We start from the raw sequence: 115,343 nt of genomic DNA, 5'->3' as shown, positions 1-115,343 counted from the left end.
TCATTGGCGTGATTGCCTTTGTGTATCTGTTCAGCCGTCTGATCAGCCAGGTTGATGTTGGCGCGCTGTTGCAGATCCGCCACTTCAGCTGGAGCAGTTTCCTGCTCGCGGTGTCGCTCGCGGCATCCTGGCAGATCGCCTTCGGCCCTTATGTGGCTGACTACTCTCGCTACCTGCCGAGCAAGGTTTCCTCGGTGAAAACCTTTTTCGCCGCAGGCGCAGGTTCGGTGATTGGTGCACAGGTGGCGATGGTCCTCGGCGTGTTTGCCGCCGCATCGGCCAACGGCCAATTCGCCGGCCACGAAGTGGCCTACATCGTTGGCCTGGGTGGTACCGGTGCCACCGCTGCGCTGCTGTACTTCAGCATCGCGTTCGGCAAGGTCACCATTTCCACGCTGAACTCCTACGGCAGCTTCATGTGCATTGCGACCATCATCAGCGGCTTCCAAGGTGACCTGAAAGTATCGCGCTTGCAGCGCCTACTCTTCGTGCTGGTCATCGTCGGTGCTGCGACCCTGATGGCGTTGCTTGGCCAGCACTCGTTCCTCGGTGCGTTCAAGTCCTTCATCCTGTTCCTGCTGGCGTTCTTTACGCCATGGAGCGCGATCAACCTGGTGGACTACTACTGCATCACCCGCGAGCGCTATGACGTGCCGGCGCTGTCCGATCCGAACGGTCGCTATGGCCGTTGGAACGCCCTCGGTATCAGCGTCTATGTTTTCGGTGTGCTGGTGCAGCTGCCGTTCATCTCCACCAAGTTCTACACCGGTCCGCTGGTGGCGGCCCTGGGCGATGTGGATATTTCCTGGATCATCGGCCTGGTGGTTCCCGCAGCCCTGTATTACCTGTGTGCGAAAAAATGGCACGGCTCAGTGCCCGATCATTTGATCCTGCCGGTCGAGCAGGACGTGGTCACAGAACAAAAGCAGACTGTCGGTCGCGCTGCGGCGCAGGCCTGATTGGACGTGGACAGGGCTGGATGCCTCTTGACTGCCGTAAGCCAATTCATGATTAGGAGCGTCACTACAATGAAATCGAACAAGACCCTGCTGACCACATTGCTATCCATGGGCCTGCTGGCCAGCGCCGGCGCCTCTCAGGCAGCGGGCTGGTGCGAGTCTGGCAAACCGGTGAAATTCGCCGGCCTGAACTGGGAAAGCGCCATGTTGCTGACCGACGTGATGCAACTGGTTCTGGAAAAAGGCTACGACTGCAAGACCGACAGCCTGCCAGGCAACTCCATCACCATGGAAAACGCCCTGGGCAGCAACGACATCCAGGTGTTTGCCGAAGAGTGGGTGGGCCGCAGCGAGGTCTGGAACAAGGCCGAGAAGGCCGGCAAGGTCGTCGGTGTCGGTGCTCCGGTCGTCGGCGCGGTCGAAGGCTGGTACGTGCCGCGCTATGTGATCGAAGGCGATGCCAAGCGTAAGCTGGAAGCCAAGACCCCGGACCTGAAGAATATTGCCGACCTGGGCAAATATGCGGCGGTGTTCAAGGACGCCGAAGAACCCTCCAAAGGGCGTTTCTACAACTGCCCGGCCGGCTGGACCTGTGAGCTGGACAACAGCGAAATGCTGAAAAGCTACGGCCTGGAAAGCACCTACACCAACTTCCGCCCAGGCACCGGCCCGGCACTCGATGCCGCCGTGCTGTCGAGCTACAAGCGTGGCGAGCCGATCCTGTTCTACTACTGGTCGCCGACGCCGCTGATGGGCCAGGTCGACGTGGTGAAGCTGGAAGAGAAACCAGGCGTGAACAAGACCGTGACCATCAAGGTCGGCCTGTCCAAGACCTTCCACGACGAAGCGCCGGAACTGGTGGCCGTGCTGGAAAAGGTCAACGTGCCAATCGACCTGCTGAACCAGAACCTGGCCCGCATGACCAAAGAGCGGATCGAGTCGCCAAAACTGGCCAAGATCTTCTTGAAGGAACATCCTGAAGTCTGGCACGCATGGGTGAGCGAAGACGCAGCCAAGAAAATCGACGCGGCCTTGTAGGTTGGGCTTCTCCGGCTGCCGACGACGGCAGTCGGATGCTTGATCGCAACCCCTTGATTGAGAGTCTCTTATGTTTCCCGAAAGCTTTACCTTTTCCATCGCCGACTGGGTCAACGGTTGGGTCGATTCGCTGGTCACCAACTACGGCGACGTGTTCCGGCACATCTCCGACACCCTGTTGTGGGCCATCGTCAATCTCGAAAGCCTGCTGCGCGCAGCGCCCTGGTGGCTGATGCTGGCCATCGTGGCGGGCGTGGCCTGGCACGCGACCCGCAAGGTCGTGACCACCGCCGTGATCGTCGGCCTGCTGTTCCTGGTGGGCGCGGTCGGCCTCTGGGACAAGCTGATGCAGACCCTGGCGCTGATGATGGTGGCCACGGTCATCTCGGTGCTGATCGGCGTGCCGCTGGGCATTCTCTCGGCCCGCAGCAATCGCCTGCGTTCGGTGCTGATGCCGTTGCTGGACATCATGCAGACCATGCCGAGCTTCGTGTACCTGATCCCGGTACTGATGCTGTTCGGCCTGGGCAAGGTCCCGGCGATCTTCGCCACCGTGATCTACGCGGCGCCACCGCTGATCCGCCTGACCGACCTGGGGATTCGCCAGGTTGACGGCGAGGTGATGGAAGCGATCAACGCCTTCGGTGCCAACCGTTGGCAGCAACTGTTCGGCGTGCAATTGCCGCTGGCCCTGCCGAGCATCATGGCCGGGATCAACCAGACCACCATGATGGCCCTGTCGATGGTGGTGATCGCCTCGATGATCGGTGCCCGTGGCCTGGGCGAAGACGTGCTGGTGGGGATTCAGACCCTCAACGTCGGACGCGGCCTCGAAGCCGGTCTGGCGATCGTGATTCTGGCCGTCGTGATCGACCGCATTACACAGGCGTACGGTCGTGCACGGCATGAGGTGAGCAAATGAACAACGCAACCGTGAGCAAGATCGAAGTCAAGAACGTCTTCAAGATTTTCGGCAACCGTTCCAAGGAAGCGCTGGCCATGGTCGGCCAGGGCAAGACCAAGGATCAGGTGCTGGCTGAAACCGGCTGCGTGGTCGGCGTGAACGATTTGTCCCTGAGCATCGGCAGCGGCGAGATCTTCGTGATCATGGGCCTGTCGGGTTCCGGCAAATCCACCCTGGTGCGCCACTTCAACCGCCTGATCGACCCGACCAGCGGCGCGATCCTGGTGGACGGCGTGGACATCCTGCAATACGACATGGAAGCCTTGCGCGAATTTCGTCGTCGCAAGATCAGCATGGTGTTCCAGAGCTTCGGCCTGTTGCCGCACAAGAGCGTGCTGGACAACGTCGCCTACGGCTTGAAGATCCGCGGCGAGAGCAAGCAGATGTGCGCCGAGCGCGCGCTGCACTGGATCAACACCGTGGGCCTCAAGGGCTACGAAAACAAATACCCGCACCAGCTTTCCGGCGGCATGCGCCAGCGTGTGGGCCTGGCCCGTGCGTTGGCGGCGGACACCGACATCATCCTGATGGACGAAGCCTTCAGTGCCCTCGACCCGCTGATTCGCGCCGAGATGCAGGACCAGTTGCTGGAACTGCAAAAGACCCTGCACAAGACCATCGTCTTCATCACCCACGACCTCGACGAGGCCGTGCGCATCGGCAACCGCATCGCGATTCTCAAGGATGGCCGCCTGATCCAGGTCGGCACGCCGAAAGAGATCCTGCATTCGCCGGCGGATGAGTATGTCGACCGCTTTGTGCAGCGTCGGGCAGCGGTGGTTTAAAGATTTGCGGTGAATGTGCTGGCCTCTTCGCTGGCAAGCCAGCTCCTACAAGGTGTACGCAATCCCCTGTAGGAGCTGGCTTGCCAGCGAAGGCGGCGGTGAAGCTGCATCAATATTTGGATGAGGTTGAAGATGTCCCAGGCTGAAAAAATCGTTATCACCGAGAAGCAGGTCACCTGGCAGGACGTGGTCGCCGTCGCCCGTCATGGCGCGCAACTCGAGCTGTCGGCGCCGATCTGGGCGCGGATTGAAAACGCCCAGGCCATCGTCCAGCGCATCGTCAGCAGCGGCGAGCGCGCCTACGGCATCAACACCGGGCTGGGCGCACTGTGCAACGTTTCGCTGCAGGACGAGCAGCTCAGCCAGTTGTCGCGCAACACCTTGCTCAGCCACGCCTGTGGCGTCGGCGCGCCGCTGAGCAACGAGCAGACCCGCTCGATCATGTGCGCCGCCGTCGTCAACTACAGCCACGGCAAATCCGGCCTGCACCGTCAGGTAGTCGAGGCGCTGCTGGCGTTGCTCAACCGTGGCATCACCCCGCAAGTGCCCTCCCAGGGCTCCGTGGGCTACCTGACCCACATGGCCCACATCGGTATCGCATTGCTGGGTGTCGGCAATGTCAGCTATCGCGGGCAGATCATTTGCGCGCAGCAGGCCTTGGCCGAAGAAGGGCTGCAACCGGTCAAGCTTGGCGCCAAGGATGGTCTGTGCCTGGTCAACGGTACGCCCTGCATGACCGGCCTGAGCTGCCTGGCTATTGCCGATGCCACGCACCTGCTGGAATGGGCCGACGTGATCGGTGCCATGAGCTTCGAGGCCCAGCGCGGGCAGATCGACGCGTTCGATGCCGAAATCATCGCGCTCAAGCCGCACCCGGGCATGCAGCAGGTCGGCATCAACCTGCGTGCGTTGCTCGACGGCAGCGAAGTGATTGCCCAGAGCAAGGGCATTCGCACACAGGATGCCTTGAGCATTCGATCGATTCCGCAGGTGCACGGTGCTGCTCGCGACCAGTTGCTGCACGCGACCCGGCAGATCGAAACCGAACTCAACAGCGCCACCGACAACCCGCTGGTGCTGGGCACCGCGGACAACTACCGCGTCGTTTCCCAGGCTAACCCGCACGGCCAGTCCGTGGCGCTGGCGGCAGACCTGCTGGCCATCGCCATGGCCGAAATCGGCTCCATCGCCGAGCGTCGTCTCGACCGTTTGATCAACCCGCATGTCAGCGGTCTGCCGGCGTTTCTGGTGGCCAACCCGGGCGTGAACTCCGGGATGATGATCGTGCAATACGTCGCTGCCTCGTTGTGTGCGGAAAACCGCCAACTGGCGCAACCGGCGGTACTCGACAACTACGTCACCTCTGGCCTGCAGGAAGATCACCTGAGCCTGGGCACCAACGCCGCGCTGAAGCTGCATCGTGCCCTGGAAAACTGCACACAGATCCTCGCCATCGAGTACCTGCTGGCAGCCCAGGCGTTCGAGTTCCTGAAAGAACAGCGTTTCGGCGCTGGCACCGATGCGGCGTGGCGTCTGCTGCGTCAGCGCGTCCCGGCTTACGATCAGGACCGTTGGCTGGCGCCGGACATCGCTGCCGCTGCTGGGGTTTTGAAAGAACCGAATTTGCTGCGCAAGGCGTTGCCGAACCTGAACTGATTTCTAAATAAGCCAGCGTGCCAAGGCGCCAGCCCCCCAAAAGGTGGGAAGCGACGGACAACGGACATCTCCGGAGCGTCTGGTTAGTTAATAAAAACTCTCAAAAGGAGAATGAATGTGACTGCGCTTAATTTGATCCCTGGCCAACTGACCCTTGCCCAACTGCGTGATGTCTATCTGCAGCCGGTGAAACTGACCCTCGACAACAGCGCCACGGCCCAGATCGAAGCCAGCGTTGCCTGCGTGGAACAGATTCTCGCCGAGAACCGCACCGCCTACGGCATCAACACCGGTTTCGGCCTGCTGGCCTCGACCCGCATCGCCAGCGAAGACCTGGAAAACCTGCAGCGCTCGCTGGTGCTGTCCCATGCAGCCGGTGTCGGCCAGCCAATCAGCGACGACCTGGTGCGCCTGATCATGGTGCTCAAGGTCAACAGCCTGAGCCGTGGTTTCTCCGGTATCCGCCGGGTAGTGATCGATGCGCTGATCGCCCTGATCAACGCCGAGGTTTATCCGCACATCCCGCTGAAAGGTTCGGTCGGTGCCTCCGGTGACCTGGCGCCTCTGGCCCACATGTCGCTGGTGCTGCTGGGTGAAGGCAAGGCTCGCTACAAGGGCGAGTGGATGGAAGCCACCGAAGCGCTGAAAGTTGCTGGTCTGACCCCGCTGACCCTGGCGGCGAAAGAAGGCCTGGCGCTGCTCAACGGCACTCAGGTTTCCACCGCGTTTGCCCTGCGTGGCCTGTTCGAAGGCGAAGACCTGTTCGCCGGTGCCTTGGCACTGGGTGGCCTGACCGTTGAAGCGGTATTGGGCTCGCGTTCGCCGTTCGACGCACGTATCCATGCTGCCCGTGGCCAGAAAGGCCAGATCGACGCCGCTGCCGCTTACCGCGACCTGCTGGGCGAGCGCAGTGAAGTCTCCGACTCTCATGAAAACTGCGAAAAGGTCCAGGACCCGTACTCCCTGCGCTGCCAGCCGCAAGTCATGGGCGCGTGCCTGACCCAGTTCCGTCAGGCCGCCGAAGTGCTGGCCGTCGAAGCCAACGCCGTTTCCGACAACCCGCTGGTATTTGCCGCTGAAGGCGACGTGATCTCCGGCGGTAACTTCCACGCCGAACCGGTGGCCATGGCTGCTGACAACATGGCCCTGGCCATCGCTGAAATCGGCTCCCTGAGCGAGCGCCGTATCTCGCTGATGATGGACAAGCACATGTCGCAACTGCCGCCGTTCCTGGTGGCTAACGGTGGCGTGAACTCCGGCTTCATGATCGCCCAGGTGACCGCCGCGGCACTGGCCAGCGAAAACAAGGCGCTGTCCCATCCGCATTCGGTGGACAGCCTGCCGACGTCCGCCAACCAGGAAGACCACGTATCGATGGCTCCTGCGGCTGGCAAGCGTCTGTGGGAAATGGCCGAGAACACCCGTGGGATTCTCGCCGTTGAATGGCTGGCGGCAGTGCAGGGCCTGGACTTGCGCAACGGCCTGAAGAGCTCGCCGAAACTGGAAAAGGCCCGGGCGATTCTGCGTAACGAAGTGCCGTTCTATGAGAAGGACCGTTTCTTTGCGCCGGACATCAACGCTGCGAGCGAGTTGCTGGCTTCGCGTTGCTTGAACGAGCTGGTATCGGCGAAGCTTTTGCCTAGCCTGTGATGGACTCATCGCCAGCAGGCTGGCTCCCACCCAACCGTGGGAGCCAGCCTGCTGGCGATTCGATTTTGAATACTGTGGAGACTAAGGGATGAAAACCCTCTGGCAACACTGCCACGTCGCAACCATGGCGCAAGGCGTCTACTCGATCATCGAGGACGCGGCCATCGTGACGTCCGGTGCGCTCATCGAGTGGGTCGGCCCGCGCGCTGAACTGCCGGCGGGCGAATACCCGGCGGTCAATGATTTGAATGGGGCCTGGGTCACGCCAGGCCTGATCGACTGCCACACCCACACGGTGTTCGGCGGTAACCGCAGCGGTGAATTCGAGCAGCGCCTGCAAGGCGTCAGCTACGCGGAAATCGCCGCCAGCGGCGGCGGCATCGCCAGCACCGTGCGTGCCACTCGCGCGGCCAGCGAAGACGAGCTGTTCGCCAGCGCCGCCAAGCGTCTGAAAAGCCTGATGCGCGATGGCGTCACCAGCATCGAGATCAAATCCGGATACGGTCTCGACCTCGCCAACGAACGCAAGATGCTGCGGGTAGCGCGTCGCCTTGGCGCCGAACTGCCGGTCAGCGTGCGCAGCACCTGCCTGGCGGCTCACGCCTTGCCACCGGAATATGCCGATCGCGCCGACGATTACATCGATCACATCTGCAGCGACATGCTCCCGGCCCTGGCCGCCGAAGGGCTGGTGGACGCGGTGGATGCGTTCTGTGAATACCTGGCGTTTTCCCCTGCCCAGGTCGAGCGCGTATTCATCACCGCCCAGGAACTGGGCCTGCCGGTGAAGCTGCACGCCGAGCAACTTTCGTCCCTGCACGGTTCGAGCCTGGCGGCGCGTTACCACGCGCTGTCGGCCGATCATCTGGAATTCATGACCGAAGACGACGCCATCGCCATGGCCAAGTCCGGCACAGTGGCGGTGTTGCTGCCCGGCGCCTTCTACTTCCTGCGCGAGACCCAGTTGCCGCCGATGGAGGCCTTGCGCAAGCACGGCGTGAAAATCGCCATCGCCACCGACCTCAACCCCGGCACCTCGCCGGCGCTGTCGTTGCGCTTGATGCTGAACATGGCCTGCACCTGTTTCCGCATGACCCCGGAAGAGGCCCTGGCTGGCGCGACCCTCCATGCCGCGACCGCGTTGGGCATGGCTGACACCCACGGTTCGCTTGAGGCCGGCAAGGTTGCGGATTTCGTTGCCTGGCACATCGATCGCCCGGCCGACCTGTGCTACTGGCTGGGCGGAGACCTGGAAAAACGCGTCGTGCGCCACGGCGTCGAATCAAGTCTGTAGGAGATCTGTTGTGGATAAGGTTCTGAACTTCAAACAAGGCCGCGTACCGCTGCTGATCAGCATGCCCCACGCCGGCGTGCGCCTGACCCCGGCGGTCGAAGCGGGATTGATCCCCGACGCGAAAAGCCTGCCGGACACCGACTGGCATATCCCGAAGCTTTACGATTTCGCCGCCGAGCTGGGTGCCAGCACCCTGGCCGCCGAGTATTCGCGATTCGTCATCGACCTGAACCGGCCGTCCGACGACAAGCCTTTGTATGTCGGCGCCACCACCGGTCTGTACCCGGCGACACTGTTCGACGGCATCCCGTTGTTCCGCGAAGGCCTTGAGCCCTCTGCCGATGAACGTGCAACCTACCTGGAGCAGATCTGGACGCCGTACCACAGCACCTTGCAGAACGAGCTGGCGCGACTGAAAGCCGAGTTCGGCTACGCGCTGTTGTTCGATGCGCACTCGATCCGCTCGATCATCCCGCACCTGTTCGACGGCAAGCTGCCGGACTTCAACCTCGGTACCTTCAATGGCGCCAGTTGCGATCCGCAGCTGGCCTCGCAGCTGGAAGCCATCTGCGCCGGTCATCCGGATTACAGCCATGTGTTGAACGGACGCTTCAAAGGCGGCCACATCACCCGGCATTACGGTAATCCGGCAGAAAACATTCACGCCGTGCAACTGGAGCTGGGGCAGTGCACGTACATGGAAGAGTTCGAGCCGTTCCGTTATCGCCCGGACCTGGCGGAGCCGACGCGGGTGGTATTGAAAGAGTTGTTACAAGGTTTGCTCGCCTGGGGTAAGGAACGCTACAAACGCTGAATGTCAACGCAATTCCCCCGGTAGGAGCTGCCGCAGGCTGCGATCTTTTGATCTTGAAAAATCAGAATCAAAAGATCGCAGCCTGCGGCAGCTCCTACAGGGGGCATGCTCATTGACGTAATTCGGGTTTATGATGCCCAACGGCAGAATAATAGAAGTCCCCCCAGGGATGACCTCGACCCCTTACGGAGCGCGCAATGCAGACTTTGTACCCACAGATCAAACCCCACGCCCGGCACGATCTGGCCGTCGACGAGACCCACACGCTGTATGTCGACGAAAGCGGTTCGCCGAAAGGTTTGCCGGTGGTGTTCATTCACGGCGGCCCCGGTGCCGGTTGCGATGCCGCGAGTCGGTGTTACTTCGATCCCAACCTGTACCGCATTGTCACCTTCGACCAGCGCGGTTGCGGTCGTTCCACCCCCCACGCGAGTCTGGAAAACAACACCACCTGGGACCTGGTCGCCGACCTCGAGCGGATCCGCCAGCACCTGGGCATCGACAAGTGGGTGCTGTTCGGCGGTTCCTGGGGGTCGACCCTGGCGCTGGCCTACGCGCAAACTCATCCGGAGCGCGTGCACGGGCTGATCCTGCGCGGGATTTTTCTCTGCCGCCCGCAGGAAATCGAATGGTTCTATCAAGCGGGCGCCAGTCGCCTGTTCCCGGATTACTGGCAGGACTACATTGCGCCGATCCCGGCGGACGAGCGCCATGACCTGCTCAACGCCTTCCACAAACGCCTGACCGGCAACGACCAGATCGCCCAGATGCACGCGGCCAAGGCCTGGTCCACCTGGGAAGGTCGCACCGCCACCCTGCGTCCGAACCCGATGGTCGTCGATCGTTTCTCCGAGCCGCAGCGTGCGTTGTCCATCGCCCGTATCGAATGCCACTATTTCACCAACAATGCCTTCCTTGAGCCGAACCAGCTGATTCGCGACATGGGCAAGATCGCTCATTTGCCAGGAGTGATCGTCCACGGTCGCTATGACGTGATCTGCCCGCTGGATAACGCCTGGGAACTGCACCAGGCCTGGCCCAATAGCGAACTGCAAATCATCCGTGACGCGGGCCATGCCGCTGCCGAACCGGGCATTACCGATGCATTGGTGCGTGCTGCCGATAAAATGGCGCGGCGCTTGCTCGACCTCGCCCCCGAAGAAGCATGAAAGGTCTGCTGCAACGCGTGCGCGGCGCGCGAGTCGAGGTGGCGGGGGAGGTGGTCGGCGCGGTCGACCAGGGTTTGCTGGTGCTGGTAGCCGTCGAGCCGGACGACACGCGGGCCAGCGCCGACAAACTTCTCAATAAGCTGCTTAACTATCGAGTGTTCAGCGACGCTGAGGGCAAGATGAACCTGTCCCTGGCGGATGTGGGTGGGGGGTTGCTGCTGGTCTCGCAGTTCACCCTGGCCGCCGACACCAAGAGCGGGCTGCGTCCGAGTTTTTCGACCGCGGCCCCTCCGGCCTTGGGCGAGGAGCTGTTCGACTATCTATTATGCAAAGCGAAACAGGTGCATGGCACTGTGGCATCAGGTAGATTCGGCGCGGATATGCAGGTGCACCTGGTCAATGACGGCCCGGTCACCTTCCTGTTACAGACCTGAAAGCGTTTGAAACATCTTTTTAAGCGCTTTTCGACTGAAAACAGGCGTTTTCCCCGATAAATACTTTGTTACCCCTGATGCGTTGTAACGCGGCCTACTAGATAATCGCGCGCTACGGGGATCAGCGTTCGTTGGTCCATTTTGACTTAGGTAGAGACTTGTCCGGATCCGATTGGGGAATCATTTTGCCCCAGCGGAGTCGGAACAATGCTCGCCAACTTGGCAAGAGTGGTCTGCAGGACCGGTTTTTTCCCACCGGATGCCTACAGGCCCTTTAACTGGCCGTTGGTTTTTTGATCTGTTTTCGGCGAGGGTTGCTCGTGATTGTTAGTCCCTGTAACGCACCAAAATTGACTGCCAAACGGTTTCGTAGCGCATTGGTAGCGGGCTCGGCACTCCTGTGCCTGCTCAGCGCCGGCCAGCTTTGGGCATTCAATCTGGATGATGTATCGGTTAAGGCAAAAGAGCTGGCCGGGCAAAAGTACGAAGCGCCGCGCAGCAACCTGCCGAACGAATTTCGCGAGATGAAATTTGCCGACTATCAGAAAATTCGCTTCCTGACTGAAAAAGCCGAATGGGCCGATCAGAAGACCCCGTTCAAGCTTTCGTTCTATCACCAGGGCATGCATTTCGATACGCCGGTGAAAATCAACGAAATCACGGCGAACAGTGTCGAAGAGATCAAGTACGACCCAAGTCGTTTCGATTTCGGCGACGTCAAGTTCGATCCAAAGGCCACCGAACAGCTCGGTTACGCCGGTTTCCGTGTCCTCTACCCGGTCAACAAGGCTGACAAGCAAGACGAAATCATGACCATGCTTGGCGCGAGCTACTTCCGCGTTGTCGGCAAGGGTCACGTCTACGGTTTGTCCGCTCGCGGCATGGCGATCGATACCGCCTTGCCGTCCGGCGAAGAATTCCCGCGTTTTCGCGAGTTCTGGATTCAACAGCCAAAACCGGGCGACAAGCACCTGGTGATCTTCGCCCTGCTGGATTCGCCACGGGCCACCGGTGCCTATCGCCTGACCCTGCGTCCGGGCAGCGACACCATTGTCGACGTCAAGGCGCAGATGTTCCTGCGTGACAAGGTCGGCAAACTGGGCATCGCACCACTGACCAGCATGTTCCTGTTCGGCGCCAACCAGCCGTCGAAAGTGCTCAACTATCGCCGTGAATTGCACGATTCCAGCGGCCTCGCAATCCATGCCGGCAACGGCGAGTGGATCTGGCGTCCGCTGAACAACCCGAAACACCTGGCGGTGAGCAACTTCTCGGTCGAGAACCCGCGCGGCTTTGGCTTGCTGCAACGTGGCCGTGACTTCAGCCACTACGAAGACCTCGACGACCGCTACGACAAGCGCCCAAGCGCCTGGATCGAACCGAAGGGCGACTGGGGCAAGGGCTCCGTCGATCTGGTAGAGATTCCGACCGCCGACGAAACCAACGACAATATCGTGGCTTTCTGGAGCCCGGAGAAGATGCCGGAGCCAGGCCAGCCGCTGGACTTCGCCTATCGCATGCACTGGACCATGGACGAAGCGGCGCTGCACGCACCGGACAGTGCCTGGGTCAGCCAGACCCTGAAATCCACCGGTGACGTCAAGCAGTCGAACCTGATTCGTCAGCCGGACGGCAGCGTTGCCTATCTGGTGGACTTTGAAGGTCCTTCCCTGGCGGCACTGGCACCGGATACCGATGTGCGCAGCCAGGTCAGCGTCGGCGAAAACGCCGAACTGGTCGAGAACAGCGTGCGCTACAACCCTGAAACCAAGGGCTGGCGCCTGACCCTGCGCATGAAGATCAAGGACCCGAGCAAGTCCACCGAGATGCGTGCTGCACTGGTGCAGAACATCGTGCCAGCCGATCTGGCCAAGACTTCGCTTCCAGTGTCTAACTCTTCCGTTGCCAAGGCAGACAAGGTTGCTGCCAAGCAAGCGGAGAAAGCCGACAAGGAAGCGAAGGCCGCCGAAGCCAAGCAGGCCGAAGCCAAGCCAGTTGCAGATGCCAAGGATGCGGCGAACAACAAAGACGCCAAGCAGCCTGCTGCTGCTGACGCGGCCCAAGCCACACCGGAATCGGCATCGACTGAAGAAGTCCTGACCGAGACCTGGAGCTATCAGTTGCCTGCCGATGAGTAATTCTCAAGTACAGCCAGAGACGCTTTCCGAGTATCTGGCACATCTGCCAATGACCGACCAGCAGCGCGCGGAACTCGCGGGCTGCCGGTCCTTCAGCGAATTGCACGAGCGTCTGTCGTCTTCCACATTCGACGCTCCGGCCGAGGCCGCCCAGGCATCGGTCGGCAAGCGCCTGACCCTGAGCACCGCCGAAGAATTGCAGGACGCCGAAATGCTGGCTCTCGACGTCAGTGGTCGGGTCGTCCTCAAGGCGACCCCGCCAATTCGCCGGACCAAGGTCGTGCCGGAACCGTGGCGGACCAATATCCTGGTGCGAGGCTGGCGACGCCTGACCGGCCGCACCAACCCGCCGAAGCCGCCGAAGGATGAGAACGTATTGCCGGCAGCGCGCTGGCGCACGGTCGGTTCGATCCGTCGCTACATTCTGTTGGTACTGATGCTCGGCCAGACCATCGTCGCCGGCTGGTTCATGAAAGGCCTCATGCCGTACCAGGGCTGGTCGTTCGTCGACCTCGAAGAAGTCCTGCACCAACCGTTGCTGCAAACCGCCACGCAGGTGCTGCCATACGCCTTGCAGACCAGCATCCTGATCCTGTTCGGGATTCTGTTCTGCTGGGTCTCGGCCGGGTTCTGGACCGCGCTGATGGGCTTTCTCGAGTTGCTCACCGGTCACGATAAATACCGTATCTCCGGTAAAAGTGCCGGCAACGAGCCGATTCCGAAGGACGCGCGCACTGCATTGGTGATGCCGATCTGTAACGAAGACGTGCCTCGGGTATTCGCCGGCCTGCGTGCAACGTTCGAGTCGGTAGCCGCCACGGGTGACCTGGATCGCTTTGACTTCTTTGTCCTCAGCGACAGTAACGACGCCGACATCTGCGTCGCCGAACAGCAGGCCTGGCTGGACGTCTGCCGCGAAGCCAAGGGCTTCGGCAAGATCTTCTATCGCCGTCGCCGTCGCCGTGTGAAGCGCAAGAGCGGCAACCTCGACGACTTCTGCCGTCGCTGGGGTGGTGACTACAAGTACATGGTCGTGCTCGACGCCGACTCGGTGATGAGCGGCGAGTGCCTGACCAGTCTGGTACGCCTGATGGAAGCCACGCCGGACGCCGGGATCATCCAGACCGCGCCACGTGCGTCGGGCATGGACACCCTGTATGCACGCATGCAGCAGTTCGCCACTCGTGTGTACGGTCCGCTGTTCACCGCCGGCCTGCACTTCTGGCAGTTGGGCGAATCCCACTACTGGGGTCACAACGCGATCATCCGCATGAAGCCGTTCATCGAGCACTGCGCCCTGGCGCCGTTGCCGGGTAAAGGCGCGTTCGCCGGTGCGATCCTGTCCCACGACTTCGTCGAAGCTGCGCTGATGCGCCGTGCCGGCTGGGGCGTGTGGATTGCCTATGACTTGCCGGGCAGCTACGAAGAGCTGCCGCCGAACCTGCTGGACGAACTCAAGCGCGACCGTCGCTGGTGCCACGGCAACCTGATGAACTTCCGCCTGTTCCTGGTCAAGGGCATGCACCCGGTGCACCGTGCGGTGTTCCTGACGGGCGTGATGTCCTACCTGTCGGCGCCGTTGTGGTTCTTCTTCCTGGTGCTGTCCACCGCGCTGTTGGCAGTCAACACGCTGATGGAGCCGCAGTACTTCCTCGAACCTCGCCAGCTTTATCCGCTGTGGCCACAATGGCATCCGGACAAGGCGATCGCGCTGTTCTCGACCACAGTCGTGCTGCTGTTCCTGCCGAAGCTGTTGAGCATCATCCTGATCTGGGCCAAGGGCGCAAAAGAGTTCGGCGGCAAGTTCAAGGTGACGCTGTCGATGTTCCTGGAAATGCTGTTCTCCATGCTGCTGGCGCCGGTGCGGATGATTTTCCACACCCGCTTCGTGCTCGCCGCGTTCCTCGGCTGGGCCGCGACCTGGAACTCGCCGCAACGTGACGACGACTCCACGCCGTGGAGCGAAGCGGTCAAGCGTCACGGGCCGCAGACCTTGCTGGGCTTCTTCTGGGCCTTGCTGGTGATCTGGTTGAACCCGAGCTTCCTGTGGTGGCTGGTGCCGATCGTCGGATCGTTGATGCTGTCGATCCCGGTGTCGGTGATTTCCAGCCGTGTCGGCCTGGGCCTCAAGTCCCGTGACGAGAACCTGTTCCTGATTCCTGAGGAATACAATCCACCGCAGGCACTGCTGGCCACCGACCAGTACACCCACGAAAACCGCTGGCATGCGTTGAACGACGGCTTTGTCCGTGCGGTGGTCGATCCACAGCAGAACGCCCTGGCGTGCTCGCTGGCGACCTCGCGTCACCGTGAGGCCGAGCCGATCGAATGGCTGCGGGTCGAGCGTGTCCGCCACGCCATGAAAGTCGGGCCTGAAGGCCTGACCAACAATGAGCGTGTACAGCTGCTGAGCGACCCGGTGGCATTGGCTCGCTTGCATGAGCAGGTCTGGAGCGAAGGTCATCCGGAGTGGCTGGGCGCATGGCGCAAATCGGTCCAGGCCGATCCGCATGCACCGCTGTTGCCGCTCAAGCCATTGAGTGTGCAGGCACAGTTGGCATAACGAAAAAAACCGCTCCGTAAGGAGCGGTCGCTCAAGAAAAGATCGCAATCTTCGGCGGTTCCTACGGATTTCCTCTGTAGAAGCTGCCAAAGGCTGCGATCTTTTGCTTTAAGCCACTAAATCCCGCATAAACCCTTAAACATGCGAACCAGCATCAGCATTCATGCCAGGACCATTTGTGGTCGTCCGGATGACGCTCTTTACCTCCGAGCGCCTCCACTCCAGACGGTAGCTACTGGTTATCGCGCTGCTCTGGTCATGTGCCCGAACCAAAGGCGTCAAGTCGCAGGGGGTCGGAGTCACTGTAGTTTGAATTATTATCCAGCGCTCTTACTATATATGTACAAGGTCTGACACTGTCTTCGGTTACGAAGCCCTGCAAATCAAGATCTAAATGATCTGTCGAGCCTAATAGGCTGGCGTCTCGACGAATTTCATATTTTACGACCTTGACGTTGTCAGTTGAACTGTTCCACACCAGGTAATCTTTGCCCCCCATGGAGATTACTTTAAGGTTGGTTGGCTTGCTGGGGGCTCCTCCGTCGAGTGTGCGTGTAAACAGGAATTCAGAGTTGGTAAAGTTTCCAGCGGCATCCAATGCGCGAATTTGGTGAGCGTATGTCGTAGATCCGTCGAGGCCTCTGTCGAAAAAAGAAGTGCTGGTAACTCTGTCGATCGGGTCGCCGTTGCGGAGAACGTCATAGCCAGTAACTTTAACGTTATCAGTAGAAGCCTCCCACTGCAGATTAATAGAGTTGGCCGTAACTGCAGTTGCTTTAAGGTTGTTCGGTTTGGAGGGAGCAATCCCTTCTGGCGTGGTGATATCGAGTGGATCGGAGTTGGTTTCGTTTCCTCCATAATCGAATGCCTGAACGATGTATCTGTAGTTCGTAAGTGGGGTAAGGGAACGGTCAACATATGAAGTTGCGGAGGTCGTGTCGATTGGTGTGGTGTTGCGGTAGATTTTATAGCCGGCTATGTCGCCGTTATCAGTTGACGGAGTCCAATTCAGGGTGGTGGAACGGGCCAGGATTTCGGATGCTGTAAGGTTGCCAGGTTTGCTGGGGGGGGTAGTGTCTGTATTTCTGACTTTGATTTCGGAAGGGTTGCCGTCTCCAGAGGCAAAGTGAGCCACTACTTTATAATGGTATTCCCTGCCGGGCGTTAGCTCATGGAATGTATATTCATTGTTTTCAATGTTGAAAGCATATCCATCGATAAATAACTTGTAGTACTCAACCTGCTCGCTATCCTCTGGTTTACTCCAGACTAACGTTGTCGAGGTATCTGTCACCTCGCGAGCCCGAAAATTCAAGGTGGTGCTTTGATGAGCGGCCAACGCCCTTGCTCGCGTGGCGCTGATGCATCGGTCGACTACTCCTGTTGATGCAAAAAAATCAATGTTGATCATGTTGCCTTTAGTTGGCGTTCTATAACGACCAGACCCAATGCTGCTAAAGAAATAGTCCCAATGTATTTCGTTCGGTGTAAAGCGGGTGGGTCCTCCTATTGGAGTGTAGCCAGCAGCAAGCATCGACCATAGCTGATTCTTTGGTGGGTCGGCCATGATTTCAATCATATGGTTTTTTAGTGTGGTCGGTGTATTAGTGTTTTGGCTGTTCCAAGTCTGATAAACTTTCCCCCAAAGATACAGTCTCGATGGATCCCAATCATCCCAGGCAATAATAATATTCCTGCCAGGGTATTGCTGCCGGATTTGCCCGATCGTCAAGCCCCGTGCGGCCCACGGAATACAACGATCACTGAGAGCAGCTTCTAGCATGTCTTTGACGCGGTTGACCGCGTCGGGGAGAACCTTTTCATGAAAATCCATTATCACGATTTCTAAAGGATTTTGTATTGCAAATTGACGAACTTCTTGAATGCAGTTGTGCAAATAGCGGCTGGCATGGTACCTCTCGTGTTGAAATCTAAACTCTTGAATAGTGCCCACGTGATCTATGTGTCTGTAAACTCTTAAGTCCAGAACTCGCATGCCGCCTTGTAGTTGATTGGTGAATGTTTTATCTTGACAGGCGCCCCACCGAACACCTGGAAATCCTGACCCTTCCTTGTCCACGCCAGCATTATGGGCTTCTGGCAGTATCAGTTCGTGTATTTTCAGAAGTTCTATGAGTGGGCCACTATCTGTCATCCATCGGCTGTAATTTGTCGAGGCTTCATTGTGTCGGAATTCCAAGTGGTGACGAACGACGTGGAGTGAGTGTTCATTTAGAGTGCCGTCGGTACTTATCATCAAGATCATTGTGATCTTGGTGTTGTCACCAAGCTTGGAAAGTTGCTCAAGCGGTAGTTCGCAGGTGAATGCTGTTTCGCCTGTCGAAACGCCAATGGATACTGCTTCGGCCAAGGTTAGAAAGCCAGGATATCCATTGGCGTAAGTGCATTCACAATGCAGCCATAGCTTTGTTTTGCTATTGAAGCCAGTCAGCGACTGGACGTTGATAGTTGGGCCCTTCACCAAGTGGTTGTAGATTAAAACATCGTTTGCTGTGTCAGATACGGTAAGGCGGGGTAGAAAATCATCTGAAAGGTCAATGTCGGAGGTTTGGCTCTGCTGCTGAATGGTCATATTGGTCACCGCTCAAATGTAGGCGGGAATAAGTGGAGCACAAGTAACGTCGTTTGAGACCTATCAGTTCTGATAGGCGGTCCAAAGCCTGATAATGATTTAGTATTCAAAGTTTTTTAGGCGGATTTTAGTGTTATCGATTTCCCTGATCGCCAAGGTCGCGCGCAACAGTCTGCAAGTCGCCCAAGGCGATGACGTGCCCGAAATCAATGTGATTGGCGTCACTCGTCTTAGGGTCGCCGGCCGCCCTTTCGACCATTACATCGAGCGAACGAGGTAATAATGACTTCATGAGCGCTGTTGAGCAGTTCGGTAATCCCGCACATGACCGTACTGGAATACCTCTGCCTGGCTAAATGCATCACCTCGGTCCGTAGTGAACCGAGGCAGGTGAATCACCTCAAACCTTGAACCGCCCCACCAGCATCTGCAAATGCGTCCCCAGGCGCGCCAGCTCAATGCTGGACGCCGCCGTCTCTTCACTTGCTGCGGACGTCTGATCCGACACATCACGCACGTTCAGCACGCTGCGGTTGATCTCTTCGGCCACGGCGCTCTGCTGTTCGGCGGCGGCGGCAATCTGCTGGTTCATTGCCTGGATCGCCGACACCGTGCGGGTGATGTTCTCCAGTGAGCCGCCGGCGCGACGGGTCAGTTCCACGCTGCTGTCGGTCAGGGCGCGACTGTTGTCCATGATTGTCGCCACTTGCTGGGTGCCGTTTTGCAGGCCGACGATCAGCTCTTCGATCTCCTCGGTGGATTTCTGTGTGCGTTGCGCCAGGCTGCGTACTTCATCGGCGACCACGGCAAAACCTCGCCCGGCTTCGCCGGCACGGGCCGCTTCGATGGCCGCGTTGAGCGCCAGCAGGTTGGTTTGCTGGGCGACGGACTTGATCACGTCGAGCACGCTGCCGATCTTGTCGCTTTCGCGCTTGAGTTCGCCCATGGCTTCGGTGGAGTGACCCACTTCCTTGGCCAGGCGCTCGATCTGTGCGATGGCTTCACCCACCACCTTGTCGCCTTCGCGGGCCTGTTGATCGGCGGCGACGGCGGCCTCTGAGGCTTCCTCGGCGTTACGCGCGACTTCTTGCACCGTGGCGGTCATTTCATTCATGGCGGTGGCCACCTGGTCGGTCTCGACCTTCTGGCTGGTGACGCCGGCGCTGGTTTGCTCGGTGACGGCGGACAGTTCTTCGGCGGCGCTGGCGATTTGCGTAACGCCGTCGCTGATGCCACCGATCAGTTCACGCAAGCCTTGGGTCATGCGCTGGATGGCCCGTTGCAGCTGGCCAAGTTCGTCCTGGCGCTGGGAGAGCAGGTTGTGGGTCAGGTCGCCGGCAGCGATGCGCTCGGCCGCTTTGAGGGTCTGGTTCAGCGGAATCACGATCTGCCGAGTGATTGCCCAGGCCGCAAACAAGCCAAAGACCAGCGCCAGGACGGTGGCCAGCAACAGCATGTTCTTGGCGTGCGCTACGTCGGTATCGCGTACCAGGGTTTGCGAGACGGTGAGCTTGTTGCTGACCTCGAGCAGGATCTCGCCCTGGGCGGCCATGCGTTTGAAGGCGTCGGCGCTGGCGGTCTGGGAATCGCGGTACTGGCTGACCGCGGCGCGGTAGGCCTTGAGCGAGTCGGTCGCTTGCTGCAGGTTGCCAATGTGTTGTTCCGGCAGCTGCGACGGCAGGCTTTGCAGGTATTTCAGGGCGTTGTCGATGGCGTCCAGCGCCGGCTGCTCGGCCTCGGCCTTGCCGCTGTAGGTGTAGCCACGCACCTGGAAGCGCGCTTGCTGGATCAGTTTGCTCAGGTCGATCACGCTGTTGAACTGCGCCACGCTGTCGCCTTGCAGCATGGCTTTTTCCACTTCGGCCACTTTGGCCACGGCATTGTCGGCGGTGGAGCCCAGTTTGCTGCGGGCGTCTTCGCGGCTGGCGCCGGCCTGGGTCATGGCGGCGAAGGCTTGCTTGTATTGGCTGACGGCGGCCAGTTGCTGGTCGATCATGGCCACGTCGGCGGGTTGCTCGATCATCTTGCGAGCCGCTTGCAGGCTGGTGTCGAGCTTGCCCAGCAAATCACTGACGGCGCCGGGGCCTTGTTCGCCGCGACGCATTTCGTAATCCAGGCGGGCGATGCGCAGGTCCTTGGTCATCCCGTTGATCTCGGAGATGAACCCCAGCCCATCACCGCGACGGGTGACGTCGCTCAGGCCGGTCCAGCCGGTGAAGGTGATCAGCATCGTAAGCAGCAGCACAAGACCGAAGCCGACGCCCAGCTTGCGGTTTACGCTCACGTTACCCAGTTTATCGGCCAGCCATTGGTACATGCTGCAACTCCCTTGGACCACACATTGGTTTCATGGGAGGTGTATCGGCAGAGGCGCTGGGTTCTGTAGGCGCTGCCCGATGGGCGGATAGATGATGAGCCTGTGGGAGCGTCTGGATTTAGAAGAGTCGTGCCAGCAGTGCCGTGACGGCAGTTTCCACGCGCAGGATGCGCTCGCCCAATTGCACCGGTTGCAGGCCGGATTTGCCCAGCAAGTCGATCTCGTAGGGGATCCAGCCACCTTCCGGGCCGATGGCCAGGGTCACCGGCTCGGTCAGGGCGCGGGGGCAGGGCGGGTATTGGCCCGGATGGCCAACCAGGCCGAGGGTGCCCTCGGTGATGGCAGGCAGGCGATCTTCGACGAACGGTTTGAAGCGCTTCTCGATCACCACTTGCGGCAAGACACTGTCCCTGGCCTGTTCGAGACCAAGGATCAATTGCTCGCGAATGGCCTCGGGCTCCAGGAATGGTGTCTGCCAGAAGCTCTTCTCGACGCGATAGCTGTTCACCAGCACGATTCGTGGCACACCCATGGCCGCGACGGTCTGGAACACCCTGCGGAGCATCTTGGGCCGTGGCAGGGCCAGGACCAGGGTCAGCGGTAGCTTGGCGGGCGGTGGCTGGTCGAGGGTGACGCGCAGTTCCGCCTCGCTGGCGTCCAGGCGCAGGACCTCGGCCGAGCCCATCAGGCCACCGATACGGCCGACACGCATGCTGTCACCGACTTCACAGCGGTGGACTTCCTGCATGTGGGTCAACCGGCGATCACGCAGCACGACCCGGTCGGCCGCAATGAAGTCGGCCTCTTCAAGGAGCAGCAGGTTCACGGTTGGGTCGCTGGCGGCTGGTCGTTGTGATCGTCGACAGGCTGGTCGTCCGGGTGTTCGCCACGCTTGCTGATCAGGCTGCCAAACAGGATGCCGATCTCGAACAGCAGCCACATCGGTACGGCCAGCAGGGTCTGCGAGAAAATGTCCGGCGGGGTCAGGATCATGCCGACCACGAAGCAGCCGATGATCACATACGGGCGGATTTTCTTCAGGTACTTGACGTCGACCACGCCGATCCACACCAGCAGCACCACGGCCACCGGGATCTCGAACGCCACGCCGAAGGCGAAGAACAGCGTCATGACGAAATCGAGGTAGCTGGTGATGTCGGTCATCATTTCCACGCCGGCCGGGGTGGCGGCGGCGAAGAATTTGAAGATCAACGGGAACACCAGGAAATAGGCGAACGCCATGCCGGCGTAGAACAGCACGATGCTCGAGCACAGCAAGGGCACGGCGATGCGCTTCTCGTGCTTGTACAGGCCCGGTGCGATGAAGCCCCAGATCTGGTGCAGGATCACCGGGATCGCCAGGAACAGCGACACCATCATGGTCAGCTTCAGTGGCGTCAGGAACGGCGACGACACATCGGTGGCAATCATCGTCGCGCCGGCGGGCAGGTACGCGCGCAGTGGTGTCGAGACGAAGGTGTAGATCTGCTGGGTGAATGCAAACAACCCGGCGAAGATGATGAAGATCGCCGCTACGCAGCGCAGCAGGCGGGTACGCAACTCGGTGAGGTGCGAAACCAGCGGCATGTGCTGGTCGTTTTCAGGAAGATCGCTCATGGGGCTCGCGGCGGCAGTGTTGGGTCATGAGGGGCCGGCGCAACGGGCGCAGCCGCGGGTGCAACGGGCGCGACCGGCGTCGCTGCGACAGGTGCAGCTTGCACAGGCGCAGATTCAACGGCAGGCGCATCAACCGTCTGCGTCGCCACAGGCTCGACGGGCGTCGGCTGCTGCTGGGTCGGCGAGAAGATCTTTCGGGCCTCCTGTTCAAGCGACAGGATGTGCTCGTTGTGCAGTTGCCGACGAATCTCGTCGGCACCGATTTCACGTTCAACTTCCTGTTTGATCGCATTGAAGCTGCGCTTGAGGCGCCCAACCCACAGGCCGGCGGTGCGCGCAGCGCCCGGCAGGCGCTCGGGACCCAGCACGAGCAGGGCGACGAGGCCGACGAGCAGCAGTTCAGAGAAGCTGATACCAAACATTAGTCAGTGCTCACACGTCTTTGCGGATCGGCTCTTCGACTTTCTGCGCCTGCACGTCGATGGTGTGCGGCTGGTTCACCGAAGCCTGAGGCTGTACCGGCGGCACCGGTTGGGCCGGGGTCACGGTTGGCTCGGCGGGTTTTTCGTCGTCGTTCATGGCTTTCTTGAAGCCCTTGATCGACTCGCCGACGTCGGTGCCGAGGTTTTTCAGTTTCTTGGTGCCGAACACCAGAACCACGACGACCAGGATGACGACCCAGTGTTTCCAGTCAAAAATGCCCATGCTGCTGCTCCTCTCTAATCGTTATTCAGGCGGACGGGCGCGAGGCTTTCTCGGCGTGTCCGGACAGACCGAAGCGACGGTCCAGTTCATCGAGTACAGCCTGGGGATGCTGCCCCAACTGGGCGAGCATGACCATGCTGTGGAACCACAAATCGGCGGTTTCGTAGATGACATCGCTGCAGTCGCCGCTGATGGCGGCGTCCTTGGCGGCAATGATGGTCTCGACCGACTCTTCGCCGACTTTTTCCAGAATCTTGTTCAAGCCCTTGTGGTACAGGCTGGCGACGTACGAGCTGTCGGCGGCGGCGCCTTTGCGCTCTTCCAGCACCTGGGCCAGGCGGGTCAACGTGTCACTCATGTTTGTGTCCTGCGCTATAGATGGCGTGCGGATCTTTCAGTACCGGGTCGACGGTTGTCCAGTCGCCGTTCTCATAGACGCGGTAGAAGCAGCTCTGGCGGCCGGTATGACAGGCGATGTCGCCGATCTGCTCGACCATCAGGATGATCACGTCGGCGTCGCAGTCCAGGCGCATCTCATGCAGGGTCTGCACGTGGCCGGACTCTTCGCCCTTGCGCCACAGCTTGCCACGCGAGCGCGACCAGTAGATGGCGCGGTTCTCGGCCGCCGTCAGTTGCAGTGCTTCGCGGTTCATCCAGGCCATCATCAGGACGCGCCCGGTCTCGTGGTCCTGGGCAATCGCCGGCACCAGGCCGTCGGCATCCCATTTGATCTCGTCCAGCCAGTTGTTCATCTTCAGTTCCTGAAGCAGCTTTAAGCTTAAAGCTTCAAGCTGCTAGTAAAAGCCAGTGCGCTTCGGTCTTTCGTAATGTGTAACACACGTATCTACAGGGTGAATCAAACGTGAGTGCTATGAACATCGCTTGAGGCTTGCAGCTTATAACTTGCAGCTCAATCCTGCTATCGACGAACGACCAGATACAAGCCGACGGCCATCATGATGCCCGCCGGCCAGTAGGCCAGATCGTTCAGCGGCCCACCCGCGGTGAGGATCGCGCCACCGGCCAAATGCGCTGTGCCGAGCAGGCGCAGGAACCAGTCGTCGCGGCGACGGTGCCAGGGTGGCGGCGGGTCGTAGGCGTGCGGCTGGGACATGCGTTCGAGCAGGTCGCGGGCCATGTTGGCCAGGTGCGGCAGTTGCTCGAACTGGCTCTGCACGTTGCCGAGCAGGGCTTTGGGGCTGACGCGTTCGCGCATCCAACGTTCGAGGAAGGGTTGCGCGGTGTTCCACAGGTCGAGGTCCGGGTACAGCTGGCGGCCCAGGCCTTCGATGTTCAGCAGGGTTTTCTGCAGCAGGACAAGCTGCGGCTGCACTTCCATGTTGAAGCGGCGCGCCGTCTGGAACAGGCGCATCAGCACCTGGCCGAATGAAATATCTTTTAACGGTTTTTCGAAGATCGGTTCGCAAACTGTCCGGATCGCCGCTTCGAATTCGTTGAGTTTGGTTTCCGCCGGCACCCAGCCTGAATCGATGTGCAGCTGTGCCACACGCCGGTAATCACGCTTGAAGAAGGCGAACAGGTTGCGCGCCAGATAATCCTGGTCTTCCGGGGTCAGGCTGCCGACGATGCCGCAGTCGATCGCAATGTACTGCGGGCTCCACGGATTGACGGTGCTGACGAAGATGTTGCCGGGGTGCATGTCGGCATGGAAAAAGCTGTCGCGGAACACCTGGGTGAAGAAGATCTCCACGCCGCGTTCGGCGAGCATTTTCATGTCGGTGCGCTGGTCGGCCAGGGTTGCGAGGTCAGTGACCTGGATGCCGTAGATGCGCTCCATCACCAGCACTTTCGGCCGGCACCAGTCCCAATAGACTTGCGGCACGTACAGCAGTGGCGAACCGTCGAAGTTGCGCTTCAGCTGGCTGGCGTTGGCTGCTTCGCGCAGCAGGTCGAGCTCATCGTAGATGGTTTTTTCGTAGTCCTGGACCACATCTACCGGGTGCAGCAGGCGCGCATCGGCCGAGAGTTTTTCGGCGGCGCGGGCGAGGATGAACAGCCACGCCAGGTCCTGGGCAATCACCGGCTTGAGGCCCGGGCGGATCACCTTGACCACCACTTCTTCGCCGGTTTTCAGCTGCGCGGCGTGCACCTGGGCCACCGACGCCGAGGCCAGCGGTTCGACGTCGAAGCGGCTGAATACTTCACTGATTTTCTTGCCCAGCTGTTCTTCGATCAGCTTGACCGACAGCTGCGAGTCGAACGGCGGCACGCGGTCCTGCAACATCATCAGCTCGTCGGCGATGTCTTCCGGCAGCAGGTCGCGGCGGGTGGACAGGATCTGCCCGAACTTGATGAAGATCGGTCCCAGGTCCTGCAACGCCAGGCGCAAGCGCGCGCCACGGCTCAGCTCCAGCGTCTTGCGCGGGAACCAGCGCCACGGCAGGGCATAACGCAGGGCCCGCAGAAACCAGGGCAGCGGCAGGGCGAACAGCAGGTCATCGAGGCGGTAGCGGATCACGACGCGCTGGATGCGCAACAAACGGCGGACGGCAAGCAGCTTCATGCGTTATCGCTTGGGTCGAGGGATCGGGAAAGGCGCTCGAAACGCGCCTCGAGACGTTCCAGATCGAGTTTGATCTGGTCCAGTTCACTGAAACGGGCTTCGGCTTCGCGCTGACCGACAAGGGTGCGCGACTCTTCGGCCAGGTATTCGCCCAGGTTCTGGCCCAGGCTGGCGAACCCTTGCTGATACCAGCGGGCACGACTGCGCAGGTGACCGCCGAGCAGTTGCGTGGCGACCGGCCCCAGCCAGCGCGAGAGTTCGTACTCCCAGTCCAGCTCCAGGTCCTGAAGGATCGCCGCCAGTTCCAGCAGCACGCCGCTGTCGCCGTCGAGTTCGACTTCAGGGCTGTGCAGGATCGCGGTCTTGTCCTTGCTCATGGCCAGTTTCAGCAGGCTCGAAGCCGGTGCGCGCAGGGTGCAGTCGGCGCCGGTTTCCCACTGAGAGGCGAGCATCAGGCCTTCGTCGCTGGGCAGGATGAACACCTGCAACGCCGGGCTGCGGCAATCGACGGCAATCACCCTGCCGCTCAAATGCGCCAGCCGCGGCAGCGCCGTGCTGTCGAGACGCAGCACCCGGTTCAGGCCGAGTTCTACGCTGGCGAGCAGGCCGGCGAGCAGCATCAGGGCTTGATGCCGCGGTGCAGGGCGACGATGCCTGCGGTCATGTTGTGATAGGTCACGCGGTCGAAACCGGCCTCGACCATCATCGACTTCAGGGTTTCCTGGTTCGGGTGCATGCGGATCGATTCGGCCAGGTAGCGGTAGCTTTCCGAGTCGTTGGTGATCAGCTTGCCCATCAGCGGCATGAAGGCGAACGAGTAGGCGTCGTAGGCCTTGGACATCAGCGCATTGGTCGGCTTGGAGAATTCCAGCACCAGCAGGCGACCGCCTGGCTTGAGCACGCGCAGCATGGAGCGCAGGGCATCTTCCTTGTGCGTCACGTTGCGCAGGCCGAAGGCGATGGTCACGCAGTCGAAATGGTTGTCCGGGAACGGCAGTTTTTCCGCATCGGCCTGGACGAATTCGACGTTGCCGGCCACACCCAGGTCCAGCAGGCGATCACGACCGACCTTGAGCATGGATTCGTTGATGTCGGCCAGCACTACCTGGCCGGTCGGGCCCACGAGGTGCGAGAATTTGCGGGTCAGGTCGCCCGTGCCACCGGCGATGTCCAGCACCCGGTTGCCGGTGCGCACGCCCGACAGTTCGATCGCGAAACGCTTCCACAGACGGTGCATGCCGCCCGACAGGAGGTCGTTCATCAGGTCGTACTTGGCGGCTACCGAGTGGAAAACCTCAGCGACTTTTTCCGCTTTCTGGCTTTCCGGAACGTTTTTGAAGCCGAAGTGAGTGGTGGGTTCGGCGTCGTTGCCTTTGCGCTGATCAGTCATATCGCTGTCACCAAAAGAGAATGCGCGACATTCTAATCCCCAAGGCATGCTTTGTCTTGGCAAGGCTGAAGGTAAGATGGGCAACCATCGGGACGTTTTGACGCAGCAGGGGTCAAGATGTCTCGGGAAAGCATTCATAAAGCAGGAGTCATTCGATGGCCCATATTAGTGTTGAACGGGCCCACGGCCTGGGTAAGGAAGCGGCGCGCGAGAAGGCCGACAAGCTGGCGCAGAAACTTCACGATCAGTATGGCCTGGAGCCGCAGTGGTCGGGTGACACCCTGAATCTCAAGCGTTCGGGTGTGAAAGGTGCGGTGCATGTCACCGATGATTCGATCAAGGTCGATGTGGAACTGGGCCTGATGATGTCGGCCATGAGCGGCATGATCAAAGCGGAAATCGAGAAGGCGCTGGATAAAGCCCTCGTCTGATTCCCAAGTCGAACCACATCCCCTGTGGGAGCCAGCCTGCTGGCGATAGCGGCGCATCAGTCAACATTGATGTTGATGGATAAATCGCTATCGCCAGCAGGCTGGCTCCCACATTTGTTTTGAGGTGCGCCTGAGCTTTCATGTCAGTTGTTAGGGTGCCGTTTCTAATTTTTCTCCCTACTTTGTGCCTGAGCCCGACACTTTCGCGGGCAGTTCCTCAAACCTTCTGCGCGTGAGGTGCACCATGGCCAAAGTAATTTTGAAGAAAAAAATCGACGCATCGGCGACCGCTGTGCGTGACGTCAAATCCTATGCACGCCGGATCTGGCTGGCAGGCCTGGGTGCCTACACCAAGGTCGGCCAAGAAGGTAGCGAGTACTTTCAAGAGTTGATCAAGGCTGGGCAAGCAGTTGAAACCAAAGGCAAAAAAGTAGTTGCCGAGAAGCTTGAAGCGGCCAATGCCGAGATCGATGAAGCCAAGACTGAAGTCAGCACTTTCAAAGGCAAGGTCGAAGTTCAGCTCGACAAAGTCGAGAGAGTGTTTGACTCGCGTGTCGCAAGTACCTTGAATCGTATCGGCATTCCGTCTAAACATGACGTTGAGACACTCTCTGCCAAGCTCGATGAGCTGACGGCACTGCTCGAACGCGTCGCGCGTAAATCTTAAGGAGAACGGGATGGCTGGTAAAAAGAACACCGAAAAAGAAGGCAGCTCGTGGATCGGGAAAGTCGAAGACTACTCCCGCAAAATCTGGCTGGCTGGTTTAGGCGTGTACTCGAAGATCGACACTGACGGCAGCAAACTCTTCGACTCACTGGTTAAAGACGGCGAGAAAGCCGAGAAGCTGACCAAGAACGCTGTTGGCAAAACTGTCGACGCCGCCAAGGACTCCGCTTCTTCGGCCAAGTCGCGCATCAGCGGCGTGAAAGATCGCGCAATGGGCAAATGGGATGAGCTGGAAGGGGCTTTCGACAAGCGCCTGAACAGCGCCATTTCGCGTCTGGGCGTACCAAGCCGCAATGAAGTCAAGGCGCTGCACAGCAAGGTCGATACCCTGACCAAGCAAATCGAAAAACTCACCGGTGCCAAGGTTGCGCCTGTTGCGGCGAAAACCGCGGCAGCCAAGCCGGCCGCCAAAACCGCAGCCAAGCCATTGGCCAAGCCTGCGGCTAAAACCGCTGCCGCCAAACCTGCTGCAAAAACTGCCGCTGCCAAGCCAGCCGCCGCCAAACCAGCGGCCAAACCGGCAGCCGCTAAAACCGCCGCCAAGCCTGCAGCGAAAACCGCTGCCGCCAAACCGGCAGCCAAGCCAGCGGCAAAACCTGCTGCTGCGAAGAAACCAGCAGCGAAAAAACCGGCCGCTCCCAAAGCTGCCGCACCCAAACCAGCAGTGGCTGCCGCCAAACCGGCAACCCCGGTAACGCCGGCAAGCACCTCGAACTCCGCTACCGCGCCGACCCCTGCTGTGACCCCGACTGCCGCGCCAGCTCCATCGACGCCAACCAGTCAGTCCTGATTCCAGGGCTCAAAAAAACGCCCGGCCTGCCAAGGTCGGGCGTTTTTGTTTGTGCAAGATTCCCTGAGCGCCACAGGCCTCTGTGGGAGCGGGCTTGCTCGCGAAGGCGGTGTGTCATTCAACGTAGATGCCGACTGACACACTGCCTTCGCGAGCAAGCCCGCTCCCACATTTGTTAGTCGTGATCTTCCAGGTACTGCATCGCCATTCGCTCGGTCGCCGCCTTGATCGGCGGCAACAGGTGTGGCGCCACCAGCATCATGATCTGATAAACCACCAATCGCACTTCGCCTTCACGGCCGAGAATCCGCTGGTAGTCCAGTGAGAACAGCAGCGTCAGGGTGATTTGCTCCACCAGTTGCCCCAGCGCCTGGGTGTCGCTGACCAACTGCCCCAAGGCCTTCAATCGGGCCAGCAATGACGCCAGGGTGCGCTTGAGTGCATTGAGCAGGTTGCGAATGCCCTTGGCCAGTTTCGGCAAGCGCCCGGCCAGGTTCGACAGGTCCTGGAACAGAAAGCGATAGTGGGACAGGCGTTCGACGATCAGGTGCAGGAACAGCCAGTAATCCTCGGGGGCCAGTTCGACGTCGGCCGGTGGGTCGAGCAACGGCGACAGTTCGGCCTGGAAACGTTCGAACAGGCCGAGAATCAGTGGTTCCTTGCCGTGGAAGTGGTAGTACAGGTTGCCCGGGCTGATGCCCATTTCGTTGGCGACTTCCATGGTGGAAACATTCGGTTCGCCCTTCTCATTGAACAATTGCAGGGCACATTCGAGGATCCGGTCGCGGGTTTTCATCCAGTCTTCTTATGATCGGGTCATGCCACGGCCGGCAGGGGCCGTGGTCGTTGAACATCAGCGCACGCGCACGTAGGTTCCGGGCGCCGCTTCCATCGGTGGATAATTCTGGTTGCCGAGGGCCATGTGGGTTTCTTTCTGCGCGCCCGAGCGCTCCTGAATCCAGCTCAGCCATTGCGTCCACCAGCTACCGGCGACGGGCTTGGCGTCGTAGTACCAGGCCCTGGGGTCGCTGCTCAGTTTTGTGCCTTCGACGTAGTTGGCTTTCGGATTGTTCGGCGGGTTGAGAATGCTCTGTATATGACCGCTGTTGGACAGGACGAAGCGGCGCTCTCCACCGAGCAGCAGGGTCGAGCGATACACGGCGTCCCACGGTGTGATGTGGTCGTTGATGCCGGCCACGCTGAAACTGTCGACATTGACCTTCTGCAAATCGATCGGGGTGCCGCACACTTCCAGGCCACCGGGATGGCTCAGCGGGTTGTGCTTGAAGAAGTCCAGCAAGTCACCATGCAGGGCGGCCGGCAGGCGTGTGTTGTCGTTGTTCCAGTAGAGAATGTCGAACGCCGGCGGCTCCTTGCCCATCAGGTAGTTGTTGACGAAGTAGCTCCAGATCAAATCGTTGGGACGCATCCAGGCGAACACCTTGGCCATGTCGCGGCCGTCCAGGACGCCTTTCTGGTAGGAGCGGCGCTTGGCGGCTTCCAGGGTCTGTTCGTCGGCGAAGAGCGTGGCCGGGCTGTCCAATTGACTGTCGAGCAGACTCACCAGGTAGGTCGCGCTGGAAACGCGGCGCAGCTGGCGCTTGGCTTGCAAGTGACCCTGCAAAGCGGCAATGGTCAGCCCGCCGGCGCAGGCGCCCATCAGGTTGACTTCGCGCGCGCCGGTGATCGCCCGGCACACGTTCATGGCTTCTTCCACTGCTTCAACGTAAGTCGACAGGCCCCATTCGCGATGCCGCACATCCGGATTGCGCCAGCTGATCACGAAGGTCTGCAGGCCGTTCTTGAGCGCGTACTGGACGAAGCTGTTGTGCGGGCTGAGGTCGAAAATGTAGTACTTGTTGATCTGTGGCGGCACCACCAGCAGCGGTTTCGAATACTGCTTTTCGCTCATCGGCTTGTATTGGATCAGCTCCAGCAGTTCGTTGCGAAACACCACGGCGCCGGTGGTGGAGGCGACGGTCTTGCCGACCTCGAATGCGTGCTTGGTGACCTGCCGGGGCAACCCGTCGTTGTGCAGGAGGTCATCGACCAGATGGCCGATCCCGCGCACCAGGCTGTTGCCGCCGGAGTTGAAGATTTCCTTGATCGCCAGGGGATTGAGCAGGCTGTTGGACGGCGACACGGCATCGTTGAGCAGGGCGAACGCGAAGTGCGCGCGGGCGCGATCGTCCGGGTTCATGTTGCTGTCGTCGATCCAGCTTTTGACCTGCTTCTGCCAGCTCAGGTAGGCCTGCAGGCTGCGACGGTAAAAGGGGTTGAGGCTCCACGCCGGATCGTCGAAACGACGGTCTTGCGGGTTGGTCGGGTGCAGGGTGTCGCCCAGCAGCACGCGGCCCAGTTGACCGCCCAGTTTCAAGGCGTGTCGAGCAGTGTGCACGGGGTTGCGCAGGCCATGGGCGGCCACACTGCGCAAAGTCGAAACCAGATCCCGGCCGCGCAGGCCGGTAATCGCACTTTGTGCGTTGATGAACGCGGCGGGAGTGGGTAGTGACTCCCTCGCAGTTTTATCGCGCATGACTCAACACTCCTTCGTCTTCCAGGCCAAATACAAAACACCGAACCAGAACACCATAGACGCTGTAACGGGTTGTTGCGCGGTGCGATGTGCCGCCGCCCCCTCTTTCCTATACAAAAAATGGGCCGATCAGCTCAGTGGCGCCGGATGCGGGTGCATCACTGCACGCAGGCGCTCCTCCTCGAGGAACTTCATGATGATCGGTGCCACCGCTTCGGCCCGGGTAATCAGGAACAGATGGCCGTCATCGATAATGTGCAACTGGGCATTGGGAATCCGCCAGGCGAGCAAGCGCATGTTGATCAGCGGGATCAGTGGATCGTCGTCGCCGGCCAGGACCAGGGTCGGCTGATTGATCTTGTGCAGCCAGTGGATGCTGGTCCAGCCGAAGCCGGCGAATAGTTGCCAGTAGTAACCGAGCTTGCCTGCCGAACGGACCTTCGCTGCATGGCTCGCGGCCAGCGTCGGGTCGCGACGGAACGCGCCGCCGTAGATCATCGGCGCAATGCGGATCACATGGGAGGGCTGGATGTAGCGCCGTGGGCTGGCCATCATCCACAAGACTTTCGGCTTGCCCGGCACCATCACCGCGCCCGCTGCCGTCGCTGCCAGGACAAGCTTCTTGCAACGCTCCGGATAGTCAAAGGCGAACTGTTGCGCAAGCGCACCACCCCAGGACACGCCGATCACATTGACTTGCCCGTAATCGAGGTAGTCGAGCATGCGTGCCGTGAGTTTCGCCAGGCTTGGAAAGCGATAGGGAAGATTCGGCGTCGACGAACCGCCGACACCGGGTACGTCGAAGGCGATGACTTCCAGGTCCGGGTCCAGCGCTGCGACGAATGGAAACACCAGCTCCAGGTTGGCGCCGATGCCGTTGAAAATCAGCAAGGGCGTCAAGTGAGGCTTGCCGGGGCGCACCGCCGTGCGGAGGGTCTGGCCATCCAGGTCGACGGTGCGGAATATGAACGGTTGCGGCATGCTTCTGGCCCTGTGGGTGGATCTTGGTTCCTGACACACATCCTGTAGGAGCCGGCTTGCTGGCGATGCGATCACCGCGGTTTGCCAGTCTCACCGTGGTGATGCAATCGCCAGCAAGCCGGCTCCTACAGGTTTGTGGGTTTAACGCTCGTGTACGTAAGTGCCTGGCGCCGCCTCGCCTGCCGGGTAAGCCTTGCTGCCCAGCTTTACCGGGGACTTTTTCAGCTCGCCCGAGCGCTGGGCCTGCCAGGCCTGCCAGTGCAGCCACCAGGAATCGGTGTGCTTGGTGGCATTCTGTTGCCATTCATCGGCACTGCTCGCCGGTTCGGTGCTGGTCATGTAGCGGGATTTCGGATTACCCGGCGGATTCAGGATGCTCTGGATATGTCCGCTGCTCGACAGCACGAATTCAACATTGCCGCCGAACAGTTGCGACGACTTGTAGCAGGACCGCCACGGGGTGATGTGGTCGTTGGTGCCGGCCAGGGAAAAGATGTCGGCCGTCACTTGCTTGAGATCGATGGCGGTACCGCACACTTCCAGTGCATTCGGGCGAATCAACGGGTTGTTTTTGAACAGCTCGATCAGGTCGCCGTGGAACGCGGCGGGCAACCGGGTGGTGTCGTTGTTCCAGAACAGGATGTCGAACACCGGCGGTTCGTTGCCCAGCAGGTAATTGTTGACCCAGTAGTTCCAGATCAGGTCGTTGGGACGCATCCAGGCGAAGACTTTCGCCATGTCGCGGCCTTCCAGTACGCCGGCCTGGTACGAGTGGCGCTTGGCGGCTTCGAGGGTCTGCTCATTGACGAACAGGGCAACGTCGCTGTCCAGGGTGGTGTCCAGCACGCTCACCAGCAAGGTCAGGGCATTGACCTTGTTCTCGCCGATCGCCGCATAGTGGCCCAGCAGCGCGGTGCAGGTGATGCCGCCGGAGCAGGCCCCGAGCATGTTCACGTCTTTGCTGCCGGTGATCGCAGTGACGACGTCAACCGCTTCCTTGAGGGCTTCGATGTAGGTCGACAGGCCCCACTCGCGCTGTTCCTTGGTCGGGTTGCGCCAGCTGACGATGAAGGTCTGCATGTTGTTGCGCAGGCAGAACCGCGCCAGGCTCTTGTCCGGGCTCAGGTCGAACACGTAGAACTTGTTGATCTGCGGCGGCACCACCAGCAATGGTCGCTCGTGTACCTGCTCGGTGATCGGCTTGTACTGGATCAGTTCCAGTACATCGTTGCGGAATACTACCGCGCCTTCGGTCACGCCCAGGCTCTTGCCGACTTCGAACGCACCCATGTTGACCTGGCTCGGCATGCCGCCGTTGTGCACCAGATCCTTGGCCAGGTGCGAGAGACCATCGAGCAGGCTCTTGCCGCCGGTTTCGAAAAAGCGTTTGACTGCCGCCGGGTTGGCCGCGGTGTTGGTCGGCGCCATGGCTTCGGTCATGAGGTTGATCACGAAGTGCCCGCGCGCCACATCGCTGGGGCTGAGGGTGCTCTCGTCGATCCAGGCGTGGAGCTCCTTGCGCCACGCCAGGTAGGTTTGCAAATAACGTTTGTAGAGCGGGTTCTGACTCCAGGCCGGATCGGCGAAGCGACGGTCATCGCTGGTCGGTTGCAGCCCGGATTTGCCAAACAGCACGTTCTTGAGTTCAAGACCAAAATGCGCGACATGCTTGACGCTGTGCACCGGTTGCCTGATGGCCTGCCTGAGCACCATTCGAGCAGAAGCCAGTAGATCCTTTCCACGCAGCCCAACGACAGGATTGAGCCCCAAGGTGTTCTCCGAGGCTTGATACTTCAACTCATCGTTACTCTTGTCACTCATCTACGACGCTCCATTGCCCTGAGACGAGTACCTTGGTCCTGCTGTGTAGTCACACAGCAACGGCCAGGTACTACTGCTCGGGTGACGTTAATTCTGCATCACTGCTTTTTAGTTCAGAGAGCACTGCAGGGAACTTGCCAATCCATTGGTTACCCGAGTTTAATTTTTTTCGCAAGCGGGCCAAGCGTCGGCCCTGAAGCCGAGCATTCAAACAGATGAAATTAGAAAATGCCCTCTAAAGAGCAAGAGGCTCGGGCTAGAGCATCAGCTTGACGACGGATTCGTTCGGGTCGCGGGTTTTTCCTGCGGCTTTGAGCTCGCCAAGATAATCCTCCCAGAGTGCGTCATGACGTCGCCCCAGTTCGTAGAGGTATTCCCAGGTGAACAGGCCGCTGTCGTGGCCATCGTCGAAGGTCAGTTTCAGTGCGTACTGACCGGCCGGTTCTATCTTGCTCAGTCCTACGTTGATCTTGCCAAATTGCAGGATGGGTTTGCCGTGGCCCTGGACCTCGGCGGAAGGGGAGTGCACGCGCAGGAATTCGGCGGGCAGGGTGTATTCCTCGCCGGACGCGTATTTGAGCGTGAGGGTTTTCGAGGCTTTGTGCAGCTTGATGTCGGTGGGGAGTTGGGTCATGAGCGCCGTTCCGTTTTGGATGGAACCCGGTAGGAGCAAGCTTGCTCGCGATGGACGTTAACGATAACGCGTTTTCTCTGAAGAAACGCGTCGCTCTCAAGTTCATCGCGAGCAAGCTCGCTCCTACAAGTATGGCTTACAGGATATAACGGGACAGGTCTTCGTTCTGCGCCAATTCGCCCAGGTGGCTGTTGACGTAGTCGGCGTCGATCTGGATCACCTTGTCGTCATGCACGCTGGCCAGGTCGCCGGCACTGAAAGACACTTCTTCCAGCAGGCGTTCAAGCAAGGTGTGCAGGCGACGGGCACCGATGTTTTCGGTTTTCTCGTTGACCTGCCAGGCGATCTCGGCGATGCGCTTGATGCCGCTCGGCAGGAACTCGATACCCAGGCCTTCGGTTTTCAGCAGCGCGCAATATTGTTCGGTGAGCGAGGCGTGAGGCTCGCTGAGGATGCGCTCGAAATCTTCAGGGCTCAGGGCCTTGAGTTCGACGCGGATCGGCAGTCGGCCTTGCAGCTCGGGCACCAGGTCGCTCGGCTTGCTCAGGTGGAAGGCACCGGAGGCGATGAACAGGATGTGGTCGGTCTTGACCATGCCCAGCTTGGTGTTGACGGTGCAGCCTTCGATCAGCGGCAGCAGGTCGCGCTGCACGCCTTCACGGGACACATCGACGCCGCCGGAATTACCACGCTTGGCGACCTTGTCGATTTCGTCGATGAACACGATGCCGTGCTGCTCGACCGCTTCCAGGGCCTTGGCCTTCAACTCTTCATCGTTGACCAGGCGGCCGGCTTCTTCGTCGCGCACCAGCTTGAGCGCTTCCTTGACCTTGAGCTTGCGGGCTTTTTTCTTGCCCTTGCCCATGTTGGCAAACAGGCTTTGCAGCTGGTTGGTCATTTCTTCCATGCCCGGTGGCGCGGAAATATCGACGCCGGCCATTTCGGCGACTTCGATCTCGATCTCCTTGTCATCCAGCTGGCCTTCACGCAGGCGCTTGCGGAACAGCTGGCGGGTGTTGGAATCGGCAGACGGGGTATCGTCGTTGCTGAAGCCCATGCGTGCCGGTGGCAGCAGGGCATCAAGGATGCGCTCTTCGGCGGCGTCTTCGGCGCGGTGGCGAACCTTGACGATTTCCTGTTCGCGCAGCAGCTTGATCGCGGCATCGGCCAGGTCACGAATGATCGATTCGACGTCGCGACCGACATAGCCGACTTCGGTGAACTTGGTCGCTTCGACCTTGATGAACGGCGCGTTGGCCAGTTTGGCCAGGCGACGAGCGATCTCGGTTTTACCGACACCGGTCGGGCCGATCATCAGGATGTTCTTTGGCGTTACTTCAACGCGCAGCTCTTCTGGCAGCTGCATGCGGCGCCAGCGGTTGCGCAGGGCAATGGCGACGGCGCGCTTGGCATCGTCCTGGCCGATGATGTGGCGATTGAGTTCGTGGACGATTTCACGGGGAGTCATGGACATAATATTCAAAGGACCTCAAGCAAGAATGAGCCGTGGCACGGGGCCGAATCAGGCTTGCTCGGCGCAGTCCTGCTCCTCAATGGTCTGGGTGTGGTTGGTGAATACACAGATGTCGCCGGCAATGCCGAGGGCGGTTTCGACGATTTCCCGGGCCGACAGGTCGGTTTTTTTCAGCAGTGCGCTGGCGGCCGCCTGGGCGTAGGCGCCACCGGAACCCATAGCGATCAGGCCGTTTTCAGGCTCGACCACGTCGCCGTTGCCGGTGATGATCAGGGAGGCGTCTTTGTTGGCGACCGCGAGCATGGCTTCCAGCCGGCTCAGGGTGCGGTCGGTGCGCCATTCCTTGGCGAGCTCGACAGCGGCGCGTACCAGGTGACCCTGGTGCTTTTCAAGCTGGCCCTCGAAGCGTTCGAAGAGGGTAAAGGCGTCAGCGGTGGCGCCGGCAAAACCGGCAATGACCTGGCCGTGGTACAGGCGACGAACTTTTTTCGCGTTGCCTTTCATCACGGTATTGCCAAGGGAAACCTGGCCGTCGCCGCCCATGACGACTTTGCCGTGGCGGCGAACTGAAACGATGGTGGTCAAGGGAAGAGTCTCCACGCTGCGGGGCGAAAATGCCTTATGCCCATTCATATGGGGGTGGTGGAGTGGATTTCAACTGTGGGGCGGTAGAGGGGACGGGCGGTGTTTGTCAAAAGGGGACATGTGATGTTGTACATGATGCCATCGCCAGCAGGCTGGCTCCCACAGAGGGCTGCGCCAACCCTGTGGGAGCCAGCCTGCTGGCGATGAACGATGATGCGGTGCTGCTGACGGAATCAGCGACTCTGGCGTTGTTGTAACAACAAATTGCTGAAGCCTGCGCCCGCCAATTGTTTCTGCGCAGTGGTCAGTTGCTCTCGATTGCTGAACGGTCCAACCAGCACCCGATACCAGGTCTCGTCCTTCACCGTGCCGGATTCAACCGCCACAGCCTGCCCCAGCAGAATGATCTGCGCGCGAACCTTGTCCGCATCAGTCTCTTTGCGGAAGGAGCCCGCCTGCAGGAAAAACTTCGTCACCGGCGCAGCCTTGACCGGTGGCGCAGGTGGCGGAGTAATTCCGGACAAAGCAGCCTGGGCGCGCGCCGTATCGATCTTCGCCGCTTCCGCCGGTGTAACCGGTGTCGTCGGAATCGCAGGCACTTGCGGCGTCGGCAGGGTTTTTTCCGGTACGGCGTCCGGCGGCACGATGACTTCCGATTCCGGCAGCAAAGTGTAGAAGTCGTATTTCGGCTTCACCGGTTGCGTCGGGCTCGGCGGGGTCTTGTTGGCCTCGGCGATCTTGGTGGCTTTCTGTTGCTGTTCCACCTTCTCGCGCTTGACCGTGTCGCTGCCCTTGCCCGGCTCCAGTTTCATCAGGAACACGATGAATGCACCGACCGTGAGGCCGATGGCCATCCACAGCCAACCCGGGATCGGTTGCTTCGCTGGAGCTTGGTAACGGCTGGCGCCACGCTTGGGTGCAGGTTTTTTCTTGGCAGCCAACTTACATACGCTCCAGAGTTTCCAGGCCCAAGAGTTCCAGGCCTTGCTTGAGAGTGCGACCGGTCAGCGCGGCGAGGCGCAGACGGCTCTGCATTTGCGCCGGGGTGTCGGCGGCGAGGATCGGGCAGTTCTCGTAGAAGCTGGAGAACAGGCCGGCGACGTCGTACAGGTAAGTGCAGAGGATGTGCGGCGTGCCTTTCTCGGCCACATTGTTCAATACTTCGCCAAACTGCGCGAGTTTTGCCGCCAGCTCGTGTTCGTGCGCTGCTTCGAGCACGATCTGGCCTTCGACTTCGCTGAAGTCCTTGCCGAGTTTGCGGAACACGCCAGCCACGCGGGTGTAGGCGTACAGCAGGTAGGGCGCGGTGTTGCCTTCGAAGTTCAGCATCAGGTCGAAGTTGAAGCTGTAGTCGCTGGTGCGGTGCTTGGACAGGTCGGCGTATTTCACCGCGCCGATGCCCACAACCCTGGCGATGTTGCGCAGCTCTGCTTCAGCCAGTTCAGGGTTCTTGTCTTTCACCAGGGTGTAGGCGCGTTCCTGGGCTTCGGTCAGCAGGTCGATCAGCTTCACGGTGCCGCCATCACGGGTCTTGAACGGACGGCCGTCAGCGCCGTTCATGGTGCCGAAGCCCATGTGTTCCATTTCCATCGGATGGGTCACGAAACCGGCCTTGCGGGCCACGGCGAACACCTGCTGGAAGTGCAGGGCCTGACGCTGGTCGACGAAGTACAGCGCGCGGTCGGCCTTGAGCTTGCCGCTGCGGTAGCGCACGGCAGCCAGGTCGGTGGTGGCATAGAGGTAGCCGCCGTCGGCCTTGACGATGATCACCGGCAGCGGGTCGCCATCGGCGTTCTTGAACTCGTCGAGGAACACGCACAGGGCGCCGTTGCTCTCGACCAGCATGCCGGCGGCCTTGAGGTCGTTGACCACGTTGATCAGGTCGTCGTTGTAGGCGCTTTCGCCCATCACGTCGGCCATGGTCAGCTTGACGTTCAGCAGTTCGTAGATCTTCTGGCAGTGGGACAGCGAGATGTCCTTGAACTTGGTCCACAGTGCCAGGCAATCGGCATCGCCGGCCTGCAACTTGACCACCAGGCCACGGGCGCGGTCGGCGAATTCTTCGGATTCATCGAAGCGTTGCTTGGCGGCGCGGTAGAAGTTTTCCAGGTCCGACAGCTCGTCGCTGGTGATCGGGTTTTCCTGCAGGTACGCCATCAGCATGCCGAACTGGGTGCCCCAGTCGCCGACGTGGTTCTGGCGGATCACTTCGTCGCCGAGGAATTCGAGCACGCGGGCCACGCCGTCGCCAATGATGGTCGAGCGCAAGTGGCCGACGTGCATTTCTTTGGCCAGGTTAGGGGCCGACAGGTCGACCACGGTGCGCTGGACCGGGCCGGCCTTGCGCACGCCGATGTTGGCGTCGGCCAGGGCGGCGTCCAGGCGCGAAGCCAGGGCGTCGGTGTTCTGGAAGAAGTTCAGGAAGCCTGGACCTGCGATTTCGGCCTTGGAGACGTTTTCGTCAGCTGGCAGCGCGGCAATGATTTTTTCCGCCAGGTCGCGCGGCTTCATGCCGGCCGGTTTGGCCAGCATCATGGCGATGTTGCTGGCGAAGTCGCCGTTCTTCTTGTCGCGGGAGTTCTCCACCTGGATCGCCGGCGACAGGCCTTCAGGCAACACACCTTCGTTGACGAGTTGGGTGATGGCTTGTTGGATCAGCTGGCGAATGGTGTCTTTCATGGTCTTCTCTTTCGACCGCTGGCGCGGCGGCGCATCGTGCGCTGGTGGAAAAACTGGGCATTATCCGTTGCCGGGGCGGGCTTGCCAACCTTAGCAGGCAGGTTGTGGATATGTGGTAACAATTAGGGCCCCTTCGCGAGCAAGCCCGCTCCCACAATGAATCTGCGGTGTTCATACCTTATGTGTCAGGCACAAAACCCATGTGGGAGCGGGCTTGCTCGCGAATGCGATCTCAAAATCAATACAAATCGACGGGATCCACATCGAGCGACCAACGCACCGCCCGCCCACTCGGCATTTGCTCCAAAACCAGCAACCAACTGGCAAGCAACCGATGCAGCGGCGCCCTTGCCGTAGCCTGCAACAACAACTGCGCACGATAACGTCCGGCTCGACGCTCCATCGGCGCCGGCACCGGCCCCAGCAGTTCGATGCCGGTCAGATTCTGTTCGGCCAGCAGGCGTTCGGCCTCGCTGCACGCTTCATCCAGAAAGCCTTCGGCCTGGCCCGGCTTGTGCGCCTCGGCCCGCAGCAGCGCCAGATGCGCAAACGGCGGCAATCCCGCCGCTCGCCGCTCGCTCAAGGCCTGCTCGGCAAAGGCGAAGTAACCCTGTTCGGTCAATTGCACCAGCAGCGGATGGTCGGCCAGGTGTGTCTGGATGATCACCTTGCCCGGCTCTTCCGCCCGGCCTGCTCGACCGGCGACCTGGACAATCAGTTGCGCCATGCGCTCGCTGGCGCGGAAGTCGCCGGAGAACAGCCCGCCATCGGCATCCAGGATCGAGACCAGGGTTACCCGTGGAAAGTGGTGGCCCTTGGCGAGCATCTGCGTGCCGACCAAAATGCAGGGCTGGCCTTTCTGGATGGTCGCGAACAACTGGTTCATCGCGTCCTTGCGCGAAGTGCTGTCGCGGTCGACCCGCAGCACCGGATAGTCCGGGAACAGGATCCCCAGGCGTTCCTCGGCCCGTTCGGTACCGGCCCCCACGGGGCGCAAGTCGACCTTGTTGCACTTGGGGCACTGGCGCGGCACGCGTTCGACATAGCCGCAGTGGTGGCAGCGCAGCTCGCCGTAGCGCTGGTGGACGGTCATGCGTGCATCGCAGCGTTGGCACTCGGACATCCAGCCGCAGTCGTGACACAGCAGGGTCGGCGCAAATCCGCGGCGGTTGAGGAATACCAGCACCTGCTGGCCGGCAGCGAGTGTCTGGCCGATGGCTTGTTGCATGGGCCCGGAGATGCCGCTGTCCAGTGGACGGCTTTTCACATCCAGGCGCAGGAAGCGTGGTTGCTTGGCGCCGCCCGCGCGTTCGTTCAGCCGCAGCAGGCCATAGCGGCCGGTGTAGGCGTTGTGCAGGCTTTCCAGGGAGGGCGTGGCGGAGCCCAGGACAATCGGGATGTTTTCCTGACGAGCCCGTACCAGCGCCAGGTCGCGCGCGTGGTACCGCAAGCCTTCCTGCTGTTTATAGGAGCCGTCGTGCTCTTCGTCGATGATGATCAGCCCCGGGTTTTTCATCGGCGTGAACAGCGCCGAGCGGGTGCCGATTATGATGTCGGCTTCGCCGTCGCGGGCGGCGAGCCAGGCTTCGAGGCGTTCGCGATCATTGACCGCCGAGTGAATCAGCGCGATGCGCGCGTTGAAACGCTGCTCGAAGCGCGCCAAGGTCTGCGGGCCGAGGTTGATTTCCGGGATCAGCACCAGCGCCTGCTTGCCGGCTTCCAGGGTTTCGCGGATCAGTTGCAGATAGACTTCGGTCTTGCCGCTGCCGGTAACGCCGGCGAGGAGGAACGCGTGGTAACTGTCGAACCCGGCGCGAATGGCTTCATACGCGGCCCGCTGTTCCGGATTGAGTGGCAGTTCGGGTTGGGCCAGCCAGTGTTCGTGGCGGGCGCCAGGGGCGTGCCTGCGGATTTCGACCTGGACCAGTTCCTTGGCCAGCAACAGATCGAGGCTGTCCTTGCTCAGCATCAGCTTGCTCAGCAACTGATGGGCGACGCCGTGGGGGTGCTGGGCCAGCGTTGCCAGGGCTTCGCGCTGGCGTGGGGCACGGGCGATTCGCGGGTCGTCGAGGCTGGCGCCTGGTGCGGCGGACCAGAAGCGCTCCTGGCGCGCCTCGGCCAGTTCGCCCTGGCGCAGCAACACCGGCAGCGCCCAACTCAAGGTGTCGCCGAGGCTGTGCTGGTAGTACTGCGAGGTCCATAGGCACAGCTTGAACAGCGCGGGCGGCAACGGCGGCGTGGCATCGAGCAGTGCGAGGGCGGGCTTGAGTTTTTCCGCCGGCACTTCGCTGGTGTCGGTGACTTCCACCAGGATCCCGATCATTTCCCGCCGGCCGAACGGCACCCGCAAGCGCATGCCGGGGTGCAATTGCGCACGCAGCACGCCGGCCGGCGCCCGGTAGTCGAACAGGCGGCGCAGGGGCGAAGGCAAGGCGAGGCGCAGAATGGCGTCGGGCACGCGGGGGAGTCTCGATTAACAGGCAATGAAGGGTTTGACACATAACCACAAGGATCGCGCTTTGGGTCGGGAGCCTAGCAGACGACCGGTTTGAGGGACAGCTTGCGTGATTGGCATTGTCTGGTAGAATCCGCGGCCTAATTACGTGCGGTATTCAACAATAGTGTTGGGTGGCGGCACGCTAGCCTGAGGAAAACACCATGAAAGCTGATATCCATCCAGAATACCCAGCAGTTGCTGTTACCTGCAGCTGCGGCAACAAGTTCGAAACCCGTTCGACCTTCGGCAAAGCCCTGGCGATCGACGTTTGCAACGAATGCCACCCGTTCTACACCGGTAAGCAGAAGACTCTGGACACTGGCGGCCGCGTTCAGCGCTTCGCAGACCGTTTCGGTGCTTTCGGTGCGAAAAAGGCCTAAGGCCGATCAACCTGGGAAAACGTCACTGTTTTGCCATGCTGATGAAAAAGGCGTCCCCCGGGACGCCTTTTTTGTGTCTGTGATTTGGCTGCAAGGGCCAATCTCAAAATATTGTAGACATTTTTTAAGGGGATTGTGAACAGTCTATCCCTTGTGTTCCGTGGCTCTTGGCCCAAAGTCGTAGGGGCGGGCGCTTGACAGGGGTGACCGGTCAGTCTTGTGGGGATTTTGCCAGGCGCGTATCCTCGCTGACCAGTCTGTCCAACAGTAAAAGCGGAATGCCAAAATGTCTGATCTGAAAACTGCCGCTCTCGAATATCACGCCAATCCTCGTCCAGGGAAGCTGAGTGTCGAGCTCACCAAGGCCACCGCTACCGCCCGCGACCTGTCGCTGGCCTACAGCCCCGGCGTAGCTGAACCAGTACGCGAGATCGCCCGCGATCCTGAGCTGGCCTACAAGTACACCGGTAAAGGCAACCTGGTTGCAGTCATTTCCGATGGCACCGCGATTCTGGGCCTGGGTAACCTCGGCCCATTGGCCTCCAAGCCAGTGATGGAAGGTAAGGGCGTGCTGTTCAAGCGCTTCGCCGGCATCGACGTTTTCGACATCGAAGTCGATTCCGAAAGCCCGCAAGCCTTCATCGACACCGTCAAGCGCATCTCCATCACCTTCGGTGGCATCAACCTGGAAGACATCAAGGCACCTGAGTGCTTTGAGATCGAACGTGCCCTGATCGAGCAGTGCGACATTCCGGTTTTCCACGACGACCAGCACGGCACCGCCATTGTGACCGCGGCCGGCATGATCAACGCCCTGGAAATCGCCGGCAAAACCCTGGCTGACGCCAAGATCGTCTGCCTGGGTGCCGGTGCGGCCGCCATCTCCTGCATGAAATTGCTGGTGAGCATGGGCGCCAACATCGAAAACATCTACATGGTCGACCGTACCGGCGTGATTCACTCCGGCCGTGACGACCTGAACCAGTACAAGGCCGTCTTCGCTCACGCGACCGACAAGCGCACCCTGGCAGACGCCCTGCAAGGCGCAGACGTGTTCGTCGGCCTGTCTGGCCCGAACCTGCTGAGCCCGGAAGGCCTGAAGTCCATGGCAGCCAACCCGATCGTGTTCGCTTGCTCGAACCCGGATCCGGAAATCTCCCCGGAGCTGGCGCACGCCACCCGTGACGACGTGATCATGGCCACCGGCCGTTCGGACTACCCGAACCAGGTCAACAACGTCCTGGGCTTCCCGTTCATCTTCCGTGGCGCCCTGGACGTTCGCGCCAAGCGCATCAACGAAGAGATGAAAGTGGCTGCGGCCAACGCCCTGCGCGAACTGGCCAAGCTGCCAGTACCTCAGGAAGTGTGCGACGCGTACGGCGGCATCGCGCTGGAATTCGGTCGTGAGTACATCATTCCGAAACCAATGGACGCTCGCCTGATCACCGTGATCTCCGATGCCGTGGCCAAGGCTGCAATCGAGACCGGCGTTGCAACCCTGCCGTATCCGAAGAACTACCCGCTGAAAAGCGTGGATGACGTGTTCAACGGCTAAGTCGTTGTAGCGCTTCAACCAAAAGCCCCGGCTTGTGAAAGTCGGGGCTTTTTTATGCCTGATGGTTTTGTATTGTCTGTCAGGCCATCGCCAGCAGGCTAGCTCCCACATTGGAATGCGTTCCCTGTGGGAGCCAGCCTGCTGGCGATGGTCTGGCAGGAAGCCCGGGTAAAAAGAAGCCCCGCTTTCTGAAGAAGAGCGGGGCTTTCTGTTGGTCCTGCGATCAGAACAAATCGATCGGTGCCGCTTCATCCGCCGGCAGCGGGCTGCCTGGCGCATTGCCGTTGCCCAGTTCATTGCCCGTCGGCGGCGTATCTTCGACCTTGAACAGTTCGAAGTAGGCCCCTGGCGTGCCTGGAGTGGCTGCACGGCCACTGACAGGGTCTACCCGCAGGCTGAGGATGCCTTCCGGCTCTGGCTGGGTGTGTGGCGGCATGTCTTTGAGCGCAGCGCCCATGTAGTTCATCCAGATCGGCAGGGCGACGGTGCCGCCAAACTCCTTGCGACCCAGGCTCTCGGGCTGGTCAAAGCCCGTCCAGACGGTGGTGACGTAATCGGCGTTGTAGCCGGAGAACCAGGCGTCCTTGGACTCGTTGGTGGTGCCGGTCTTGCCGGCGATGTCGCCACGACCCAGGGCCAGCGCGCGACGGCCAGTACCGAGTTTGATCACGTCTTCGAGCATGCTGTTGAGGATGTAGGTTGTCCGTCCATCGACAATGCGCTCAGCCACGGCAGGCGTTTGCGCTGCCGATTGCTCGCCCGGCGCCTGGCCAGGTGTTGCATTGACCGTAAAGGCTTCGGCGGCAGGTGCGGCGATTCCGTCGGTCGCGACAGCGCCTTTTGGCACGCTGGGCGGGTTGGCGACGAACAGCGTGTCGCCGTTGCGGCTTTCGATCTTGTCGATGATGTACGGGGTGATCTTGTAGCCGCCGTTGGCGAAGGTGCTCCAGCCCGTGGCGATTTCCATCGGCGTCAGGGTCGCGGTACCCAGGGCCAGGGACAGGTTGGGCGGCAGGTCCTGCTTGTTGAAGCCAAAGCGGCTGATGTAGTCGATGGTCTTGCCAACGCCCATCGCCTGTAGCAGGCGGATCGAAACCAGGTTGCGCGACTTGTAGAGCGCTTCGCGCAGGCGGATCGGACCGAGGAAGGTGTTGGTATCGTTTTTCGGACGCCAGACCTTGTCCAGGTACTCGTCGACAAACACGATCGGTGCGTCGTTCACCAGGCTGGAGGCGGTGTAGCCGTTATCCAGTGCCGCGCTGTAGACGAACGGCTTGAAGCTCGAACCCGGCTGGCGCTTGGCCTGAAGGGCGCGGTTGTAGTTGCTCTGCTCAAAGGCGAAACCGCCGACCAGCGAGCGGATGGCGCCGTTTTGCGGGTCAAGGGAGACCAGTGCGCCCTGGGCCTGGGGGATCTGGCTGAATTTCAGCGAGTTGTCCGCCTGGCGCTGCACGCGAATCAGGTCGCCGACCTGGGCTACGTCCGACGGTTGTTTCGGATTGGCGCCCATGCTGTTGGTGTTCAGGAACGGGCGAGCCCATTTCATGCTGTCCCAGCCAACGTGTTCGCTGCCGGTGCGGGTCAGCACCTGCAGGCCGCTCTTGTCGACCTGGGTGACGATGGCCGGTTCAAGGCCGCTGATGGTGCGTTGCTTGGTCAGTTCGGTTGCCCACGCCTCGCGCGTCTTGCCCGGCTGGCGGGACTCGGGGCCCCGATAGCCATGACGCTGGTCATAGGTCATCAAGCCTTCGTGGACGGCGGTGTTGGCCATTTCCTGAAGGTTGCTCGGCACCGTGGTGGTAACGCGGAAACCTTCGGTGTATGCATCGCTGCCATAGCGACCGACCATTTCGGCGCGGGCCATCTCGGCGATGTAGGGCGCGTTCACTTCCGGCGTCGGAACGTGATAGCTGGCGTTCAGGGGCTCGTTGACGGCGGTGGTGTAGTCGGCTTCGCTGATCTTGCCCAGCTTGTACATGCGCCCCAGGATCCAGTCGCGACGCTCCTTGCTGCGGGCCGGATTGGCCAGCGGGTTGAAGCGTGAAGGAGCCTTGGGCAGGCCGGCGATCATCGCCATCTGCGCCAGGCTGATGTCGCGAATCGACTTGCCGTAATACACCTGCGCCGCCGCTTCGATGCCGTAGGCACGGTTGCCCAGATAGATCTTGTTGACGTAGAGCTCGAGGATTTCGTCCTTGGTCAGCTGTCGTTCGATCTGCAGGGCCAGGAGGATCTCGGTGGTTTTGCGCGAGAAGCTGCGTTCGCTGGTCAGGAAGAAGTTTTTTGCCACCTGCATGGTGATAGTGCTGCCGCCGGACTGGATATGGCCGCTTTTCACCAGTTGCGTGGCAGCGCGCATCAGGCTGCTGGGATCGACGCCGTAGTGGTTGGCGAAGTTGTCGTCTTCAGCACTTAGTAACGCATTAATGAAATTGGGGGGAATGTCGGCGAAACGGATCGGTGTGCGGCGCATTTCGCCGAATTCTGCGATCAACTTGTTATCGCTGCTGTAGACCCGCAAAGGGATCTGCAACTGGATGCTTCTCAGTGCCTCTACGGACGGTAATCCGGGACTAAGGTAAAGAAACGCCCCACTCAGACCCAGAAGCAGTCCGCAGAATACGGCGACGATGGACCAACCGAAAAATTTCAGCAGACGAATCAAGGCTTTTGGACATCCAGGGTAAAAAATGAATTTGGCATCAGGGTTCAGGCTAAAGGCGAACGACCCGCGCTTGAGAAAAAGCGGAAAAAAACGCTGGGCATTATAAGCATTTTTCCGTCCATGGCGTTATTTGCGCTGCTGTCAAGACGGGTGGTTTGAACGCAACCCCCGTTATGGAGTCCGTAACACACGGAAAGTCATAGGGAAATTGGTAGTGCCAGGACTCTTCAATAAAAAGGCCAGGTCGCTCCTGGGCATCGATATCAGCTCGACATCGGTGAAGCTGCTGGAGCTGAGCCGGCAGGGCAATGGCTATCGTGTCGAAGCCTACGCGGTCGAGTCGTTACCCCCCAGTGTGGTCATCGAGAAAAATATCGCCGAGCTCGATGGCGTGGGCCAGGCCTTGACGCGTGTGCTGGCCAAGGCTCGCACCAGTCTCAAGGGCGTTGCCGTGGCCGTGGCCGGTTCGGCGGTGATCACCAAGACCATCGAGATGGATGCCGGCCTTTCCGACGACGAGATGGAAGACCAGCTGAAGATCGAGGCCGATCAGTACATTCCTTATCCGCTGGACGAAGTGGCCATCGATTTCGAAGTCCAGGGCGCCTCAGTGCGCAATCCTGAGCGGGTCAACGTGTTGCTGGCCGCCTGTCGCAAGGAAAACGTCGAAATCCGTGAGGCAGCCCTGGCCCTGGCGGGCCTGACTGCGCGCGTGGTCGACGTCGAGGCCTATGCCCTGGAGCGATCGTTCAGCTTGCTGAAGAGCCAGGGAGGGGGCTTGCAAGGGCGACTGGTGGCGGTGGTCGATGTTGGAGCAACCATGACCACCCTGAGCGTGCTGCATGACGGGCGGATCATCTACACCCGCGAGCAATTGTTTGGTGGCCGCCAGCTCACCGAGGACATTCAGCGCCGATACGGCCTGACCGTCGAGCAGGCCGGCCTGGCGAAGAAGCAGGGCGGTTTGCCGGACGATTATGTCAGCGTTGTGTTGCAGCCGTTTCGTGAGGCCCTGGTGCAGCAAGTGTCGCGTTCGTTGCAGTTCTTCTTTGCTTCGGGCCATTACACCGCGGTCGACCACATACTGCTGGTGGGCGGGACCGCGTCGGTGTCCGGTCTGGACCAGTTGATCGAGCAGCAATTGGGTACGCCGACCCGGGTGGCCAATCCGTTTGCCGACATGACCTTGAGCAGCAAGGTCAACGCCGCGGCCCTGGCCAGCGATGCGCCCGCGCTGATGATTGCTTGCGGGCTGGCCCTCAGGAGTTTCGACTGATGGCTCGGATCAATCTATTACCCTGGCGCGAAGAGCGGCGTGAGCAGCGGCGCAAGCGCTTTCTCCTGGTGTTGGTGGGTGTGCTGGCGGGATCGGCAGGTGCATTGCTCATGGCCAACCAGGTCATCAGCAGCGCCATCGAGCGGCAGATTGCGCGTAACGATTACATCGGCAAGCAGATCGCCGTGGTCGACGAGCGGATCAAGCAGATCAGTGATCTCAAGGCTCGTCGTCAGCAGTTGGTCGAGCGTATGCGCATCATCCAGGACCTGCAGGGCAATCGCCCGATCAGCGGGCGAATTTTTGATCAGCTGGCGCGGACCTTGCCCGATGGCGTGTATTTCACTGAAGTCAAAATGGCCGGCAAGACCTTGTCAATCACCGGTGCGGCGCAATCGAACAACCGTGTTTCAGACCTGATGCGTAACCTGGACCAGTCCGACTGGTTCGATGCGCCCAGTCTCACTGAAGTCAAGGCGACGACCGCGGGGCAAGTCGACCAGACCAACGTTTTTCAGTTGACCGTTCGTCAGACCCAGCCTGCGGCTGGGGAGGACAGCGAATGAGTCCGTCCGAATGGATCGAAGGGTTGCGCCGGATCGACATCAACGAGCTGGACACCAGCAACATGGGTTCCTGGCCACCCGCGATCAAAGTCCTGATGGGCATTGTGGTCGCGATCCTGGTGCTGTCGATCGGCTACAACTTTTCCACGAGCGAGCTGGAACATCAGCTCGAACTCAAGCGCGAGGAGGAATCTACCCTCAAGGAGCAATTTGCCAGCAAATCCCACATGGCGGCGAATCTGCAGCTCTACACCCAGCAGATGAAGGAGATGGAAAACTCCTTCGGCGTACTGTTACGGCAACTGCCCAGCGACACCGAAGTCCCCGGCTTGCTGGAAGACATCACGCGAACGGGGCTGGGCAGTGGCCTGGAGTTCGAAGAGATCAAGCTGCTGCCGGAGGTCTCCCAGCCGTTCTACATCGAGTTGCCGATCCAGATCACGGTCACCGGCGCCTATCACGACCTGGCCACGTTCGTCAGTGGCGTGGCCGGATTGCCGCGTATCGTCACCCTGCATGATTTCGACCTGGCGCCGATCAATCCCGACGCCGGTCCGAAGTTACGCATGAGCATCCTGGCCAAGACCTACCGTTACAACGACAAGGGGCTGCAATGATGAGCCGGCTTCGTGGTTTTTCGCCGGTGATGTTGATGGTCGTATTGGCGGGCTGTGGCGGCGGCGATGATGTCAGTGACCTGGACGCCTACATGAACGAAATGCGCCTGCGGGCACCGGGCAAGATTGAACCAACGCCGACATTCCGGTCTTACCCCACATTCACCTATAACGCCGCCAACCTGCGCAGCCCGTTTTCCCGGCAGATCAAAGTCGATCTGGCACTCAAGCAGGGCGCGCGTTATGTCCAGCCGGACCCCAACCGGGTAAAGCAGTACCTCGAGGGCTTCAATATCGAGCAGTTTGAAATGGTCGGTACCCTCTCCAATGCCACGGGCTCCTTTGCCTTGTTGCGCGGCGCCGGTGGGGTGCATCGGCTGAAAGTCGGTGATTACCTGGGGCGTAACGATGGCCGGATTGTCGCCATCAGCGGTTCGCAAGTCGATGTGGTGGAAATCGTTCCCGACGGCGAAGGTGCCTGGCTGGAGCGACCGCGGACCCTTCCTTTGAAAGAGCATTCATAGTGGAACCCGTACGATGAACAGGATTTTCTCCGCCCTCGGAGTATCGCTATGGATAGCGTTGCTGTCGCCGATGGTACAAGCGGCCACCCTCAAGACGCTGGATGTCGCCGCGTTGCCGGGAGATCGCGTCGAGTTGAAGCTGGTGTTCGACGAGCCACCCCCGGCGCCCCGTGGCTACACCACGGAATCTCCCGCCAGGATTGCCCTGGATCTTCCCGGCGTGGTCAGTCAGCTGGCGAGCAAGACTCGCGACCTGGGCAATGGCAATGCCCGCAGCGCGACGGTGGTAGAGGCCAAGGACCGTGCGCGGCTGATCATCAATCTGAACCAGTTGAGCCCCTACGACTTCCGGGTCGAAGGCAACAGCCTCTTTGTAGTGGTCGGGCAGGGTGGCAAAAGCCCGACCCCGCGGGCGGCCGCTACCGCCGTCCCGGTTCCGGCGCCCAAGCGCGCGGTTGCGCCGGCGAGCAAGGCCATTCGTGCAGTGGATTTCCAGCGTGGTACCCAGGGCGAAGGCAATGTCGTGATCGATCTGTCGGACCCGTCCATTGCACCGGATATTCAGGAACGCGAAGGCAAGATCATTCTCGGATTTGCCAGGACCCGATTGCCCGAGCCATTGCGCGTACGCCTGGACGTCAAGGATTTCGCCACCCCGGTTCAGTTCGTCAATGCCAGTGCCAGCGGGGATAAGGCGACGATCACCATTGAACCCGGCGGCGCCTTCGATTACTCAACCTATCAGACCGACAACAAGCTGACCGTCAGCGTCCGCCCGATGACGGTCGACGACCTGCAAAAGCGCAACGCCGACCGCAATGCCTACACCGGTGAAAAGCTCTCGCTGAATTTCCAGGACATCGACGTGCGCTCAGTGCTGCAACTGATCGCCGATTTCACCAACCTCAATCTGGTCGCCAGTGACACGGTGCAGGGGGGCATTACCCTGCGCCTGCAAAATGTACCCTGGGACCAGGCACTGGACCTGGTGCTGAAAACCAAGGGCCTGGACAAGCGCAAGGTGGGTAATGTGCTGCTCGTCGCGCCAGCCGACGAAATTGCGGCCCGTGAACGTCAGGAGTTGGAGTCGCAGAAGCAGATTGCCGACCTGGCGCCGCTGCGTCGGGAGCTTTTGCAGGTCAATTACGCCAAGGCGGCCGATATCGCCAAACTATTCCAGTCGGTGACCAGTGCCGAGGCGAAAGCCGACGAACGGGGATCGATCACCGTCGATGAGCGCACCAACAACATCATTGCCTACCAGACCCAGGACCGTCTCGACGAACTGCGGCGAATCGTTGCGCAGCTGGATATCCCGGTGCGTCAGGTGATGATCGAGGCGCGCATCGTCGAAGCCAACGTAGATTATGACAAGAGCCTCGGCGTGCGCTGGGGTGGCGCGATCAAGAAAGGCAACTGGAATGCCTCCGGGGTCGGTAACGGCGCCAACGACAGCAGCGCCAGCTCGCCGTTCGTCGACCTGGGGGTCGCCAACAATACGTCGGGCATCGGCATTGCCTTCATCACCGACAACGTCTTGCTGGACCTTGAATTGACGGCCATGGAAAAGACCGGTAACGGCGAAATCGTCTCGCAACCCAAGGTGGTCACCTCCGACAAGGAGACCGCGAAGATCCTCAAGGGCACCGAGATTCCCTACCAGGAAGCCAGCTCCAGCGGCGCAACCTCGGTCTCGTTCAAGGAGGCGTCGCTGTCGCTGGAGGTGACGCCGCAGATCACGCCGGACAACCGGATCATCATGGAGGTCAAGGTCACCAAGGATGAGCCGGACTACCTGAACAAGGTCCAGGATGTGCCGCCGATCAAGAAAAACGAGGTCAACGCCAAGGTCCTGGTCAACGATGGCGAGACCATCGTCATTGGGGGTGTTTTCTCAAATACTCAGAGCAAGGTTGTAGATAAGGTGCCATTTCTTGGCGATGTGCCGTATCTTGGCCGCCTTTTCCGGCGCGACGTGGTTTCGGAGAAAAAATCCGAGCTGTTGGTGTTTCTCACTCCGCGTATCATGAATAACCAGGCGATTGCTGTGAGTCGTTGATTCTGTGCGAAATTTGATACTTGTAGGACCGATGGGGGCTGGAAAAAGCACCATCGGCCGATTGCTGGCCAAAGAGTTGCGCTTGCCATTCAAAGATTCCGATAAGGAAATTGAATTACGCACGGGCGCCAATATCCCATGGATCTTCGACAAGGAAGGCGAACCGGGCTTTCGTGAGCGCGAGCAGGCAATGATCGCCGAGCTGTGCGATTACGACGGCGTGGTGCTGGCGACCGGCGGCGGGGCAGTCATGCGCGAAGCCAATCGTCGGGCGCTGCGCGCCGGCGGACGGGTGGTCTACCTGCATGCCTCTGTCGAGCAGCAGGTCGGCCGCACGTCCCGCGACCGCAATCGGCCATTGCTGCGCACGGCCGATCCGGCCAAGACCCTGAGGGATCTGTTGGCGATCCGTGACCCCCTGTATCGGGAAATTGCCGATCTGGTGGTGGAAACGGATGAACGACCGCCGCGAATGGTCGTGCTCGATATCCTGGAGCGTCTGCAGCAATTGCCGCCTCGTTAAAGCGCCGCCCGAAATGCGCTATCCTCGGCGTCCAGCCATGACCGCTCAAGGTAGTGGCGAACGGCCGACGAACGGCGTCACACAACAGTGGCCGTAGACATTCGTTAACTCAAGGCAGGTTGCCTGATTCCATCTTCACTGTGGGGACACATGCAGACACTCAAGGTCGATCTAGGCGAGCGCAGCTACCCGATTCATATTGGCGAAGGTTTGTTGGACCAGCCCGAGCTGCTGGCCCCGCATATTCGCGGACGGCAAGTGGCGATCATTTCCAATGAAACCGTCGCGCCGCTCTACCTCGAACGTCTGACCCGCAGCCTTGCGCAGTTCTCGGTGATTTCCGTGGTGCTGCCCGACGGCGAAGCCTTCAAGACCTGGGAAACCCTGCAGCTGATCTTCGATGGCCTGCTGACCGCGCGGCATGATCGACGCACCACGGTGATCGCCTTGGGTGGCGGCGTGATTGGCGACATGGCCGGTTTCGCGGCGGCTTGCTACCAGCGCGGTGTCGACTTCATCCAGGTTCCGACCACGCTGCTGTCGCAGGTCGACTCTTCGGTGGGTGGCAAGACCGGGATCAACCATCCGCTGGGCAAGAACATGGTCGGTGCCTTCTATCAGCCGAACGTCGTACTGATCGACACCGCCTCCCTCAATACCCTGCCGGCCCGCGAGCTGTCCGCCGGCCTGGCCGAAGTCATCAAGTACGGGCTGATTTGCGACGAGCCGTTCCTCACCTGGCTCGAAGAAAACGTCGACCGCCTGCGCAATCTGGATCAGCAAGCCCTGACCTATGCCATCGAGCGCTCCTGTGCGGCCAAGGCGGCCGTGGTCGGCGCCGACGAGAAGGAGACCGGCGTGCGGGCAACGCTCAACTTGGGTCACACCTTCGGTCACGCCATCGAAACCCATATGGGCTATGGTGTCTGGTTGCATGGAGAGGCAGTGGCTGCTGGCACTGTAATGGCTCTGGAAATGTCCGCGCGCCTGGGATGGATCACCGAACAGGAACGCGATCGCGGCATTCGCCTGTTCCAGCGCGCCGGCCTGCCGGTCATCCCGCCGGAAGAAATGACGGAAGCTGATTTTCTCGAACACATGGCAATTGACAAGAAAGTGATCGACGGTCGTTTGCGCCTGGTGCTGCTGCGCCACATGGGCGAAGCGGTGGTGACCGACGATTATCCGAAAGAGGTTCTACAGGCCACGCTGGGAGCGGATTACCGCGCCCTGGCTCAGCTTAAAGGTTAATAAGAACGCGATGACTAGTTTGCATGCCGACGAGGCTTTCCTCGGCCACTACCAGTTGAGTCATGACCCTTTTGCTCCACGGGTCCCTGGCTTCAAATTTTTCCCAGCCCAGCGCAAGCCGGTGCTGGGGCAGTTGCACCATCTGGCGCGGTATAGCCAGTTGCTATTGGTGGTTACAGGTCCACATGGCAGCGGCAAGACCCTGCTGCGTCAGGCCCTGGTGGCCAGCACCAACAAGCAGACCGTGCAGAGCGTGGTGGTTTCCGCCCGTGGTGCCGGTGATTCGGCTGGCCTGTTGCACCAGGTCGCCCAGGCACTGAACGTTGCCCAGGCCGAGATCGGTGCAATCCTCAAGCAGGTGGTGCAGCTGGCTCTCACCGGGCAGGAAGTCTATCTGCTGGTCGATGATGCCGAGCAGCTCGACGAGTCCGCGCTCGAAGCCTTGATGGCCCTGGCCGCGGGTGCGCCGGAAGGCCGTCCACATGTATTCCTGTTCGGCGAGTCGTCGATGATCGCCCAGCTCGAGGCTTTGCAACTCGAGGAAGAGCGCTTCCACGTCATCGAGCTGCAGCCTTACACCGAAGAGGAAACCCGCGAATACCTCGACCAGCGGCTCGAAGGCGCTGGCCGGGGTATCGAACTTTTCACCGCAAATCAGATCTCTGATATTCACGAAAGCTCCGAGGGTTGGCCTGGCAACATCAACCAGGTTGCCCGCGATGCGATGATCGAAGCCATGATTGCCAGCCGCTCCGCGGTAAAGCGTCCAAGTATGGGGTTCAATATGCCGAAGAAACACGTATTGGCGATTTCCGCCGTCGTTGTGGTCGCGGTAGCTGCCGCCTGGTTGATGCCGGGTCGCAGCAAAGCACCGACCACGGGGGCGCCTGCCAACGAACAGGCGCAACTGCCGCTCGGCCAGGGTTCGCCACAAGCGGGTGGTGCTCCGGCCGTTGAATTCGCCGGCAACACGCAGCCAACGCCATTGCCGTTGGTCGGCAATTCGCAACCGGTCATGCGTGAGCCGCTGGCCGAAGCGGCGGGTGGCATCACCGAGGGCGATGACGGCGTGCCGGTCGAGGGTTCCAGCGCGACACCGCCGACCGTGACCACCATTGCACCGCCAGCAGGCGTTCCGGCCGGTCCTGCGCCAACGCCAACCGCCAAGCCGGCGCCAGCGCCGACCCAGGTCGCTACCGCCAAGCCAGCGCCAGCACCGGCTGCCAAGCCTGCTCCGGCCCCAGCGCCGGCCAAGCCAGCCGCCGCTGCCGCCAAACCGGCCGAGAAACCAGCGACCGTCGCCAAGGCAGCCGGTGGCACCTGGTACACAGGTCAAGCGCCGGGTAACTACGTGGTGCAGATCCTCGGCACCAGCTCCGAAACGGCCGCGCAAAGCTTCGTCAAGGAGCAGGGCGGCGAGTACCGTTACTTCAAGAAAGTCCTCAACGGCAAACCGCTCTACGTGATCACCTACGGCAGTTTCGCCAATCGTGATGCAGCCGTTTCCGCCATCAAGGCCTTGCCAGCGAAGGTTCAGGCTGGTAAACCTTGGCCACGCTCTGTCGCCAGCGTCCAACAGGAACTGGCAACAGCTCGCTGAAGATTCGGCGGCCTTACCCAGGCCGCCTCTCCAAGCACCTCAATATTTCTGCACGGCATGCCGCCTCTACAGGCCGCGTGCCTTGTGGTGTCTGCGTCACAGTAGTCTTTGAGTCGTTGCGGTCAAAATTAAAAAAGTTTTGACTAGCACAGCGGATCGCTTTAAACCTTTCACAAATGCGACATAGATTTGCGACATTTCGTCGCCAAATTTGTGAGGCCAAGTGTCGGTGTGTACAATGACCTCCCTTTTGCCCCCGCAAAGCTGGCGTACGTTCGGCGCGGATGGTAAGTGGTTGAATTGAAAAGAAATTTGCCTCGACAAGAGGCAGCCTGGTGAGAAAGTGTCTATGAAAGCAGGTCTGTACCAACCAGATGAATTCAAGGATAACTGCGGTTTCGGCCTGATTGCCCATATGCAGGGCGAGCCCAGTCATACCCTTTTGCAAACGGCCATCGAGGCCCTGACCTGCATGACCCACCGCGGTGGGATTAATGCTGACGGCAAGACCGGTGACGGTTGCGGTCTGCTGATTCAAAAGCCGGACGTATTCCTGCGAGCCATCGCCCAGGAAACGTTCGGCGTCGAACTGCCCAAGCAATACGCGGTGGGCATGGTCTTCTTCAACCAGGACCCGGTCAAAGCCGAGGCTGCTCGCGAGAACATGAACCGCGAGATCCTGGCTGCCGGCCTGTCCCTCGTCGGCTGGCGCAAAGTGCCGATCGACACCAGCGTCCTCGGCCGCCTGGCCCTTGAGCGCCTGCCACAGATCGAGCAGGTGTACATCGGTGGCGAAGGCCTGAGCGACCAGGACATGGCCGTCAAGCTGTTCACCTCCCGTCGTCGTTCATCGGTGGCCAACGCCGCCGATACCGACCACTACGTCTGCAGCTTTTCGCACAAGACCATCATCTACAAAGGCCTGATGATGCCGGCGGACCTGACCGCCTTCTATCCAGACCTGAGCGATGAGCGCCTGCAAACTTCGATTTGCGTGTTCCACCAGCGCTTCTCCACCAACACCCTGCCGAAATGGCCGCTGGCTCAACCGTTCCGCTTCCTGGCGCACAACGGCGAAATCAACACCATCACCGGCAACCGCAACTGGGCCGTGGCCCGTCGCACCAAGTTCAGCAACGACCTGATGGACCTGGAAGAGCTCGGCCCGCTGGTCAACCGCGTCGGTTCCGACTCCTCGAGCATGGACAACATGCTGGAGCTGATGGTCACCGGTGGCATCGACCTGTTCCGTGGCGTGCGGATGATCATTCCGCCTGCGTGGCAGAACGTCGAGACGATGGACCCGGACCTGCGTGCGTTCTACGAATACAACTCGATGCACATGGAACCGTGGGACGGCCCGGCCGGCGTGGTAATGACCGACGGTCGCTACGCGGTGTGCCTGCTCGACCGTAACGGTCTGCGTCCGGCGCGTTGGGTCACCACCAAGAACGGTTTCATCACCCTGGCGTCGGAAATCGGTGTCTGGAACTACCAGCCTGAAGACGTGATCGCCAAGGGCCGCGTTGGCCCGGGCCAGATCTTTGCCGTGGACACCGAAACCGGTCAGATCCTCGACACCGATGCGATCGACAACCGCTTGAAGTCCCGTCATCCGTACAAGCAATGGCTGCGCAAGAATGCCCTGCGCATCCAGGCGACCATGGAGGACAACGACCACGGTTCGGCGTTCTACGACGTCGATCAGCTCAAGCAATACATGAAGATGTACCAGGTCACGTTCGAAGAGCGCGACCAGGTGCTGCGTCCACTGGGCGAGCAAGGCTACGAAGCCGTAGGCTCGATGGGCGACGATACGCCGATGGCCGTGCTGTCCCAGCGCGTGCGTACGCCGTACGACTATTTCCGCCAGCAGTTCGCGCAGGTGACCAACCCGCCGATCGACCCGCTGCGTGAAGCCATCGTCATGTCGCTGGAGATCTGCCTCGGTGCCGAGCGCAACATCTTCCAGGAGTCGCCGGAACACGCTTCGCGCGTGATCCTCAGCTCGCCGGTCATTTCCCCGGCCAAGTGGCGCTCGCTGATGAACCTCGATCGTCCGGGCTTCGAACGCCAGAAAATCGACCTCAACTACGACGAAAGCATCGGTCTGGAAGCTGCGATCCGCAACGTTGCCGATCAGGCTGAAGAAGCCGTGCGCGCCGGTCGTACGCAGATCGTCCTGAGTGACCGTCACATTGCCCCGGGCAAGTTGCCGATCCACGCCTCCCTGGCCACTGGTGCGGTACACCACCGCCTGACCGAGAAGGGCCTGCGTTGCGACTCCAACATCCTGGTGGAAACCGCAACCGCGCGTGACCCGCACCACTTCGCCGTGCTGATCGGTTTCGGCGCCTCTGCCGTTTATCCGTTCCTGGCGTATGAAGTGCTGGGCGACCTGATCCGTACCGGTGAAGTGCTGGGCGACCTCTACGAGGTGTTCAAGAACTACCGTAAAGGCATCACCAAGGGCCTGCTGAAGATCCTGTCGAAGATGGGTATCTCGACCATCACGTCGTACCGTGGCGCTCAACTGTTCGAAGCCATCGGCCTGTCCGAGGAAGTCTGCAACCTGAGCTTCAAGGGCGTACCGAGCCGCATCAAGGGTGCGCGTTTCGTCGATATCGAAGCCGAGCAGAAAGCCCTGGCCACCGAAGCCTGGAGCCCGCGCAAGCCAATCCAGCAGGGCGGCCTGCTGAAATTCGTCCACGGTGGCGAATATCACGCCTACAACCCGGATGTGGTCAACACCCTGCAAGCCGCTGTGCAGCAGGGCGACTACAGCAAGTTCAAGGAATACACATCGCTGGTGGACAACCGCCCGGTGTCGATGATCCGCGACCTGCTGAAAGTCAAAACCCTCGACACGCCATTGGATATCAGCGAGATCGAACCGCTGGAGTCGGTGCTCAAGCGCTTCGACTCCGCCGGTATCTCCCTGGGCGCCCTGTCGCCTGAAGCTCACGAAGCCCTGGCCGAAGCCATGAACCGCCTTGGTGCGCGTTCCAACTCCGGTGAAGGCGGCGAAGACCCGGCGCGCTACGGCACCATCAAGAGCTCGAAAATCAAGCAGGTTGCCACCGGCCGTTTCGGTGTGACTCCGGAATACCTGGTCAACGCTGAAGTGCTGCAGATCAAGGTCGCCCAGGGCGCCAAGCCAGGCGAGGGCGGTCAGCTGCCAGGGGGCAAGGTCAACGGTCTGATCGCCAAGCTGCGTTACGCAGTGCCGGGCGTGACCCTGATCTCGCCGCCACCGCACCACGACATCTACTCGATCGAAGACTTGTCGCAGCTGATTTTCGACTTGAAACAAGTCAACCCGAAGGCGCTGGTCTCGGTGAAGCTGGTAGCGGAAGCGGGCGTCGGCACCATCGCTGCCGGTGTGGCCAAGGCCTATGCGGACTTGATCACCATCTCCGGCTACGATGGCGGTACCGGTGCATCGCCGCTGACCTCGATCAAATACGCGGGCGCTCCGTGGGAACTCGGCCTGGCCGAAACCCACCAGACCCTGCGCGGCAACGACCTGCGCGGCAAAGTCCGGGTACAAACTGACGGCGGCCTGAAAACCGGCCTCGACGTGATCAAGGCGGCAATCCTCGGCGCTGAAAGCTTCGGCTTCGGCACTGCGCCAATGATCGCCCTGGGCTGCAAATACTTGCGCATCTGCCACCTGAACAACTGCGCCACCGGCGTCGCGACCCAGAACGAGAAGCTGCGCAAGGACCACTACATCGGTACCGTCGACATGGTGGTGAACTTCTTCACCTACGTCGCCGAAGAAACCCGTGAGTGGCTGGCCAAGCTGGGCGTGCGCTCCCTCGAAGAGCTGATCGGCCGTACCGATCTGCTGGAAGTCCTCGAAGGACAGACCGCCAAGCAGCATCACCTCGACCTGACTCCGTTGCTGGGCAGCGATCACGTGCCGGCGGACAAGCCACAGTTCTGCGGCGTGGAACGTAACCCGCCGTTCGACAAGGGTCTGCTGGCCGAGAAAATGGTCGACATGGCCACCTCGGCGATCAACGACAAGAGCGGCGCCGAATTCGCCCTGGATATCTGCAACTGCGACCGTTCCATCGGCGCGCGGATCTCCGGTGATATCGCGCGCAAGCACGGCAACCAGGGCATGGCCAACGCGCCGATCACCTTCCGCTTCAAAGGCACGGCCGGTCAAAGCTTCGGTGTGTGGAACGCCGGCGGCCTGAACATGTACCTGGAAGGCGACGCCAACGACTACGTCGGCAAGGGCATGACCGGCGGCAAGCTGGTGATCGTTCCGCCCAAGGGCAGCATCTACAAGACCCAGGACAGTGCCATCATCGGCAACACCTGTCTGTACGGCGCCACCGGCGGCAAGCTGTTCGCCGCCGGTACCGCGGGTGAGCGTTTTGCCGTGCGTAACTCCGGTGCCCACACCGTCGTGGAAGGCACTGGCGATCACTGCTGCGAGTACATGACTGGTGGTTTCGTCTGCGTCCTGGGCAAGACCGGTTATAACTTCGGCTCTGGCATGACCGGCGGTTTCGCCTACGTGCTCGACCAGGACAACACCTTCGTTGACCGGGTCAACCACGAACTGGTGGAAATCCAGCGGATCAGCGGCGAGGCGATGGAAGCCTACCGTAGCCACCTGCAACGCGTGCTGAACGAGTACGTCGAGGAAACCGACAGCGAGTGGGGTCGTGAGCTCGCCGAGAACCTCGATGATTACGTGCGTCGTTTCTGGCTGGTCAAGCCCAAGGCTGCCAACCTGAAGTCGTTGCTTTCCAGCACCCGTGCCAACCCGCAGTGATATGCGCCTGAAGAGTTTGATGAGGTTTTAAAATGGCTGAACGTCTGAATAATGACTTCCAGTTCATCGAGGTCGGGCGCAAGGATCCGAAGAAGAAACTGTTGCGTCAACGCAAGAAAGAGTTCGTGGAAATCTACGAACCGTTCAAACCCCAGCAGTCGGCCGACCAGGCCCACCGCTGCCTGGGTTGCGGTAACCCGTATTGCGAATGGAAGTGCCCGGTGCACAACTTCATTCCCAACTGGCTGAAGCTGGTGGCCGAGGGCAACATCCTCCAGGCCGCCGAGCTGTCGCACCAGACCAACACCCTGCCGGAAGTCTGTGGCCGGGTGTGCCCGCAGGACCGTCTCTGCGAGGGTGCCTGCACCCTCAACGACGGCTTCGGCGCGGTGACCATCGGTTCGGTCGAGAAGTACATCACCGACACCGCGTTCGCCATGGGCTGGCGCCCGGACATGTCCAAGGTCAAGCCGACCGGCAAGCGTGTCGCGATCATCGGTGCGGGCCCGGCGGGCCTGGGCTGTGCCGACGTGCTGGTGCGCGGCGGCGTGACCCCGGTGGTGTTCGACAAGAACCCGGAAATCGGCGGTCTGCTGACCTTCGGCATCCCCGAGTTCAAGCTGGAAAAGACCGTGCTGAGCAATCGCCGCGAAGTCTTCACTGGCATGGGCATCCAGTTCCGCCTCAACACCGAGGTGGGCAAGGACGTGACCATGGAGCAACTGCTCGAAGAATACGATGCCGTATTCATGGGCATGGGCACCTACACCTACATGAAGGGCGGCTTCGCCGGTGAAGACCTGCCGGGCGTGTACGACGCGCTGGACTTCCTGATCGCCAACGTCAACCGCAACCTGGGCTTTGAAAAGTCGCCGGAAGATTTCGTCGACATGAAAGGCAAGAAGGTCGTGGTACTGGGCGGTGGCGACACGGCGATGGACTGCAACCGTACGTCGATCCGCCAGGGCGCCAAATCGGTGACCTGCGCCTATCGTCGTGACGAAGCGAACATGCCAGGCTCGCGCAAAGAGGTGAAGAACGCCAAGGAAGAAGGCGTGAAATTTCTCTACAACCGCCAGCCGATCGCCATCGTTGGCGAAGACAAGGTCGAAGGCGTGAAAGTGGTCGAGACCCGTCTCGGCGAACCGGACGCCCGTGGCCGTCGCAGCCCCGAGCCGATCCCGGGCTCCGAAGAGATCATCCCGGCCGACGCCGTGGTCATCGCCTTCGGTTTCCGCCCAAGCCCGGCGCCGTGGTTCGAGCAGTTCAGCATCCAGACCGACAGCCAGGGCCGCGTCGTCGCCCCGGAACAAGGTCAGTACAAGCACCAGACCAGCAACCCGAAAATCTTCGCCGGTGGCGATATGGTGCGCGGTTCCGACCTGGTGGTGACGGCGATCTTCGAAGGCCGTAATGCGGCTGAAGGGATTCTGGATTACCTGGGCGTCTGATCAACTTCCAATCCTGGAATGCAATACCTGTGGGAGCTGGCCTGCCGGCGATGCAGGCACCTCGGTTTATCTGACAAACCGAGGTGTCTGCATCGCCGGCAGGCCAGCTCCCACAGTGTTTTGGGGTGCTGCAAAGCCTGCATTTCAGCGCGACAAATTGACCCGATAGACAAAAGGCTGACCTGCATCCGTGCCTTTTACGTCCGGCTCTGAGAAAATGCCCGCACTTTTTTTCCGGATGCCGACATGACTGCCCTGAAGAACGACCGTTTCCTGCGCGCCCTGCTCAAGCAACCCGTAGACGTCACCCCCGTGTGGATGATGCGTCAGGCCGGTCGCTACCTGCCTGAATACCGCGCCAGCCGTGCCAAGGCCGGCGATTTCATGAGCCTGTGCATGAACCCGGCGTTCGCTTGCGAAGTCACGATGCAACCGCTCGACCGCTATCCGCAGCTGGACGCGGCGATCCTGTTCTCCGACATCCTGACCATTCCCGATGCCATGGGCCAAGGCCTGTACTTTGAAACCGGCGAAGGTCCGCGCTTCAGGAAAGTCGTCAGCACCCTGGCCGACATCGAAGCCCTGCCGATTCCTGATCCGCACAAAGACCTGGGCTATGTGATGGACGCGGTCAGCACCATCCGCCGCGAACTGAACGGCCGCGTGCCGCTGATCGGCTTCTCCGGCAGCCCGTGGACCCTGGCCACCTACATGGTCGAAGGCGGCTCGTCGAAAGACTACCGCAAGACCAAAACCATGCTCTACGATAACCCGCAAGCCTTGCACCTGCTGCTGGACAAGCTCGCGCAGACCGTCACCAGCTACCTCAACGGCCAGATCATGGCCGGTGCGCAAGCGGTGCAGATCTTCGACAGCTGGGGTGGCAGCCTCTCGGCGGCGGCGTACCAGGAATTCTCCCTGGCCTACATGAAGAAAATCGTCAGCGGCCTGATCCGCGAGCACGAAGGCCGCAAGGTGCCGGTCATCCTGTTCACCAAGAATGGTGGCCTGTGGCTCGAAAGCATCGCCGACGCTGGCGCGGATGCACTGGGCCTGGACTGGACCTGCGACATCGGCAGCGCCCGTGAACGTGTCGGCAGCAAAGTTGCCCTGCAAGGCAACATGGACCCAACCGTGCTTTACGCCAAGCCGGAAGCGATCCGCGCCGAAGTCGGACGCATCCTCGCCAGCTACGGCAAGGGCAGCGGCCATGTGTTCAATCTCGGCCATGGGATCACCCCGGAAGTCGATCCGGAAAACGCCGGCGCCTTCCTGCGCGCGGTGCATGAGTTGTCGGCGCAGTATCACGAATAATTGCGTTCAAATTGTATATAGCCCGTCCGGCCTGGTGCCGGACGGGCTTTTTTATACTAAGTTTTTCTCTCCAATCTAATGGTTGCCTCTTGTAAGATTTTTTTCATTCTGTGTCAGATAAACAATTAAATGGAAAAGTCCTCGTGTAAGTAGCGATTTTCCCTACATATAAATCGCTTTCATCCAAGTAGATTTACAGATCAGTGCTCACCATTGTTGAGCTCAATTGCATTTAACGGCGCAAGCAATACGCGCCCTGATCTTCGATAAGCAGTCTGGAATTTATTGGATGAAAAATACTAACTACAAGGGAAGTGCATCGGCCGCCTGCACTTCTTCAATGATCCTGTTATCGGCAATGTTGGCGTCACAAAGTGTTTCCGCGCATGGCTATCTGGAAGTACCGCCTTCCCGTGCACTGCTTTGCCAAAAAGGCGTGAATACCAATTGCGGTGGCGCCCAATACGAACCTCAAAGTGTCGGTGAAACCTTCAAGGGTTTTCCTGCAGGTGTTGGCGGCGCGCCTCTGCAAGGGCCGGTCGATGGCAAGATCCCGAGTGGTGGTCACTCGTTGTTCTCGGCGCTGGACGCCCAATCGGCCACCCGTTGGCAGATGACGGAAATCAAGGATCGCAACATCGATTTCCAGTGGCGCTACACGGCTGTGCATCCGGCCACCAAACATGAGTATTTCATCACCCGCAACGGCTGGAACCCGAACGAAGCACTCAAGCGGGCAACGTTCGAAAGCACGCCGTTCTGCACCATCGATGGCAGCAACCAGAGGCCGGAGTCGGGTGCCAAACACAACTGCAACATCCCCAACGACAAAACCGGTCAACACGTCATCCTGGCGATCTGGACGGTCGGTGATACCGATGCAGCTTTTTATAATGCCGCGGATGTGAACATCCTTGCCGAGCCGGAACTTCCGGGCGGTTGGTCTTCCGTGGGCAGTATCGCGCCGTCAACCTCGTTGCTGGTCGGTGACAAGGTCAAGGCCCGCGCGTTCACCGCTAATGGCGAAAGCCCCGACTACAGCGTTGAAATCTCCATCAATAGTGCAGAGGAAGGCGCGCCAAACAACTGGTCGTTCAAGTTGGCAGAAGCCATCAACAAGGCTCATGCCCTTATCCGTGCGGGCGTCCGAGATGAAAACGGCACGATCGAACCGGTCAAGGGCAACAACAGCGTGTATGCGCAAAAAGACAGCGGCGTAATACGCTACGAAGTGCAGTTGAAGATGCAGGAAGATGCTGCGGCTCGACTGTCGGTCGCTTCCCGGCAAGCTGAGTATCTGTTGGAAAAAGGTGTGGCCAGGATCGATTTCAGTATCCTTTCCAATCGCAAGATGAACGTCGAAGCGACGCTGTTCGATGAGGGCAACAAGCCGGTAGGTTCCACTTCCGCGCAAGCGGACAGCGGCTCGTCCTGGCTGGCCATCGATGTTCGCAGCAACCCCGGCAAGCACACCCTGACGCTGGTCGGCACGACCCTGGATGGCCGGACCATCCGCCAGGATACCCAGGTGACCCAACTGACCGGTGAAGGCGCCGGTGCCGACTACGACTTCGTGTTCCCGGAAGGCCTCAGCGAGTACACCGCCGGTACCAAGGTGTTGCAGCCGAAGACTAATGAAGTCTTTGAGTGCAAGCCATTCCCCGCGTCCGGTTATTGCAAGCAGTACAGCCCGTCTGCCAATGGTTTCGAACCTGGTACTGGCATCGGTCCGCATTGGCACATGGCCTGGGACAAACTCTAAGTCCCTCGCAGTACTTCAGGTGACCTGAAAAGGTTGCCTGAAGCTTCACTTTTTTATCGAGTTGCAAATGACGGTTTCGGGTTATCGAACGGCTCGAGTGAGCCACTCGTGAAGAATTCGGGGAAGGTGATGAGCCGTCTTGGCCTGCTGGTCATGCCGCTGGGTTATGCAGCGCTGCTGATCTGGCAGGAGTGGCACTTCCGTGAGCGCCTCGCCTCGCCGCCTCTGCCGGTGGTGGCGCCAGCCTCTGTTCCCGCCCCTGTAGCGCTGGATGCCACTGCAGTGGCATCGGTGCTGGGGCTGACGCAAGGCACCTCATTGCTGGCCAGTGCCGAGCCGCTGACCTTGCAGGCCAGTTTTATCCTCAGCAACGGTTTGTCCAAAGCGTTGCTCGCCGATGCCCAAGGCTCGCGTATGTACCTGGTGGGCGAACGCTTGCCCGGTGGCAGCGTCCTGCGTCGCGTCGAAGCCAATCAAGTTGTGCTGTGGAACAAGGGGCGGGAAGAGCGATTAACGCTGCAACCGCCTGTCGCGCGTTTCCTTCGCCGACTCGGGTCGCCAGGCGACAGCCAGGCTTCGGCTATTTCTACGCGTTATCTACGCCCGGTTTCCGGGCCGTCAGAGTGATCAACATCATGAACTGTTTCATTGGCGTGCAGGCCTTGCGCTCCATGCTTGTACTTGTCGTTCTGGCGAGCTTGGCCTTGTCGGGTACGTCGCAGGCGGCGCAAGAAAAGTGGCAGCTGGCGATGAACAACGCCGAGCTGCGCGACATCGTCGAAGAGATCTCCGGCATTTTGGGAACCACCGTGGTGCTTGATCCCAGGGTCTCCGGACGCATCACCGTCATGTCTCAACAAGCCCTTGATCGCGAAGGCGTCCGCCGCTTGTTCTACGGGGTGCTCGACGCCCACAACTTCACGGTGATCGATGAAGGTGACCGGATCCTGATCACGCCAGTAACCGAAGCCAGGACGCGCGCCGGCACCAGCCCTGCAAAAAACGCAACGCCCTCGCAATTTGTCACCCGGGTGATCGAGCTCAATAACAGCAGTGCCGCCGACATCGCCGGGCTGGTCCGGCCATTGGTCTCGGCCAACGGTTATGTCGGGCCATCCGTGTCGGCCAATGCGGTAGTGGTCACGGAGACGGCGGCCAACGCGCATCGCATCGTCCAGGTCATCCGCCAACTGGACTCCGGACAAGGCAACATGCACGCGGTGGTGCAATTGCGCCACGCCCGGGCCAGTGACGTGGCCCCCGTGATGGAAGCTTCCCTGGGCAAGCGCACTGCCGAGAGCGCGATCCAGGTATTGGCCGACAGCAGAACCAACCGCCTGATCCTGATTGGCCCGTCAGCCGTTCGCCAACGCTTGGCCGAGTTGGCACGCGGTCTCGATGTTCCTGCCACGGCGACTGCGGACAATGCCCGGGTGATCCGCCTGCGTCACAGCGATGCCAAGCAATTGGCGGAAATTCTGGAAAGCATGGGACAAGGCCGAAAAGCGCCTCCAGCCCTTGGCAGCAGCAAGGACACAGCGCCTGGCACGGCCTTCATGATCAAGGCCGACGAAAGCCAGAATGCGCTGGTGCTGATCGCCGAGCCGGAGCAGGTCAGGACCATCGAAAGCATCGTGCGCCAGTTGGACCAGCCGCGCGCGCAGGTACTGATCCATGCCGCCATCGTCGAGATTTCCGGGGACATCGCCGAGGCCGTTGGCGTGCAATGGGGCTTTAGTACGGGGGATGCGAAAGGCTTCATCAATTTTCCCGGCACCGATATCCCGATTGTTGGCGGCCTGAATTTCGACGAGAAAAAATCCGCACCCGAAGGCGCGATTTTGCGCCTGGGCAGTGATCGTTTTGGCGCGTTGATTTCGGCCCTGGCCAGCAACACACACAGCAACCTGCTTTCTACACCAAGCCTGTTGACCCTGGACAACCAGGAAGCGCACATCATCGTCGGCCAGAACGTCCCGTTCAAGACCGGCTCCTACGCCACCAACAGCAACGGTGCGGACAATCCGTTCACCACCGTCGAACGCAAGGACGTGGGCATCAGCCTGAAGATCAAGCCTTACATCAACGAAGGCTCGACGCTGCGGCTGGAGGTCGAGCAGGAAGTGTCGGACATCGCACCCTCGGTATCAGGCATCGACTCTTCGGACCTGATCACCAACAAGCGCGCCCTCAAGAGCACCATCCTGGCCGACGATGGCGAAATCATCGTGATTGGCGGGTTGATCAGGGACAGCGTCAGGACCCAGAAAAGCGGGGTGCCGCTGCTGCGGGATATTCCCTACCTGGGCGCTCTGTTTCGCTGGAACCGGGACACCCAGAGCAAAAGCAATCTCATGGTGTTCCTGCGGCCCACGATCGTGCGCAGCAAGGAAGACCTGAGCGGCATCAGCCAGCAACGTTACAACGCGCTGCGTGATTTGAGCCAGTCGGGGGCGCTGGATAACAACTCGTTGCTGCTGCCGGCGGATTCACGTCAGCTGTTCGAACCGGTTTCCGATGCGCCGATGTTCGACCTGCGCAAGCCGGCGCCGAACACGCCATGACCCAACTGCCCTTTGGTTTCGCCCGTCGGTTCGGTGTGCTGCTGGAGTGCGAAGGCGGCGAGTCGAGCCTTGCGGTGCGGGCCGATACGCCGCTCACCGCTTTGGCGGAAGCCCGCCGGGTATGTGCTCGCGAGCTGCCGCTGCGGGTGCTGGCCTCCGAGGTATTTGCCACACGCCTGGCGGCCGCCTACCGCGAGGGCCAGAGTGCCGCCGAGCAGGTGGCCCAAGGGCTCGACGAAGAGCTTGACCTGCTCAGCCTGGTGGACAAGGTGCCGCAAACCGCTGATCTGCTGGAACAGCAGGGCGACGCGCCGATCATCCGCTTGATCAATGCGCTGCTCAGCGAGGCCATGCGCGAGCACGCTTCCGATGTGCATCTGGAAACCTTCGAGCAGTACCTGTCGGTGCGCATGCGGGTCGACGGACAATTACGGGAAATGCTCCGGCCTCGACGCGAATTGGCGACGCTGCTGGTGTCGCGCATCAAGGTCATGGCGCGCCTGGATATCGCTGAAAAACGCGTGCCCCAGGATGGCCGGATGGCCTTGCGCCTGGCCGGGCATGAAGTCGATGTGCGGGTCTCGACCCTGCCCTCGGCACACGGCGAACGGGTGGTACTGCGCTTGCTCGACAAACAGGCCGGGCGCCTTGAGTTGTCGCGCCTGGGCATGCCGGAGGACATCCTGCGGGACCTGCGTCACTTGCTGGGCAAACCCCACGGCATTCTGCTGGTGACCGGGCCCACCGGCTCCGGCAAGACCACCAGCCTGTACGCCGCTCTCAACAGTCTGAACGACCAGACCCGCAACATCCTCACGGTCGAAGATCCCATTGAGTACCACCTGCCGGGCGTGGGGCAGATGCCGGTCAACCCGAAAGTCGACATGACCTTTGCCCGGGGCTTGCGGGCGATCCTGCGCCAGGATCCGGACGTGGTGATGGTCGGCGAAATCCGGGACCGCGAGACCGCTGAAATTGCCGTGCAGGCTTCCCTGACCGGTCACCTGGTGCTCTCGACGCTGCACACCAACAGTGCGGTCGGCGCGGTGACGCGCCTGGTAGACATGGGGGTCGATGCCTACCTGCTGGCTTCGTCGCTGGTGGGGGTTTTGGCCCAGCGATTACTGCGCACATTATGCCCTCATTGCAAGGCGCCTTATAGCGCGGATGCGACTGCCTGCCAGCGTCTGGGGCTGGGCGCGGAGCCGTTGCAACTGTTCCGCGCCGTGGGCTGTGAGCAGTGTCAGCACGGTTATCGCGGGCGCGTTGGCATCTATGAACTGATCAGCGTGACCCCGGCATTGGCCGCGCTGATTCACCAGGGCGCCAGTGAACAGGCCATGGCCAACGAGGCGCGCCAGATGTCGCGCAGTCTGTTCCAGGACGGTCGCCAACGGGTGCTGGACGGGCTGACCAGTCTCGACGAGCTGCTGCGCGTGACTCGGGAGGACTAGTCAGTGCCGACATTCGAGTACCGCGCCGAGGACGATCAGGGCAGGCGGCGCAAGGGGCGGCTGGAGGCCGATAATCCCCGGCATGCGCGGCAACTGTTGCGTGAGCGCGGATTGTGGCCGCGCGACATCAAGGAAATCCGCGTCGCTGCTGGCGACAACAGGCCTGGGCGGTTGAGCACCGCCGACCTGGCACTGCTGACCCTGCAGTTGTCCACGCTGGTGCAGGCCGGTTTGCCCCTGGAAGAGTCCCTTGAGGCCGTGGCTAAACAGAGTGCCAAGCGCCGGGTTGCCAGTCTGCTCTCAGCGGTCAGGAGCCGGGTCATGGAAGGTCATGCCCTGGCCACTGCATTGGAGCAGTTTCCCAAGGCGTTCCCCGAACTGTTCCGCGCCACCGTGGCCGCCGGCGAACGTTCCGGTCATCTGGGCCATGTACTGGAGCAATTGGCCGCGTATACCCAGGCCCGCCAGGCCTCACGGCAAAAAATCCAGATGGCGCTGGTGTACCCGTTGATCCTGATGTTGGCAAGCGTAGTCATCGTTGGCTTTCTGCTCGGCTACGTGGTGCCGGACGTGGTGAAGATTTTCGTCGACAGTGGCCAGGCGTTGCCGTGGTTGACTCGGGCGTTGATCCGCACCAGTGACGGCTTGCGCCACCATGGCCTGTTGTTGATCGTCGCGCTGGCGCTGTTGATCGCCCTCTGGCGCTGGAGTTTGAGGCAACGGGCCTGGCGCCTGCGCTGGCATCGCCTGGCGTTGAACCTGCCGGTCTGTGGCGACGTGCTGCGCGCGATGGAAGCCGCACGATTTGCCAGCACCCTGGCCATCCTCGGCAAAAGCGCCGTGCCCCTGGTCGATGCACTGGAAATCGCTGCTGCGGTGATCGGCAACCTGACCATCCGCGCGCGCATGGCCGATGTCGCCCGCTCGGTCCGCGAGGGTGGAACCCTGACCCATGGCCTGGAATTGAGCGGCGACATCCCGCCGATGATGCTGCACATGATCGCCAGTGGTGAACGGGCGGGCGAACTCGATCGCATGCTGGCCCGTGCCGCCGAACAACAGGAAAGCAGTCTGGCAGCGCGTATCGCCCTGGTGGTGAGCCTTTTCGAGCCGGCCATGCTCGTGCTGATGGGCGGCGTCGTGCTGCTGATCGTCCTGGCCATTCTGCTTCCGATTCTCAGCCTCAACCAATTGGTGAATTGACCCATGAATGCTCTGCGTCACAGAACGTCCCAGCACGGTTTTACCCTGATCGAGATCATGGTGGTGGTGGTCATCATCGGCATCCTGGGGGCCATCGTGGTGCCGCAGTTTATGAGCCGTCCCGATCAGGCCAAGGTCACCGCCGCCAGAGTCGATCTACAGGCCATCGGCACCGCCCTGGAAATGTATCGCCTCGACAATCTCCACTACCCCTCCACGCAACAAGGGCTGGAGGCCTTGAGCAAGCGTCCTTCCGGGGTGCCGACGCCGCGGAGCTGGAACCCGCAGGGTTACCTGAAAAGCTTGCCCGTTGACCCGTGGGGCACGCCCTATCAGTACCTCAATCCCGGCGTGAAATCGGACGATGGCGGCTATGACCTGTATTCCCTTGGCTCCGATGGCGTAACGGGTGGCGAGGGGCACGCGGCGGAAATCGGCAACTGGGGTGGTTGAAGCATGCCACGCCGATGTCGGGGATTTACCTTGCTGGAAATGATGATCGTGATCGTCCTGATCGGCGTGCTGGTGGGCATGGTGAGTCTGGCTGCTGGCGTTAACCCGGCTCAGCAAGCCAGGCAGGAAGCGGGTGCGCTTGCTGGTTTCATCCGCCAACTGCGTGAACAGGCAGTGCTCGAGGGGCGGGAATACGGTGTGCGACTGAGCGTCGAAGGATACCGGGCAATGCGCCTCGATGGGCGTGGCTGGGAGCCGCTGGCAGCCTTCTACCGATGGCCCGACGGCTTGCGCCTGAGCCTTGAACAGGAGGGCTATTCCATGAGCCTGGGCGCTGATGCCGGTCAACCCCAGATTCAGCTGTACAGCAGCGATGAAACCAGCACCTTCTCCCTGACGTTTGCTGGCAAAGACAGAGTCTGGGCGAGCCTGTCCAGCGATGGCGTCGGCGAGGTCATGATCGATGACTGAGCCATCGCGCATGGGTGGCTTCACCTTGCTTGAAGTCATGGTGGCCCTGGCGATTTTCGCAACCCTGGCCACCGCCGTGCTGTCCGCCAGCCAATACGTGGTGAGACAGGCGGGCGCTGCCGAGGAGCGCCTTCTCGCGGCCTGGGTGGCGGACAACCAACTGAACGAGTTGCGCCTGCAATCGTCCCCGGTGATTTCACAGTCCCAACGGGTGGTGAGCATGGGAGATCGCGACTGGGTTGTACGTCAATCCGTACGTATGGCGAGTGATCCGCATGGGTTGGCGGTCGAGGTCGAGGTCGGCCTTGCCGGTCGTGACCACAGCCTGTTCCGCGCCACCGGCTGGATGGCCAATCGGCATGAATGAGCAGGGCGGATTCACCCTGCTGGAACTGGTTATTGCCATTGCGATTTTCGCATTGCTGGGGCTGGCCAGCTGGACGCTGTTCGACAGTGTGGTGCGCGTGCAGCAGGGCACCCAGAGCCACGAACGAGAACTCAGAAAGCTGCAACGCGCCGTGGCAGTGATCGAACGCGACCTGCTGCACATCGCCCAACAGCCTGTGGTGCCTGACCCGACGCAGCTGCAACTGGTGCGCAGCAATTGGCGTAATCCACTGGACTTGCCACGCAGTGAGCGCCAGGTGCTGACCTATCGACTCGACAACGGCGTGCTGTGGCGCGACAGCCGGGCAGAAGGGGCGCAGAGCGTACAGCGACAAAAACTGCTGGACGATGTTCGAGACCTGCGTTGGCGCCTGTACGACAGTCAGGTTGGCTGGCGCGCTGATTGGCCGACCGGGCCGAACCAGAAGGCGCCCCTGGCGGTGGAAATGCAGGTGTCGGCAGGGCGTTTCGAAGCGATACGCCGAGTGCTGTCATTGCCGGGGTCATTTCCATGAGGGCCAATCAACGCGGCGTTGCATTGATCAGTGTGTTGCTGGTCATGAGCCTGGCGCTGTTGATCATCGGCGGCATGCTGCGCAGCCATCGCGCGTTACTGCAAAGCACCGGGCAACAGCTGCAGCAGATGCACCTGCGGCAACTTGGCGTCGCCGGGGAAACCTGGGGCCTGGGCTTGCTCGAGGCCCAGCAAAAAGATAGCGACCCGATTGCTCAGCCATCCAGCGCTTTCGCTATTGAAGACGCGCAGATCCTTGTCGATATCGAGGACCTGGCCGGGCGCTTCAACGTCAATGCCCTGTTGATTCAGGGCCAGATCGACCAAGTCACGCTCAATCGCTGGATGCGTTTGCTGGTGCTGCTCGAACTGCCGCCGCTGCAACTGGAGCAAGTGGGGGCGTTGCGCGAGCTCAGCCAATTGCGACTGCTTCCGGGTGTCGACGGTGAGTTGTTGAGTCGCCTGGCGCCCTGGGTCGCGCTGTTGCCGGTAGAGGCCGCGACGAACATCAACACGGCACCGGCGCTGGTGTTGCGCACGCTCGACGGTATCGAGCCTGCAACGGCCGAAGCCCTGGTACGCCAGCGTTCCACGGCAGGCTGGCCAAACGTTCAAGCGTTTACCCAGGACCCGCTGTTATCCGGCTTGGGCTTGAGCAGCCATGGCCTGGGCGTTGACAGCCGCTGGTACCGGATCACCGTGCAAGTGACCCAGGGCCAGGGCCATCTGCGTCTGGCCACCGATGTCGAACGCGACCCGAAGACGCGACAACTGAACATCCTGCAACGGCGTGTCCGACCCTCGACCCTCAACGAGATACCGCAATGAAAACCTGGCTTTACCTGACGGCCGAAGGCTTGGCCCTGCCCACGCTCGCCTGGCCTTGTTGCCTATGGACCTCGACCGGCGAACGGCAGCTCTTGCCCTTGGACCAAGCGGCACAGGCACTGGTTGGGCAGGAGGTCGATGTGTTGCTGCCCATGGAGCTGTGCAGTTGGTTAATCAGTGATCCATGGCCGTCCAGGCGCCAGCCTGATGCCCAAGCCATCGCCTTCGCCGTCGAAGAGCAACTGAGCGAAGCCCTGGAAAAGCTGCACCTGAGCACCGGTGCGCGCGATGCACAAGGTCGCTACCCGGTGATGGTGATCGACCGCGAACGATTCGCCGACGTGCTCGCGCTGCTTGCCGGAGTGGGTGTTGTAGTGCGATCCGTGTTTGTCGATGCCGATGTGTTGCCCCGTGACCAGGCGCTCGGTATCCGCTGGTTTGGCCGCTGGTTGCTCGGGGGCGGCTTGCCGGCTCGCCTGACCTTGTCGGATGAGGATTTGCTGGCGCTCAAGCCGGGCTTGCCCATGGACGTGCAGTGGCGCGATGAGCGTCAGGACTGCCCTGATATCGATCAATGGCTGGCCTCGGTGCATGGACAGGCAATCAATCTGTTGCACGGTGATTTCGCTGCGCGTCGCAAGCGCCTGCCCTGGCGGCTCGGCGGACTGGTCGTACTCGCGCTGTTGCTGCTCGACTGGGGCGCCAGCGCGGCACGTATCGGTTTTCTCGAAAACCAGACCCGTCAGCTTTACAGCCGCAACGAGCAGCAATTCAAGGCGTTTTACCCGGACCAGACCCGCATCGTTGACCTGGGGTTACAACTCAAGGCCTTGCAAAGCCCGAATGCGGCCTCCCAGGATGGTCATATCGCCGGGCTGGTCAAGCTCGTCGAGCAAGTCATCGGTGCCAGCAACGTCGATGTCCAGCGCATTGAGTTTCGCGAAAGCGATGGCTGGAAAGTCCAGCTGACCGCCAACAGCTTTACCGAACTGGAGTTACTGCGCGAGCGTGGCCGTCAGCAAGGTTTGCCTGTGCGACTCGACAGCGCGAGCAAGGAAGGCGATCGGGTGCGGGCGACCCTGACCCTGGAGCAAGGCGCATGACTCTGAATGGATTGATCCCATGGCTGGCGCTCCCGCAGCGCTGGCAACGCCTGTCGCTGCGCGAACGTCGGCTGTTGCTGATGTTGGGGGTGTTTGTCTTTGGCATCGCGGCATTCAGCCTGATCTGGCAACCGACGCAGCAGCGCCTTGCGACTGCCGAGCGTCTGTACCATCAACAACTGGCACTGGCGGCGCAACTGCAGCTGGCGCGTCCGCGCAGCACACGCGAACTTGTCACCCAGCCGCTGTCGCTGCACGTCAGTGAAAGCGCCACCGAGGCGGGGCTGGAACTGCATCAGGTCAACACCGACGGCGATCAGTTGCGCCTCAGTCTCAGCGGTGATGCCAAGGCCTTGCTGGCCTGGCTGGACCGCATCGAACGCAATGGCACCGTGTTGCAATCCTTGACCCTGGAAAAGCGCAACACGGTGCTGGAGGCGCGGATGGTACTCAGATAGTCGCGCCGGCTCCCGGCAGCGGTGGCAACTTCGCCAGTTTCAACGCCACCAGCAACGCCACCACCAGCAGCCCACCAATGAACAGACCGATGCCATTCCAGCCGCCCAGGTGCCAGAACACGCCGCCCGCCGTACCGGCAATGCTCCCCCCGGCGTAGTAGCAGAACAGGTACAAGGACGATGCCTGGCCCTTGGCCTTGATGGCACGGCGGCCGATCCAGCTGCTGGCGACCGAGTGGGCGCCGAAGAAACCGAACGTGAAGATCAGCATGCCGATGATCACCAGCGGCAATGGCGTGAACATCGTCAGGGCGAGACCGCCGAGCATCAGTGCGATCGTGCTCCAGAGCACTTTGCGACGGCCGAGCCGGTCGGCCAGCGAGCCGATTTTCGCCGAGCTGTAGATACCCGAGAGGTACACCACCGAGAGCAGTCCGACGAAGGCCTGTTCCATGTGATAGGGCTCGGCCAGCAGGCGGTAGCCGACGTAGTTGAACAAGGTGACGAACGCCCCCATCAGCACAAAGGCTTCGAGGAACAGCAGCGGCAGGCCGGCGTCGCGAAAGTGCATGGTGAAACCGTCGACCAGGCTACGCGGGTGCAGTGAGCGGGGGCGGAAGTTGCGTGATTCGGGGAGGATTTTCCAGAACACCGCTGCCGCCATCAGCGCCAGGCCGCCGATCACCAGCATTGCCGTGTGCCAGCTGACGAAGTCGATCAGTACGCCGGTGATAAGACGCCCGCTCATCCCGCCAATGGCATTGCCGCCGATGTACAGGCCCATGGCGAGGCCGATGTGCTGCGGGTGAATCTCTTCGCTCAAATAGGTCATCGCCACCGCTGCCAGCCCGCTCAACGACAAACCGATCAGCGCGCGCATGACCAGCACGCCGTGCCAGCTCGGCATCATCGCGCTGGCCATGGTGCACAGTGCGGCGGCGAACAGTGCCGCCACCATCACCGGTTTGCGGCCGATGCGGTCGGATATGGGGCCCGTGATCAGCAGGCCGATGGCAAGCATGCCTGTGGCCACCGAGAGGATCAGGCTGCTCTGCGCCGCGTTGATGGAATATTCGTGGGACAACAGCGGCATCATCGGCTGCACGCAGTAGAGCAGGGCGAAGGTGGCGAAGCCGCCGCAGAACAGCGCCAGTACCGTGCGCATGAACGCAGGCGTGCCTTTTTCAATGTAGATCTCCGCCAGCTCGGCGACGACTTCGCCCTGTGCGGTGGGTGGGACTTCATGGGCGAGTGGAGCAACAGCAGTTTTCACGGTGGACCTCGGAGGAGCGCAGCCGGTCAGGCAATGAAAAAAGCATATAGCCGGCTAATGATTCAATCCAATATATTGTTCGACCTGTTTGATAGCTTTAACGACCTAATGGGGTATTCATGGAATTGCGTCATCTGCGCTACTTCATCGCCGTCGCCGAAGAACTGCACTTCGGCCGCGCCGCGCAGGTGCTTGGCATCTCGCAACCGCCGCTGAGCCAGCAGATTCAGGCGCTGGAGCAGGAAGTCGGCGCACGCTTGTTCGAACGTACCAATCGTCGGGTCGAGCTGAGCGAGGCTGGTCGGCTGTTCCTGGAAGAGGCGCGGTTGGTGCTGGCGCAAGTGGACAAGGCGGCGGATGTCGCGCGGCGGGCACAGCTGGGCGAGTTGGGTGAACTGAAAATCGGCTTCACCTCTTCGGCACCGTTCAACTCGACCATTCCCCAGGCGATTTTTTCGTTTCGCCAGCGTTTTCCGGCAGTGCACCTGAACCTACGGGAAATGAGCAGTACCCAGGTGGCCGATGCGCTGGTGGATGAGTCGATCGAAGTCGGCATCATGCGCCCGCTCGGGCTGCCCGATTCGCTCAGTGTGGTCGAGCTGATGCGCGAACCGCTGGTCGCCGTTCTCAGCGCCAAGCACCCGTTGGTAGAGGGCAGCGAGGAGGGCTTGTTTCTGTCAGCCCTGGCGCTTGAGCCCTTTGTGTTTTTTCCGCGCAGCTACGGCAGCGGCCTGTACGCGCAACTGCTAAGCCTGGCCCGGGACGCCGGTTTCAGCCCGCACTTCGCCCAGGAGGCCGGCGAGGCGATGACCATCATCGGGCTGGTAGCGGCGGGGCTCGGTGTTTCGGTGCTGCCGGCGTCTTACCAGCGCATGCGCATCGACGGCGTGGTCTATCGGCCGCTGCTCGATCCAGCGGCGGTGTCGGCGGTGTGGCTGGTGCAGCGCAAGGACCAGAAATCGCCGATGGCTCGGGCGTTTGTTGAACTGCTCACACGCAAGGTTGAACCGCTGTAGGAGCGAGCTTGCTCGCGATGAACCAAAGCACACTGCGTGCACCCAGGAACCCCACGTCATCGTTAACGACCATCGCGAGCAAGCTCGCTCCCACAGGCTCAGATTTTTCGCCGCTGCTCGTGGGACATTTCTGAACTATCCCGGAGAGGCTACAGCGCCTTGCGGCGTTACCTACAACTACTCCAGAATCGGCCGGCTTGTGCGTTTTGAGGGCCATCGGTAGCTTGAACCGGGTCACTGATTGTCAGTGATCGGGTTTAGTAGCCCTTAGCAAATCGAAGTGCACATGCGCTCCTGATAGGCAGGTATGTCCATACCTGCCCTTGACGGTAGCTGTGCGCAGGGCGCCTTCGGGCGCGCCGGTTTTCGCTTTGCCCGGTCTACTAACCTGCGTACAGCTGCCACCCTTTTGATCAGTAGCGATTCGGTGTGGCCCCCACTGTCAGGACGCTGAATCATGACCAATACCTCAAACCCACCGGATTCCGACCCAGACACTCCACACCAACCCAGCAATATCTTCCTCATCGCCCCCGAAATCGACAACCACACCCTGCTGGAGTACGCCTGCGTTTCACTGGCATCAGCCAATGTCATGGCGAGCGACTTCGCGAGGAGCCTGAACGCCACGCAGAGCCACACACTGCTGGGGATCCAGCAATCGATCATGCTGGGGGAACTGGCGGTGAATCGGGTCCTGGATAACCTCGATCCACCCTGAAAAAACCATATTGCACGTTAGAAAAGATCGCAGCCTGCGGCAGCTCCTACAGGTGTACACCATTCCCTGTAGGAGCTGCCGCAGGCTGCGATCTTTTGATTTTGCTTACGCCCAGCGCTTGAAAATCAGCGAAGTATTCACCCCGCCAAACGCAAAGTTATTGTTCATCACATACTGGTTGCTCATCTGCCGAAACTCGCCACGCAGGTAGTCCAGCTTGCCGCAGTGCGGGTCGACCTCATCAAGGTTCAGTGTGTGTGCATACAGATCGCGGTTCATCATTTCGATGCTGAACCAGGACTCCAGTGCGCCACAGGCGCCAAGGGTGTGGCCGAGGAAGCTCTTTTGCGAGCTGATCGGCATGTGTTCGCCGAACAGGCTGCTGGTGGCGAGGGTTTCGGCGATGTCGCCCTGTTCGGTGGCCGTGCCGTGACCGTTGACGTAGCCGATGTCGGCAGGGCTCAAGCCCGCGTCTTCCAGGGCCAGCTCCATGGCCCGGCGCATGGTGACTTGCTCCGGGCGGGTGGTGTGTTGGCCGTCGGCATTGCTGCCGAAGCCGACGAGTTCGGCATGGATACGGGCACCCCGCGCCAGGGCGTGTTCCAGTTCTTCGAGCACCAGCATGCCGCCGCCTTCACCGATCACCAGGCCGTCGCGCCCTTTGTCGTAGGGGCGTGGGGTGGTGTGCGGGGCGCTGTTTTTCAGGCTGGTGGCGTAGAGCGCGTCGAAGACCATGGCTTCGGTCGGGCACAGTTCTTCGGCGCCGCCGGCGAGCATCAGCGGCAGGCGGCCGAACTTGATGGCTTCGTAGGCATAGCCGATGCCCTGGCTGCCGCTGGTGCAAGCGCTGGAGGTGGGGATCAGGCGGCCGGTGAGGCCGAAGAAAATGCTGATGTTGGCCGCCGTGGTGTGCGGCATCATGCGCACGTAGGAATTGGCGTTCAGGCCTTCGGCCACCGAGTTGAGCAGCATGTTGCCGAATGCCTTGATCTCGTCGGTGCTGCCGGTCGAGGAACCGCAGGCGACGCCCATGCGCCCGTCCTTGATCGATTCGTCACCGAGCAGTCCGGCGTCGGCCAGCGCCTGTTCCGCCGCGCCGACGGCCAGCCGTGAAACGCGGCCCATGCTGCGCAGTTGTTTGCGCGTCCAGTAGCTCGGCACCTTGAAGTCATCGATGGGCCCGGCCAGGCGCGTATTGAGTTCGGTGAAGCGGTCCCATTCATCCATTCGACGAATGCCGCTGCGGTTGGCCGCGAAGTGGCCAGCGATGGTTTCCCAGTCGCTGCCCAGGGAGGTGATGCCGGCCATGCCGGTGACGACGACGCGCTTCATCAGCACAGGCCTCCATTGACGGCCAGAACCTGCCGGGTGATGTACGAGGCTTCCGCCGACATCAGGAAATTCACCGCGCCGGCCACCTCTTCAGCGGTGCCCATGCGCCCTGCGGGGATCATTTTCATCAGTTCATCCACCGGCACGTTTTCATCGAGCATGGCTGTGTCGATCAGGCCGGGTGCGACACAGTTGACGGTGATCTTGCGCTTGCCCAGCTCGATCGCCAATGCTTTCGCCGCGCCGATCAAGCCAGCCTTGGAGGCGCTGTAGTTGACCTGGCCGCGATTGCCGATCAAGCCCGACACCGACGTGATGCAGACAATCCGCCCGGCGGCGCGACGACGAATCATCGGCATCATCACCGGGTGCAGCACGTTGTAGAAACCGTCGAGGTTGGTACGCATCACCACATCCCAATCATCCTCGCTCAGCGCCGGAAAAGCACCATCACGCGTCAGCCCGGCGTTGAGCACCACGCCGTAATAGGCGCCATGGGTTTCGACGTCGGCTTCAAGCTTGGCCTTGCAACCGGCGCGGTCGGACACGTCGAATTGCAGGATGCGCGCAGTGCGACCCAGGGCCTCGATTTCGCCTTGCACGGCTTGGGCGTCCGCCAGGCCACTGCGGCAATGCAGCACGATGTCATGCCCGGCCCGTGCCAGGCGCAGGGCGATGGCGCGGCCGATGCCACGGCTGGAACCGGTGACCAGTACGGATTCAGTCATGACTGGACTCCTTCGGATTCATGAAGATATTGAGCCGCCTGAGGCGGGCGATACACGTTCAGCCGGGCGCTGGCATGAATGCCGGGTGCGTTGATGTGGCACTCGAACACGCCCATGCCGTTGTCGTCTTCCAGCGAACGGATGCCGTGCAGGGTCAGCTCGGTGCCGGCGGGGAAACGGTCGACGTTGCATTCGAACTTGCGCGAACCGAGCAAAAAGCCCAGCTCCACGGCATCGCCGCGCTGGCGCGCATGGCAACCGGCGAAGGCCGCGACGCTCTGGGCCATCAGCTCGATACCGACCCAGGCGGGCAGGCTGCCGTCGGGCAGGTTGAACAGGCCGTCGGGCTTGACCCTGAGGCGGGTATGAATCTGTTCTTCATCGAATGCCAGGATCTGCTCGATGAGGATCATGTCGCCAGCATGGGGCAGCAGTTCGGCGAGCGGCCAGTCAATCATGGGGCGTCTCCGATAATCAGGCTGACGTTGTTGCCACCGAAGGCGAAGGAATTGCTCATCAGGTAGCGAGGTCCAGTGGACGCCAGGCGATCGGCGGGAGTCACCCATTTCAGGGCCGGCAGTTCCGGGTCGGGCTGGCCGTCCCAGACATGCGGCGCCAGACGGTGCTCGCGGTTGTCGCTGCTCAGGCTCAACCAGCAGAACGCGGCTTCCAGCGCGCCGGCCGCGCCAAGGGTATGACCGGTCATGGGTTTGCTCGAAGAACAGGGCACGCCGGCCGGGAACAACGCCGCCACCGCATGGCTTTCCATGGCGTCGTTGTGTTGGGTGGCGGTGCCATGCAGGTTCAGGTAGGCGATCTGCTCAGGCTCAAGTCCGGCCCGGCTCAACGCCTTGCGCATCGCCTGCTGGGCGCCACGGCCGGTGGGTTCCGGGGCGGAAATGTGGTGCGCATCGGAACTGGCGCCACTGCCCAACAGGGCAATCGGCTGGGTGTCGCCAGGCTGTTTGCTCATCAGGAACAGCACGGCTGCTTCGCCGATATTGATGCCGTTGCGGTTCACCGAAAACGGATTGCAGCGTTGCCCGGACACCGCTTCGAGTGCCGAGAAGCCGTTGAGGGTCAGCTTGCACAGGGTGTCGACACCTCCGCACAGCACCACGTCGCAGATGCCCAGGTCGAGCAGGCGCTGGGCACTCATCAACGCGCGTGCGCTGGAGGTGCAGGCGGTGGAGATCACATAGGCCGGGCCGCTCAATTGCAGCCAGTCGGCGAGAAAATTCGCCGGCGCGCCGAGTTCCTGTTGCTGGTAGTCGTAGTCGGCGGGGAATTGCTGTTCGCGCACGTAACGCGCCAGGCCCTGGCTGGCTTCGTCGATGCCCGAAGTGCTGGTGCCCAGCACGATACCGATGCGCTCGCGGCCGTAAGTCTGGATGGCCTGGTCGATGTCGTGGCGAATCTGCAGCGCGGCCTCCATCAGCAGTTGATTGTTGCGGCTGCGTTGGCAGGTCAACTCTGCGGGAATCGGTACGAGTTCGCCAGTGACCGCGCCCACCGGCAATGACTTCTGCGCCACCCAGCCGACCTCGGTGCGCATGCCGGAGCAATCGCCGGCAAACAGGTTGCGGGCGACTTCGTGCTTGTTGCGGCCCAGGGCGCAGACGACCCCGAGGGCATTGAGGTAGGCCGTCATGGCGTGTCACCGCTCAGGGACGTGATTTGATATTTCGGGCCTTTGGGCAGGTTCAATTCGAAGCTCAATGGTTGTGAATAACGGACATCCCAGCGCTCTGGCAGCGAGCGTTGTGCGCCATGTTGCCACGCGTCCGGGTAGTTGCCAGACAGCTCATCCCTGGGGGTCAGCGCAAACAGCAGTGCGGCGAACAGCTCCCGGGCTTCCGGGTTCGGCGGCAACAGGCCATCGGCGTGCCAATGGCCGTCGATCAGTTTCTGACGGGCCTGGGGAATGCCCAGCAGGTCCATCATCGACCAGCGTATCGCCGGGCCTTCACGCTGGATGACCAATACCCAGTCCTGGCGCTGTTCGGCCTGCAGGCGCTGGATGTGCAATTGCAGCGGCAACGCCATGCTCGGGGTCTGCTCGGGCAGCGGCGCCTGGCTGGCGCAGGCACTCAGCAGCAGGAGGCAACCGAGCAGCAGGCATCGAATCATCAGACGCACCCTTCAATGGGCTGGCGCACCATGTTGCTCATGTCGCATCCCTTGCACAGAGTTCTGACAACATCCGCAGCCGGCGTTTCGGTTCAGCGACGAATGGATTGCGCTCGTCCCAGGCATAACCGGCGAGGATCGAGCTGATCATGCGGCGGATTTCCGGATTGCCATCCGGGTAGTAGATCACGTCCTGGAAAGTCCCGGCGTACCAGCCCTCGACGTAGCAGCGGAACGTATCGACCCCGCGCTTGAGCGGTTCGGCGAATTCACGCTGCCAGTCCACGGAGTCGCCTTGCAGCTGGCGGTGCAGGACGCTTGCGGCCATGCTCGCCGAGCGCATGGCGATGGTCACGCCGGAGGAAAACACCGGGTCGAGAAATTCCGCGGCATTGCCCAGCAAGGCGAAACCGCGACCGTGCAGGGTTTTGACGTTGGCCGAGTAGCCGCCGATGGTGCGTGCCGGCGTATCCCACACGGCGTTGTCCAGTACCCCGGCCAGGCTGGGAGTCTCGGCAATGAAACCGCGCAGACAATCGTCGAGGTTATCGCTGCGACCCTCGAAATGCTCCGCAGCGGCCACCACGCCGACCGAGCAGCGGCCATTGCTGAACGGAATGGTCCAGAACCAGACGTCACGCTGGGTGGGATGGGTGGTGATGAGGATCTTGGTGCGGTCGAAGTTCGGGTGGTCGATATGGTCTTCGACATGGGTGAACACCGCCTGGCGCACCGGGAAATTCGACGGTGCTTCAAGGTCGAGCAGGCGCGGCAGGACACGGCCGTAACCGCTGGCGTCGAGCATGAAGTCAGCCTCGATGCGGTACTCGCTGCCGTCTTCGCGCCGTACGCCGAGCAACGGCTTGGGCTGTTCGATATCGACGCTGACGATGGTTTCGCCATAGCGGATTTCCACGCCCTGCAGCGCTGCCTGGTCAGCCAGCAGTTTGTCGAAATCGGCGCGCTGGACCTGGAAAGTCGTGGGTTTGCCCTGGGTGAAGGTGTCGCCGAAATCGAAGGTGCTGTAGCGCTCGCCCCAGGCAAACGCCGCGCCGGTTTTCAACTGGAAACCCGCCGCATTGACGGCGTCGAGCATGCCCGCTTCCTCGACGAAATCCAGGCAGTGGGACAACAGGCTTTCGCCGATGGAAAACCGCGGGAAATGCTGGCGTTCGATCACCAGTACGTCATGCCCCTTGCGCTTGAGCAGCGCGGCGGCGATGGCCCCTGAGGGACCCGCGCCGATGACCACGATCTGACGACGTTGCGTTTCAACGGTTGGCATGGGGGCTCCTTGCCTGGGCGGCAGCTATCAATGGGATCCGGTGCATGCCGGCCAATGCCGGCAGCAGGGTCGCGACCAGGCCCATCAGCATCAGCGCAAAGTACAGCGCCGGGCTGATGAGCTGTTGTTGCAGCAGCAGGTTGAGAAAGACGATTTCGCTCAAGCCGCGAATGTTCAGCAATACGCTTTCGCGCCAGCGACTGGCGCCCTGGAACGAGGCGCCGGCCCAGCCAAGGCCGAGCCAGTTGCCCAGCAGCTTGCTGGCGATCGGCAACAGCAGCAGGGCCGCCAGCTGCACCCAGCCGAGGCTGTCCATGGCGCTGTGCACGTTGATCTGCACGATACCGAAGGTGAGTATCAGCGGAATGGCGATGTACGTCTGCAAGCGGTTCATCCAGATCGCCGGCAATGGCAGCACCAGCGGCGCCTTGAGCGCCGCCATGACCAGTACATAGCCGATGCCGAAAATCAGCGCATTGAGCTTGTAGTGTTCGGCGACCACCAGTAACGCGAAAAAGCCCAGGCTGTAGAGCCAGGTTTGCCGCAGGCCCAACAACCGCAGCAGCACGGGCAGGCAGGCGCCGGCCAGGGGCAGCAACAGGCTGCTCAGGTGCAGGCTGCCCTGGGCGATGGCGAACAGGGTCCAGCAGGCCAGGTCGATGATGATCGCGGTCTGCACCAGTCGCCGGGTGGCGCTGTGCGGGTAATTAATATGCCGCAGGTACAGGTATAACACCGGGATCGCGGTGATGGCGAACAGCAGCCCGACCGCCAGCGAACTGATCCAGGATTGCGGCGGCAACAGCCAGATGGCCGTGGCCAGGCCGCACGAGAACGGAATGCAGAAACTCGGCAGGGCGATTTTCAAGCTCTGGCGGTCCAGTTGCAGATCGATCACATCGCTGAGGATATAGCCCAGCAGCAGGGCGAAACTCAGGCTGTAGAGGTTCTTCAGCCAGCCAGGTGATACCAGTGCTGCGCCGCTCAGTTGCCATTGTGGTTCGATCCAGAAGTACATCAGCAGGGGCAAGCCGAGGGTTGCCAGCAGCAACTGGCTGACGATGGGGATCAGGCCGAAATGGCGCCCGACCCGGGTCGCTACGGCGAACAGTACCAGGGCCATCGCCCAGAACAGCCCGATCATCATTGAGTTGGCTCCGTGAGGCTGGCGGCGTGCACCTGGCGACCGGCCCAGGGCGCGAGCAGGAAGCTGAAAATCAGCCCCAGGCTCACCGACAGGCCGAAGTTGCTCACCGCTGGCGTGCTCGATACCGCCAGCAGGCCGAACGACAGCCAGGTGGTCAGCGCGGCCAGCAAGGTGCCCAGCAGGCTCACGGCGGCGCCGCCAACCTGTTCGCGCATGAGGATGGCGTAGTCGACGCTGATCGCCGTCACCAGCAGCAGGCCGAACAGGCTGAACAGGGTCAACGGCTGCCCCAGCCAGCCGAGGCTGGCCAGGCTGCACAAGGCCGCCAGCAAGGGCAGGGAGACGATGCGCAGTGCGCCACCAAGACCGAACGGCAGGATCAGCACCAGCACGATCAGCACGCAGGAGGCGAGTTTCAGTTCGGCGGCGCTGATCTGGGTGGCGGCGAACACGCTGTTCAACTCGCCCAGTCGGTCCACCAGTTTCACGCCTGGCAAATCCTCGGCCTGTACCCGCAACAGGGCAGGATTGTTCAGGCCCTGCAAGCTGACCATCGCTGCCACGCCGTCAGCGGACGGCCCCAGCCACAATAGGCGATACGGCTCGGCCAAGGGACCGGCCAGCGCGCTGTCGATGTCTTCGACGGGCAGCGCCTGCAATTGGCTCAACTCCGCCTGCAGCGCCTGAGCCGGGACGCCGACATCGAGCAACGGCTGCCAGAAAGCCGGCAATTTGCTCAATGCCTCGCGAACCTTGCGTTGTTCGCTGGGCGGGCTGACCAGTTGATTGAGTGACAGGTAGCCCTGGAGTTTCTCCAGGCCAACCAACTGATCCAGGCGTTCACTCAGGGCGCCCTGGCGTTCGAGTAATTGCTGTTGGTCGGCCGCCTGCACCAGGAAGAACTGGCTGGTGGGTTGATAGCCGGTGATTCGCGCAATGGTCTGCGCTTCGTCGGTCAACTGCTGCGGCGCGCCGACCCACTGGCGGATGTCGTTTTTAGTCTGGAGCTGCACCAGGCCGCCGGCACAAAAAGCGATCAGCAATGCCAGCAATACCGGCGTGCTCAAATACCGCAGTAACGCTTCGCGGCAGCCCAGTAAATATTCGCAAAGCCGCAGTGGCCATTGCGCCGGGCGCAGCTCGGCACCCTTGAGCAGCGCCGGCAGCAGGCACACCGCGGACAAATAGGCACCCAGCAGACCTGCCGCCGAAAACACGGCGATCTGGGTCAAGGCCGGAAAGGGCGTCCAGGCCAGGGCCAGGTAGCCGATGGCGCTGGTGACCAGGCTCAGGGTCAGGCCCGGCAAGGTCAGGCGCAGCGCCGGCCAGCTGTGCCAGGGTTTCAGGCTCCAGCTCTTGGACAAATAATGCAGGGGGTAATCGACGGCGACACCGATCAGGCTCGAACCCAGTACCAGCGTCATCACATGCATGTGGCCGAACAGTGCCACGCAGGCCACCGCGCCGAACAGCATGCCCACCAGCACCGGAACGAACGCCAGCAGGACACGCCAGCGGCGGAAGGCCAGCAACAGCAACAACAGGATCCCGACGGTGGCACCGCCCCCGACCCAGGTCATCTCCCGGGACGCCTGGCGCTGGCCGTTGGCTGCGTACAACAAGCCACTGGCGGCGAGCAGTTGCACGTCGGCCCGGGCGGCTTCATCGCGGCTGTGCTGGAGCAGGTCGGCCACTTGCAGCGGCAGGTTCATGTCGAAGGCGTTGCCGGTGGCCCGCGCCCGCAACAGCACCCAGTGCTTGCCATCGGCCTCGGCGATCAAGGCGCCACTGCCAATGTCCAGTTGCACGGCACCGTGCTGTGGCTGGCTGTTCTGGATGCGCCCGGTCAGGCCCAGCCAGTCATCCTGGCTCGGCACCAGGCTGAAGCCGGTGAAGGGGTCGAATAGCGCCTGCACCCGTTGCTGGATAAAGGCGTCGGGGTGCTCGATCAATTGCTCGCGATCATCGGCCGCGAGCATGGCCAGTCGGCCTTGCAGCAGTTGCGTGCGCAACGCCGGCAAGTCGGCTTGCAGGTTCCATTGGACCTTTTCGAACAGGCCGCTGGCTTGCCACTGATCCCCCAGCGTTTGCGCCATGGCGATGGCTTGCTGCCTATCGCTATGGCCAACCAGCACCAGCATTTCTCGGTTCAGCGGCTCCTGCATGCGTTGTTCGGCGCGCAATTCCAGCGCATCCGGCGCGGTGCCGGGCACCAGTTCCATCAGGTTGGCCGACAGTGGGGCGCCGTTGCGCCATTGCCAGCCGGCGAGCGCCAGCACTGCCACCAGCAGGATCAGGAACAGCCACGGCAGCCTGCGTTCACTCGGCAAAGTCATGCTGCTCCGTGTCGCTCAAGGGTTGCGCGCTGGTGCTGTCCTGCATGCGCAACAGGGTGCTGTCGCCCTGGGTTTCCAGCAACTCGATGCTGTGCACCAGTTCGCCGCCGGTGATGTTGATCTGGTTGAACACCTGCTTGAGCAGCATCGAGCGCGGCGTCAATGTCAGTGTCCAGTTCTGCGCGTCGCCCGCGAGAGACAGCTCGAAGTCCCGTTGCAGCCCGCTGCTGTCGCCTTGCAGGACGGCCAGGAACAAGCGGTTCTGCTCGGCGCCGGCACTCTTGCCCGGCAGCATCTGCCAGCCGCTGGCGTCACGCCGGGCAATGCCTGCGGCGTTGATGCGGTAGTCCTGTTGCAACGGCGTTTTCAGCAGCCACAACAGGCCATGATTTTTCGCCAGGACGAAAGTGCCCTTGCTGGTCAGTGGCTGGGGCAGGGCGCGCAGGTGTTTTTCCTGGATGAAGTTGCCGTGGATCACCTCGGGCCTGGCCAGTTGCTCGCTGAGTTGCTGCAGGTCGAAGGCGTTGGCCAGCCCTGGAATGCCCAGCAATACGCAAAACACTGTAGGAGCGAGCTTGCTCGCGAAAAACCTGAGAGCACCGCGGAGTGTCAGGTGCCCAGCGTCACCGTTAACGACCATCGCGGGCAAGCCCGCTCCTACAGGGGACACAATCATGGCAGAACCCTCGCTACGGCATCGGTGAACACCTTGGGCGAGGCCAATTGCATTTCGCGATTGCTCATGTCGACCGCAACCTGCACGGACACGGCGCGAGTCAGGCGCTCGCCGGTTTCCAGGTCACTGATCAGGTAGTTGATCTTTAACCGGTTCTCCCATTCCACCAGATTGGCGCGCACGTTGAGCTTCTGCCCGAACTCCGCACCGCGTACGTAGCGCAATTGCAGGTCGATCACCGGCCACGCATAACCCGACTCGGACATAGCCGTGTAGTTGTGGCCGATCTTGTCGAGCAATGCGCAGCGGGCGATTTCCAGGTATTTGACGTAATGACCGTGCCAGACGACGTTCATCCGGTCGACGTCGAAGAACGGCACGACGATTTGTGTATCGGTGTGAAGCACTCCCTTGCTACGCATGCAGCCTCCAGTGTTGTGCGGCGATTCGTTGCAGACACAGGCGCAATTCGCCTTCCAGCGCGCGGTCTTCGATGACCGGCGGAAAATCCTTGGCCAGTGCTTCGTGCATGGCCGCCAGGGCCGGTGGCAGCGGCCGTGCATCCTCGGCCTGGGCGCGCAGCCACACGCCCTGGTTGGCGGCCAGCAAGGTCGCGGCGGCGACCTGCTCGGTCAGCTCCAGCACGCGGATCGCATCACGGGCCGCGATGGTGCCCATGCTCACCTTGTCCTGGTTATGGCACTCGGTGGAGCGCGAGAACACGCTGGCCGGCATGGTGTTTTTCAGTGCTTCGGCGGTCCAGGCGCTGGTGCCGATCTGCACGGCCTTGAAGCCGTGGTTGAGCATGGCGCGGTCGGCCGTGGCGCCGGACAGGTTGCTCGGCAAGCCGTGGTTGTAGCGCTCATCCACCAACAGGGCGAGTTGTCGATCGAGCAGGTCGGCGACGTTGGCCACGAGGTTTTTCAGGCTGTCCATGGCGAACGCGATGTGCCCGCCGTAGAAGTGCCCGCCATGCAGCACGCGCTCGGCCTCGGCATCGATGATCGGGTTATCGTTGGCGCTGTTGAGCTCGATTTCAATGAACGAGCGCAGCCAGTTCAGGCTGTCGGCCAGCACGCCGAGGACATGGGGCGCGCAACGCAGCGAGTAGCGGTCCTGCAGGCGATGCAGCGGCGCTGTCGGTGCGTCGATGGCCAGGTCCTTGCGTAGCCACGCGGCGACTTGCATCTGCCCCGGGTGCGGCTTGGCGGCGAACAGGCGCTCGTCGAAATGCTCCGGGTTGCCTTGCAGCGCCACCACATTCAGCGCGGTAATGCGCGTGGCCAGTTGCAGCAGGTAATCGGCGCGGGCGTAGGCCAGGCAGGCGAGCCCGGTCATCACGGCGGTACCGTTCATCAACGCCAGGGCTTCCTTGGGCCGCAGCACCAGCGGCTGCCAGCCAAGTTCGCGGTGCACATCGGCGGCTTGCCGGCGCTCGCTGCGATACATCACTTCACGCTCGCCGGACAGTGTGGCGGCGACGTACGACAGCGGCGTCAGATCGCCGCTGGCGCCCACCGAACCTTCTTCCGGAATCAGCGGCAAAATGTCGTGTTCAAGGAACGCCTGCAGGCGTTCCAGCAGTTCCACGCGCACCCCGGACACACCCTGGCAAAGCGACTGCAAACGGGCCGCCAGCACCGCGCGGGTGGCCTGCGCGTCCAGCAGCTTGCCCAGGCCGCAGCCGTGGAAGGTGTACAGATGACGCGGCAAGGCCTCGACGTGATGCAGCGGCACCGCGACCACGCAGGAATCACCGTAGCCGGTGGTAACGCCGTAGATCACGCCTTCCTTGTCCAGCAGGGAATCGAGGAACTGCGCGCCTTTGGCGATGCGCTGGCGGAACGGCGGATCGCCCTGCAATTGCGCCGGCGCCTGGCGGTTGGCCAGGGCCAGCACATCGTCGATGCGCAAAGGGCGTTCGCCGAAGATTACAGGCTCAAGCGTTGGCGTCGTCATCGGTCTTCCAGAAAGGGTAAAAGTTGAACCATTGCTGAGGCGCTTCGAGGCAATAGTGACTCAGGCGCTCGGCATAGCGGGAGGCCCACTGATGAATGACCTGTTCACGGTCGCTGCGTTTCCAGGCGATCGCGTCAGCGAAGGGCTCGAGGGTCAGTCGATAGTCGCCATCGGGCTTCTTCAGGCACAGCAGCAGGTTGACCGGGCATTTCAGCAGCCCGGCCAGCAGCCACGGCCCTTGCGGGAATTTTGCCGGGTGACCCAGGAAGTCCACCGTCACACTACGCCCGCCGTGCAGCGGCACGCGGTCGCCGGCAATCGCCAGCCATTCGCCGCGTTCCAGGCGTTCGTGCAGTTGCAGCATGATCACCGGGTCCAGCTCACTGACCTGGATCAGCCGCAGATTGGTCGCACCGGCTTCGCCCAGCAAGCGATTGAAGCGTTCGGCATGCTTGGTGTGCACCAGCACGTTCATGGTGACACGTTCGCCGATCTCCGCCAGGGCGCGGCAGACTTCGAGATTGCCCAGGTGAGCGCCCACGAGCATTTGCCCGCGGGTGCCGCGCAGCTGGTTGCGCAGCAGCGCCGGGTCGATGATTTCGATCTGCTCGATGCTCAGCTTGCCGTTCCACACGTCGAGCTTGTCGAGCAGGGAGTCGGCGAAAGCCATGAACTGGCCGAACACTCGCCAATGGCTCGGGCGCAGTTCGTCGCGACCGCTCCAGTCGGCGAGCCGTTGCTGGTACTGCCAGGCACTGTGGCGGGCACTGCGGCCGAACAGGAAAAAGTACAGGACGATGCCGTACAGCAACGGGCTCAGCAGTCGACGACCCAGCAGTTTGGCGGCGACGGCGGTGAATTTCATCAGCCAGAAGCTGCCGCGTTCCTCGCGATCGGCCCAGTGCTCCTTGTTGACGCTCATGGGCGCCACCGTCGCCAGAGAATCACGGGCGAGCGCAATAACATGCCGAAGAACAACCGGGTGTGCATGCTCGAAATCAGCACGTTGTCGTGGAACATGCGGAAATGTGAAACACCGTCCATCGGGTAATGCACCCTGGTTTGCAGCCATAACATCGGCAGTCCGCGCCAGGCCAGGCGGACCAGGATGTCCGAGTCGAAGTCCATGCGCTTGCCGATCTTCGCCGATTCGATCAGCGCCAGCACCGGCGGCAAGGGATAGACGCGATAGCCGCACATGGAATCGCGAATCTGCAACGACAGGGTGTTGATCCAGACCATGACGTGGGTCAGGTAGCGGGCGTACAAACGACCCTTCGGCACGCTGTCATCGTAGAGCGGATAGCCACAGACTACGGCTTCGGGATGGGCGCGGGAGCGTTCGATAAAACGTTGCACATCCTGCAGGTCGTGCTGGCCGTCGGCATCCACCTGCAAGGCGTGGCTGAACCCCAGGCGCGAGGCTTCGCGAAAACCGGTCATGACCGCTCCGCCCTTGCCCTGGTTGGCGGCGAGGCGGATCAGGTGCACGTTGTCGCGCAACGCCAATTGATCGAGCACCCTGGCACAGGCCGGGCTGCTGGCGTCGTCCACCAGAATGCACGGCAGGTGGCTGGCGAGCAGCGCATCGACCACGGTGGTGATCGCGGTTTCGTGGTTGTAGACCGGCACCACGGCGCAGGGATTATGCATGCGCCGCCACCAGCAGGATCCGCCCGCTGGAGCAGGTGGCGGTTTCGTTGCGATAGGCGAAATACAGTTTGCCGCGGCTCGGGTCGAAGCGCAGGTGCAACTGGACTTCATCGCCGGGACGGATCAGTTGCTGGAACTTGAGCACTTCCATGCCGGCGAATGTCTCCGGCAGGTTCATCAGCTGTTGGCCCAGATGCATTGCCCACTCCACCTGCACCACACCGGGCAGCACCGGCGCGGTAGGGAAGTGCCCGCTGAAATAGGCAAGGTCCGGGGGTACAGCCAGTTGCAGGCTCCACTCACCGTCGGCTTCGACCTGTTCGAGCACCACAGGTGCCTTGGGGCGCGGCGCCAGTAGCAGGGCTTCGACGTCGGCCTGGGGCAGTTTGCCTTGGGCGTTGAGCGGCAGTTGTTGCAGCAGGCGCCAGCGCCTTGGCAAGGCCAGGGTTTCGCAATGCAGGCTCAGGTGTTGCCGCAATTGTTCCGTGAGTGTGCGTCGTCCTTGATTGCGCAGTACATGCAGGCCCGCGTCAGTCAGGACCACCAGCGCGCCCAACGAGGCGCGGTTTTCCTGAACGACACCCAGGCGCGCTTCGGCCACCCAGTCGTGGGCCATCAGCGCCTGCTCCAGCATCGGCAGCGAGATGCGTTTCTCTTCCAGCTTGACGATCCGATCCAGGCGTCCGAGCAGTTCGAAGCGGCCGTCAGCCGCAATTCGCGCGGCATCGGCCGTGTGCTCGATATGGCCGTCAGGCAAGTAGGGCGAGGTGATGAGCAAGGCCCCCTGGTCGTCCTGGCTCAACTGAACGTTGGCAAAGGGCTGCCACAGGGACTGACCCTGGCGCCAGGCGATGCCGCCCGTTTCCGAACTGCCGAAAATTTCCGTCGGCCATTGGTGAAGGCGTTGTTGCAGGCGCTGCGCGGCCTCGGCTGGCAGTGCGCCACCGGAGGAAAATACCCGACGCACCGCGCTCAGCGCTGCCCAGTCGAGGTTGTCGCCCATGCGCTTGAGCAGGGCCGGGCTGGCCACCCAGGCGAAGGCCGGGTACTCGCGACTGGCGCGCTGCAGGTCTTCCGGGAAGGCCAGTTGCCTGCGCACGAACGGGCGCCCCGCGCACAGTGGCCACAGTACCCGAAACAGCAGGCCATAGATGTGCTGGGTGGCGACGCTGCCAATGATGCAAGCCGAACCCAGGTCGGCGCCCCACAGCTGTTCCAGGGCCTCAACTTCATTGACCAGTTGGCCCAGGTTTTTTTCGATGCGCTTGGGTTCGCCGCTGGAGCCGGAGGTGCACAGGCTCAGCGAGCAGCCTTCAAGGTCGAGGGCGGCGGCGCCAAGGGGGGAATCCTGGTAATCGCCCAGGTGTGCATCGTCCGGCTGATCGGTGAGCCATACATCCACTTCGCCGGACCAGCGCTGGCGGGTCTGCGGTTGCAGGTCGGCCGGCAGCAGCACGCCTACCCCGGCACGCCATGCGCCCAACAGGGCAATCGCCAGGTCGGCGGCGTCTTCAAGGTGCACGGCAATGCGCCGCACACCGCGGTTTTGCAGGCTGGCGGCCAGGCGCAGGGCCTGCTCGCGCAATTGTGTGTGATCGAGCTGCGGTTCGGCCGTCACGGCACGCTCCGGCTCGGCCTTGAGCAGCAGGTGCTCAAGTTTTATCCAGTTCATGGGCGGCCTCGTACCCGTTGTCGTATCAGCCATTCAATGGCAAACATCAGGCCTATCAATCCGTAGGAGATCAGGCCGGTGTACAGCATCCACCAGCTCAGCGGCGCCCACAGTGTCAGGGCTGCAGCGCAGATCCCGTTGCACAGGAAAAAGACGCACCAGGCGATGGTCACCTGGCGGGTATAGCGGATGGCCTTGACCGGCAAATGCGCTTCGCGCAGGCGGGCCAGGCGTTCAACCATCGGCGGGCCGTATTTCAGGCTCAGCCCGAACAGTCCCAGCATGAACCCGCTGATCAGTACCGGATACCAACGCAGCAGCGACGGACTGTCGAACAGCGCCAGCAACAGGCAGAACAGGATGGCCACGCATGCCATCCACAAGCTGCCTGGTCGTCGCTTGCCGGTCAGCGCGCGGGCCAGCCACAGGCTGCCCAGCAGCAGCCCGAACTGCCACGGCGCGAAATGCTCCATGCCGAAATACACCGCAAAAGGGTATAGCAGGCCCGCCAGCAGCAGGCTGAGGCCGATCAGTCGACTCATGCGGCCGGTTGAACCAGACGGTAGACCGCCTCGACCACGTCGCTGACGGTACGCACCGATTTGAATTCTTCGGCCGCGATCTTCTTGCCGGTCTGGCGCTTGATGTGATCGATCAGGTCGACCGCATCGATGCTGTCGATTTCCAGGTCCTGATACAGGTTGGATTCGAGGCTCACCCGTTCGGGGTCCAGTTCGAACAGCTCGACCAAGGCATCGCGCAGGGTTATGAAAATGTCGTCACGAGTTTGCATGGTCCGGTCTCAAGCTGCCTGTTTTGCGGTGACGAAGGCCGCAAGGCTCGCCACGTTACTGAAGTGATTGCGCGTGTCCTTGGCGTCGGCATCGATCTTGATGCCGTATTTTTTCTGGATGGCCAGGCCGAGTTCCAGGGCATCCACCGAGTCCAGGCCCAGGCCTTCGCCGAACAGCGTCTGCTCGTCGCCGATGTCGTCGGCGCTGATGTCTTCGAGGCCGAGGGCGTCGATGATCAGGGTTTTTATTTCCAGCACCAGGTTATGAGTCTGCAGATCGCTCATCTTTGGCGAGCTCCTTAGTAAAATAGGTATGCAAGTAATCGTTGAGCTTGCGCGAGGCCTGAGGGGCAGGGCCTAGCGCTGCGAAAGTCTGGGGATCCATATCGGCCCCGACGCGAATACTGAAGTGTACGCGGCGCTTGGGGATCCGATACCAGGGTTCGGCCTTGGTCAGTGTGGTCGGGCTGACCTTGATCACCACGGGGGTGAGGATTTTCGCACCCCGCAGGGCAATTGCCGCGCCCCCCCGATGAAAGGCGGGTGCCTGGCCCGGCTGGGTGCGGGTGCCTTCGGGAAAGATGATCAGGGGCTGGCCTTGTTTGAGCGCATCGGCGGCGGCATCGAGCATGTCCATGCTGCCGTCGTTGCTGATGTATTCGGTGCGACGCAGGGGGGTGCGAGTGAACGGGTTATCCCAAAGGCTTTGCTTGACCACGCAGTTGGCGTGGGGGACCAGCCCGATCAGGAACACCACATCGATCAGCGATGGATGATTGGCGATGATCATCTGGCCCGGTCGCCCGAGTTTGTCCGCACCTTGAATCTCGTAGGTCAGCACGCCAGTGCGGGCCATGAACCGGACGAACAACCAGAAGCAGCGGCTGACGGTTTGTCGCGCGCGCAACCGGTGGGTCCGGGCATCACCCGGCAGGCAGGCCAGCAGCGGGAAAACCACCAGGCGCAGGCACAGGCCACCCAGCCCGAACAGGGCAAAGCTCGCGGCCGTGGCCAGCAGCCGCCAATAATAGGCATCGCGGTTTTTTTCAGTCACAGGCTGCGTTGCCAGGTCCATACACGATTTTTCCAGGCATGTTGGCAGGTGGTTTGCGGGCCGAGCAGCGTGCACAACAGATTCAGCGCGTGAGGCCAGCGAGCTTTGGACAACGCATCCGTGGCGCTGTTCAGGGTCAACTGCCAGTCATTGCCCGGGGTAATCAGCAGGCCGACGGCATAGGGGAAGGGCACATCGTCGATCCAGGTCGAATAGGCCTGCGGTGGCTGCTCTTCGGTGATCACCAGCAATACCGCAGGTGCGCCTTCAGCCAGCAGGGCCGCGGCCTCCAGCATGCCGTGCTCCAGGCCGTCGCCAGCGGCGGCCAGGGCAGTCATTTCGCTGGTTTCACCGCGCATGATCGACCACAGGCCGATGATCGCGTTATGCACTGACAGGCTGAACTGGGTCGGCGACAGCGGCTGGTCGACGGCCAGGTCGCTGAGAATATCGAAGGTCCGTGGGGTTTCGCCGTGACGGGAAACAAAGACCAATGGCAGGTCCTGACGACCTTCGGCCAATGGCCAGCCGACACTGAAGGCCATCCGCGCCAGACGGCTGAGCCGCCGACGCTGCATGGCCGGCAGGAACGAGACATCGGGTGCGGCATCGCTGCCCGGCAACATCGAGGGTTGCCGGCACCAGGCCTGCCAGTCATCCACGCTTTCAAGCCCCGGGGCCCAAGCGCGCCACTGGGCGATGTTGAAATTGATCACAGACATTCAATCCCGCCCTTGCAGGCTTCCTGACGCGGTGAGTGACGCATTGGCACGGCACACCCTACGTGGCGCTTGGCGCCGAGTGGTGCGCATTATCCCGGTGCGGCGAACCTGTAGCAAATGCTGGTTACATTTTGCCCAGTGGGATTTACCGGTCAGTTCGCAAAAACTGAACGATTGGCAATCATTCACGTTTTCATGGGCCGTCTGTCGGCTTTGAACTCGGTTCAATGAGGCGCCAGCGGCTTTTTCAGCAGGAAAAGGCTGATGACCGTGTAGTCCCTGTGTTTGTGAGGTAGCGAAGCCATGCCGTGGACCACTACACTCGGTCATTCTTTGATACACGGAGGTTTTGCAATGCGGCGCGTGGTGTTCAATCAGAAAGGTGGCGTGGGCAAATCCAGTATTGCCTGCAATCTGGCGGCGGTCAGCGCCAGCGAGGGTTATCGCACCTTGTTGGTCGATCTCGATGCCCAGGCCAACTCCACTCAGTACCTGACCGGCCTCACCGGTGACGATATCCCGATGGGTATAGCCGATTTCTTCAAGCAGACCCTGTCCTCCGGGCCTTTCTCCAGGAAGAACCAGGTCGACATCTACGAAACCCCATTCGAAAACCTTCATGTCGTGACCGCTACTGCCGAATTGGCGGACCTGCAGCCAAAGCTTGAGGCCAAGCACAAGATCAACAAGCTGCGAAAATTGCTTGAAGAGCTGGACGAGGATTACGACCGGATTTACCTCGATACCCCTCCTGCTTTGAATTTCTATGCTGTTTCAGCATTGATTGCCGCCGATCGTGTGCTAATTCCTTTCGATTGCGACAGTTTCTCGCGTCAGGCGCTATACGGTGTGCTGGCGGAAATCGAAGAGCTCAAGGAAGACCATAACGAAGGGCTGGAAGTCGAGGGCATCGTCGTCAACCAGTTCCAGGCCCGCGCCAGCCTGCCCCAGCAAATCCTCGATGAACTGATCGCCGAGGGCCTGCCGGTGCTGCCGGTGTACCTGGCCAGCTCGGTGCGTATGCGCGAATCCCACCAGGCGAATACGCCGCTGATCCATCTCGATCCGCGGCACAAGTTGACTCAGCAGTTTGTCGAGTTGCACAACCTGCTGGAAAACGCCTGATTCCATTGTTTACACAGAACCCATGTGGGAGCGGGCTTGCTCGCGAAAGCGTTCCCTCAGTCGACATCGTCCTTGACTGTAACGCCGCATTCGCGAGCAAGCCCGCTCCCACATTTTGAATGGTGGTGCGATCAGGATCGTTGTCAGATCCCTTGGCTACGCAGCCAGCTCAGCAACTGCGGTAACGGGAAGGCCCCACTCTGGCGGGCAACTTCCCGGCCGTTCTTGAACAGAATCAGGCTCGGAATCGAGCGTATCCCCAATTGCGTCGACAGTTGCTGGTTCGCCTCGCTGTCCAGCTTGGCCAGGCGACACTTGCCCGCCAATTGCCCCGCCGCCTGCTCGAACACCGGCGCAAACGACTTGCACGGCCCGCACCAGTCTGCCCACACATCCACCAAAAGTGGCAGATCGCCCTTGATCTGACTGGCGTAATCGCCTTGCTTGAGTTCGAAAGGCTTGTTCAGCAGGACTTCGGCCTTGCAGCGTCCGCATTTCGGATGGTCGTTGAGGCGCTCCGCCGGAATACGGTTCAGGCCGTTGCAGTGGGGGCAGGGGATGAGGAGTGGGTCGGTCATGAGGAAGGTCCTGTTGAGAAGCCGATCATTGCTATTTGGAGACGTTTGCTCATATTTTCAATTGTGCGGTGTCGCTCGATAAAACTAGGCTGAGTCGTACTAAGCGAGACCACTGGTCTGGTTTGGGTTATCGCATATTGCGATATTTTCAGTCTGTGATTAACTCACCATTGCGAAATGCGATAAGGATGTTGCATGCGAGTGTTTTCCGAAAAACGAATCTGGGATGCCAAGGAAAAGTGGCCGCAGGCGGCCAGTGCACTGGACCAGTGGTATCGAACGGTAAAGCGCGTCACGCCAAATGATTTTGCAGCAATGAAGTCTTCATTTCCCGCAACCGACAAGGTTGGTGAGCTTCATGTTTTCGATATTGGTGGTAACAAATTACGGCTGATCGCCTACGTTCGATATCGGCATCAAAAAATCTACATCAAGCATGTGCTGGATCACCGCGAATATGACCGCGGTAAATGGAAGGAGGGTAGGGTATGAGCATTCTGATAAAAAACGCAGCGGAGCACTGGGAGTTTGTAGCGCCATTGCTACGCAAACCCAAAAACGAAGACGACTATGACACGCTGGTGCAGGCACTCGACGAGTTACTCGAGATGACCGGAGTTGACGAGTCGCATCCTCTGATGAGTCTGGTGGACATCATCGGTGACTGGATTGAGGAATGGGATCACAAGCATCACCCAATGCCCCAAGCCACAGGTGCTGAAGTGCTTGGATACATGATGCGCGAACATGGTTTGACTCAAAGCGACCTGCCAGGCGTCGGGCCTCAGTCGGTCGTTTCCGAGATCCTGAGCGGCAAGCGCCAGCTCAACCTGCGGCAGATCCGCTGGTTGGCCGAGCGCTTCAATGTGCCGGTGGACGTCTTTATCTGACGCGTCTCACGACGAACAACTGATCTCCAGATGCTTGCCCCACTCCGGCGGCCGTTCGGCGTAGCTTTCCATCCCCGGCTGTTCCTCGAACGGCTTGCTCAGCACGGCGTGCAGTCGGCGAACCTCCGAGTAGTCGCCACTTTCCGCCGCATCGATAGCCTTCTGCGCCAGGTAGTTGCGCAGGATGTACAGCGGATTCACGGCATGCATCCGCTTGCGACGCTCCTCCTGATCCACCTCGCCTTCTCGGGCCACGCGCGCGACATAGAGCTCGCCCCAGGCATCGAAACCCTTGAGGTCGACGAAGTCATCGCGCAAACGGGAGATAGCCGCTTCGGGTGAGTCTTCACCCAGGCGCCGGAAGAACAGGCTGTAATCGACGCCGCTGTTCTGCATCAATTGCAGCAGATGCTCCAGCAGCTTCTGGTCGTCGTCCTCGGCGGTGGTCAGGCCCAGGCGGCGGCGCATCAGGTCCAGGTAATGGGCCTGGAACAGCGGCAGGTACAGGCCCAGGGTTTCGCGCAGGGCTTCGACACTGATGAACGGTGTCAGGGCCTGGGCCAGGGCGCTGAGGTTCCACTGGCCGATCGGCACCTGGTTGCTGAATGAATAGCGACCCTGATCATCGGAGTGGTTGCAGATGAAATTGGCGTCGAAGTCATCGAGGAAGGCGAACGGGCCGAAATCGAACGTGATACCGAGGATCGACATGTTGTCGGTGTTCATCACCCCGTGGCAGAAGCCATAAGCCTGCCACTTGGCGATCAGTTCGGCGTTGCGCTCGACGATTTCGCGGAACATCGCCAGGTACGGTTCCGGTTGTTCCAGGCACTCGGGAAAGTGCATGGCCAGAACATGCTCACCCAGCACTTTCTGCTGCTCGGGGCGTTTGGTGTAGTAGAAATATTCGAAATGCCCAAAGCGCACATGGCTCGGTGCCAGGCGCAGGACCATGGCCGCGCGCTCCTGTTTTTCCCGCCAGACCGGGGTGTCGGAGCCGATCACGCACAGCGCCCGGGTGGTCGGGATGTTCAGGGCATGCAAGGCTTCGGAGGCGAGGAACTCGCGGATAGAGGAGCGCAGCACCGCGCGGCCATCGCCCATGCGCGAAAAGGGCGTCTGGCCGGCGCCCTTGAGGTGCAGGTCCCAATGCTCGCCTGCCTCGTTGTACACCTCGCCCAGCAACAGGCCGCGACCATCGCCCAGTTGCGGGTTGTAGGAGCCGAACTGATGACCGGAATAGACCATCGCCCTGGGAATCGCGTCGGCCCAGAGTTTGTGGCCGCTGAACAGCTCGGCGAACTCTGGGGTCTCGGCCACTGCGGGGTCGAGGTCGAGTAGGGCCATGGCAGCCGGGCTCGCGACTACCAAGCGTGGGTTGTCGATAGGTTCGGGCAGCACGTGGGCGGAAAACGCATCGCCCAGGCGGTCGAAGCGGTTGTCGAAGGTCAGTTCGTCGAGGGCTTTCAAGGGCCGGCTCCAGCAGAATGTCCGAGCATTCTGCTGGGGATTGGCCGGTTAGTCGAGTTTGGCGGCGGGCGGTTCCTGCGCCGGCTTGCCGTCGACCATTGGCACGATGGTTTTCGTTTCCGGTTCGATCGGCACCAATTTATATTCCTGGCCGTGAAGGTTCTTGAGGTAGACCTCCATCTGGCGGAACGAGATGTTGATGTGCTGCTTCTTGAACTCGCGGTTGATGAAGCGGTTGACCTCATCGAGCACCGGGTTGCGGTCGCCCAGGTCGCGCACATGCATGCGCAGTTCGTGGTCGAGGGTGCTCTCGCCGAAGTTCAGGAAGTACACGTGCGGCTCGGGTTCCTTGAGCACCCGGGGGTTTTCCCGTGCGGCTTTCAACAGCAGTTCTTTCACCAGGTCGAGGTCCGAGCCGTAGTCGACCCCGAGCTTGAGGGTGACTCGGGTGATGGTATCGGTCAGCGACCAGTTGATCAGTTGCCCGGTAATGAACGTCTTGTTCGGGACGATGATGTCCTTGCGGTCGAAGTCGGTGATGGTGGTGGCGCGGATGCGGATCTTGCTCACCGTACCCGACAGGTTGCCGATGGTGATGGTGTCGCCAATGCGCACCGGGCGTTCGAACAGGATCATGATGCCGGAGATGAAGTTGGCGAAGATCTCCTGCATGCCGAAGCCAAGGCCTACCGACAGTGCCGCGACCAGCCATTGCAACTTGTCCCAGCTCACGCCGAGGGTCGACAGGGTCGAGACGAAGCCGATGCCGGCGATCACATAGGACAGCAGCGTGGTGGTGGCGTAGGCGCTGCCCTGGGCCAGGTTCAGCTTCGACAGCACGAACACTTCCAGCAGACCCGGCAAGTTACGCGCCAGGGCAAAGGTGATGCCGATGATGATCAGCGCGCCGAGCATGTCGCCGATGCTGATGGGCACCATGCTCATGTTGGCTCCGGTGCCGCTGGTGTATTCGTAGAGGGTGACGTTGTCCAGGTACGAGAACACCGTGATCAGGTCGGCCCAGACCCAGTAGAGCGCGGCGATGAAGCCGCCCAGCAGCGCCAGGCGGATCAGGCGCAGGGACTGTTCGTTGACCTTCTCGATGTCCATCGTCGGTTCTTCGATGACCGCTTCGCCATCGCCGGCTTCCTTCGCCGCCTGGCGTTTGGCCAGGGCGCGCTGGTAGGCCAGGCGGCGTGCCGCCACGCTCAGGCCGCGCACGAAGGTCGCTTCGATCACCAGCCAGAACATCAGCAGGTAAAGGGTGTTGATCAGCCGGTCACTGAGTTTCAGCGCGGTGTAGTAGTAGCCAAAGCACACGGCCACGAACAGCGCGATGGGCAACGCGGTAAACCCGATGCCCAGGACCTTGCGGAACAGCGAGGCGTTCTCGTGGGTCGGGCTGCTGATCAGCAAGCGGCTGAGCAGCCAGGTCATCAAGGCGTAGCAGATCAGCACCACCGGCATGCCGAGCACGTCATCGGCCAAAGCCGCTGGTTGCAGCTCGGCAACCGCCACCACGGTGACCAGCGCCATCACCACCATGCCAAGGCGACGAACCCAGCCGCGGAGGAATTCGACCTGGGGTTTTTCCCAGCGGAAATGCAGTTCCGCTACGCCACCTGGCGCCAGGATGCGGTAGGCGGTGTAGAACACCAGCCAGGCCCCGGCCATTTGCAGCAACGCCGCGCCCATGCTCGCGTTCTGCCCGCGGGCGTCGATTTGCAGGGCCAGGCCACACAGGGCGAGGCCCAGCGACACCGGCATCGCCAACAGGATGTTGATCAGAATGGCCTGGGGCGTGTGCCACTGGCTGTCGCGCTTGAAGTGGCCGATGTCCTGGTGAACCTTGTTGAGGCGCGCATACAGCTGCTTGCGTCGCCACAGCAGTGCGCCAATCAGCAACGCCAGCGGCAGGAACAGCAGGGGGCGCTGGGTCAGGCCGTCGACCAGTTCACTCAGGCTTGAGGCCCAGGGCAGGGTGTCGACCTGACGGTTCAGGCGTTCCGGCACAGCGCGCATCCACTCGACATCCAGCGGCTTGTTGCTGGGAATCCAGAACATCTGCTCATCGAGGGTCGCGCGCAGGCTCTGCGCCGTGCTGAGCAATTGCTTCTGGTTCAGTTGCAGGGTAATGGATTCGTTGAGCACCGCGCTCAGTTCGCGGTTCAGCCGCTCCAGCAGGTCGGCGCGGGTGGTGGCCAGTTCCAGCAGGCTCTTGCGCAGCTGCGGCGTGACTTGTTCCGGCGGCTGGGTCGACAGCAGGTTGTCGACGTAGGCGGCCGGGTTGCTGAGCAATTCCCGTTGCTGGCTGACTTCGAACTGATACAGGCGAATGTCGGCGATCTGGTCCGCCAGGTCACGGTCGACCCGAAGGCGCGGCAAGGCCTGTTTCTGCTTGTAGAGAATCTTGGAGAGCAGCAGGCTGCCCTTGAGCACGTTGATCTGTTCGTCCAGGGCGGAATCGCTCTGGGTCAGGCTGTCCAGTTGTTGCTTGGTCTGCAGGTTTTTCTGGGTGACTTCGTTGAGGCGGTCGGTGCTTTTGAGCAGGTAGTCCGAGAGCTTCAGGTTGGCCGTGCTTTCGATGGCCAGCAGGCTGCTGCCGCCGGCCTTCTGGGCTTCGATCGATTGCTGGGTGACCGTTTCCTGGGACTGCGCGAGGCGCTTCTGGTTGATCAGGTTTTGCAGCTCTTGAATTTCCTGGTCCAGGCGATCTGATTTTTCCGACAGCAGATCATGCTGGCTGTTGCCCAGGTCTTGCAGCTGAGTGTTGCCCGCCAGTTCCTGGCGGCGCAGCGGGATCAGGGCGTTCAAGGCCGCGAGCTCGGCATTGAGCTGGTCCCGTTGCTCGCCGCTCAGGGTCTTGCCGGCGTCTTTGCCGGCCTTGAGGATGTTGTTGATCTGCTGGATGCGCGTCTGGCTGGCGGAAATTTCCGCCTGTGCGCGTTCGGGGCGAGTCTGGGCGGTGATGATCAGGCTGTTGGCGTCGCCCAGGGCTTTTTGCAGATCGCTTTGCTGGGTTGCCCGTTCGGTGAGCATTTGCTCAAGCTGCTGGATCGACTCCTTGGCAAAGCGTTGCGCCACCGGCACCACGCTGCTGGCCTTCAGGCGGGCCAGTTCACGCTGGTTCTCGATGGTCAGTTTGGGCGCGGTCGCCAGTTGTTGCTTGAGGTCGACCAGCTTCTGCTCGTAGTCGCGCTGGCTGTTGAGCTGTGTCAGCGTGCTTTGCAGGACCGATTGCAGGGCCTTCTGGTCGGCTTCCGGCAGTTTGCGGTCGGCGATCTTGTCCAGGCTCGCCTGCACGGATTCGCGGTTCGGCGGTTCGGCGGCTTGTACTGTACCGACAGAGAGGCTCAGCCCCAAAAGGACCATGACGAAAAAAGTGCGCAGGCTTGACATAGAGACCGATCAAAAACAGGACGAAGAGTGGAGTTTAGAGGAAGAGACCCGGACCCGGGCGACTTCCTTCGGGGAATCTGACGCCCACTTTGCCGATCTTGTTCCCCTCCATGACCGCGACGGTCCAGATGGTATTGTTCCATTCCACCTGGTCACCGACCACGGGTGCACCGCCGACTTTCTGGGCAATGAAGTGGCCCAGCGACATGCTCGGATCGATGCCTTCGACCTTCAACCCGTACAGGGCAGCAACCGCGGCCAGCTGGGCGTCTCCTTCGAGTACGAAGTCGCCGAAGAAGCGCAAATCGAGGCCGCGTTGCGGTGCCTGGCTGAACAGTTTTCCGAGGGCCGCCAGGTTGTGTTCGTGGCCGATAACACACAGTAAATCATCGACTTCGAGCACCGTACTACCCGACGGATGGAGCAGTTGCTGGCCACGAAACAGGGCGGCGATGCGCGTGCCTTCCGGCATTTTCAGTTCGCGAAGAGGCGAGCCGATGCACCATTTTTCGGCGCCAAGACGATAAACGAACAGTTCCCACTCGCTGGTGACGTGCACTTCCAGAGCGGAGCGGGAAATTGGCGCAGGCTCGGGCGGCACGGTTACCTTCAGGAGCTTGGCGATCCATGGCAGGCTAGTGCCTTGCACCAGCAGCGACACCAGCACGATAAAGAAGGCGAGGTTGAAGTACAGTTGGGCGTTGGGCAGGCCCGCCATCAGCGGGAACACCGCCAGAATGATCGGAACCGCACCGCGCAGACCTACCCAGGAAATAAACGCTTTCTCTCGCCCGTGGAAGGCCTTGAACGGCAGCAGGCCGACCATCACCGACAACGGCCGGGCAAACAGGATCATCCACAAAGCCAGTCCCAGCGCCGGCAATGCAATCGGCAGCAGGTCGTGGGGCGTGACCAGCAGCCCCAGCACCAGGAACATACCGATCTGCGCCAGCCAGGCCATGCCGTCGAGCATGTGCAGAATGCCGTGGCGGCTGCGCACGGGCCGGTTACCGATGACCAGCCCGCACAGGTACACGGCCAGGAAACCGCTGCCATGCAGGGCGTTGGTCAGGGCGAACACCACCAGGCCGCCGGCAATGACCAGGATGGGATAGAGGCCGGTGGCCAGGTTGATCCGGTTGACCAGTTGCAGCATGAGCCAGCCACCGCCGAGGCCGATGACGCCACCGATGCCGAACTCGCGCAGCAGGTGGGTCAGCAGGCTCCAGTGCAGGCCGGTCTGGCCACTGGCAAGCATGTCGATCAGGGTCACGGTGAGGAACACCGCCATCGGGTCGTTGCTGCCGGATTCGATCTCCAGGCTGGCGGTCACCCGTTCGTTCAGGCCTTTGCCGCCCAGCAGCGAAAACACCGCCGCGGCGTCGGTGGAGCCGACGATGGCGCCGATCAGCAGGCCCTGGATCAGGTTCAGGTCGAACAGCCAGGCCGCGGCCATGCCGGTCAGCCCGGTGGTGATCAACACCCCGACCGTGGCCAGCGACAGCGCCGGCCATAACGCCACGCGGAAACTCGACACGCGGGTACGCAATCCGCCGTCGAGCAGGATCACCGCCAATGCCAGGTTGCCGACCAGATAAGCGGTGGGGTAGTTGTCGAAGATAATGCCGCCGCCATCGACGCCGGCCGCCATACCCACGGCCAGGATGATCACCAGGATCGGGATGCCGAGGCGTGACGAGAGTGAACTCACCAGAATGCTCGCACCTACCAGCAACGCGCCGATCAAGAACAGGCTGTTGATGGTCGTCGCATTCAAAGGCAGTACTCCGGAAGGCTGGAAAGCGGGCACAAACTGACCATGCAGTCTGCGTGCCAGCGATTCTAACCTGTTGAAATGTGATGCTGTCAAAAAGCTTTGCAGGGGCACACGGTCGATGCTCGTGGATTTGCACCATGGCGACGAAGTGCAGGAACCAGATCGGCCAATCACAGTCTCTACAGTTCGCGAGAATGGTCACCGGCCAGGAAAATCAAGGCCTTGCGCCCGCATAACCCTGGCATCCATCGTGACTTTTCTTTATCGTACGCGCCCTTTGAAAATGCCCGGAAAATCAAAATGTTGGAAGCATCCCTAAGCCAATTGGAACAACTGGTCAGCGACCTCGTGCAACAGAACCAGGCGTTGGTCGGCACTAACCAGGCCCTGAGCGCCGAACTGGCCCAGGCCAAGGACGAAAACGAAAGCCTGCAACTGAGCCTGATGGAACAGGAAGAGAAGCAAGGCGCCACCGTTGCACGCATCCAGGCCCTGGTTGAGCGCGTCAGCGCTGGCCCTGTCAACGCATGAGTTACGGCCCAGGTGTGAAAGTCGTCTCGATCCTGGGGGAAGACTATTCGATCAAGGCACCGGCCGGGGAAGAGCAGACCCTGCTGGACGCTGCGTTGATGCTGAAAGCTGCCCTGGCCGACACCAAAAAGAAGTACCCGACCCTGATCGGTGACCGACTGCTGGTGCTGGCGGCGATGAATCTGTGTTCCCAGCAGATCGAAATGCAAAAGCAGCACAAACAGGAACTCGACCGTTACCAAGAGCAAGTCAGCGCCACGGTTGAAGTGATCTCCAAGACGATCAATCAGGCCTGATCGGCTTTGCGCACAACCAAAGAATAAATTGTCGGTTTAGTTGTATACAATCGGCACGGCTGTTGCAGTGTTTCAGCCTCTTATTCTTTGGGGGTGCTCCATGCAGTTCTGGCGTCGCAGTATTCAGTGGCAATTGATCCTGAGCATGGGCACCGCCCTGCTGGTCAGCATCGTGATCGTGGTTGGCGTTTATACCCTCGTGGTCAACCGCCTCGCCCAGCGCTATCTGGTCGAACAGGCGCTGCCGTCGAGCATCGAAGCGATGCGCAACGACATCGAACGCATCCTCGTCCAACCCCTCACCGCCGCCAAGGACATCGCCAGCAACAGCATGGTGCGTGACTGGCTGGCTGCGGGTGAAGACAGTGCCCAGGTCGACACCTTTACTGCCTATCTCGAAGGCATCCGCGCCGAGCACAAGGCCTTTACCACGATTATCGTCGGTACCGCGTCCAATCATTACTTCAACGAAAAAGGCCTGGACCGGACCCTCAGTCGTTCCAATCCGAAAGACGCCTGGTTCTACTCGTTTCTCGACAGCAACCAGCCGCGCACGCTCAATATCGACAACGACACGGCCACCGGAGAATTGGCGCTGTTCATCGACCTTAAAGTCGAGAAGGCAGGAAAGGTTGTGGGCGTCGCCGGGCTGGGACTGAGCATGAAAGGGCTCTCGGAGCTGATTCACAACTTCAGTTTCGGTGAGCGCGGCAAGGTCTATCTCGTGCGTTCCGACGGTTTGATCCAGGTCCATCCTGAAGCGCAATTCAGTGGCAAACGCACCTTGGCTGAGCAGGTGGGTGGCCCTGCGGCGCAAGCGGTCATGAGTCAAGGAAACGCAGCGAGCAGCAACTTCCAGCGCGATGGCGAAGATTTCCTGGCATTGAGCCTGCCCCTGCGCGATCTCGGCTGGACCCTGGTGGCCGAAGTGCCACAGGCGCAAATCTACGCCGAGGCCCGTCGCGCCATGTGGATGAGCGGCGGTATTGGCCTAGCGGTGGCACTGGTGTGCCTGCTGCTGGTGGTGTTGCTGGCCCGTGGCCTGGTACGGCCGATTCGTCAGGTAACAGCGGCGCTGGTCGCCATCGGTAGCGGTGGTGGAGATTTGACCCATCGGCTGGATGCCAGTCGCGCCGATGAACTGGGCGATCTGGCGCGTGGCTTCAATCGGTTCCTTGATAGCCAGCGCGAGATGATCGGCGAAGTGCTGGCCACCAGCGAACGCTTGCGCACCGCAGTCGGCCAGGTGGCGCGGGTGGTGGACAACACCGCAGAGCGTTCCGGGCGCCAGCAGGAGATGACCGACATGGTTGCCACCGCTGTTCACGAAATGGGCTTGACCGTGCAGGAAATTGCGCAAAACGCCGGCAACGCGGCAGTCGCTTCGCAAAACGCCCGGGATGAAGCCCTGCAGGCTCGGGAAGTGGTCGGCGGTTCGATCCGCCATATTGAAAGCATGTCCGACGAAATCGGTGTCGCCGCCAGCGCCGTGGGCGAGCTGGCCAATCAGGTGGCATCGATCGATCAGGTGCTGGCGGTGATTCGCGGGATTTCCGAACAGACCAACCTGCTGGCGCTCAATGCCGCCATCGAGGCTGCGCGGGCCGGGGACATGGGCCGCGGATTTGCGGTGGTGGCCGATGAAGTGCGCACTTTGGCTCGGCGTACCCAGGCTTCCACCGATGAGATCCAGCAGATGATCGGCAGCCTCAAACAGGGCGCGGAGAACGCGGTGTCTTCGATGCATTCCGGGCAAGCGGCCACGGGCACGGGGGTTGAGTCGAGCCAGCGCACCGGGGCCTCGTTGACGGCGATTACCGGGCAGGTCGAACGCATCAGCGACATGAACCACCAGGTGGCGACGGCGACTGAAGAGCAGTCGGCGGTGACCGAGGAGATCAATCGCAACGTGCAGGGGATTTCCGACCTGGCGCGGGCGACGGCGGGGGAGGTCAGGGCTTGCCGGGAGGATTGTCAGACGTTGCAGCGGTTGGCGGATGATCTGGCGCGGCAGATGGGTGGGTTTCGCTTGAGCTGATGGGTTGTCGGTGCGGGCCTCTTCGCGAGCAAGCCCGCTCCCACAGTGGATCGCATTTCAACTGTGGGAGCGGGCTTGCTCGCGAATGGATTTCAGCTGCACCTCAAGACTTGGATCAGAACCACTCATCCTGCATGTTCAAGCAAACATCATCCCGCGCCTCAAGAATCGCTAGTTCATGGTGGCAACCCGGCACTTCCCAGGTCAGGAAGTACCGTGCCGCCTGCAACTTGCCTTTATAGAAACTCACATCCGCCGCATTCCCCTTGGCCAGCCCTTCCTCGGCGCGAATCGCCTGTTCCAGCCAGCGCCAGCCAATCACCGCATGGCCGAACACTTTCAGGTACAGCGCGGAGTTCGCCAGGCTGCTGTTGACCTTGCCCTGGGCCAGGTCCGTCAGCAGGCCAATGGTCACGGTTTGCAGGCGCGCCACCAGTTTCTCCAGCGGCTCACGCAGTGCAGTCAGCGATTCATGGGCCTGTGCGCGCTCGGTGGTGTCGGCGATCAGGCGGATCAGTTGCTTAAGCCCGGCACCGCCGTTCTGTGCCAGTTTGCGCCCCAGCAGGTCCAGCGACTGGATGCCGTGGGTGCCTTCGTGGATCGGGTTGAGGCGGTTGTCGCGGTAGTACTGTTCCACCGGATATTCGCGGGTATAGCCGTGACCGCCGAGGATCTGGATCGCCAGCTCGTTGGCTTTCAGGCAAAACTCCGACGGCCAGGATTTGGCGATGGGCGTCAGCAGGTCCAGCAGTTCATGGGCCTGCTTGCGTTCGGCTTCGGTGTCGAGGGTGGTGGTGTCGTCGAACAGGCGGGCGGTGTACAAACCCAGGTCGAACGAGCCTTCGACGTAAGCCTTCTGGGTCAGCAGCATGCGTTTGACGTCGGCGTGCTGGATGATCGCCACGGGCGCAGTGTTCGGGTCCTTGCTGTCCGGCACGCGACCCTGCGGCCGCTCGCGGGCGTACTCCAGGGAATACAGGTAACCGGCGTAGCCAAGCATCACCGCGCCCATGCCGACGCCGATCCGCGCTTCGTTCATCATCTGGAACATGTAGCTCAGGCCATGGTGCGGCTTGCCCACCAGATAGCCGACGCACTCACCGTTATCGCCGAAGTTCAGCGCGGTAGACGTGGTGCCGCGCCAGCCCATCTTGTGGAACAGCCCTGCCAGCAGCACGTCGTTACGCTGGCCAAGGCTGCCGTCATCGTTGACCAGGAACTTGGGCACGATGAACAGCGAAATGCCCTTCACCCCGGCGGGTGCATCCGGCAGCTTGGCCAGGACCATGTGCACGATGTTTTCCGACAGCGGATGATCGCCGCCGGAGATGAAGATCTTGTTGCCCTTGAGTCGATAGGTGCCGTCCGGCGCAGGCTCGGCCCGTGTCCGAATGTCCGACAGCGACGAGCCCGCATGGGGTTCGGTCAGGGCCATGGTGCCAAAGAAGCGACCGTCGATCATCGGTTGCAGGAAGCGGCGCTTCTGTTCTTCGGTGCCGAAACTTTCGATCAGGTTCGCCGCGCCCATGGTCAGGAAGGGATAGGACGTTGTCGCCGCGTTGGCCGATTGAAAGTGGGCGAAGCAGGCCTGGGACAGCAATGTAGGCAACTGCATGCCGCCTGCGTCGAAACTGCGCGCGGCATTGAGGAAACCGGCTTCGAGGAAGGCATCCACCGCCGGTTTCACTTCGGGAATCAGGATCGCCTTGCCGTCTTCATAGCGTGGCTCGTTCTCGTCGCCCTTGCGGTTGTGCGGGGCGAAGAACTTCTCGGCGATGTTGCGGGCGGTGCCGAGGGCGGCATCGAAGGTCTCGCGATTGTGCTCGGCGAAACGCTCACGCTGGGTCAGGCCCTCGGCATCGAGGACTTCATACAGCTCGAAAGCCAGATTGCGGGAACTGAGCAACGTCTCGGACATGGCGGCCTACCTTTTGTTGGGATGGGCCGAGTCTAGGCGTGGGAATAGTGGTTGAACAGGATGATTGATGAGCGTGATGGAGAAGCAAAAGATCGCAGCCTTCGGCAGCTCCTACAGGGAAACGCATTCCAGTGTAGGAGCTGCCGAAGGCTGCGATCTCTTGATCTTGCTTCCAAAGATCGGGCAGCCGCAGCTGCCCGATCGTGTTGCGGTTTATCCGATGGTCATCAAGCTGGCATTACCACCCGCCGCAGCAGTGTTAACGCTCAAGGCCCGCTCAATCACCAGGCGCTCCAACGCAATATTGGTCTCACCCTGCGACAAGCCCTGAACCCCGACAATGGCGCCGGCACGCTTGGCCACTTGCTGGCAAACCGCGCGCAACTGGTCGGAATGGCCGTGATGCAGAACTGCATCAATCACCACTTCATCCTTGTTCCAGTCGGACACCAGTTTGATGCGTGCCTGAATGTCTTTCGGCAGGCGGGCGAACAAAGCCTTGGTCAGCTCAGCTTCCGGCCATACCGCCGAACCGCCGACAGCCAGTACTGCCGCCAGTTGCGTCAGCAGATCGCCTTCGACTTCCGCCAGGCACAGCACGTGCTCACGCGGCAGGATCGCATAACTGTTGCGCTCGCCGGTCGGGCCAGCCAGAACGCGGGTGATACCGCTTTGCGATTGTGCGGCGAACTGTACGCACAGAGTGCTCAGGTCGGCGAACTTGTTGCTGTCGGCCCAGGCTTTCAGGGCGGTCAGCGGCTTGCTCATGGCGTCGCGCAGGCGAACGTCCGGTGCGGCAATCGCGTCGCCTCGGGCGAAGGATTGTTCGATCGCATCGGTAGGACGGGTCGACAGCAGGCGGTACAGGTACAGCGGGCCACCGGCTTTCGGACCAGTACCCGACAGGCCTTCGCCGCCGAACGGCTGTACGCCGACCACGGCGCCGACGATGTTGCGGTTCACGTAGACGTTACCGGCATTGACGTTGTCGATCACCTTGGCGATGGTCTCGTCGATGCGGGTGTGCACACCCAGGGTCAGACCGTAGCCGGAAGCGTTGATCTGCGCGATCAGTTGATCGATGTCCTTGCGCTTGTAGCGCACCACGTGCAGCACCGGACCGAAGATCTCCCGTTGCAGTTCGTCGAAGCTTTCCAGTTCGATCAGCGTCGGCATCACGAAGGTGCCGCGTTTGACTTCTTCGGCGTCGGCGATGGCCACCTGGTACACGCTGCGACCTTTGTCGCGCATGGCCTGGATGTGCTTCTCGATGCCAGCCTTGGCTTCGGCGTCGATCACCGGGCCGATGTCCACGGACAGGCGCTCAGGGTTGCCGAGGCGGCTTTCAGCCATGGCGCCCTTGAGCATTTCGATCACGCGGTCGGCGGAATCTTCCTGCAGGCACAGCACGCGCAGGGCTGAGCACCGCTGGCCGGCGCTGTCGAAGGCCGAGGAAACCACGTCGATCACCACCTGTTCGGTCAGTGCCGAAGAGTCGACGATCATCGCGTTCTGGCCACCGGTTTCGGCGATCAGCGGAATCGGACGACCCTGGCTGTCCAGGCGACCGGCAATGTTGCGTTGCAGCAGACGAGCGACTTCGGTGGAACCGGTGAACATCACGCCTTTGACGCGATCGTCACCCACAAGGCCAGCGCCGACGGTTTCGCCGCGACCCGGCAGCAGTTGCAGCACGCCCTCGGGAATGCCGGCTTCGAGCAGCAGGCGCACGGCTTGAGCAGCGACCAGCGGAGTCTGTTCCGCAGGCTTGGCCAAGACCGGGTTACCGGCTGCCAGTGCCGCAGCTACCTGGCCGCTGAAAATCGCCAGCGGGAAGTTCCACGGGCTGATGCACACCACCGGGCCCAGCGGACGGTGGGCGTCATTGGTGAAGTCGTTGCGTGCCTGCACCGCGTAGTAACGCAGGAAGTCCACGGCTTCACGCACCTCGGCGATGGCGTTGGCGAAGGTCTTGCCGGCTTCGCGAGCCAACAGGCCCATCAGCGGCTGGATCTCACCTTCCATCAAATCGGCAGCGCGTTCCAGGATCGCAGCGCGTTCGGCCGGCGGGGTGGCCTGCCAGATTGGCGCGGCGTTCAGGGCGCACTGGATCGCGTTGTCGACGTCTTCGACGGTCGCTTCCTGTACATGGCCAACCACGTCACGCAGGTCGGACGGGTTCAGCACTGGCGCGGGGGGTTCGCTGCTGGACGCGCAACCGAGCATCGGCGCGGCCTTCCAGTGGTTGTGCGCGGTAGCCAGCAGGGCGCAGGACAGGGAAGCCAGACGATGTTCGTTGGCCATGTCGATGCCGCTGGAGTTGGCGCGCTCGGCACCGTACAGGTCACGCGGCAGCGGAATGCGCGGGTGCGGTAGGCCGAAACCACCTTCCACGGTCGCCATCTGCTCGATGCTGGCTACCGGGTCGGCTACCAGTTCCTGGATCGAAATCGACTGGTCGGCAATCCGGTTGACGAACGAGGTGTTCGCGCCGTTTTCCAGCAGGCGACGCACCAGGTAGGCCAGCAGGGTTTCATGGGTGCCGACCGGTGCGTACACGCGGCACGGACGGTTCAGCTTACCTTCGGAAACTTTGCCTACAACCTGTTCGTACAGCGGTTCACCCATGCCGTGCAGGCACTGGAACTCATACTGGCCCGGGTAATAGTTCTGACCGGCGATGTGATAAATGGCCGACAGGGTGTGGGCGTTGTGCGTGGCGAACTGCGGGTAGATGACTTCCGGCACCGACAGCAGTTTGCGTGCGCAAGCGATGTAGGACACGTCGGTGTACACCTTGCGGGTGTAGACCGGATAGCCTTCCAGGCCTTCGACCTGGGCGCGCTTGATCTCGCTGTCCCAGTACGCGCCTTTCACCAGGCGGATCATCAGGCGATGACGGCTGCGGCGAGCCAGATCGATCACGTAGTCGATCACGTACGGGCAACGCTTCTGGTAAGCCTGGATGACGAAACCGATGCCGTTCCAGCCAGTCAGTTGCGGCTCGAAGCACAGGCGCTCGAGCAAATCCAGCGACAGCTCCAGGCGGTCGGCTTCTTCGGCGTCGATGTTCAGGCCGATGTCGTATTGCTTGGCCAGCAGGGTCAGCGACAGCAGGCGCGGGTACAGCTCGTCCATCACACGCTCGTACTGCGCACGGCTGTAACGCGGGTGCAGGGCGGACAGCTTGATCGAAATGCCCGGGCCTTCATAAATCCCACGACCGTGGGACGCTTTGCCGATCGAGTGGATGGCTTGTTCGTACGAGGCCAGGTACTTCTGCGCATCGTGCTCGGTCAGTGCGGCTTCACCGAGCATGTCGTAGGAATAGCGGAAACCCTTGGCTTCGAACTTGCTGGCGTTGGCCAGGGCTTCGGCGATGGTTTCGCCGGTGACGAACTGCTCGCCCATCAGGCGCATGGCCATGTCGACGCCCTTGCGGATCATCGGCTCGCCGCTCTTGCCGATGATGCGGCTCAGGGACGACGTCAGGCCGGCTTCGTTGTGCGTGGACACCAGCTTGCCGGTCAGCAGCAGGCCCCAGGTCGCGGCGTTGACGAACAACGACGGGCTGTTGCCCAGGTGCGGGTGCCAGTTGCCGGTGCTGATCTTGTCGCGGATCAGGGCGTCGCGGGTGCCTTTGTCCGGGATGCGCAGCAGCGCTTCGGCCAGGCACATCAGCGCCACGCCTTCCTGGGACGACAGGGAGAATTCCTGCAGCAGGCCCTGAACGATACCGGCACGGCCGCCAGCGCTCTTCTGGTTGCGCAGTTTTTCCGCGATAGACGCAGCGAGCTTGTTGGTGGCTTCGGCCATAGGCGCCGGCAGGCGAGCCTGCTCGATCAGCATCGGCACCACTTCCGGCTCAGGGCGACGGTAGGCGGCAGTGATCGAAGCGCGCAGTACGGATTGCGGCAGGATGCTTTCGGCGAATTCGAGGAAGCACTGGTGGGCGTGATCCAGAGGCGCGTCGACGCTGTCGTCGGAATCCTTGGTCAAACCGTTCAGCTCGGACAGGGTTGCACCACCCTCGAGTTTTTCCAGGTAATTGAAGATTGCCTGCTTGATCAGCCAATGCGGCGTGCGATCAATCGAGGTCGCGGCAGCCTTGAGGCGTTCGCGGGTCGGGTCGTCAAGTTTGACCCCAAGGGTGGTGGTAGCCATGTTTTTATCCTCATGTTTGCCACGACTGCGTGGCATCAGCTGGCGGCAAGATTAGCCGCGCGACTGTTGAGGTGCAACCTGGTGCAACCCTTTTTTTGTCGGAATGTTACGCAGCTCGTCAGGAAATAAATTCTGGTACGCAAGTGCCGCCTCTGCTTGGTGCTTTTTAGGGTGGCTGCTCCTTCTTCTTGCTCCGAAAAGGAGCAAAAAACCGGTTTTGAAATTTATTTCCGACTAGGTGCAACTTATTCTCGAGAAACTGGTTGCACCTTATTTGCTTTGTTGAATAGCATTCGCGCCCAAGGTGCAACCCGAACTCGATTCGGGTGCTCCGGCTGATGGCTTTCCTGGGGAAACATCAGTCATAAATGCGCGGGATCCCGGATCGCCTGTCAAACGTCACCGTTTGCCAGCGGTTCACCAGCCGCCGCTACATAAAAACAAAGCCAGGGCGTCACTTAAATGAGCGTAAGCAATCCAACCCTGATCACGTTCGTGATCTACATCGCAGCAATGGTGCTGATCGGCTTCATGGCCTATCGCTCTACCAACAACCTTTCCGATTACATCCTGGGCGGCCGTAGCCTGGGCAGCGTCGTGACCGCGTTGTCCGCTGGTGCCTCCGACATGAGCGGCTGGTTGTTGATGGGCCTGCCGGGCGCGATCTACATGTCCGGTCTGTCCGAAAGCTGGATCGCCATCGGCCTCATCGTCGGTGCGTACCTCAACTGGCTGTTCGTCGCTGGCCGTCTGCGTGTGCAGACCGAGCACAACGGCGATGCGCTGACCCTGCCGGACTACTTCTCCAGTCGTTTCGAAGACAAAAGCGGCCTGCTGCGGATCATCTCCGCCGTCGTGATCCTGGTGTTCTTCACCATCTACTGCGCTTCCGGCATCGTGGCCGGCGCCCGTCTGTTCGAAAGCACCTTCGGCATGTCCTACGAGACTGCGCTGTGGGCCGGCGCTGCGGCGACGATTGCCTACACCTTCGTCGGCGGTTTCCTGGCAGTGAGCTGGACTGACACCGTACAAGCGACCCTGATGATCTTCGCCCTGTTGCTCACGCCGATCATCGTGCTGCTGGCCACCGGTGGTGTCGACACCACGTTCCTGGCCATCGAAGCGCAAGACGCCAGCAACTTCGACATGCTGAAGAACACCACCTTCATCGGCATCATCTCGCTGATGGGTTGGGGCCTGGGCTACTTCGGCCAGCCGCACATCCTGGCGCGTTTCATGGCAGCCGATTCGGTGAAGTCGATCGCCAAGGCCCGTCGCATCTCCATGGCCTGGATGATCCTGTGCCTGGGCGGCACTGTGGCCGTAGGCTTCTTCGGCATCGCTTACTTCTCGGCGCACCCTGATGTGGCCGGTCCTGTGACCGAAAACCACGAGCGTGTGTTCATTGAACTGGCGAAAATCCTGTTCAACCCATGGGTTGCCGGTGTACTGCTGTCGGCCATTCTGGCGGCGGTCATGAGCACCCTGAGCTGCCAGCTGCTGGTGTGCTCGAGCGCCCTGACCGAAGACTTCTACAAGACCTTCCTGCGTAAATCCGCTTCCCAGGTTGAACTGGTCTGGGTCGGCCGCGCCATGGTGCTGCTGGTTGCCCTGATTGCCATCGCGATGGCCGCCAACCCGGAAAACCGCGTACTGGGCCTGGTGAGCTACGCCTGGGCCGGTTTCGGCGCTGCATTCGGTCCGGTCGTACTGATCTCCGTGATCTGGAAAGACATGACCCGCAACGGCGCACTGGCCGGCATCCTGGTCGGCGCGATCACCGTGATCGTCTGGAAGCATTTCGAACTGCTGGGCCTGTACGAAATCATCCCTGGCTTCATCTTCGCCAGCCTGGCGATCTACATCGTCAGCAAGCTGGGCACGCCGACTAGCGGCATGCTTTCGCGCTTTGCTGCTGCCGAGGCGGATTTCCGTTTGAACAAGTGATAAGTGATGGGGTGAACGCTCCCCGTCGCTGATGAAAGAACGGCTCGCAGCCTCAAGGTGCGGGCCGTTTTTTTTGGCGTGCCAGGACCGAAAACCGGCGTTAGTCATCCCGTTTCCGTGGTCCTTTTCCGTCCAGCTCGTAAGGCATTTCCTGATTTTCTAGACCATCTTGAATTACCTCTCTGTCCACGTACTTTGCGTTAAGCCACTCATCCCGAGTCGGCTTATCGATGGTTAACAGTGGTGCGCTTTCCATGACTGGGGCGCCAGCAGAGAGGGAGATCAGCAATGGCCAAAGGACATTTCATTCGCCTGGGTGACGAGACCACTTGCGGCGGCAAGGTGTTGGAAGCCGACACACGCGTCATGATGTTTGGCATCGCCCATGCGCGTGAAGGCGACCGCGTTTCCTGCGGCAAAAACGACGAAACCTACAAGATCGTGGGAGGCGTCTCCTACATCAGCAGTCATGGCAGGATCGTGGCGGGCTCGCTGGACAGCTACAGCACCTGCCCGTGCAGAGCCAGGTTGATCCCGTCGGTTTTTAACGCCACTTATGAGTCGCGTAGCAGTGCTGCGCCCCAGACCACAGGGGCCTCGCCCCAACCGACCACACCTTTCGCCGGCAACCCGGCAGCACCACGTTCAGCCGGTTTCGCGTCTGCGTCGAGCACTCCCAAGCCGGTTTCCTTAGGCAGTGCAGCAACCCAGGAACCAGGCTTCTACATCGTGCCCAAGAGCACCACCCGCGAACAGCTCGAAGGCTCCTTGTTCACCCTGCGTGACCCGGCGGTGATGGGCAAATTCAAGCTGCTCAACCCTAACCTGCGCGACGTCAAAGCGGGCTCGATGATCGTGCTGAGCGACCCCAGCAACTACCAGTGCAGCCGTGAAGAAGCCTTGCTCATGGATGTGGCAGCCAAGACCAACCAGATCATTGAAACGCTTAGCCCGGAAGAAGCGGATTTCATGGTGCAACACCGTGATGTCATCCAGGCCTTCCTGACCTACGGCTCGAACGCTATTGGCGTTGGCGCGAGTATTTTCAAGAACAACCTGGATAACGTAGGCAATGCCTTGAGGGATATTGAAGCGTTGCAACAGAATACGCTGCAGAGAGATGGGCACCTGCGCTCGCCAGCATTCTTTGCAGAGCGCCAGCGTCTGCTTGCACA

98 protein-coding genes and 2 pseudogenes (1 of these 100 running past the window's edge) are annotated in these 115,343 nt (G+C 61.1%); 51 read left to right on the top strand and 49 right to left on the bottom strand.

Annotated features, from left to right (window positions below):
- The 12 genes from SOP95_RS05455 to mdoH form a co-directional block, all read left to right on the top strand.
- Positions 1-959, top strand: the 3' portion of a protein-coding gene (locus SOP95_RS05455; RefSeq protein ID WP_274076130.1) for a purine-cytosine permease family protein. The gene continues 511 nt to the left of window position 1, outside the view; 959 of the gene's 1,470 nt are visible here — the last part of the coding sequence; its start codon lies beyond the left edge, outside the window; the stop codon is at positions 957-959.
- Positions 960-1,028: 69 nt separating this feature from the next.
- The gene (locus SOP95_RS05450) at positions 1,029-1,997 is read left to right on the top strand and encodes an ABC transporter substrate-binding protein (protein WP_274076129.1); all 969 of its coding nucleotides are present in this window, start codon (positions 1,029-1,031) and stop codon (positions 1,995-1,997) included.
- 70 nt (positions 1,998-2,067) lie between these two features.
- Entirely contained in the window at positions 2,068-2,919 is an 852-nt protein-coding gene (locus tag SOP95_RS05445; protein ID WP_007989253.1) for an ABC transporter permease, read from the top strand.
- Positions 2,916-3,746: a quaternary amine ABC transporter ATP-binding protein gene (locus tag SOP95_RS05440; protein ID WP_052760638.1), complete on the top strand. Its 831-nt coding sequence runs from the start codon at positions 2,916-2,918 to the stop codon at positions 3,744-3,746. The genes SOP95_RS05445 and SOP95_RS05440 overlap by 4 nt, the downstream gene beginning before the upstream one ends.
- A gap of 132 nt (positions 3,747-3,878) precedes the next feature.
- Positions 3,879-5,402, top strand: coding sequence for a histidine ammonia-lyase (gene hutH, locus SOP95_RS05435; RefSeq protein ID WP_323606500.1), 1,524 nt, complete (start codon positions 3,879-3,881; stop codon positions 5,400-5,402).
- A gap of 111 nt (positions 5,403-5,513) precedes the next feature.
- Positions 5,514-7,052, top strand: a complete 1,539-nt coding sequence (hutH, locus tag SOP95_RS05430) for a histidine ammonia-lyase (protein ID WP_323606499.1) — start codon at positions 5,514-5,516, stop codon at positions 7,050-7,052.
- 88 nt (positions 7,053-7,140) lie between these two features.
- On the top strand, positions 7,141-8,346 hold the full coding sequence (gene hutI / locus SOP95_RS05425; protein ID WP_274076126.1) for an imidazolonepropionase: 1,206 nt from the start codon (positions 7,141-7,143) through the stop codon (positions 8,344-8,346).
- A gap of 10 nt (positions 8,347-8,356) precedes the next feature.
- Positions 8,357-9,160, top strand: a complete 804-nt coding sequence (gene hutG / locus SOP95_RS05420; protein ID WP_274076125.1) for an N-formylglutamate deformylase — start codon at positions 8,357-8,359, stop codon at positions 9,158-9,160.
- Between the two features lie 197 nt (positions 9,161-9,357).
- Positions 9,358-10,329, top strand: coding sequence for a prolyl aminopeptidase (gene pip / locus SOP95_RS05415; protein ID WP_274076124.1), 972 nt, complete (start codon positions 9,358-9,360; stop codon positions 10,327-10,329).
- Entirely contained in the window at positions 10,326-10,763 is a 438-nt protein-coding gene (dtd, locus tag SOP95_RS05410; protein ID WP_323606498.1) for a D-aminoacyl-tRNA deacylase, read from the top strand. The genes pip and dtd overlap by 4 nt, the downstream gene beginning before the upstream one ends.
- A gap of 320 nt (positions 10,764-11,083) precedes the next feature.
- Complete coding sequence (locus tag SOP95_RS05405; protein ID WP_323606497.1) at positions 11,084-12,901, top strand: glucan biosynthesis protein G; 1,818 nt, start codon at positions 11,084-11,086, stop codon at positions 12,899-12,901.
- Positions 12,894-15,464, top strand: coding sequence for a glucans biosynthesis glucosyltransferase MdoH (gene mdoH / locus SOP95_RS05400; protein WP_323606496.1), 2,571 nt, complete (start codon positions 12,894-12,896; stop codon positions 15,462-15,464). The genes SOP95_RS05405 and mdoH overlap by 8 nt, the downstream gene beginning before the upstream one ends.
- A 256-nt stretch (positions 15,465-15,720) precedes the next feature.
- Here the strand turns inward: mdoH and SOP95_RS05395 are convergent, their stop codons facing one another.
- From SOP95_RS05395 to ubiE, 12 genes and pseudogenes are all read right to left on the bottom strand, one after another.
- Positions 15,721-18,057 carry a phosphatidylinositol-specific phospholipase C domain-containing protein gene (locus tag SOP95_RS05395; RefSeq protein ID WP_323606495.1) on the bottom strand — a complete coding sequence of 779 codons (2,337 nt, stop codon included), beginning with the start codon at positions 18,055-18,057 and terminating at the stop codon, positions 15,721-15,723.
- 400 nt (positions 18,058-18,457) lie between these two features.
- Positions 18,458-19,171 carry a methyl-accepting chemotaxis protein gene (locus SOP95_RS32115; RefSeq protein WP_414920731.1) on the bottom strand — a complete coding sequence of 238 codons (714 nt, stop codon included), beginning with the start codon at positions 19,169-19,171 and terminating at the stop codon, positions 18,458-18,460.
- A gap of 141 nt (positions 19,172-19,312) precedes the next feature.
- Positions 19,313-20,287 (bottom strand): annotated as a pseudogene (locus SOP95_RS32110) (methyl-accepting chemotaxis protein); the annotation flags it as partial.
- A gap of 205 nt (positions 20,288-20,492) precedes the next feature.
- Positions 20,493-21,200: a 16S rRNA (uracil(1498)-N(3))-methyltransferase gene (locus SOP95_RS05385; RefSeq protein WP_274076118.1), complete on the bottom strand. Its 708-nt coding sequence runs from the start codon at positions 21,198-21,200 to the stop codon at positions 20,493-20,495.
- On the bottom strand, positions 21,197-21,991 hold the full coding sequence (tatC, locus tag SOP95_RS05380) for a twin-arginine translocase subunit TatC (RefSeq protein WP_274076117.1): 795 nt from the start codon (positions 21,989-21,991) through the stop codon (positions 21,197-21,199). The genes SOP95_RS05385 and tatC overlap by 4 nt, the downstream gene beginning before the upstream one ends.
- Positions 21,988-22,413, bottom strand: coding sequence for a Sec-independent protein translocase protein TatB (gene tatB, locus SOP95_RS05375; RefSeq protein WP_274076116.1), 426 nt, complete (start codon positions 22,411-22,413; stop codon positions 21,988-21,990). The genes tatC and tatB overlap by 4 nt, the downstream gene beginning before the upstream one ends.
- A gap of 10 nt (positions 22,414-22,423) precedes the next feature.
- The gene (locus SOP95_RS05370; RefSeq protein WP_046816938.1) at positions 22,424-22,696 is read right to left on the bottom strand and encodes a twin-arginine translocase TatA/TatE family subunit; all 273 of its coding nucleotides are present in this window, start codon (positions 22,694-22,696) and stop codon (positions 22,424-22,426) included.
- Between the two features lie 25 nt (positions 22,697-22,721).
- Positions 22,722-23,054: a phosphoribosyl-ATP diphosphatase gene (locus tag SOP95_RS05365; RefSeq protein WP_007899279.1), complete on the bottom strand. Its 333-nt coding sequence runs from the start codon at positions 23,052-23,054 to the stop codon at positions 22,722-22,724.
- Complete coding sequence (gene hisI / locus SOP95_RS05360; RefSeq protein ID WP_323606493.1) at positions 23,047-23,448, bottom strand: phosphoribosyl-AMP cyclohydrolase; 402 nt, start codon at positions 23,446-23,448, stop codon at positions 23,047-23,049. Before hisI ends, SOP95_RS05365 begins: the two co-directional genes overlap by 8 nt.
- A 167-nt stretch (positions 23,449-23,615) precedes the next feature.
- Positions 23,616-25,220 carry a ubiquinone biosynthesis regulatory protein kinase UbiB gene (ubiB, locus tag SOP95_RS05355; protein ID WP_323606492.1) on the bottom strand — a complete coding sequence of 535 codons (1,605 nt, stop codon included), beginning with the start codon at positions 25,218-25,220 and terminating at the stop codon, positions 23,616-23,618.
- Positions 25,217-25,840 carry a ubiquinone biosynthesis accessory factor UbiJ gene (locus SOP95_RS05350; protein ID WP_323606491.1) on the bottom strand — a complete coding sequence of 208 codons (624 nt, stop codon included), beginning with the start codon at positions 25,838-25,840 and terminating at the stop codon, positions 25,217-25,219. Before SOP95_RS05350 ends, ubiB begins: the two co-directional genes overlap by 4 nt.
- Positions 25,840-26,610, bottom strand: a complete 771-nt coding sequence (gene ubiE, locus SOP95_RS05345; RefSeq protein WP_033045331.1) for a bifunctional demethylmenaquinone methyltransferase/2-methoxy-6-polyprenyl-1,4-benzoquinol methylase UbiE — start codon at positions 26,608-26,610, stop codon at positions 25,840-25,842. The genes SOP95_RS05350 and ubiE overlap by 1 nt, the downstream gene beginning before the upstream one ends.
- A gap of 155 nt (positions 26,611-26,765) precedes the next feature.
- Here ubiE and SOP95_RS05340 point away from each other — a divergent pair, with 155 nt between their 5' ends.
- The 3 genes from SOP95_RS05340 (at position 26,766) to SOP95_RS05330 (ending at position 28,558) form a co-directional block, all read left to right on the top strand.
- The gene (locus SOP95_RS05340; RefSeq protein WP_274076111.1) at positions 26,766-27,041 is read left to right on the top strand and encodes a polyhydroxyalkanoic acid system family protein; all 276 of its coding nucleotides are present in this window, start codon (positions 26,766-26,768) and stop codon (positions 27,039-27,041) included.
- A 244-nt stretch (positions 27,042-27,285) separates the two neighbouring features.
- Positions 27,286-27,708, top strand: a complete 423-nt coding sequence (locus tag SOP95_RS05335; RefSeq protein ID WP_274076110.1) for a phasin family protein — start codon at positions 27,286-27,288, stop codon at positions 27,706-27,708.
- 10 nt (positions 27,709-27,718) lie between these two features.
- Positions 27,719-28,558: a phasin family protein gene (locus SOP95_RS05330; protein WP_274076109.1), complete on the top strand. Its 840-nt coding sequence runs from the start codon at positions 27,719-27,721 to the stop codon at positions 28,556-28,558.
- Positions 28,559-28,733: 175 nt separating this feature from the next.
- On the opposite strand, the gene SOP95_RS05325 is transcribed toward SOP95_RS05330, so the two are convergent.
- From SOP95_RS05325 to SOP95_RS05280, 10 genes are all read right to left on the bottom strand, one after another.
- A complete protein-coding gene (locus tag SOP95_RS05325) occupies positions 28,734-29,354 on the bottom strand; it encodes a TetR/AcrR family transcriptional regulator (protein ID WP_323606490.1) in 621 nt (206 codons plus the stop codon).
- 57 nt (positions 29,355-29,411) lie between these two features.
- Positions 29,412-31,094 carry a class II poly(R)-hydroxyalkanoic acid synthase gene (gene phaC, locus SOP95_RS05320; protein ID WP_274076107.1) on the bottom strand — a complete coding sequence of 561 codons (1,683 nt, stop codon included), beginning with the start codon at positions 31,092-31,094 and terminating at the stop codon, positions 29,412-29,414.
- Positions 31,095-31,223: 129 nt separating this feature from the next.
- The gene (phaZ, locus tag SOP95_RS05315; RefSeq protein ID WP_274076106.1) at positions 31,224-32,075 is read right to left on the bottom strand and encodes a poly(3-hydroxyalkanoate) depolymerase; all 852 of its coding nucleotides are present in this window, start codon (positions 32,073-32,075) and stop codon (positions 31,224-31,226) included.
- A gap of 141 nt (positions 32,076-32,216) precedes the next feature.
- Complete coding sequence (gene phaC, locus SOP95_RS05310; RefSeq protein ID WP_274076105.1) at positions 32,217-33,896, bottom strand: class II poly(R)-hydroxyalkanoic acid synthase; 1,680 nt, start codon at positions 33,894-33,896, stop codon at positions 32,217-32,219.
- 256 nt (positions 33,897-34,152) lie between these two features.
- On the bottom strand, positions 34,153-34,530 hold the full coding sequence (locus SOP95_RS05305; RefSeq protein WP_323606489.1) for a DUF971 domain-containing protein: 378 nt from the start codon (positions 34,528-34,530) through the stop codon (positions 34,153-34,155).
- 136 nt (positions 34,531-34,666) lie between these two features.
- Positions 34,667-36,004, bottom strand: a complete 1,338-nt coding sequence (hslU, locus tag SOP95_RS05300; RefSeq protein WP_274076104.1) for an HslU--HslV peptidase ATPase subunit — start codon at positions 36,002-36,004, stop codon at positions 34,667-34,669.
- Positions 36,005-36,052: 48 nt separating this feature from the next.
- The gene (hslV, locus tag SOP95_RS05295; protein ID WP_274076103.1) at positions 36,053-36,589 is read right to left on the bottom strand and encodes an ATP-dependent protease subunit HslV; all 537 of its coding nucleotides are present in this window, start codon (positions 36,587-36,589) and stop codon (positions 36,053-36,055) included.
- Positions 36,590-36,822: 233 nt separating this feature from the next.
- Positions 36,823-37,530 (bottom strand): SPOR domain-containing protein, encoded by a 708-nt coding sequence (locus tag SOP95_RS05290; protein WP_046816952.1) that lies wholly within the window; start codon positions 37,528-37,530, stop codon positions 36,823-36,825.
- 1 nt (position 37,531) lies between these two features.
- Complete coding sequence (gene argS, locus SOP95_RS05285; RefSeq protein ID WP_323606488.1) at positions 37,532-39,268, bottom strand: arginine--tRNA ligase; 1,737 nt, start codon at positions 39,266-39,268, stop codon at positions 37,532-37,534.
- Between the two features lie 238 nt (positions 39,269-39,506).
- Positions 39,507-41,726 (bottom strand): primosomal protein N', encoded by a 2,220-nt coding sequence (locus SOP95_RS05280; protein ID WP_274076101.1) that lies wholly within the window; start codon positions 41,724-41,726, stop codon positions 39,507-39,509.
- A 200-nt stretch (positions 41,727-41,926) separates the two neighbouring features.
- Between SOP95_RS05280 and rpmE the strand changes: the two genes are divergently transcribed.
- The gene (gene rpmE / locus SOP95_RS05275; protein ID WP_008047849.1) at positions 41,927-42,145 is read left to right on the top strand and encodes a 50S ribosomal protein L31; all 219 of its coding nucleotides are present in this window, start codon (positions 41,927-41,929) and stop codon (positions 42,143-42,145) included.
- A gap of 286 nt (positions 42,146-42,431) precedes the next feature.
- Positions 42,432-43,700 carry a malic enzyme-like NAD(P)-binding protein gene (locus tag SOP95_RS05270; RefSeq protein ID WP_323606487.1) on the top strand — a complete coding sequence of 423 codons (1,269 nt, stop codon included), beginning with the start codon at positions 42,432-42,434 and terminating at the stop codon, positions 43,698-43,700.
- A 223-nt stretch (positions 43,701-43,923) separates the two neighbouring features.
- Here the strand turns inward: SOP95_RS05270 and SOP95_RS05265 are convergent, their stop codons facing one another.
- Positions 43,924-46,365 carry a penicillin-binding protein 1A gene (locus SOP95_RS05265; RefSeq protein ID WP_323606486.1) on the bottom strand — a complete coding sequence of 814 codons (2,442 nt, stop codon included), beginning with the start codon at positions 46,363-46,365 and terminating at the stop codon, positions 43,924-43,926.
- Between the two features lie 214 nt (positions 46,366-46,579).
- Between SOP95_RS05265 and SOP95_RS05260 the strand changes: the two genes are divergently transcribed.
- The 23 genes from SOP95_RS05260 to gspM all read left to right on the top strand — a co-directional run bounded on the left by SOP95_RS05260 (position 46,580) and on the right by gspM (position 73,538).
- On the top strand, positions 46,580-47,641 hold the full coding sequence (locus tag SOP95_RS05260; RefSeq protein ID WP_274076098.1) for a pilus assembly protein PilM: 1,062 nt from the start codon (positions 46,580-46,582) through the stop codon (positions 47,639-47,641).
- On the top strand, positions 47,641-48,207 hold the full coding sequence (locus tag SOP95_RS05255; protein ID WP_274076097.1) for a PilN domain-containing protein: 567 nt from the start codon (positions 47,641-47,643) through the stop codon (positions 48,205-48,207). The genes SOP95_RS05260 and SOP95_RS05255 overlap by 1 nt, the downstream gene beginning before the upstream one ends.
- Positions 48,204-48,824 carry a type 4a pilus biogenesis protein PilO gene (locus SOP95_RS05250; RefSeq protein WP_323606485.1) on the top strand — a complete coding sequence of 207 codons (621 nt, stop codon included), beginning with the start codon at positions 48,204-48,206 and terminating at the stop codon, positions 48,822-48,824. Before SOP95_RS05255 ends, SOP95_RS05250 begins: the two co-directional genes overlap by 4 nt.
- The gene (locus SOP95_RS05245) at positions 48,824-49,348 is read left to right on the top strand and encodes a pilus assembly protein PilP (RefSeq protein WP_274076095.1); all 525 of its coding nucleotides are present in this window, start codon (positions 48,824-48,826) and stop codon (positions 49,346-49,348) included. Before SOP95_RS05250 ends, SOP95_RS05245 begins: the two co-directional genes overlap by 1 nt.
- Positions 49,349-49,361: 13 nt before the next feature.
- The gene (pilQ, locus tag SOP95_RS05240; protein ID WP_274076094.1) at positions 49,362-51,407 is read left to right on the top strand and encodes a type IV pilus secretin PilQ; all 2,046 of its coding nucleotides are present in this window, start codon (positions 49,362-49,364) and stop codon (positions 51,405-51,407) included.
- A 4-nt stretch (positions 51,408-51,411) separates the two neighbouring features.
- Positions 51,412-51,930 carry a shikimate kinase AroK gene (aroK, locus tag SOP95_RS05235; protein WP_032831512.1) on the top strand — a complete coding sequence of 173 codons (519 nt, stop codon included), beginning with the start codon at positions 51,412-51,414 and terminating at the stop codon, positions 51,928-51,930.
- 150 nt (positions 51,931-52,080) lie between these two features.
- Complete coding sequence (gene aroB / locus SOP95_RS05230) at positions 52,081-53,181, top strand: 3-dehydroquinate synthase (protein WP_274076093.1); 1,101 nt, start codon at positions 52,081-52,083, stop codon at positions 53,179-53,181.
- 10 nt (positions 53,182-53,191) lie between these two features.
- The gene (locus tag SOP95_RS05225; RefSeq protein ID WP_323606484.1) at positions 53,192-54,781 is read left to right on the top strand and encodes an SPOR domain-containing protein; all 1,590 of its coding nucleotides are present in this window, start codon (positions 53,192-53,194) and stop codon (positions 54,779-54,781) included.
- A gap of 349 nt (positions 54,782-55,130) precedes the next feature.
- Positions 55,131-59,576 (top strand): glutamate synthase large subunit, encoded by a 4,446-nt coding sequence (gene gltB / locus SOP95_RS05220; RefSeq protein WP_323606483.1) that lies wholly within the window; start codon positions 55,131-55,133, stop codon positions 59,574-59,576.
- A gap of 32 nt (positions 59,577-59,608) precedes the next feature.
- Entirely contained in the window at positions 59,609-61,027 is a 1,419-nt protein-coding gene (locus tag SOP95_RS05215) for an FAD-dependent oxidoreductase (protein ID WP_175389976.1), read from the top strand.
- Positions 61,028-61,273: 246 nt separating this feature from the next.
- Positions 61,274-62,341 (top strand): uroporphyrinogen decarboxylase, encoded by a 1,068-nt coding sequence (gene hemE, locus SOP95_RS05210; protein WP_323606482.1) that lies wholly within the window; start codon positions 61,274-61,276, stop codon positions 62,339-62,341.
- Between the two features lie 289 nt (positions 62,342-62,630).
- Positions 62,631-64,103, top strand: coding sequence for an N-acetylglucosamine-binding protein GbpA (gene gbpA, locus SOP95_RS05205; RefSeq protein WP_323606481.1), 1,473 nt, complete (start codon positions 62,631-62,633; stop codon positions 64,101-64,103).
- Between the two features lie 129 nt (positions 64,104-64,232).
- Positions 64,233-64,730 carry a type II secretion system protein N gene (locus tag SOP95_RS05200; RefSeq protein ID WP_323606480.1) on the top strand — a complete coding sequence of 166 codons (498 nt, stop codon included), beginning with the start codon at positions 64,233-64,235 and terminating at the stop codon, positions 64,728-64,730.
- An 8-nt stretch (positions 64,731-64,738) separates the two neighbouring features.
- Positions 64,739-66,667: a type II secretion system secretin GspD gene (gene gspD, locus SOP95_RS05195; protein ID WP_323606479.1), complete on the top strand. Its 1,929-nt coding sequence runs from the start codon at positions 64,739-64,741 to the stop codon at positions 66,665-66,667.
- A complete protein-coding gene (gene gspE, locus SOP95_RS05190; RefSeq protein WP_323606478.1) occupies positions 66,664-68,121 on the top strand; it encodes a type II secretion system ATPase GspE in 1,458 nt (485 codons plus the stop codon). The genes gspD and gspE overlap by 4 nt, the downstream gene beginning before the upstream one ends.
- 3 nt (positions 68,122-68,124) lie before the next feature.
- The gene (gspF, locus tag SOP95_RS05185; protein ID WP_323606477.1) at positions 68,125-69,324 is read left to right on the top strand and encodes a type II secretion system inner membrane protein GspF; all 1,200 of its coding nucleotides are present in this window, start codon (positions 68,125-68,127) and stop codon (positions 69,322-69,324) included.
- A gap of 3 nt (positions 69,325-69,327) precedes the next feature.
- Entirely contained in the window at positions 69,328-69,777 is a 450-nt protein-coding gene (gspG, locus tag SOP95_RS05180) for a type II secretion system major pseudopilin GspG (RefSeq protein WP_323606476.1), read from the top strand.
- Between the two features lie 3 nt (positions 69,778-69,780).
- Positions 69,781-70,248, top strand: a complete 468-nt coding sequence (gene gspH, locus SOP95_RS05175; RefSeq protein WP_274076083.1) for a type II secretion system minor pseudopilin GspH — start codon at positions 69,781-69,783, stop codon at positions 70,246-70,248.
- Positions 70,241-70,615 (top strand): type II secretion system minor pseudopilin GspI, encoded by a 375-nt coding sequence (gene gspI / locus SOP95_RS05170; RefSeq protein ID WP_274076082.1) that lies wholly within the window; start codon positions 70,241-70,243, stop codon positions 70,613-70,615. Before gspH ends, gspI begins: the two co-directional genes overlap by 8 nt.
- Entirely contained in the window at positions 70,608-71,150 is a 543-nt protein-coding gene (locus SOP95_RS05165) for a type II secretion system protein GspJ (RefSeq protein WP_274076081.1), read from the top strand. The genes gspI and SOP95_RS05165 overlap by 8 nt, the downstream gene beginning before the upstream one ends.
- On the top strand, positions 71,147-71,977 hold the full coding sequence (locus tag SOP95_RS05160; protein ID WP_323606475.1) for a type II secretion system protein GspK: 831 nt from the start codon (positions 71,147-71,149) through the stop codon (positions 71,975-71,977). The genes SOP95_RS05165 and SOP95_RS05160 overlap by 4 nt, the downstream gene beginning before the upstream one ends.
- Positions 71,974-73,080, top strand: coding sequence for a type II secretion system protein GspL (gspL, locus tag SOP95_RS05155; RefSeq protein ID WP_323606474.1), 1,107 nt, complete (start codon positions 71,974-71,976; stop codon positions 73,078-73,080). Before SOP95_RS05160 ends, gspL begins: the two co-directional genes overlap by 4 nt.
- A complete protein-coding gene (gene gspM, locus SOP95_RS05150; RefSeq protein WP_323606473.1) occupies positions 73,077-73,538 on the top strand; it encodes a type II secretion system protein GspM in 462 nt (153 codons plus the stop codon). The genes gspL and gspM overlap by 4 nt, the downstream gene beginning before the upstream one ends.
- On the opposite strand, the gene SOP95_RS05145 is transcribed toward gspM, so the two are convergent.
- Positions 73,531-74,811 (bottom strand): MFS transporter, encoded by a 1,281-nt coding sequence (locus SOP95_RS05145; RefSeq protein WP_323606472.1) that lies wholly within the window; start codon positions 74,809-74,811, stop codon positions 73,531-73,533. The two genes, gspM and SOP95_RS05145, sit on opposite strands and share 8 nt — an antisense overlap.
- Positions 74,812-74,930: 119 nt before the next feature.
- Here SOP95_RS05145 and SOP95_RS05140 point away from each other — a divergent pair, with 119 nt between their 5' ends.
- Positions 74,931-75,827: a LysR family transcriptional regulator gene (locus tag SOP95_RS05140; RefSeq protein ID WP_323606471.1), complete on the top strand. Its 897-nt coding sequence runs from the start codon at positions 74,931-74,933 to the stop codon at positions 75,825-75,827.
- A 457-nt stretch (positions 75,828-76,284) separates the two neighbouring features.
- Complete coding sequence (locus tag SOP95_RS05135; RefSeq protein ID WP_323606470.1) at positions 76,285-76,548, top strand: DUF6124 family protein; 264 nt, start codon at positions 76,285-76,287, stop codon at positions 76,546-76,548.
- Positions 76,549-76,653: 105 nt separating this feature from the next.
- Here the strand turns inward: SOP95_RS05135 and SOP95_RS05130 are convergent, their stop codons facing one another.
- The 19 genes from SOP95_RS05130 to SOP95_RS05040 are packed head-to-tail and all read right to left on the bottom strand — an operon-like array spanning position 76,654 to position 94,035.
- On the bottom strand, positions 76,654-77,880 hold the full coding sequence (locus SOP95_RS05130) for a beta-ketoacyl-ACP synthase (protein WP_323606469.1): 1,227 nt from the start codon (positions 77,878-77,880) through the stop codon (positions 76,654-76,656).
- On the bottom strand, positions 77,880-78,608 hold the full coding sequence (gene fabG / locus SOP95_RS05125; RefSeq protein ID WP_323606468.1) for a 3-oxoacyl-ACP reductase FabG: 729 nt from the start codon (positions 78,606-78,608) through the stop codon (positions 77,880-77,882). The genes SOP95_RS05130 and fabG overlap by 1 nt, the downstream gene beginning before the upstream one ends.
- The gene (locus SOP95_RS05120) at positions 78,605-79,066 is read right to left on the bottom strand and encodes a hotdog family protein (protein WP_274076072.1); all 462 of its coding nucleotides are present in this window, start codon (positions 79,064-79,066) and stop codon (positions 78,605-78,607) included. The genes fabG and SOP95_RS05120 overlap by 4 nt, the downstream gene beginning before the upstream one ends.
- The gene (locus SOP95_RS05115) at positions 79,063-80,259 is read right to left on the bottom strand and encodes a beta-ketoacyl-[acyl-carrier-protein] synthase family protein (protein ID WP_323606467.1); all 1,197 of its coding nucleotides are present in this window, start codon (positions 80,257-80,259) and stop codon (positions 79,063-79,065) included. The genes SOP95_RS05120 and SOP95_RS05115 overlap by 4 nt, the downstream gene beginning before the upstream one ends.
- Entirely contained in the window at positions 80,256-80,738 is a 483-nt protein-coding gene (locus SOP95_RS05110) for a hypothetical protein (RefSeq protein WP_323606466.1), read from the bottom strand. Before SOP95_RS05110 ends, SOP95_RS05115 begins: the two co-directional genes overlap by 4 nt.
- Before the next feature lie 37 nt (positions 80,739-80,775).
- Entirely contained in the window at positions 80,776-82,023 is a 1,248-nt protein-coding gene (locus SOP95_RS05105; RefSeq protein ID WP_323606465.1) for an NAD(P)/FAD-dependent oxidoreductase, read from the bottom strand.
- The gene (locus tag SOP95_RS05100) at positions 82,010-83,170 is read right to left on the bottom strand and encodes a sodium:proton antiporter (protein WP_323606464.1); all 1,161 of its coding nucleotides are present in this window, start codon (positions 83,168-83,170) and stop codon (positions 82,010-82,012) included. Before SOP95_RS05100 ends, SOP95_RS05105 begins: the two co-directional genes overlap by 14 nt.
- Positions 83,167-85,506: an MMPL family transporter gene (locus SOP95_RS05095; RefSeq protein ID WP_323606463.1), complete on the bottom strand. Its 2,340-nt coding sequence runs from the start codon at positions 85,504-85,506 to the stop codon at positions 83,167-83,169. Before SOP95_RS05095 ends, SOP95_RS05100 begins: the two co-directional genes overlap by 4 nt.
- Positions 85,490-86,182: an outer membrane lipoprotein carrier protein LolA gene (locus SOP95_RS05090; protein ID WP_323606462.1), complete on the bottom strand. Its 693-nt coding sequence runs from the start codon at positions 86,180-86,182 to the stop codon at positions 85,490-85,492. The genes SOP95_RS05095 and SOP95_RS05090 overlap by 17 nt, the downstream gene beginning before the upstream one ends.
- On the bottom strand, positions 86,179-86,604 hold the full coding sequence (locus SOP95_RS05085; protein WP_323606461.1) for an acyl-CoA thioesterase: 426 nt from the start codon (positions 86,602-86,604) through the stop codon (positions 86,179-86,181). The genes SOP95_RS05090 and SOP95_RS05085 overlap by 4 nt, the downstream gene beginning before the upstream one ends.
- The gene (locus tag SOP95_RS05080; RefSeq protein ID WP_274076064.1) at positions 86,597-88,141 is read right to left on the bottom strand and encodes an HAL/PAL/TAL family ammonia-lyase; all 1,545 of its coding nucleotides are present in this window, start codon (positions 88,139-88,141) and stop codon (positions 86,597-86,599) included. Before SOP95_RS05080 ends, SOP95_RS05085 begins: the two co-directional genes overlap by 8 nt.
- Complete coding sequence (locus SOP95_RS05075; protein WP_274076063.1) at positions 88,122-89,063, bottom strand: LpxL/LpxP family acyltransferase; 942 nt, start codon at positions 89,061-89,063, stop codon at positions 88,122-88,124. Before SOP95_RS05075 ends, SOP95_RS05080 begins: the two co-directional genes overlap by 20 nt.
- Positions 89,060-89,794: a glycosyltransferase family 2 protein gene (locus SOP95_RS05070; RefSeq protein WP_323606460.1), complete on the bottom strand. Its 735-nt coding sequence runs from the start codon at positions 89,792-89,794 to the stop codon at positions 89,060-89,062. The genes SOP95_RS05075 and SOP95_RS05070 overlap by 4 nt, the downstream gene beginning before the upstream one ends.
- Complete coding sequence (locus SOP95_RS05065; RefSeq protein ID WP_323606459.1) at positions 89,787-91,466, bottom strand: AMP-binding protein; 1,680 nt, start codon at positions 91,464-91,466, stop codon at positions 89,787-89,789. Before SOP95_RS05065 ends, SOP95_RS05070 begins: the two co-directional genes overlap by 8 nt.
- On the bottom strand, positions 91,463-92,008 hold the full coding sequence (locus SOP95_RS05060) for a hypothetical protein (protein ID WP_274076060.1): 546 nt from the start codon (positions 92,006-92,008) through the stop codon (positions 91,463-91,465). Before SOP95_RS05060 ends, SOP95_RS05065 begins: the two co-directional genes overlap by 4 nt.
- Positions 92,005-92,259 (bottom strand): acyl carrier protein, encoded by a 255-nt coding sequence (locus tag SOP95_RS05055; protein WP_046819912.1) that lies wholly within the window; start codon positions 92,257-92,259, stop codon positions 92,005-92,007. The genes SOP95_RS05060 and SOP95_RS05055 overlap by 4 nt, the downstream gene beginning before the upstream one ends.
- 9 nt (positions 92,260-92,268) lie before the next feature.
- On the bottom strand, positions 92,269-92,544 hold the full coding sequence (locus SOP95_RS05050; protein ID WP_274076059.1) for a phosphopantetheine-binding protein: 276 nt from the start codon (positions 92,542-92,544) through the stop codon (positions 92,269-92,271).
- The gene (locus tag SOP95_RS05045; RefSeq protein ID WP_274076058.1) at positions 92,522-93,334 is read right to left on the bottom strand and encodes a lysophospholipid acyltransferase family protein; all 813 of its coding nucleotides are present in this window, start codon (positions 93,332-93,334) and stop codon (positions 92,522-92,524) included. Before SOP95_RS05045 ends, SOP95_RS05050 begins: the two co-directional genes overlap by 23 nt.
- A complete protein-coding gene (locus SOP95_RS05040; protein WP_274076057.1) occupies positions 93,310-94,035 on the bottom strand; it encodes a beta-ketoacyl synthase chain length factor in 726 nt (241 codons plus the stop codon). The genes SOP95_RS05045 and SOP95_RS05040 overlap by 25 nt, the downstream gene beginning before the upstream one ends.
- Before the next feature lie 354 nt (positions 94,036-94,389).
- Between SOP95_RS05040 and SOP95_RS05035 the strand changes: the two genes are divergently transcribed.
- The gene (locus SOP95_RS05035) at positions 94,390-95,160 is read left to right on the top strand and encodes a ParA family protein (RefSeq protein WP_323606458.1); all 771 of its coding nucleotides are present in this window, start codon (positions 94,390-94,392) and stop codon (positions 95,158-95,160) included.
- A 143-nt stretch (positions 95,161-95,303) separates the two neighbouring features.
- Here the strand turns inward: SOP95_RS05035 and trxC are convergent, their stop codons facing one another.
- Positions 95,304-95,738, bottom strand: coding sequence for a thioredoxin TrxC (gene trxC / locus SOP95_RS05030; protein ID WP_323606457.1), 435 nt, complete (start codon positions 95,736-95,738; stop codon positions 95,304-95,306).
- 195 nt (positions 95,739-95,933) lie between these two features.
- On the opposite strand from trxC, the gene SOP95_RS05025 reads away from it, so the two are divergent.
- Entirely contained in the window at positions 95,934-96,230 is a 297-nt protein-coding gene (locus SOP95_RS05025; RefSeq protein WP_274076054.1) for a type II toxin-antitoxin system HigB family toxin, read from the top strand.
- A complete protein-coding gene (locus SOP95_RS05020) occupies positions 96,227-96,628 on the top strand; it encodes a helix-turn-helix domain-containing protein (protein WP_274076053.1) in 402 nt (133 codons plus the stop codon). The genes SOP95_RS05025 and SOP95_RS05020 overlap by 4 nt, the downstream gene beginning before the upstream one ends.
- Positions 96,629-96,634: 6 nt before the next feature.
- Here the strand turns inward: SOP95_RS05020 and selO are convergent, their stop codons facing one another.
- The 3 genes from selO to SOP95_RS05005 are packed head-to-tail and all read right to left on the bottom strand — an operon-like array spanning position 96,635 to position 103,274.
- Positions 96,635-98,098, bottom strand: coding sequence for a protein adenylyltransferase SelO (gene selO / locus SOP95_RS05015; protein WP_323606456.1), 1,464 nt, complete (start codon positions 98,096-98,098; stop codon positions 96,635-96,637).
- A gap of 48 nt (positions 98,099-98,146) precedes the next feature.
- Entirely contained in the window at positions 98,147-101,497 is a 3,351-nt protein-coding gene (gene mscK, locus SOP95_RS05010) for a mechanosensitive channel MscK (RefSeq protein ID WP_323606455.1), read from the bottom strand.
- Positions 101,498-101,531: 34 nt separating this feature from the next.
- Positions 101,532-103,274, bottom strand: coding sequence for a potassium/proton antiporter (locus SOP95_RS05005; protein WP_323606454.1), 1,743 nt, complete (start codon positions 103,272-103,274; stop codon positions 101,532-101,534).
- Between the two features lie 300 nt (positions 103,275-103,574).
- Here SOP95_RS05005 and SOP95_RS05000 point away from each other — a divergent pair, with 300 nt between their 5' ends.
- From SOP95_RS05000 to SOP95_RS32100, 4 genes and pseudogenes are all read left to right on the top strand, one after another.
- Positions 103,575-103,805, top strand: coding sequence for a hypothetical protein (locus SOP95_RS05000; RefSeq protein ID WP_046819963.1), 231 nt, complete (start codon positions 103,575-103,577; stop codon positions 103,803-103,805).
- Positions 103,802-104,101 carry a cell division protein ZapA gene (locus tag SOP95_RS04995; protein ID WP_046819903.1) on the top strand — a complete coding sequence of 100 codons (300 nt, stop codon included), beginning with the start codon at positions 103,802-103,804 and terminating at the stop codon, positions 104,099-104,101. The genes SOP95_RS05000 and SOP95_RS04995 overlap by 4 nt, the downstream gene beginning before the upstream one ends.
- A gap of 100 nt (positions 104,102-104,201) precedes the next feature.
- A pseudogene (locus SOP95_RS32105) lies at positions 104,202-105,275 on the top strand (HAMP domain-containing protein); the annotation flags it as partial.
- A gap of 18 nt (positions 105,276-105,293) precedes the next feature.
- Positions 105,294-106,139 (top strand): methyl-accepting chemotaxis protein, encoded by an 846-nt coding sequence (locus SOP95_RS32100; protein WP_406591508.1) that lies wholly within the window; start codon positions 105,294-105,296, stop codon positions 106,137-106,139.
- Positions 106,140-106,254: 115 nt separating this feature from the next.
- Here the strand turns inward: SOP95_RS32100 and SOP95_RS04985 are convergent, their stop codons facing one another.
- Both SOP95_RS04985 and putA read right to left on the bottom strand, forming a co-directional pair.
- A complete protein-coding gene (locus SOP95_RS04985; RefSeq protein ID WP_323606450.1) occupies positions 106,255-108,057 on the bottom strand; it encodes an acyl-CoA dehydrogenase in 1,803 nt (600 codons plus the stop codon).
- A 213-nt stretch (positions 108,058-108,270) separates the two neighbouring features.
- Positions 108,271-112,221 carry a trifunctional transcriptional regulator/proline dehydrogenase/L-glutamate gamma-semialdehyde dehydrogenase gene (gene putA / locus SOP95_RS04980; RefSeq protein ID WP_323606448.1) on the bottom strand — a complete coding sequence of 1,317 codons (3,951 nt, stop codon included), beginning with the start codon at positions 112,219-112,221 and terminating at the stop codon, positions 108,271-108,273.
- A gap of 462 nt (positions 112,222-112,683) precedes the next feature.
- Between putA and putP the strand changes: the two genes are divergently transcribed.
- Both putP and SOP95_RS04970 read left to right on the top strand, forming a co-directional pair.
- Positions 112,684-114,168 carry a sodium/proline symporter PutP gene (gene putP, locus SOP95_RS04975; RefSeq protein ID WP_323606446.1) on the top strand — a complete coding sequence of 495 codons (1,485 nt, stop codon included), beginning with the start codon at positions 112,684-112,686 and terminating at the stop codon, positions 114,166-114,168.
- Between the two features lie 288 nt (positions 114,169-114,456).
- On the top strand, positions 114,457-115,343 hold an 887-nt coding region (locus SOP95_RS04970), incomplete at its 3' end, for a PAAR domain-containing protein (RefSeq protein ID WP_323606444.1).

Source organism: Pseudomonas sp. YuFO8, assembly GCF_035065025.1.
In the GTDB taxonomy this organism is placed as follows: domain Bacteria; phylum Pseudomonadota; class Gammaproteobacteria; order Pseudomonadales; family Pseudomonadaceae; genus Aquipseudomonas; species Aquipseudomonas putida_AE.
This window is presented reverse-complemented; position numbering and strand designations above follow the sequence as displayed.

Coding starts and splice junctions, on each gene's coding strand:
- SOP95_RS04995 (WP_046819903.1), top strand. CDS start 103,802: ATGAGTTACGGCCCAGGTGTGAAAGTCGTCTCGATCCTGGGGGAAGAC.
- SOP95_RS05365 (WP_007899279.1), bottom strand. CDS start 23,054: ATGAGTGACACGTTGACCCGCCTGGCCCAGGTGCTGGAAGAGCGCAAA.
- SOP95_RS05000 (WP_046819963.1), top strand. CDS start 103,575: ATGTTGGAAGCATCCCTAAGCCAATTGGAACAACTGGTCAGCGACCTC.
- aroB (WP_274076093.1), top strand. CDS start 52,081: ATGCAGACACTCAAGGTCGATCTAGGCGAGCGCAGCTACCCGATTCAT.
- gspH (WP_274076083.1), top strand. CDS start 69,781: ATGCCACGCCGATGTCGGGGATTTACCTTGCTGGAAATGATGATCGTG.
- ubiB (WP_323606492.1), bottom strand. CDS start 25,220: ATGAAGCTGCTTGCCGTCCGCCGTTTGTTGCGCATCCAGCGCGTCGTG.
- SOP95_RS05050 (WP_274076059.1), bottom strand. CDS start 92,544: ATGAGCGATCTGCAGACTCATAACCTGGTGCTGGAAATAAAAACCCTG.
- SOP95_RS05450 (WP_274076129.1), top strand. CDS start 1,029: ATGAAATCGAACAAGACCCTGCTGACCACATTGCTATCCATGGGCCTG.
- SOP95_RS05110 (WP_323606466.1), bottom strand. CDS start 80,738: ATGATTCGATGCCTGCTGCTCGGTTGCCTCCTGCTGCTGAGTGCCTGC.
- gspG (WP_323606476.1), top strand. CDS start 69,328: ATGAATGCTCTGCGTCACAGAACGTCCCAGCACGGTTTTACCCTGATC.
- SOP95_RS32100 (WP_406591508.1), top strand. CDS start 105,294: ATGATCGGCGAAGTGCTGGCCACCAGCGAACGCTTGCGCACCGCAGTC.
- SOP95_RS05100 (WP_323606464.1), bottom strand. CDS start 83,170: ATGATGATCGGGCTGTTCTGGGCGATGGCCCTGGTACTGTTCGCCGTA.
- SOP95_RS05350 (WP_323606491.1), bottom strand. CDS start 25,840: ATGCTGCTCGCCGGCCTGCTCGCCAGCGTAGAACTCGGCCTGAACCGG.
- ubiE (WP_033045331.1), bottom strand. CDS start 26,610: ATGACTGATCAGCGCAAAGGCAACGACGCCGAACCCACCACTCACTTC.
- mscK (WP_323606455.1), bottom strand. CDS start 101,497: ATGTCAAGCCTGCGCACTTTTTTCGTCATGGTCCTTTTGGGGCTGAGC.
- SOP95_RS05065 (WP_323606459.1), bottom strand. CDS start 91,466: ATGAACTGGATAAAACTTGAGCACCTGCTGCTCAAGGCCGAGCCGGAG.
- SOP95_RS05445 (WP_007989253.1), top strand. CDS start 2,068: ATGTTTCCCGAAAGCTTTACCTTTTCCATCGCCGACTGGGTCAACGGT.
- SOP95_RS05245 (WP_274076095.1), top strand. CDS start 48,824: ATGAGCCGGCTTCGTGGTTTTTCGCCGGTGATGTTGATGGTCGTATTG.
- SOP95_RS05045 (WP_274076058.1), bottom strand. CDS start 93,334: ATGGACCTGGCAACGCAGCCTGTGACTGAAAAAAACCGCGATGCCTAT.
- dtd (WP_323606498.1), top strand. CDS start 10,326: ATGAAAGGTCTGCTGCAACGCGTGCGCGGCGCGCGAGTCGAGGTGGCG.
- tatC (WP_274076117.1), bottom strand. CDS start 21,991: ATGAGCGATCTTCCTGAAAACGACCAGCACATGCCGCTGGTTTCGCAC.
- hutI (WP_274076126.1), top strand. CDS start 7,141: ATGAAAACCCTCTGGCAACACTGCCACGTCGCAACCATGGCGCAAGGC.
- putP (WP_323606446.1), top strand. CDS start 112,684: ATGAGCGTAAGCAATCCAACCCTGATCACGTTCGTGATCTACATCGCA.
- SOP95_RS05225 (WP_323606484.1), top strand. CDS start 53,192: ATGACTAGTTTGCATGCCGACGAGGCTTTCCTCGGCCACTACCAGTTG.
- mdoH (WP_323606496.1), top strand. CDS start 12,894: ATGAGTAATTCTCAAGTACAGCCAGAGACGCTTTCCGAGTATCTGGCA.
- SOP95_RS05035 (WP_323606458.1), top strand. CDS start 94,390: ATGCGGCGCGTGGTGTTCAATCAGAAAGGTGGCGTGGGCAAATCCAGT.
- SOP95_RS05305 (WP_323606489.1), bottom strand. CDS start 34,530: ATGACCCAACTCCCCACCGACATCAAGCTGCACAAAGCCTCGAAAACC.
- tatB (WP_274076116.1), bottom strand. CDS start 22,413: ATGTTTGGTATCAGCTTCTCTGAACTGCTGCTCGTCGGCCTCGTCGCC.
- SOP95_RS05105 (WP_323606465.1), bottom strand. CDS start 82,023: ATGCCAACCGTTGAAACGCAACGTCGTCAGATCGTGGTCATCGGCGCG.
- trxC (WP_323606457.1), bottom strand. CDS start 95,738: ATGACCGACCCACTCCTCATCCCCTGCCCCCACTGCAACGGCCTGAAC.
- SOP95_RS04985 (WP_323606450.1), bottom strand. CDS start 108,057: ATGTCCGAGACGTTGCTCAGTTCCCGCAATCTGGCTTTCGAGCTGTAT.
- SOP95_RS05055 (WP_046819912.1), bottom strand. CDS start 92,259: ATGCAAACTCGTGACGACATTTTCATAACCCTGCGCGATGCCTTGGTC.
- pip (WP_274076124.1), top strand. CDS start 9,358: ATGCAGACTTTGTACCCACAGATCAAACCCCACGCCCGGCACGATCTG.
- phaC (WP_274076107.1), bottom strand. CDS start 31,094: ATGCGCGATAAAACTGCGAGGGAGTCACTACCCACTCCCGCCGCGTTC.
- gbpA (WP_323606481.1), top strand. CDS start 62,631: ATGAAAAATACTAACTACAAGGGAAGTGCATCGGCCGCCTGCACTTCT.
- gspI (WP_274076082.1), top strand. CDS start 70,241: ATGACTGAGCCATCGCGCATGGGTGGCTTCACCTTGCTTGAAGTCATG.
- SOP95_RS05340 (WP_274076111.1), top strand. CDS start 26,766: ATGGCCCATATTAGTGTTGAACGGGCCCACGGCCTGGGTAAGGAAGCG.
- gspM (WP_323606473.1), top strand. CDS start 73,077: ATGACTCTGAATGGATTGATCCCATGGCTGGCGCTCCCGCAGCGCTGG.
- hisI (WP_323606493.1), bottom strand. CDS start 23,448: ATGAACAACTGGCTGGACGAGATCAAATGGGATGCCGACGGCCTGGTG.
- gltB (WP_323606483.1), top strand. CDS start 55,131: ATGAAAGCAGGTCTGTACCAACCAGATGAATTCAAGGATAACTGCGGT.
- gspD (WP_323606479.1), top strand. CDS start 64,739: ATGAACTGTTTCATTGGCGTGCAGGCCTTGCGCTCCATGCTTGTACTT.
- SOP95_RS05085 (WP_323606461.1), bottom strand. CDS start 86,604: ATGCGTAGCAAGGGAGTGCTTCACACCGATACACAAATCGTCGTGCCG.
- SOP95_RS05140 (WP_323606471.1), top strand. CDS start 74,931: ATGGAATTGCGTCATCTGCGCTACTTCATCGCCGTCGCCGAAGAACTG.
- SOP95_RS05250 (WP_323606485.1), top strand. CDS start 48,204: ATGAGTCCGTCCGAATGGATCGAAGGGTTGCGCCGGATCGACATCAAC.
- SOP95_RS05335 (WP_274076110.1), top strand. CDS start 27,286: ATGGCCAAAGTAATTTTGAAGAAAAAAATCGACGCATCGGCGACCGCT.
- SOP95_RS05115 (WP_323606467.1), bottom strand. CDS start 80,259: ATGACGGCCTACCTCAATGCCCTCGGGGTCGTCTGCGCCCTGGGCCGC.
- SOP95_RS05070 (WP_323606460.1), bottom strand. CDS start 89,794: ATGCATAATCCCTGCGCCGTGGTGCCGGTCTACAACCACGAAACCGCG.
- hslU (WP_274076104.1), bottom strand. CDS start 36,004: ATGTCCATGACTCCCCGTGAAATCGTCCACGAACTCAATCGCCACATC.
- gspL (WP_323606474.1), top strand. CDS start 71,974: ATGAAAACCTGGCTTTACCTGACGGCCGAAGGCTTGGCCCTGCCCACG.
- fabG (WP_323606468.1), bottom strand. CDS start 78,608: ATGACTGAATCCGTACTGGTCACCGGTTCCAGCCGTGGCATCGGCCGC.
- SOP95_RS05080 (WP_274076064.1), bottom strand. CDS start 88,141: ATGACGACGCCAACGCTTGAGCCTGTAATCTTCGGCGAACGCCCTTTG.
- hutH (WP_323606499.1), top strand. CDS start 5,514: ATGAATGTGACTGCGCTTAATTTGATCCCTGGCCAACTGACCCTTGCC.
- SOP95_RS05060 (WP_274076060.1), bottom strand. CDS start 92,008: ATGAGTCGACTGATCGGCCTCAGCCTGCTGCTGGCGGGCCTGCTATAC.
- SOP95_RS05095 (WP_323606463.1), bottom strand. CDS start 85,506: ATGACTTTGCCGAGTGAACGCAGGCTGCCGTGGCTGTTCCTGATCCTG.
- putA (WP_323606448.1), bottom strand. CDS start 112,221: ATGGCTACCACCACCCTTGGGGTCAAACTTGACGACCCGACCCGCGAA.
- SOP95_RS05215 (WP_175389976.1), top strand. CDS start 59,609: ATGGCTGAACGTCTGAATAATGACTTCCAGTTCATCGAGGTCGGGCGC.
- rpmE (WP_008047849.1), top strand. CDS start 41,927: ATGAAAGCTGATATCCATCCAGAATACCCAGCAGTTGCTGTTACCTGC.
- SOP95_RS05090 (WP_323606462.1), bottom strand. CDS start 86,182: ATGATTGTGTCCCCTGTAGGAGCGGGCTTGCCCGCGATGGTCGTTAAC.
- SOP95_RS05020 (WP_274076053.1), top strand. CDS start 96,227: ATGAGCATTCTGATAAAAAACGCAGCGGAGCACTGGGAGTTTGTAGCG.
- SOP95_RS05440 (WP_052760638.1), top strand. CDS start 2,916: ATGAACAACGCAACCGTGAGCAAGATCGAAGTCAAGAACGTCTTCAAG.
- SOP95_RS05120 (WP_274076072.1), bottom strand. CDS start 79,066: ATGATTGACTGGCCGCTCGCCGAACTGCTGCCCCATGCTGGCGACATG.
- SOP95_RS05025 (WP_274076054.1), top strand. CDS start 95,934: ATGCGAGTGTTTTCCGAAAAACGAATCTGGGATGCCAAGGAAAAGTGG.
- SOP95_RS05395 (WP_323606495.1), bottom strand. CDS start 18,057: ATGACCATTCAGCAGCAGAGCCAAACCTCCGACATTGACCTTTCAGAT.
- SOP95_RS05330 (WP_274076109.1), top strand. CDS start 27,719: ATGGCTGGTAAAAAGAACACCGAAAAAGAAGGCAGCTCGTGGATCGGG.
- hutH (WP_323606500.1), top strand. CDS start 3,879: ATGTCCCAGGCTGAAAAAATCGTTATCACCGAGAAGCAGGTCACCTGG.
- SOP95_RS05255 (WP_274076097.1), top strand. CDS start 47,641: ATGGCTCGGATCAATCTATTACCCTGGCGCGAAGAGCGGCGTGAGCAG.
- hemE (WP_323606482.1), top strand. CDS start 61,274: ATGACTGCCCTGAAGAACGACCGTTTCCTGCGCGCCCTGCTCAAGCAA.
- SOP95_RS05160 (WP_323606475.1), top strand. CDS start 71,147: ATGAGGGCCAATCAACGCGGCGTTGCATTGATCAGTGTGTTGCTGGTC.
- SOP95_RS32115 (WP_414920731.1), bottom strand. CDS start 19,171: ATGAATGAAATGACCGCCACGGTGCAAGAAGTCGCGCGTAACGCCGAG.
- gspE (WP_323606478.1), top strand. CDS start 66,664: ATGACCCAACTGCCCTTTGGTTTCGCCCGTCGGTTCGGTGTGCTGCTG.
- phaZ (WP_274076106.1), bottom strand. CDS start 32,075: ATGCCGCAACCGTTCATATTCCGCACCGTCGACCTGGATGGCCAGACC.
- SOP95_RS05040 (WP_274076057.1), bottom strand. CDS start 94,035: ATGTCTGTGATCAATTTCAACATCGCCCAGTGGCGCGCTTGGGCCCCG.
- SOP95_RS05370 (WP_046816938.1), bottom strand. CDS start 22,696: ATGGGCATTTTTGACTGGAAACACTGGGTCGTCATCCTGGTCGTCGTG.
- SOP95_RS05135 (WP_323606470.1), top strand. CDS start 76,285: ATGACCAATACCTCAAACCCACCGGATTCCGACCCAGACACTCCACAC.
- SOP95_RS05075 (WP_274076063.1), bottom strand. CDS start 89,063: ATGAGCGTCAACAAGGAGCACTGGGCCGATCGCGAGGAACGCGGCAGC.
- SOP95_RS05130 (WP_323606469.1), bottom strand. CDS start 77,880: ATGAAGCGCGTCGTCGTCACCGGCATGGCCGGCATCACCTCCCTGGGC.
- SOP95_RS05325 (WP_323606490.1), bottom strand. CDS start 29,354: ATGAAAACCCGCGACCGGATCCTCGAATGTGCCCTGCAATTGTTCAAT.
- SOP95_RS05165 (WP_274076081.1), top strand. CDS start 70,608: ATGAATGAGCAGGGCGGATTCACCCTGCTGGAACTGGTTATTGCCATT.
- SOP95_RS05200 (WP_323606480.1), top strand. CDS start 64,233: ATGAGCCGTCTTGGCCTGCTGGTCATGCCGCTGGGTTATGCAGCGCTG.
- SOP95_RS05270 (WP_323606487.1), top strand. CDS start 42,432: ATGTCTGATCTGAAAACTGCCGCTCTCGAATATCACGCCAATCCTCGT.
- pilQ (WP_274076094.1), top strand. CDS start 49,362: ATGAACAGGATTTTCTCCGCCCTCGGAGTATCGCTATGGATAGCGTTG.
- argS (WP_323606488.1), bottom strand. CDS start 39,268: ATGAAAGACACCATTCGCCAGCTGATCCAACAAGCCATCACCCAACTC.
- phaC (WP_274076105.1), bottom strand. CDS start 33,896: ATGAGTGACAAGAGTAACGATGAGTTGAAGTATCAAGCCTCGGAGAAC.